Raw genomic sequence first — 87,143 nt, forward strand, 5'->3', positions numbered from 1 at the left:
ATCTTTCTTTTCTTATTATATACCTGATACCTACTTTTCACTTTACTCCTAACAAAAAGACAGCGGAGAAGCTAACATCCGCTGTCTTTCATAATTTTATCTCCGATTACAATCCCTGCCGCTCGAAAAAGTTCAGACGGTTAGGAATCGTTTGTTGAATCGTCTTGATGATTTCCGGACTCAGCCGCTCTGGATAATACTTCATAAAATAGTATGCCGTAAAAGACTCAGTGACGTCTCCAACATACGGTGTAGTTTGTGCAACTTCACTGATAAATCTTCCGTCAGCCAATTGTGCTTCACGCCAATAAGCATTTCTGGCATAGCGAGGATTCAATGTGGATATTCCTGCCGATTGGAACAATACTTCTTCCATTGCACCAAATGTCATATACTGTTCTGCACGATCGGTGTGGATCAGAATATTATTATTGCCTCCGCCTGGTGATCGATCCCCCTTATGAATCCAAACTGTATAGACTCCTGCTCGCAATACCGCAGGCAGCTGTCCGATCTGTTTGGCATACTTCATTGCCTGCAATTGTGCATTTTGTATATTTTCAAATTCCGGATTCACTTGAATTTCGATTTCATGGCCGTCGCTGAATTGTGCTTTGAACAAATAAGCTCTCGTTTCAATCCAGTCGTTTATCCGACGATCAAACATCTTTCTTTTTTCCTGACCGGTATAATTAAGTCCTGTAAAGCTGCTTGGATCTTTCTCAGTCAATAAATTATATCCAAATACATTCGTGCTGCTGAATGGCGGCGGGGAGCTCGTAATATTTAGCGGCTCATATGATACGTAAACTTGCTTGCTTAGTAAGCTGTTGATGGTTGTTGCAGATGATGAACTTAGTGGATTATCGACAATCCACACTTTCTTCAAACTTTGTCTGCCCAGTTCCTCTAAAGCAGCAATGTCTTTTATTTTATTGCTATTCAGTACAACCTCTGATAGATATGGTAAGTTTTGAAGAGGAGTTATATCGGAAATAACGTTTTCCTGCAAATTCAATATCTGAAGATTTTTCATACTAGATAAGCTACCAATATACGAGATTTGATTGCGGTGAAGGTATAGCTTTTCCATCTTCTCTAATAAGAAAATATTCGACAAGAAATCAATTCTATTATTTTCAAGACTTAGCTCCTGTAAATCAAACAGTTGAATGATTGGCCGGATATCACTGATTTCATTATGTTGCAGATAAAGGCGTTTTAAATTAGTCGCGTATTCCAAACCAGTCAAGTCTTCGATTTGCTTCCCGACAGCAACAAGATTTTCCAGCCGCAGCATATCCCCGACTGTAATGATATTATCTTTCTTGTTCAAAGCAATCTTAACAGAATCTCTAAGGCCAATATCCGGTATGTCGACCTCTTCTTTTAAAAAGGGATCATGTACTACATGGACGCCGCGATTTTTCAATTTCTTTACTATATTTGCAGCCTGGTCATTTAAAGGGTTGCCACTCACGTCAACGAAACCTAATAATGGCAGCTTGTCTAATACAGATATATCCTCGACTTCGTTATTTTTGATATCTACATCGCCAAGTTGCTGAAAGTTTTCCAAAAAGGAAATGTCGCTGATTTTTGCACTTTCCGGATAATTATTGGAGTATTCAGCAGAGAACACTTCGAGGTTCTTTGCATAGGATAGACCGGTGAAATCAGCTGGGTTTCTGAAATCAAAATGCAGGACAATCAAATCCTCCATATCATACTCGCTGATATCACCTGTTTCTTTTCCTATCGAGTTTCGAATTGCAGCTTCGAGGTATTGATCTGGAATATACACACCCATGTTTTGTTTGATAGTAAAACTCATTTTAACAGCCGTATGGAGCAGTTTTTCTTTAGATGATTTAATATTTTTCACAAACAGCGTGTAGGATTCCCCGTAGTCATAGGGAGCAGAAGACTTTACCTGCACGGCATTCGGCTTATCTGTAGGAATTGTAAATTCAAGATTTATATGTTTTCCATGTGAATCGGTTATGTAGATATTTTTGTCATTGACTGTCTCTTTCTCGACATTGTCGTTAAAATTGATTTTCCATTCATGAGAAGGATCTACATTTTTCTTAGAATCGAATTCTTTATAGGTCTCTGCTGCTGATACGTTTTGAGTGTTCAGTAAGATGAATGTTATGATCACCATGCAGCTCAGTTGTACTAATTTCTTCATCGCTTCCTCCTCTTTAACTAAATTTTAACTTTGTTATAAATATCCTATTTTAAGAGTACACGAAGTTAGTGACTATGTACATGACAAAATGGTAAATCACTCTCTCAAATACAACATTATATCCATACAAACACCGTGGTAGTTTGTATTTTGTGTATATACCTGGTACCTCTCACTATTGAGTATGTACCAGGTACTACTTGTCCCATGACTACCTATTGCCCTGCTGACAATCGCGGTAACTTGTTTACTATCTCCCCAAATTCCATGATCTCTTCCAATTCCATCAGGCAATAGGCAGCATAGGCCTCTTTCGTCTTTTCCATGGGCGGAGGCAGATAGCGGGGCAGTGCTTCCGTATCGAGGTACGAATCAGGTATTTCAGATGAGCAGTAATAAGGAAATGAACTGAATGGATACATGTTCAACTGTTTCACCATAGGAGTTTTAGTTTCGATGGGATTCCGGTGGATGTAGCGGCTGACCGCCAGCATGGCCTGCGGGGTGTCTGCTTCTTTGGAATAATAGCGTCCTTGGTAGATTTGCCCGACATGCCGGTAGCGCTTTGCATAATAATCACTGTATTTACGGTTAATAAGCCACATGATTTTCGCCAAGTCTTCATGCAGGGACAAGGAGGTGATGATACAAATAGAATCATCCAGCGGCAGCGGCTGGTCTGTCAGTTCCTGGTACGCTACAAGCAGCATCGCTCCGTCAAAACCTGTGCCGCTTTTCCGCATATTTGCAGGCGATAAATGAATGGTGATTTTCTTCATGGATAAGTCAAAGTCCAAATGATGCAGACAGCTCAATATGGGCTCTTTCGATTCTTTGATGCTCGTATCCGGTAAACCGATAATCACACATTGTTCTTTATCGACCCGGACATCCGCTTCGACACGGATCCGTCCCCCTTTTAGTCCCTGCAGCCCGACACTCATCACCGTAGATGCCCTCATTTCACCTTCTTTCTCATTGTGTAAAGTATAGCCAGGATAGAGCGCAGCGGTCAAAACGGCAAAAATCAATTTTGCATGCCTATTTATACGCAAATATCGAGCTTTGAAAATTGAAAATTAAGTTTTGCTGTCGAAATAGGCAGTAAAAATGAATTTTAAGAGTTTATAATTACGTACTTTACCCTAAACGGTTTACAAACGTTGACACAGAAGAATTTCGAAATCATATAAGTGCAACACATATGGTCTTATATGTATTCTCGTGCGGCATCTTCAATTGGGTCCCAATGTGATTCAGGATCGTATTCACGTATCTCCTTCTCCCATTCTTCTTGCTCCCATATATCCTCAACTTCAAGACCGCTGTCCTCGAGGTAGTCTTCGTCTTCGGGATCGATGAAATACTCCATAACTCTTCACCCTATCTATGAATTGAATAATACGTCTTTTAGCATTTATTTAATTGTGTGTGTACCTGGTACCTTATTGTTCGGCTGAGAATTGACTCGACCTGCAGTCTGCTCCAGCTGTTGAAATGAAACGGTGTTGTTAAGGTATTTCCTTGAATTGTGTGTACTTGGTACCTTTTCTCAAAAATAAATTTGTCATTGTTAAATGCGTTACTTAGTCAAACACTCACGGACTACTCTAATTACCCTCTCCTGCTCACCTACCGTCATGCTGGACCCGGATGGCAAACAAACTCCTCCAGTAAACAACCTCTCACTCACAACATCTCCGTGTGCATGAGCATAAAACTTACACCCTTCAAATAGCGGCTGCAAATGAAGAGGCTTCCATACAGGTCGCGCCTCAATATTCTCCGATTCCAACACATCGATTAAATCGTACGGCGTCACTTCAAGCTTTTCTGGGTTCAACGTCATTGCCGTCAACCAGCGATTTGAATATGTATCTTTTAACTCAGGCATAAATTGAATGCCATCAATGTCTCCCAACGCTTCCGAATATCGTTTAAAAACAGCTCGTCTAGCCTCGACCCGCTCATCCAACACTTTTAACTGAGCACGTCCAACACCCGCTAAAATATTACTCATCCGATAATTATAGCCTACCGTACTATGTTGATAATGTTTTGCAGTATCACGTGCTTGAGTAGCCAAAAATCTAGATTTCGACAATGCTTCTACATCATTTGAGACGAGCATGCCGCCGCCGGATGTAGTGATAATCTTATTTCCATTGAACGAGTAAACTCCAAACCCCCCAAATGAGCCACTTTTTTTACCTTTATAGAGAGAACCAAGCGACTCGGCTGCATCCTCGATCATCGGAACTTCATATCGATTACAAAGCTCAACGATTTCATCTATCTTTGCACTTTGACCATAGAGATTTACCACGATGACCGCTTTAGGTAATTGCCGTTTCGCCATCGCGTCTTCAAATGCGCATGCCAAAGAGATAGGTGACATATTCCACGTCTCTTCCTCTGAATCAATAAAAACTGGTGTTGCGCCTGTGTAAAGAATTGGATTCGCACTCGCCACAAATGTCAAACTGGAACAAAAAACTATATCGCCAGTTCCAACTCCAAGCAATTCAAGAGCCAAATGTATTGCCGCTGTACCCGAAGAAGTTGCAGCAGCACCATTTGTTCCTATGTACTCCGTCAACTCATTTTCAAACGCATCTACATTCGGACCAAGCGGCGCGATCCAATTCGTTTCAAATGCCTGATTTATGTAGGTCTGTTCCGTCCCGCTCATATGGGGAGGGGATAATAAAATTCGTTTCATCTGTTATGTACCTTCTCTCTTAACTACTATTGCGGGAACACCGACAGCAGTGGCGCCGCCATTTATTTCAGACGTAACGACAGCTCCTGCTCCTATTATTGACCAAGCCCCAATCTTTTTTTGGGGGATTATTGAAGCCCCTGCACCTACATGGGTTCCCTTTCCAATTTGAACTCCTCCCGTCAATACCGCTCCAGGCGAGACGTGCGCAAAATCTCCTACAAAACAATCATGCTCTACTACACTAGCACTGTTGATAATAACATGGTCGCCAATTACTGTTGCAGCATTGATCACCGCCCCCGGCATTACAACCACGCCATCGCCTAATTTTACACTAGGGCTAACAATTGCCGACCGATGAATAACTGTGACATAAGAATTTGATGGTAGCTGAAATGAATTGACAAGTTGTTCTCGGACCTGATTGGACCCAATTCCAATTATAACGCCTGCCTCAGGATCTTTCCCGAGCAAATCAAATAAGTAACTAATTGGGCCCATCAACAATGAGACATTTGAAATAACCGTCTCATACTTGTCATCCAATTTGGCAATGACTTTCATTCCGTCTGAGTTTACGACATCTTCTACCACTTTGGCATGTCCGCTATCCCCGATTATAATTACATTCCTCATCGTCCCTCATCCTTATCTGCCGCTGTTTCAATTTCACTGCCCCTAAACTTCTGAATCGTCGCCTCACCAGCCTGGTTGATGCCTTCCGATTTAAATACCTTAGCTACTGTCATAAACAAAATTTTCACATCCAACCAAAATGTCTGATTTTCTACATACCAAACATCCAACTCGAACTTGTCTTCCCATGAAATTGCGTTACGACCATTCACCTGTGCCCACCCTGTAATGCCTGGTCGGACATCATGCCGCCTCGCCTGCCGTTCATCGTATAGAGGCAAGTATTCCACTAATAATGGGCGTGGTCCGACAAAACTCATATCACCATTTAAAACGTTCCATAGCTGAGGAAGTTCATCCAAGCTCAATTCCCTTATCAATTTTCCAAATGATGTGAGACGTACGTGATCGGGTAATAATTCTCCTCGATTATCATGCTCATCAGTCATCGTACGAAACTTATAGACATGAAAAGTCTGTCCCTTTAAACCCGGGCGCTCTTGTTTAAATAGTATTGGTGACCCTATCTTTATTCTGATTAATAAAGCTGTAATTAAGATAACAGGAGATAAAAATAATATCGCTAAAAGGCTAACCCAAAAATCAAATAATTTTTTCATAACATTTCCTTTAACTTACTTTATTATATGTATCAATAGCTTGAGAAGACTCTTCTTTATCTACATTCCCTTACATCAATATATAGAAATTCATTAATCTCACATACTTTTAGCTCCATCCATCTTTTAATAATGAGATAGAAAGACATTATTACATGTGAATTAATGAATTACATTATAACGCAAGTGCGCACCGTTGCCTTGCTCATCTCTTATCTACCCACGAAGCGGCAATAGAGAAAGAAGCAGGATGTAGCCGCTTGTTTTTCGCGAGCTATCATAGAACAAGCGGCTGCCGTGATGGATATCACTTGCTTAATTAAAATTAATTTAAATGTTAAGGAAGGGTTCCTATAAACAATGCCTTCTTGTAAGTCACAACTTTCACTTCTGCTTACAAAGCATAAATTAATTAATTTTTGTGTACTTCTGCCTGATTCCTATATACTTCTTCCAACAATTTATTCGCAAGCACTTCCCATGAATAGTGTTCATGCGCAAAGTCCTGAATATATTGTCTATCTACATCTGATTCTTGTAACAACATATCACGTAAACCTTCTACTGAGTTTGAATAAAATACTACTTTTCCTTTTTCCAGTTCTCCCAAGCTTTCTAATCCGGTATATATCAAAACTGGTAATCCCACAGAAAGATAATCATATATCTTGTTCATACTAAATCCCCATTTATAAAGCGGCGAATCCTTCATTGATAACAATCCACAATGTGCCTTATTTAGTAAATAGGGTATTTGTTCTTTTGGAATGGACGCGTGAAATGAAACGTTTTTCATTTTTTTCCCCTCAGCATACTCTACCAATGATGATTTTAACGGACCGTTTCCAACAAATAAAAAGTGGTACTCCTTATTATTCTGCATAAGGTCTGCTAATTCTAACAACCGTATCATATGATTCGCCTCGCCCATACTTCCCGTATAAACACAAACTTTCTTTTCGTGATAAGGCGCTAATAACTTATCTATCTCTTGTGATGATTTCACAGCATTAACTCTTTCGACACTAAAGCCATTGGGAAGATATATATTTTTATTGGCTGGCAGTCCATTTTTATATGCATATTCATTTGCCCTCTCAAATAAAAAAATCACCTTATCAGAATTTCGATAGAGATACTTTTCTATTGAAAAAAGCAGCTTTGATACTATATTCTTTTTGCTAATCATTCCAAAATCAATAAATGTTTGCGGCCAAAGATCACGTTCCTCAAAATAGAATAAAGCATGTGCTTTTTTCGCTTTTCTAATCCCAACAAGGGGAGTTAATGGATGCACACTTGATCCAATAATTAAATCCGGCCGCTCGAACTTGAAATACCTGTTTATCACATGGTTTAGACGTATAGAAAAGACACCTATGTTTATAAGTCTCTTCAAAGAACTCATATAAGAAGGTGTTTTGATCCATGTGTATTCAACATCATTGATTGTCTCTTCCCTATATACATCCTTGCCATACTGAACGGTTTCTTTTTGTTCAAAATGATTAAACGAAGATGCAAATATTCTTACTGAATGACCCTTTTCTATAAGCTCTCTCGCCAAGTCAAAATGGCGAGTTCCGCCATTTGACTTTGGCGAGATAGCATAATGATTTAAAATCCAGATGTTCATTTTGCAGCCTCACTGATTCCTTAATAACTGCTCATCAGGAACCTTCCGTATTTCCTTAGCTGGTGATCCAACGACTAGGCTCTCTTTCTCTACGTCCTTGGAAACCAAACTCCCTGCCGCCACAGTCCCGTCTTCCTGAACCATCTTACCCGGCAAGATAGTTGCATTAGCACCAATTCGTCCGCCATCTTTGACGGTAACACCCTTAAACTTATCAAAACGTTCTTTACCTCGCGCCATGTAATTATCATTTGTTGTTACAACACATGGAGCAATAAATACATAATCACCAAGCTCAGAGTAAGCCGTTATGTAGCAATTCGTTTCAAGTTTGCAGCTTCTACCGACTTTACAATCATTCTCAATTGCTACTCCGCGGCCAACAATGGTTTTTTCGCCTACTGCTACACGTTCTCTAATCGTTGCTAAATCGGCAACAAAAACATCATTGCCAATTTCCGCATTGGCATACACGATTGCTGATGTTCCTATTGTTACACCTGAGCCAATCTTTGCCGCAGGTAACTTGTTCACTTCAGAAAGAATAGACGCTTTTGCTCGTGTTGGCTGCTTACCAATCACTGCATTATCTTGAATGATTACATTGTCTCCAATAATTGTATCTTCATAAATCACAACATTATTCCCTATAATTATATTATTTCCGAGGACTATATTATTACCCAGAAGGATATTTTGTCCCTTAGTTACAGACATATGCACTCACCTTTCTAAAGTTAAGAATAAAATTCCGCAATCTTCTCAATGACATAATCCTGTTGCTCTCTTTTCAACTCAGGGAACATAGGTAATGACAAGACTTCTTTAGCCGCCTTCTCCGTTTCTGGAAGATCGCCTTCTTGATAACCAAGATCCTTAAACACCGGTTGCAGATGTAAAGGAATTGGGTAATAGACCATCGTAGCAATCCCTTGCTCTTTCAAAAATGTTTGAAGTTCTTCCCGTCTCTGAACACGTAATGTATATTGATGGTACACATGATGTCTGCCAACTATTTCAACAGGAGTGAGGACAGAGCCTCCGACCAGGGTATTTAATCTTTCTGTATAATAAGCGGCATGATTGCGCCGATTATCACTCCAAGAAGATAGATGTGGAAGTTTCACACTCAAAATTGCAGCCTGCATTTCATCAAGGCGACTGTTATAACCTAACACATGATGATGATACTTCGGTTTACTTCCATGAACACGAATAACACGTGCCAGCTCGGCAATCTCTTCGTTGTTTGTTACAATCATACCACCATCACCATACGCACCAAGATTCTTCGTTGGAAAGAAACTGTATGTAGCAGCACTGCTCATCTCTCCTACTTGCTTCCCATTATATGTAGCACCCATAGCCTGTGCAGCATCTTCAATTACATGTAAGTTATGCTTTTTTGCAATATTCATAATTAAATCCATATCAGCCATCTGCCCGTAAAGATGTACAGCAATAATCGCTTTTGTTTTTTCTGTGATAGCTGCTTCAATTTTTGATGGATTAATGTTATAAGTAATCGGATCGATATCTACGAAAACAGGCGTGGCATTCGCACGAGCCACTGCGCCCGCTGTCGCAAAGAACGTAAATGACGGAACAATCACTTCATCGCCTTCCCCTACGTCAGCCGCCTGAAGTGCAATATGTATCGCATCAGATCCGTTGCCAACACCGATACCATTTGTCGTATTGCTCATTTCAGCAATATCTTGTTCCAATTGTTTTACATGGTTTCCAAGAATAAATTGGGAAGAAGACATGACTTCATCTAGTATATAAAGAATATCTTCTCTTATAGATTTGTATTGTTGTGATAGGTCCAGCATTTTAACCCTCATCATAATTCTCCTAACATATCTTCGTAGATTTTAAATAACTTTTTTTCTTCTATACTCCAATTATATTTTTCTAAATATAAGTTATAGCCTTCTATTCCCATCTTATTTCTAATTTCAGGTGACTCAGATAACACTTCAATTGCATCTTGAATATCCTTAATATCATTTGGATTAACACTCAATCCGATGCCTTGAGAAATAACCTCCTCATATAGAGGGAAATTGGAACTGATTATCGGCAAAGAGGCCATCATATATTCAAATAATTTATTTGGTCGGGTAACAACATGATTACCATATGGCAAATAAGGTAAAATGCCTATATCCATTTGTCTCATGGATGCGACCATCTGATCATATTCAATACTTTCAAATATATATATCTTATTTTCGAGTCTATCAGATTTAATTATTTGTCGTAATTCTTTTAAAAATTCTTGTGAGTATAATCCAATCATAATGAAAACCGTATTATCTGTTCGTTTTACGGCTTCAATTACTTCCAAAATACCTCTTTGCCTGTTTATCAATCCAGTGAAAACTATTTTCATGCTATCCTTATTACTATCTATACACCCTTGTATACTTTGAGGAACTATCTCTTTGCCAGGTGCTTGATAAATTAGTGGAGCAAAGTTTTCTATAACTTCTATTTTTTTAAAAGCGTTGAACTTTTTTCTTATTAAAGGTGTTGTGACAATTGTGAAATCAATTTGAGATTTCATTAACCTATTCAAATAAACGCTATAAATTTTAGAGATAACATTCCTAAGACTCACAGGAAGCCAATATTTATCCTTTATCGCTTCTTCGAAGTCTTCATGCATATCAAAAATAATCTTTGTACTACTATTTCTTTTAGTAATAATTGGTACTAATATTAACAATTCAGGGTTGTGTAAATGACATATATCTACTTTTTGCATGCTAATTACATTTAAAATAGTATAAAGATGTTTTAGTCTATCAATAATTCCTTTCGGTTTTCGTAGTATTATAATGTCGATATTGTTCTCTCTTTTTTTCTCGTCTTTTTCACCTGCACAAATATAGGTAATTTGATATTTATCTGATAAACTGCAAGCTTCTTTTTTGAAGATCCTTATATCGTCCCAACTATTTAGTGAGGAGATAATAAGCACGCTTTTGTTACTTTCCATTCCTTATATCAGCCTCTCTTAATGCTTTATCAATTTCTAAAACCCGCTCTCGCCATGTATGGCTTTTTTGAAAAGTGCTCAGAATTTTTGTCTTTTGCAGGTTTCCATTCTCTATTAATTCTACAACCTTAAGCAAGCCATTATTAATTGATACATGATTGTCTTCTACTATATATCCACATTCATTTTCGCGAATAAATAATGTCATAGCACTTAAATTAGTTGATAATATTGGAAGACCGTAACTTAAATATTCTATAGCTTTAACAGGCATTGCAAAATCATTATACTTATTTCTAGAATAAGGAATTATTGCAAAGTCCGCAGTTAAATAGTACGAAGACAAATTTTCCGAGTCCTCATGAAAAATATTAAGCCAGCCATAATTAATAAAAGGTTCAAAAAGGCTTTTATTAAGGTCAAATTCATTTTCTCTACAGATAAATATTAATTCTATGGCCTTATTTGTTTGATTATTTAAGTTATATAACTCAAAAGCTTTTAATAATTCTAAGATACCTGCTGTTCCATGCAAAGAACCAACATATATTGCCCTCCATTTTTTTGATGGGTGTAAATGCAGTTCATTTCTTGCCACATTACATTGCCCACCTGAAGGTAAAGCATGCACTTTTTCTGGTGATGACAATACGTATTCGTTCATTTTCAAACTCGGTAAAAATAACACATCAAAATACTTTTGATAAAGTTTTAAATAATATTTATTTAATTGCACCATTACAATTTTTTTCACGCCTTTTAAAGGATACATGTCATCAAACATCCAATAAATATCTCGCAAAAACCCTCCAAAGGGAACAAAATTACCTTTCAAGAATTTAAAAAAATTTATATCAATTAAAGGGGAGGAGGGGATGTGATTCTCATTGCTTAAAATTAGAGGAATATTAGGTAACTCAATGTAACAGTAAAGGATATCATTTGGATCGACTAAACTTTTAATTTTTTTAAATTGCCGAGTTCTCTCTAATTGGTTTCCCTGGATAAAAATAATATCGATATTATTATCTAAACCAAATTTTTGAAACTCTTTTATCATATTGGTCATTCTTACTCCTGAACCAACATTCAATTTAACGTTAAATGGAAATGGGTAATATATTACAATATATTTATTTTTCATTCCACTCATCCCAATCAATAATATTCTGTTTAAACATTACTTAATCTCCTATTCTGTATATATTCATGTAATATTAGAAAGCCAAAAATAAATACATGACTATTACCATTTATATTAAAACTAAACATAGAGATAATTAGAGAATACAAAAATATTATCGAATAAAAAGATAACACGTTTTTATTTAATAATAATGACTTTTTAATATATCTTGCAACAACAAAAAATATTAACATAAAAGTCATTAATCCAATCAAGCCAATCTCGACTTGAATTTCTAACAAAAGATTATGAGGATAAAAAAAACCATCTAAACTTTTGGAGTAATAACTTCCAAAACCTATTCCGAAAAAGAATGTTTTTATATCAGTAAAGGTAAGTTTAATAGAGTTTTCTATTAATTGATTTCTGCCCAGACTTTCAAATCCCACATTATTTAGTCTTGTGTAAAGAAAAGTACTTCTGAACAGTTTAAAAGTCATTAAGAATATAAAAGACAAAAATATCAAAGACAGAAAATGATTTATAATCTTCTTATATGTGAGCTGAAAATAATTGTTTAAAAACAACGTAATTATAGACGTAATAACCATAGCAACTAAGACTTGTCTAGAACCACTCATGAAAACAAAAAATAAGTCTAATAGAATAATAAACAAAATATATATTTTTTTATTACTTAATCTCCACAAATACATGCCTATTAGGAAATGCATTCCAAAAATCCTTCCAGTAGATATAGGATTATCTTCAATAAAGAATATACGGCTAGATAATGTGAATTGTTGTGTGAATATGAAATGAAAATTAGCAATTATTGCTAGTATCCCTAAAAGGAAAGAAGCTTTAGGAAAAACAGAATAACTAAACACTTTAAATAAACTCATAAAAAATATTATAGTTAGAGGTAAAATAATATTAATTATATAGCCATTCAATTTTCCAGAATTTAAAAGGTCCATATTGGAGTTATAATAACTAGTTAATATTATTAGGCTAAATAAGAAAATTAAAAAAATATATAATAAAATTAATTTTGAAACTCTTGGTTGTATATTACCAAAAATTACTTGAATGACTATTAATAAAACTATAAAAACACTTAAAGATAAACTGACTGAGGTACTAGGACTACCAATAAAATATACAACTACAGGAAGATAAAGAATTTGCAAAGACAATAATACATTTGTTATGAGCTTTAAATAAAACAATATACCACCTATGTTCTCTAACTTTTTTATCTTTTTGTTAAGTTGAAATCTAGTTTAGAAAGTTTTTCATTTCAAAAAAAGAATTAGCAATTACAGTGAAATTTTTCACTTCGAATAATTGAAACGTAGACACAGACTCCAAATCCAATTAATTTGAAGTTCTCAAGATGTTATAAAAATAAACAACATAGAATAGACACTCATGAATAGTATATCCAATTAAAACTGTTTGAACTTCAAAATAACTTGATAAAACCAATAATGTTAGTACAGTCGAAAATGCTCTAATAGTTTGTATAACTGAGAGCAACCTAATCTTTTGATTAATAAAAAAAACCATACTTAAAGGGGAGATAACAAATTTGAAATAATATCCAATCATTAATATCTGTGCATATTCACCCGCCAGGCGCCACTCAGAACCGAATACTAACGAAAATAAAGAAGGTGCAAGTAACATTAAGCCTAGCAACGGAAAAATCCCTATTAGAGCTAAATACTTTGCAACCTTTACTATTACCCCTCTGTAGCTTTTTCCTTCTCTATTCAATTCAGAAACCTGGCTTAGAAATACTTGTGAAATTGATGTAGAGATCAGCGTTAGCGGCAGTCCCAAGACTCGAACAGTTAAGCTATAAAAGCCAACAATGCTTTCTGAAAAGAACCTAACTAATATTAAGACTGGAGCTTGTAATGCCAATGTATCAAAAAAAGCAGAAGGTGCATTGTACAATGGATAATCTTTGTGCTTTTTTAAATTAGCTATTAGTTGTTCTCTTGTGGTTTCAACCTTCAAGGAACGCACACCTCTGAGTCGCTGATATAATTGAGAAGAGAAAACACTTACTACATTAGCCAGTACAAGTCCTAGCGCTCCAAAACTCATAAATCCGGCTGACAACGAAGAAACGGCATTTGCTATGCTTTGATAGATTTTCGATTTGGATAATACTTCAAATTTCTTATGACGATTTAGGTAATAAGTTGAGCTTTGAAGGAATCCCAAAACCAATATTGTGAATGGGACGAATATCAATAACCTTGGATCTATTTGTAGATTAAGTAATCGAACAATTGTTTCACCAGACATAAGTATAACAATTAATAAGAAACCAGAAACAAAAACGGTCAAATAGTTAACGATTTTATAGATAGAAACTGCATCTTCTTCTGTCTTCACACTATTAATCGCAAATTCATACCGCCCGGTTGCAAATACGATTAGCAAACTTACTATACTTAAATATACCCCATATATCCCGAAATCTTCCGGTGTATAAATTCTAGTTAGTATTGGCGAAATGGCGATAGTCACAATTTGCGCCAACAACGTTCCAGAAAAAAACATTAAGAAGTACTTAACGAACTCCCTTGATTGTATGAATTCTTTAACTTTATTCATAATCTAATCAAATCTTATAATAGTTGCACTGACTATTATTCATTCCATAAGTACTTCTCGTATCCAAAATCGCTTTGCTTCTCTCACCAATCATTCCATAATCAAACACACTATGATTCGTAGAAATCACCACAAGATCCGCTTCCTTCAACTTCTCTTCAGTCACTTCCACTGTACTCACTACATCTCCATGCAATCTAAACTCAGGAATATTGGGATCTGCTACTTCCCATTCAACGCCCGTTTTCGTTAAACGATCTAAAATCGGCAATACAGGTGATTCTCTGTAATCATCTATATCCTTTTTATATGCAACACCAAGCACTAAAATTTTCGAGCCATTCAACGCCTTTTTCTGCTCATTCAAAATCTCCGCACAACGCTGCACCACAAAATCCGGCATACTATCATTAATCTCTCCAGCCGTTTCAATCAACTTCGTATGATAGTTGTACTCACGTGCTTTCCAAGTCAAATACCAAGGATCAATCGGTATGCAATGCCCCCCTAAACCAGGTCCCGGATAAAACGGCATAAACCCATAAGGCTTAGTAGCTGCTGCGTCAATAACTTCCCATACATCAATCCCCATCTTATAACAAAGAATAGCCATTTCATTAGCTAAGGCAATATTAATATTACGGAACGTATTCTCGAGCAGCTTTTCCATTTCTGCCACTGCAGGACTAGATACTTCGTGCACATCTCCATCCAAAACAGCACGATACATAGCTGCCGCCACTTTAGTACATGTTTCCGTTATCCCACCAACGACTTTGGGTGTGTTTTTCGTGTTGAATTCTTTATTACCTGGATCTACACGCTCAGGCGAATAAGCTAAGAAAACATCTTGTCCTATAACCAGTCCACTTTCTTCTAGAATTGGCTTAATCAATTCTTCCGTTGTACCAGGATAAGTCGTGCTTTCCAATACTACCAATGTTCCAGGAGTGATATGTTTCGCAATAGCTTTGGCAGAACTCTCTACATACTCCATATTAGGCTGCTTATAAATATCCAGAGGAGTTGGTACACAAATAGCTACCGCATCAACATCTCTGATAAATGTGTAATCGTCTGTCGCTCTTAGCTGGTTTGCCTGAACCAATGCTTCAAGGTCTTCTTGAATTACGTCACCAATATAGTTCTTTCCTTCGTTAACCATTCGTACTTTTTCTTCTTGCACATCAAAACCGATTACAGAGAAACCAGCTTTTGCTTTTTCAACTGCTAATGGAAGGCCAACATAGCCCAGTCCAACCACACCGACTGTTGCGGTTTTATTTTGCAACTTGCTGATTAAGCTTTCTGAGAATGTTTTTGTGGCTGGCATTCTTTATCTTCCCTTCTCTGGATACTAACAGGTTTATTTAGTTTAGCAGATTGATAAAATGCCAAAACTACATCCAATGCATTTCGACCATCTTCTCCTGTTACTGCTGGCTGGCGATTCTCTTGGATGGCAAAAATCATATCTTGTATGATTTGTTCATGACCTGGTGTGCCCCAAGGATCGTTTTTCACTTCATTAATATAATCGTCAGTTACCGTTTCATCCATTTCTTGAATATCCAACGTTTCGAAAAACAATGCATTCGTTCCGCCTATCTTCACCGTTCCTTTTTCTCCGAAAATAGTAATAGACTCTTCATAGTTTTTTGGATAAACCGTTGTAGATGCTTGGACCGTAGCAAGTGCGCCAGACGCAAAACGGATGATTCCAGTAGAAACATCTTCAGCATCAATCTTTCGCAATCTAGTTGCTTCCATACTGAATACTTCTATCGGAGTTCCCATGAACGATAAAAGTAAATCTATATTATGTATAGCTTGGTTCATCAGTACACCGCCATCATGCTCTTTCGTTCCGCGCCATGATGCTTGGTCATAATAGTCTTGACCCCGATTCCAGTTAACAATACATAATGCATGACTGATTGTGCCCAACAGTTGTTGTTCCAAAATTTCCTGTAGTTTCATTACTACAGGACGGAAGCGATTCGGATGTACAACTGCAAGTTTTCCATCATTCTGTTTCGCTGCTTCTATTATTCGTTCTGTCTCGTTCAAAGTCATGGCAATGGGTTTTTCAACAATAATATGTTTATCGTGCTGCGCAGCCAATTCTGCAATCGCGGCGTGTGTTCCACTCGGAGTACAAATATTAATTACATCAATAGATTCGTCTTGCAATAACTCTTCTAATCTCGTATAAGGTAATGCGCCATATTCTTTCACATAGGGTTCCATAAGTTCTGGTAATCGATCACAGACAGCTACTAGCTTAGCATCTTTAATATTTTGGATTGCGAGAGCATGCTTTTTAGCAATAAAGCCGCATCCTACTATTGCGAAATTCACTTTTATAACCTTCTAACGTTTAGATTTTAAACGACGATTAGGAAATTATCTTGTGGCAACTACACCACATCCATCTCCAGCGCCTCCACAAACTTCCGGTTCGCCAGCCCAATCAACATCTCTTTCAACTCATCCTCCATCATACCGGGCAGTTTCTCCAGCACATACCGTTGCTCCGTTTCCGACATAGGCGTAGCCTTCCCGATATAAATCTTGGGAAATACATGTTCACTCTGACGTTCATTTTCATTCATCAATTCTTCAAACAGTTTTTCACCCGGGCGTATGCCGGAATACTGGATACCAATTTCATCTTCTTCGTAGCCAGACAATCTGATCAAGTTCTTCGCCAAATCGACAATCTTCACGGGCTCTCCCATATCCAGGACGAATACTTCGCCACCGCGTGCCAGTGTGCCTGCTTGGATAACAAGACGCGAAGCTTCTGGAATAGTCATGAAGTATCGGGTCATTTCTGGATCGGTCACTGTGACGGGACCACCCTTAGCAATTTGCTTTTTAAAGAGCGGAACGACACTGCCGCGTGAACCTAATACATTGCCGAAACGCACTGCCGCAAATTTTGTGTCGCTGTCTTTCGCCAAGTTCTGTACAATCATTTCAGCAAAGCGTTTCGTGGCTCCCATGACATTTGGCGGGTTGACTGCTTTATCAGTCGACACCAGTACAAAGTGTGAGACGCCGAAGAAACGTGCTGCTTCCGCAACGTTCTTGGTACCGAAAATATTATTCTTTACTGCTTCCATTGGATTGCATTCCATGAGCGGCACATGTTTATGCGCTGCCGCATGATAGATGACATCCGGCTTCATTTCGCTGACTACATCGAAGATACGTGTCCGATCCTGTACATCTGCAATAATAGGAATAATTTCTGTATCCGCTGAAACTTTTTGGCGCAATTCCATGTCTATTGTATAGATGGAATTTTCGCCATGACCGAGAAGGAGCAGTTTCTTCGGCCTGAAATCTGCCACCTGCCTGCAGATTTCTGAACCGATAGAACCGCCGGCGCCTGTAATCATGATGGTTTTATCCGTCAGTTTGTCTGCAATTGCCTGCATGTCCAATTCGACTTCCTCACGGCCAAGCAGATCTTCAATTTTAACGTCGCGCATATCCTGTACAGATACTTTACCGGTCATCAAGTCTTCAATCCGCGGAATCGTCTGGGTTTTGACACCTGTTTCGACACAGCGTTTCATCAGTTCTGCCATGGGCTGTTTGTTAAGCGATGGGATCGCGATGACAATCTTATCTATATGATGCATATCTACGAGCTGTCCGATATTCTGCGTACCTGCATACACTCGCATGCCGTAGATCTCCAGACCTTGCTTCAAGCGGTCATCATCTACAAAAAGGACCGGCTGCATGCCGTAACTCGGATTATGCAGTACTTGCCGGGCGATCATCGTACCCGCTTGTCCAGCACCGACAATCATAGTGCGTTTCATTGACAGACTTTTATCTTTTACCACGTTATCACGCACCAGGCGCCATGACAGCCGGGAGCCGCCAATCAGCATGACGTGCAGCATCCACGTAATCAGCAACGCCCGTATATACACATCTTGCGTTAATGCAAACTGCACGGCCGCTACAACCACTATCGTGAGTGTCACAGCTTTCACTATCGATTTTAATTCACCGATTGAGGCATATGACCAGGCTTTACGATACAGACCATAATACCAGGCGAAAAAGTGATGAGCTATTTGAATCGTAACCGCACTGATCAGCAGCATTTTATTCAGAAAAATATTGGTAAACGGGTGAAGAATGAAGTAGCCGATATAGATAGATAGTAAGACAATGACGGAATCAATTGCGATCAGCATTGTCATTCTTTTTTGCACCGTCAACATCCCTCACCTCTTATTACCTATAACTCTTTGCGTTTATATAGGCATTTTCATTTAAAAATAATGTCATTAATAGATTAATAGTATCATTTCAACCAATTAATTGCCACCATTTACGAGAAATTGGAATTTCAGGTTCATAGATAGTCAATAATTTATCATTTATGATCTGTTTGTTGTTCTCAAGCAGCACATTTACCGTTTCTGCCCCTATTTTCTTTGATATAAATTCAAGTCCTTTTTCGAATAAAAAAGGACGCGTTTCAAGATTATGTACATCCGAACCATATGAGTGAATTAAATTTGCCTCTATTAGCTGCAGCGATAATTTCTGCACACTTTTACCAAAATGGCCCGCAAGACTTCCAGCCGTTACTTGAGCCAGCGCACCATGCCGAACAAGGCGTTCCAAACGTTCAGGTTTCTCCGCAATTCCTTTGTTTCGTTCTGGATGAGCAATAATCGGAACGATGCCTTCTACTAGCAAGGACTGAATCATTTTCACTGTATAGGCCGGCACATGTTGAGTCGGCAATTCAAGCAATAGATAACGTGATCCTGAAAGTGTCAGGATTTCTTTGTTTAGCAGATTACTAACCAATTTTTCATGTATTCTCACTTCATGGCCTGTTGATAGGGTTAAATTTATATCAGCCGCTTTCAAAATATCTGCAATCATGCGAACTTGACTCTCAACCTCTTGAACCGGCACGTGATATTGGGGACTAAATACATGAGAAGTGGCTACCATATGGGTGATGCCTTCTTCCACTGCCTTTTCCAACATGCGCATTGTGCCTTCTATAGTTTCCGGGCCATCGTCAACACCAAACAATAGATGGCTATGTATATCAATCATGAATTCACTCCTACTTTTCTATTCAAGAAAAGTGAAAAGACTTGGGGGTCTCTTCACTCTGTTTCGCCGTAATATTGATAATAATAATGATCTTTTTGTAATACGAAGTTATTTAGTATAGTACCCAATATGTTTGCTTTAGATGATTCCAACGCTTCTTTAGCTTTCACAATACTGTCTTTCTCCGTAGTTCCTGCGTTCAGCACCAGAATGGTTCCATCACATATATTCGATAAAATCTGCGCGTCAGTCACGGAAAGGACAGGCGGTGCATCAAAAATCAGCAAATCGTATTTTTCTTTAAGTTTGCCAATCAGTGTGTCCATTGCTTTGGATCCCAATAATTCAGCTGGATTCGGGGGGATGGGGCCACTGGTGATCAGATCTAACCCATCTATATCAGTTTGTTGAATTACGTCATCTATTTCCCATTGCCGCGTCAATAAGTTTGACAAACCTGTTGCGTTCATTCGGGAAAATGTGTAATGCGTCGTCGGCTTTCTCATGTCACTATCGATTAAAAGAACTTTTTTCCCTTCTTGAGCAAAGACAACTGCTGTATTGGCCGAGCTTGTTGATTTCCCTTCGCCAGGAGCGGCGGAAGTGAACAGCAAAGATTTCAACTCTTTGTCAGGCATTGAGAAGTTAATATTCGTACGAATGGTTCTGAACTGTTCCGATACAACAGATTTAGGGTTTGTCTGTGTAACTAATTTACGTGCCACCGACTGTTTGACTTTTTGTTTTTTTTTAAACATGCGCTTTTTTGACACGAGCTTTTGACCCTCTCTTCTTACGACGGCTTCTACTGGTTGCAACGTCTTTATTTGCAATTGGACTGACTAGACCTAAAATAGGCAGCCCTAATAACTCTTCAATGTCCTGCTCTGATTTCACTGTCGTATCCAGATACTCCAGCAAGAACGCAATACCTACACCGATCATCAGGCCGATGACTGCAGCGATTGCTATATTCAGCTTGGGATTGGGTTTTACGGGAGACGGATTCTCTATATTGATTGCCGGCGACAATATGTTGACGTTATCAACTTTCATGAGTTTAACGATTTCAGTCTGAAACACTTCTGCAGTAGTGTTCGCAATGTCAACAGCTCGGAAGAACTCAGGATCCTGAACCGTTACATTCACTACTTGAGAGTTTTGTTCACTATTCACCGAGATTTGTGAATTCAATTCTGCCGGTGTGATATCCAAATCTAAGTTTTCGATAACTTTAGACAGGATGACCGGGCTTTTTATAATGACATTATATGTATTTATAAGTTGTAGATTCGTTTGGATATCCTGGGAATTAAACGCCTGTGTCTCAGCTTCCTGCTGATTGACTAAAATTTGTGTGGATGCCTGATAGATGGGCGTTAAAAAGAAATAGCTGACAACCGCAGCAATTACAACAGCCAGGACCAATGAGCTAATAATCAGACCCAGGCGCTTTTTCAGAGTGCTAAATAACTCCTGTAAACTAATAGTCTCTTCCATATGTATATAGTGCTCCTTTTCGACAAACTTGGTTATAGTATATCATAGCCTATTTATAATATGTATCTATTTTCCAAAGTTTAATTTCATAACTAGTTTTAATAGACTACTTCCTGTTCATGTTTTTTGCATATATAAAAACGGATATCCACAAGGAACTTATCCTTTTGGATATCCGCTTAATTGTTATCGTCCCATCGCTTTATTTAGAAGACTTTCACGACTTGCTTTCTTCTTCGCTGCATACTCATCCCGGACACTCTGCGAATAGGACTTGTCATAGCCATTTGCCTGCAAATCCCGTTCTAAAGCACCTACTACTCCTTCAAATACCGCATCAGTCTGTGCTTCCAGGCCGTTCGCTGCAGACATGTATTTGTTATAGAAATAACCAAAGTCGATGCCCTCCCCATTTGCTTTCTTCGCGCTATACTCACTCTTAGCACGCCCGATCAATGAATTTAATTTGCCATCCACCTGTCCTTGCAGATTATTAAGCGTCGGCTCATATCTCCCTTTGATGGAGGCAACCGTTGCCTTGCCGTCAGGCTTCACGGTTGGATTTCCAGCTGCAGATGACGGATTTCCAGAAGATGAATTCGAATGGCTATCCGACTGGGTAGTTGATGTCTGTTGATCTGATTGGTCTTCTTGATCGGTTTGGCTTCCTTGTACAGCGGCTGACTGCAGATCATTAGAAGTTGATCCGGTCGTTCCATCTGTGACTGAATCTACTGAGCCGCCTTCAGATAAAGCAGAAGAGCTGTCTGCAGGCTTAATCTCACTTTTTCCGTCTTCCCCCATAATCAGTCTTGATCCGTCCGGTAATTCAACCTCGTACGGATCATCCACAATCTTCGATACTTCTTCATCTGCTACGTCATACTCCTTGAATTTGAATATGTATAAGAGATAACCACTGCACAGAGCAATAACTAACACTAACGAACTGATAATGATTTTCCACTTTTTTTTCATATGTATCTCCTTCTTCTCTATTGTCTCCAAGTTTAACAGAAAGTCTGGAAAGATTACAGTAGATTTTATCAACTATGGAATTAAAGTCAATAAGAAAAAGGCCTTCTCCTTTTTTGGAAGAAGACCTTTAAAATAGGATTTAATTCAGATTAGAAAATACGAAAGTATACGTATCATTGAAAGCATTATTATTTATTTTTCCACTTACATGAACAGAAATTGAATTTCCTGCCAATACACTTAGTCGAGTATTTCCAGAAACTCCTGCTTTAGCAAGTGCGTTATTCCAAAGCGTTGAAAAATCTTGATTTGTATTTACATTACTCGCTGAAGCGATTGGTGTATAATTCCCGTTAGTCGTAATGGCTACATCAGCTTGATCAATTGTAGTTCCTGTTTTAAATACATTGAAAACATTCTCAGCTACGCCTGAAACGTCATTTACTCTTACGTCTTTACTTTGATCAAATACTACATTAACAATGTTGCCTGAGATGGCTACAGCCAATCCATTAACCGTCGGCAAGCTATTGACCTGATCAGCAATCGCAGAATTAAGTATGGAGTTTCCAGGCAGTGCTGTTGAACCTCCGTTGCCATTATCACCAGCGGACGGTGGAGTAGGCTTTGTTATTTCCCCTTCGATTTTACCGATATTCCCCTTGACTGCATCAAAGTTCTCTATTATATCTTTTGCTGCAGTGCCAGCCGGCAAAGTCAAAGTTTGAACTGTCATTTTCGGATCTAATTTAACTTTCGCATCTTTAGACGTGATTTCTAATGAAGAAATTGTTCCAGTGCCTTTTATTTCAACAGATGATGTTATTGTTAATTTAGGGATTGTTACATTAATAGTCAGATCGCTTACACCACTATAAATAATTGCTTCCCCTTTAATTTCGAATCCGTCTCCCAAAACTACACCTTGAATGCGCGCAGGTACCGTTTCTTTAGAAACAAGCAATCTGGATGACATTGCATTTTCAACCGGATTGTTCCCTATTGTGATATCGCCATTCAATGTAAGGCTCTTTAGCTCAATGAAGCTTCCGCCTACATTAATGTTGCTGGAAAGTATGCCGTTTCCGCCATCTAGTACAAGTGGCTGTTCAGCTGTGCCGTTAGCCTTAATTTGAACTGATTTAATTTCCGTTAGCACTCCGTCTTTGGCTACTCCTACAATCACAGCATCGGCAAGCACATTTTGATTATTTGGATTTAAAACTGTTTTTAACTCCGAAGAAATTTTAAACTCCCCAGCAGCCGTTTCTACTGTGTCAGAATTCAGTTTTGTAATAGATGTATTTACTTGAACAACTTCAGTTTCGGTTTTTGCAACTGCCTGCTCTGTCCGTACTACAAACGTCGCCATTTGGCCTCGTGTAACTAAGCCGTTCGGCGAGAAAGTTGTCGCAGTTGTACCTGTTGTGATGTTATTAGTCAGCAATGCTTGAACGTAGCCGGCATAAGCGTCACTCTTCTTAATATCTTTAAATCGATTGTCCGTTAATCCCTGCTCTTCAAGTTCAAAACCCAGCGCCAAAATTTTCGCCATCTGAGAACGCTTTAGATTGTCGTTCGGTTTAAATGTCTTATCATCATAACCTTTGATAAAACCAGCTTCTGCAAGTGCTGCAATTGCTCCGTAATATCCATTCGCTTTGCTGACATCTTTAAAGCCGGGATCCTTCACATTTGTTGTGTCCAGGCCTAATACCATAGCCAATATTTTAGAAGCTTGTCCCCGGGTTACAGAAGCATTAGGTCGATATGTACCATCGTCATAGCCTTTAACCACGCCACGTGAACTTAATTCCAAAACCGGTTCGTAATAATGGATTCCCGGCTTAACATCTTTGAAAACTTCTGCTGCATCCGCATTAGTCGGCACAACCGCTACTAATGTGCCCGTCGCAACTGTGGTAGCTAAAGCCGCTTTAAATAACTTGTAACTGTTTTTTTTCATTTCCTCAACCTCCTATTTGTTATAGACTATCGCCTAGAAACTAGTTTAGCATATTATTAGATATTTATCCTGTTATTTTCTAATTAATCGTTATCTATTCGCTATCAAAATTACTTATTATTCCTATTACTAGATTTTTTCTAATCAAATACACATACACCTATGGAACTATTAAAGTCCTTATTTAATCTTAAAACTTATAACTTATTTTCAGTCCCTAACCGTATTAGCGCTTTGTCGTATTTGGTCGATGTACTCCCCCGTATTTGAAAGATGAAGGAGAATATAAGCTAGATCCTAAATTAGACAACGAGCTATCATTGGCATCCAAATATCTAGCAGTCAAAAGCTTTAACCTTGTGCTCAATATGCCGGTGTTTTATTTTAAAAAAAGTGAGAGTCTCGAACTTCCATTTTTATATTTCTTGATAATCACTCCCTAAAAATCTCTTTACCTAGAGCTCTAAAACATGGATGGCAATAAAGTCTATTGTTGTATCATGAGAGAGTATTACTTTTCTCAAATTCTCAATTCCTATGATTACTCCCAAAACAGCATTCAGTTTAGTAATGTGACATTGATCATGCAACATTATTTCCGTGATTCAATTATTCGGGACTTGGACAACCGCAGTGCCAAATATATTATTGACGCAACCAGATAGCATTCAGCTTTCAGTTCGGTTACTTCTCTGCTGTTACGGTTAATTCTGTCTGCTTCATATTTGTTTAATACGTAGATAAAAGTTTTTTCTACCTTACAAACTAATTTCTAACGCCGAAGTCATTGAGATGATCATTGCTACTATGCCGTCAACGATTAAAAAGAAAATAAAGAGCGTTTTAAAACAACAACATACATGGTGAACACAGCTTGGTCACTTCGAATTTCATTAATCGAAATAACCCTGCCTCCATAGATGGAAGCCGGGTTATACATGATTAGTATTTTGATGTTTTTATAACTATATGTAGAAAAGTTCCTATTCGTTTTCAATACCTCTTCATAAAAGCCTTGCTGAGTATAGTGGAATATGAGCTTATTAAAAGCAATATCACGACTTGGATTTAGTCAATACAACAGATGCTCTTCAACCTTCTGATATTCATTCAGTCCTTTTTCAAATACTTGCATTCCATTTTCACCGCAATCTTCTCAAACTTCTCTATTCACAACTTGTGTTTGATGGTTTTATCATAATCGTCATATAACAGTGTCCACTTTTCGTCTGTCTCCAACAGTCTGACTTTCATTCGATAAATGTCGATGGCGACAATCTTGTAGAAGTGATTTTCAATTATATATAAGCAATCCGATAGCATGACCAGAAATTGACCTATATAATCATGTACTTCATTTACGGTCTCAAACCCTTTCTCTTTCAGGGCTGAATATACGGCTTCATAATACACTAGATCATCTTTTCTTTTCTTTAATCTACTAGAATAAGGTGGCTGATGAACTAAAACCAACAGATTTAAAAGATATGTTTTGTCGAAAGCCCGTAATATATAGAGGCAAGGCTTCTCTTCCAAATATTCCGTAGCTTCTGATAATCAGCTACAATGGAATACAAAAGCAACTAGCAAGGAGGAATCGTCATGAACATTAATAAACTACGTAACTACTGCATGGAATGGCTACGCTATCTGGGTCGCTTCCTACGGCTCTACTCCCAATCGACACAGTCCGTCAGAATGGAAAATATTGCTCTTAGGAGTCAACTGGCATTATATGTACAACGATACGAGAAAAAGAAGCTTCCTAAGCCTACGCTAACACCAGCATTTCGACAGCTATGGGTGTTTCTTTCGAAATATGTAGGGCACTGGGAAGAGCTATTGACGATAGTCCAGCCCGAGACCGTTATCCGGTGGCATCGGACAGCTTTTAAGTTCCATTGGCGACGGATTTCTAAGAAAACAGGCCGGCCAAACATATCGCCAGCAACCATTCAATTGATTAAACGCATACATAAGGAAAACCCCTTGTTGTCACCGGAGAAAATTCATGAAAGATTGCTAGTTTTAGGGATTGAAATGTCGCCTGCACCCAATACAATCGCCAAATACCTGCCTACTACCAGGAAGCCTCCTTCGCAAAAACAAGTACAGTCTTGGAAGTTGTTCCTGAGTAATCATCATCACGATCTGTGGGCGACCGATTTCTTTACCATCCCTACATTAAAGTTCCGAGTGTTGTACGGCTTAGTCGTCATCCACCATCAGAGCCGGGAAATCGTTTACTTCGCTGTCACTACAAACCCGACTGCTGAATGGACCATCCAGCAATTTCGAAACGCAACACCTTATGGGAAAGTACCCAAGTATTTATTGCATGACAACGATCCAATTTTCTGTTCCAAAGCATTTCAAGCTTTTTTACGATCAACGGGAATCGCTTCGAAGAAGACGGCTTATCGCTCCCCATGGCAAAATCCTTATGCAGAAAGAGTTATTGGTACAGTGAAGAGAGAACTGTTGGACCACATCATCCCACTGAATGAGCGGCATTTACATTTTCTTTTACGAGAATACATTAGCTATTATAACAATGATCGGACACATCAAGGCATCGACGGCAAGACGCCAATTACTTCACCAACGTATCTCCAGACTTCAGCGGAAGAGACAAAACTTGAAGCGATGCCTGTACTGAATGGTCTTTATCATACATATAAGAAAGCAGCTTAGCCCACTAACAACTCGCTCAAATTTTTTTAACCTTTAAAGAAGGGCTTCTTTGGCATGCCTTTCTTTTTTGTGTTCACTTTTTTGCATATTGTATTAATGAAATGAAGCTTAATTTTCAGATGTTCTTCATGGAAATAAGAAAAGTCATCCGAAGAAATCTTGGTGATTTTTGTCCGGATGGACTTTTTGAAGGCGACAACGTTTGATTGAACTGCATATGACTCGGACTGGAGTTGCCGTTTGGTATATGGCAACCTTCCAACACAACAAGCCCTCTTTCCACTTACGGATCGAGGGCTTGTTTGCGTTATGAAGTTCCGAGAAGGAGCATTCTCAGAATAGAAAAAGACCCTGCCGAGATTGCTCTCCGCAGGATCATTTTTTCTTCAGTTACTATACTATCATATTGTCAGAATAGCGTCTGAATTGTGTGGTGCACAGGCACCAGTAACTTTATGACACTCGAACTTTAGTTAACAGAAATAGTAGTTGTGTAATTACCTTTATCTTTGTTTGTTAAAGTTACAGTATCAGCATTAACAGTTACTGTATATGCATTTGTGATAGTTGTATCTGCGTTCAATGCTGCCGCAACTTTAGTCGCTACAGTATCTGCAGTATCTAGTGCATTTACAGCTACAGTATAAGATTTGTCAATCAGTACTTTACCGTTTGAGTAAACATTAACAGTAAGTGGTTTAACATTAGCTGTTGCAGTTACGGCTGTGAATTTTGCGTTAGTTACAGCAGTTGACCCTACAACGCCTGCAGTACTAGTACCAGCAGTTGGCGCAGCTGCTGTTCCTGCTGCTGTTCCGCCAGCTACAGTATCAACTACTAAAGTTGTTGAAGCTTCAGTTGCTGTATCTTTTGAAACTACAACTACGTCAGCACCATCTGAAGTAACCGTGAATTTATCAGTTAAAACTGTCAACTTATTAAGTTCAGCAGCAATCTTGCTTGCTACAACTTTTTCATCATCTAACAAAGTCACAGAAACAGGTACAGTAACTGCTGGTGTAATTCCTGCTTTGTCAGCTTGAAGACTTACGTTTAGAATACCCGCTGTAGTAATAGTTCCAGTTGGAATAGACAACTTAGCGCTTAGAGTTGATGCAGCAACGCCTGGTGTAGCTGCCGGTGTAGCTGAAACTGTGACTCCGTGTGCAACTGCAGGTACTTTAACAGCCGCATTGAAACCGTCAATTGTCTTTCCATCAACCACTAGATTACCTGCAGGAGTTGATGTACTCGGTGTGTAAACTAGGTTTGGAACTGAAACAGTTGCTGCAGCGCCAACGTTATGTTTTGAAGCGAAAGTTAATGTCAATTTGTCAGTAGAAGTAGAAGCGACTGTCGCATATTCATCTGATGAAATAACACCATCTTTATTGAAGTCAATTGCAAATTGAGTTGCAAGTGGTGTAGCCGGAGTTACATTATCAGAGAATGTTACTACAATAGTATCTGGTGCTGTAACATCGACGCTCTTAACAACTGGGTCTACACCCGGAATTGTAGCATTAGCATCCAATACGTTAAACGTAAACTTGCCATCTGCATCAACAGTTACAGATACTTTTGATGTACCAGTTACGATTTCGCTTTCAAACGCAGATTTCGTTACTGCGCTGCCTTTGATTTGGTATGCTTTAGCATTTGCATAATTATAAACTGTATCGTTGATTGTTAATACTTCTAGTGCTGTATTAAGGTTTGTAACAGTACCTGTAATAGCTGCAGAACCGTATTGAGAGAAGTTCACAGATACAGATGATGGATTTGTAGAAGGTAATACAACACCTGCTTTAGATCCAGTAGCAGTTACAGTTGCTGTAGTTGGAGTAGCCGCTACAACATTAACTTTTGCTTCTGTTTGACCTGCAGTGATTACTGCTGGAACTGTTTTAGTTGTACCTGCTGCAATAGGTGTTCCGTTCGCAGAAATATTTCCTGTTCCTGCTTGAACTTCAAATGATACAGTAGTTGCATCTTTAGAAGAACGTGGCTTACCGTTTTGGTCAACTAGTTGATAAATGAACGTTGCAGGCTCTGCACCGTTAGCAACAACTGTAGAAACTTTCTTGCCGTTTTTGTCAACAGCTTTCAAGTTAGCAGTGTATTCAACAGCGTCTACGAAGTATGTTACTTCTCCAGCAGTTTGTAGGTCGTCAGCATCCAATTTACCGTTTGTCTTACCGTTGTCGATGAATGCAACAGGAGCTACATAGTCGTTTTCAACAGTGCTTGCAACTGTAAATGTCGCTTTACCGTCTTTTTCTACTAGTACTTTATAGATGTTAGTATCGCCATCTTTAACAGCAGTAACTGCTTTATTATCAGAATCTAGAAGGTATAGAGATCCTTTGATGTTTTCAGTGTTGATTGCAACATTGACAACTGTTCCAGGAGCTGCAGCTTTACCATCTTTCGTGTTGAAAGTAACTGTGTAGTCACGGCCGCCTGTTTCAGTAGCGTTTTTGTATGTTGCTGCATTTTGTACGCCTTCAGCTGCAATTGTTAATCCAAGTGCATGTTGTACGTTGAATGTAACAGGTGTAGCTGATGCTTGCATAGCTCTTGCATCATACTTTGCATCAAAGTTGAATTGGCTTGTGCCATTCGTGCCAGCTAATTGCTTACCTTCGTATACGATAGGCGTTGCAGTTGCGTTAGCACCAGTTAGAACTAGATTCGCTTTACCTTTACCATCTAATTTAACAGCGATAACTGCTTCGCCGCCTGTAGATGCTTTGTATGGGTAGTCAGCAGATGTAGTTGTTGGTACGCCTGTAACTGTATCTAAGTTATACGTAGATACACCTTCAGCCTTAATTGTTTTAACTAATTTGTCAGGTGTAACGTTCAAGTTCTCTTTGAAAGTAACAAATACTACTTTGTTAGCATTCTTTGCAGAGTTGATTTCGTATGCTTTTTTAGATCCGTTAGCTAGTGTAGTAGCTTCCGTGATATCTTTGATTGTTAATTGAGCAGCATTCTCCCAATAAACCGTACCTTGTTCACGTAGGTCCGCTTTACCAGTTGGATATACAGTTACTGTATCGTTACCAGCATTGTATTGTGTATAAGAGAACGTAGCGATACCATCAGCGTTTGTTACTACTTCAAACACTTGGTCTTTATTCAATGTACCTGTTGTGTTAGCTTTTACGTTGAAAGTTACAGGAACGCCTGCTTCTTTCACGCCAATATCAGCAGAAAGGATCACTTGTTGGCCAACAACACCTTGTACTGATTTCGTGTTCAAGTTAATTTTTTCAGGAACTACTGCAGATACACCAGTGAATGAACCGATTGCTTTTTCATTCAATGTAACTGTGTATTTTTCTCCACCCTTTTGAGTAGCAGTTGTCAATACAACCGTCTTATCGTCAGTTTGTTTTACTGCAGCGTTAGATACAGTCAAACCGTCGATTGAGAAGTGTAAGGAGTTAAGGTTGTCAGCATCAACTGCATCTTTGAATGTTACTTCAACAGTCGTAGCGTTAACCGCCTTAACTGATGCAACACCTGGTGCTACTACTCCGCCTTCTACGTCAGAGAAGTCAGCGTTCAATGTCTTATGCAAGAATGTTGCAAAGTGTCCGCGAGTTGTAGTTTCTTTAGGGTTGAACTGAGGTGCAGCTGGGTTTGTGATGTCGAAGAAGTCCAATACGTCGATTGCCGGACGAGCTTCTGCTTTTGCTTTACCTAGGTCAGTAACATCTTTTTTGAAGTCTTGTGCTGCTACATAAGAAGCAAGATCAATGTCGTGTACGCGGTCGAATGCGCGGACAATAACGATTGCCATGTTCTCACGTGTGATATCGCCAGTCGGATCAAGTTTTCCGTCTGGAGTTCCTACGAATACACCGTTGTCGAAAACAACTGCAGCCATTTCTAGCAATTCTTTGTTAGAAGTAGACTTCAAGTCAGCAAAACGTGGTTTCGACTGAGCGTCAGCCGGCACTTTGTATCCTTCAGATACAAGCCATTTACCCATCAATTTAACTACATCAGAACGAGTTAATGTTTTGTTGGGTTTGAAAGTACCATCTGGATATCCAGTGATAACACCTGCATCAGATAGTGCTTTGATTGCTTCTTCGTGTGTGTTGCCTTTTGTGTCTGAAAAGTCTGCCGCGAATGCAACTGGTGCTACTGCTGATGCTACTAGTGCAGCTGAAGCAGCCCCTACTACAAACTTGCGATATTTCGTTGGTTGGTTAGCCATTGAATAATTTCCTCCTCTTAGGTATCTCTGTTTTTGCCGATTTACTACCTATGTATGAAAGTAGTAGGCATTACACAGTAAAGTATAGATAAGAACGGTCAAGATGTCAATTGAATTTTATAAAGTTTGCTAGTTTGCTAACAAACATCGACAAATCTTTTTTGCCGCAACTTCTATTCTACCGATATTTTTGGAAGATGCAAGTATTTGCCAAGAGTTTTTTAAAATAGGTTGAATTGGCTACGTTTGGAAAACGACATACAAAAAGGCTAGAACAGATGGGAACTGTTCTAGCCTTTTTGTTTGCGGTCAACCAACCGTAACGCTTCGCGTGGCATTGTGCTATATGCTAAGAGAAAATTATCCTTACACTTCCGTATTCTATCATTAAGTTTACTAGATTACAAGATGCGATTGATAGTTTATGTTTTAATATTGAAATGTTTTTTCGATTATTTAACTTTTTTAAAACGAGTTGATTTTTCTACATTTGCCAATTTGTTTATAAAATACTTAGTTGATCGGAGTGCAGGGCGGCGACTCTGGGAGGATCAGCCCGACAGGTGAGACAACTTGCGGGAGCTTGCGACCAAGTTGGCTCACCGCGGGCCCTCCAGAACGCGTCCGCCTGAAACGCAGATCAACGATTCAATGACGAATCCAAACTTCTTTATTTAACTTATTATGGTCAACTTTTAAATCATTTCTTTTTATAAACTTCCAGTAAAAACTTCGGAAGATTCATCTGCCGCTTGATCCGGCTCGGCTCCAGCAGCAGCCGGTACAGCCACTCCGCCCCGGCTTTCTGAAAAGCTACCGGCGCCCGTTTGATATTGCCCGCCAGCACATCAAACGATCCGCCAACTCCCTGATAAAGTATCGGATGCAACTGATTTCGATGCTGCTCGATCCATTGCTCCTGCTTCGGTGATCCCATCGCCACAAACAAAATATCCGGTCTCGCTTCATTAATAGCATCAAGTACAACTTGTGTATCTTTCTCATATCCGTGTTGGACCCCTGCAATCTGAATGTTCGGATGCAGTTCCTGCAATCTAGCTGCCGCCGCATCCGCCACTCCAGGTTTTGCGCCGTAGAGGAAAATCCGTTTTCCTCTGACGGCTGCTTCCTGTACAATGCGGTCCATCATATCAATTCCCGTTACCCGCGAAGCAATCTGACCTTTTTTCAGCTTCGAAGCGAGAATGACTCCGATGCCGTCAGGTATTTGAAATTCCGCTCTGTTCAGCAGTGCTTTCAGTTCGGGATCTTCTTTCGCTTTCATCAACTTCTCTGGATTGATTGCAACAACGAGTGATTTCTTGCCTTCTTCGATATTCGCGAAGACTTTCGGAATCAATTCATCATAATTCTCGGTATTAACGGCAACGCCTAGTATTTCTTCTTTCATTGATTAAGCTGTCCTTCTTTTTTGCCGTCTCCAAGTTTGAAATACCGGTATTCCGCCCGTTCCCACTTATCCGGATTCAAAGCGTTTTTCGTATCGAGCATGATCGGTCTCGGCTGCTTCGTCTGCAGGCTCGCCGGATCCAGTTGTTTGAATTCATCATGATCAGTAGTTAATAGAAGCAAGTCAGCATTTCCGATGGCTTCTTCAAGTGTTGCCGTCTGCGTCGGATGCTGCAGTTCCTTGATGTGCGGATCGAATGAAGTCACTTCTACTCCCAGTTCCTGCAGTGACTCGATCACTTTCGTTGCCGGGCTTTCGCGCATATCGTCGACATTGCCTTTGAATGCTAATCCAAGAACCGCCACTTTCCCAGTCTCCACACCATACTGTGATAGCAGCTTCTTCGCGCGCTGTGCTGTGTACATCGGCATGCCGTCATTTGTCAGGCGGGCTTTTTTGATGATGTCCGCTTTATCCGGTGCCAGTTCTACTAAGAACCATGGATCTACTGCGATACAGTGACCGCCTACGCCCGGCCCCGGTGTATGGATATTCACTCGCGGATGGAAGTTCGCGAATCTAATAGCTTCCCATATATCCACATCAATACCTTCCGCGATTTTCGCGAGTTCATTGGCAAATGCAATGTTCACATCGCGGTATGTGTTCTCCATTACTTTAACAAGTTCCGCTGTTGTAGCATCCGTTAAATGAATCGTTCCCTGCACGAATGCCTGATACAATTCCTTCGTCATTTCAGCTGACTTCGGATTGATGCCGCCGACGATGCGGTCGTTGTTGACAAGTTCTTCGAAGATCTTGCCGGGTATGACTCGTTCCGGTGAATGTGAGACAAATAGTTCTTCTCCCATGATTAAATCCGTTTTACGCAGTTCCGGCAGCATGACGTTCTCTACTGTCTTCGGCGGAACGGTAGATTCCAGAATGACGAGATTGCCTTTCTTAACGAATGGCACGATCGAAGCCGTTGCCTGACGAATGAATTCCAGGTTCGCTGTGTTGTCCGGATTGATCGGTGACGGCACTGCTATAATGAAGACATCTGCTTCAACAGGTGTGGTGGAAGCTGTGAAATGTCCTTCGTCTACTGCCTGCTCAAGCCTTTGCTGCAAACCGTTTTCTTCTATATGAAGCTGTTTATTATTGATGAGCTGGATGGCCCGCTCATTTTTATCGACGCCGTGCACTTGCAGGCCGCTGTTCGCGAACATGACTGCTGTCGGCAGACCGATATACCCGAGTCCCACTACGCATAGTTTCTTTTGCATAAGTTTTTCTACCTTCGCTTTCCGTTTATATGATGACATCCATATAGTATACCAAGTTACCTACCGGGCGACTATATTTATTTAGTTTGTGTTTTTTGTACGGTAAATGGTGTGTACGTTCCTTGTTTAACGGATCGGCCACCCGTGCTTTTAATGCCGGGGTGTACGATGAGCATATATTCCGCACCCAGCTGCATCGGCTTAGCCGGCTGGATGGATATCGTTTTAGTATTCGTGATTTTTTTCGATGTAGGTATAGAGACGCTTCCGAATTTGATAAGTTCCACCTTATCGAAACTCTTCTCGGGTCCAAAGTTCATCGGCTGCGTGAACTGTACATTGAATACTTTCTGTCTTGGAACATTGATTGGCCCTTCAACCGCCTTGTACTTCTTTTCAGCAAGTCCTGCCGTAATCAGACGTTTATGAATACCTGTCATCTCTGTCCCGGGTGTCATTTTGATTGTCGGCTGTACCCCTTTATGCTGTACCGGTGTTCCTTTTGGTCCAGTATAATGTCCGGTCGTCAGCTTCAGCGCGCCGCCGTTCTCCAGTTCAAATAACGACTGCACGCTTCCTTTGCCTTTCGTGCCTTCCCCTACTACAACCGCCGCTTCCTGATCTTTTACACTGACCGCGACAATTTCAGACGCGGAAGCTGAGAATCGGTTGACGAGGACGTATGTGTCAGCCGGGAATTTATTCTTTGCAGGAATCGCTTTTGCTGACTCAACTCCCATACGCGTTTTTAGCTTATAGGCATCTTTCACTTTCGGGAAGAAACCTAATAACTGCTCTGCACTCTCGACATATCCTCCGCCGTTATAACGCAAATCAAGAATCAGTTTCTCCGCGCCTTGACTTTTCAGGCGTGCCCAGTGCGTATTGACGTCTTCCAACAGATGCGCTGAAAAAGTCTTAATTTTCAAATAACCGATATTTCCGTACATCATATGTGACTGCACATTGGTTTTATTCATAATCGGCGCATTAACGGAAGCCACTTGAGTAGACGGTCCCGCACTCGCGTATTGGTTCAAATACTCCTTATACTCTGCAGGCGTCATGTAGATCGAGTATTCATCCAGTTGAGCAATAATTTCATTAACCGTTTTAGCTTTACTGATATTCATCGGCTTTTCACCGTAATAATACAGTTCGACAATCTCTTTCACTTCGTCAAGTGTAGCTGCATGCGAAGTGGGTGCAAGGCAGAGCCAGGCGATGATGGCCGCTGCCGCGAAAGCTGTCTGTTTCATTGCGTTTCCTCCCCTATGGTGCGTTCTTATATGTATCTTCTCACTATACCCTAACCGGCTGCGATTAAGCGGCCTGTCCACATTTATTTTTTTGAAAACAGATTGACCCAATAGACCGTGCCGTCCGTGCCGGTCGCCGTCCCCGCTCCCATATGGCTGAATGAACTGCTCAGCAGATTCTCCTTGTGACCGGGCGAAGCCATCCATGCCTCCGTAACACCTTTAGCCGTGCTATAGCCCGCCGCAATATTCTCTCCATACGCTTTCCATTTATAATTAAACTTCGCGAGCATTTCCGGCACGGTGCCGTAGGTCTTTGAAGTATGCGACAGCTCTCCATACTTCGCCATATCCTCCGCTTTCGCAGCCGCAATCCGGTTAAGTGCCGGATCTGCAGGCAGCGTCGCCACTTTCGCCGCCTTCCGCTCCGCATTGACATTGATAATAGTCTGCGCCGCCAATGAAGGCTGAGTCACAGGCGGTTCAGGTTTCGGATCTGGTTTCGGCTGTTCCGGCTTTGGAGTTTCTGGTTTAGGCTGTTCGGGCGCCACCGGTTTCTGATGATCCACATAACGCTTCTGTTTCGCATCGTACGTAATCAGCCCTTTCGCACGTTTATTATCAAACTCAATCGTCCGATAAAGAAACGCCGCCATCTGCGCACGCGTAACCGACTCATTCGGATTAAACTTAGCCCCCGGCCGTGTCGTCGTAATATTCAACTCCGCAATCGTAATAATGTATTGATAAGCCCCGTTCGACTTCGACACATCCGCAAATCGAATAAAATCATTATCATCCGTAATAATGTTATAACCGAGAACCAGCAGCTTCGCCATCTGCCCGCGCGTCAGCGGTTCATTCGGATTGAATTTCGCCGTATTCGCAAACAAACCTTTTTCAGTGAGCGCCCGAATATGATCATAAGATCCGTGAGCCGGCTTCACATCCGTAAAATTCATTTTATACGCCTGACTCGGCTTCGCCTTAATCGCCAGCGCAATCATTTTAGCAGCCTGCGCCCGAGTCACCGGCTGATTGAGACCATATGTATTGTCAGGATACCCATTAATAATCTGATTCGCCGCCATATAAGCAATCGCTTCCTCCGCATAATGCCCGGCAGGCACATCCTTAAAACCCGCCGCCGAAGCACCCGGCACATAAACAGCCGTTGCAGCCACCGTCACAGCAGCCGTGCCAATAAACAACCTCTGCCCATTTGAAAGTTTCATAGTTTCAACCTCCTTTTGTAGAGTATACTGGATAACCGCCCAGTTTTGCAGGGGGATTTGGTAGGAAATATGTTTTATGAGCACGCAACCCGTCTTAATGAGCACCCGCAAGGGTCGCATGATCATCCGTGAATGGTCTATGAGCGCCTGGCACAGAGCTATGATCACGCGCCAAGGGCCAATGAGCGCTTGAGCCACTCCTATGATCAAGTAAGACAAAAACAAAAGCGCATGAAAAAAACCATGCGCTTAAAATGGTGGAAAAGCCAGCTTTTCATTAAAAAATCGTTTATGATCACCGCTTCATTGTCCATGATCACCCATCCCGCCTCTATGATCATACAAACATCTCCCATGATCACTCGTCCAATAAGTATGAGCGCTGGCCAATTCTATATGATCACTTGCAAGGTTCCTATGAGCATAGCCAATTTCATTTAAAACGGTAATTTAGCCGGGATACTTAGCAATCGCGAAGAAAGTTGATAGGTCGATGTCCTATTCTTACCATGCAGCTCGGTAAATTCATTGGTCAGTAACCGCTTTGCCGTATGGCGCGAACTTATCCTGCTGAATTGTCGGAATTGCTGATTCGTCACTTGCCCGCCTTCTATGCATAGCCATTCTTGAAGGGTATTCAGATGGCAAAGGGGATCTTTGTAACCACATGTCTGGCACTGCCAAGTTCTCATTCGCCATTGCATACTGAATCGGTCGCACACCTGACAAGTTACGCCGGTCATGAGTTCTTCAGATGCCAGGTCATATTTCTGCTTCATTGGAAGGGGATCAAATACACGGTGGGATTTCGCTAATTCGCTGGCCAGATGCTGCACCTGTCTTTCATTCAAAATGGCAGTATCCATTTCCAGCGCGCGTAGTTTATTGGGGACTTCATAGGAGAAAACAATTCGGTGGGCTTCCATATTCTCGATATTCAGCTCATTATGATAAGCAAACACGACATAATCTATTATCGGAATATCCACTTTCCGCTGCGCCAGCCAGTTTCGCAGAAAGTACTTTTTGCGTTCAAGCTCTTCAATCGGACTTCTCAGCACAGTCCGCTCACCCGCCGCAGACTCCCGAATAAACTGCGTAGGATTTTGCTTTATGTGAAGCTTTCCTGCAATATTCTTGATCTCAAACAAGACAATCACACTCGGCGTAATCAGCAGCGAATCAATCTGAAAATAAAATTGATCATACTTCAAATACAAATCATGCAATATAGCATGCGGATAGCACGGCACAAACTCACGCAAGTGGTAATCAAACTCTTTTTCGCCGCCAAATCCTGCCTTTCCGTTGTAAAAATCCATCCGCACTTTCTCATATTTCGGATGAGCAGACGGCAGGCGCTTTAATAACGCATGCTGGCCGATCATCACTCTTGGCATTTCACGTGTTTTATAAATCAAATATACTCCTCCCTCCATTAGCTATAAACCCTATTATAGCAAGAATTCAGAGGAATGGGACTTTATGGATAAAACTCATTTTTGATGCGGGTTTGGAGGGTGAAATTGAATTTTCATTTCGAAATAAGTGGGAAAACTTGATTTTGGTATCCGAGATTCTACTATTTTGAAAGGTTTTCAATAAAATGAATACTAAGTACTAATTGTTTTCAAATGTCATGAGCGGTTGCGCACTGTTTATGATCACGCCAGCCAGCGAAATGAGCGCACGGACAACCGCTATGATCACCCAGCAACACTTTATGATCACTCAACAAGGTTCCATGATCACTCGACACGATTCAATGATCAAACGCACTTCCACCAAGCTGAATTTGCCGCTATGGCACGCGCTATGATCACACAGGAGCACCCAATGATCACTCACATACGCAACGCCAACCCCCCCTCCCCAAAAACGAAAAAAACTGCCACAAGGGCAGTTTTTCCATCTTAATGCTTCACCATATAACGCACATAACTTTGCCAGTGCACACCTTTCCACTTATCCCACTCCGGCAGATACAGCGGCTGCGGATGGAAAACTGACTGATTATCCAACCTGTCATCCAAGTTGACATTATACAACGCAACTGCGCCCGGCTGTGTGCCGCTCACTAAAATCGAGCGGTCAAGCGACGTAAACGGTGTTTCCACAACAGTCTGCACTGCACGGCCTTTGCTGTCGAGCGTCCACACTTTCGCTGTGTCATTATGTTTATTCACCAGCCAGCTAGTCTTAATGCTCGTCGCCTGATTGGCTTCATTCGTCTGGATGAACGTGTTGACATTCGTGCCGAACGGCAGTTCCAGCTGCTCATCGTACGGCGCAATACGCACTTCATAATACGCCAGTGGATTGTCCTTCTGCGTATTGCCGAGCGCCTTATAAGCTTTCAGCCATTTATCATCCTGTGCAGGCACTTTGGAAACCGAAACTACTGTCCCGCTGAGCGTAGAGATTTCAGTCGGATAATCAGGGGTAATGCGCTCCTTGATATCCGCCAGTTTTTTCTCTTCTTTTGTAGGCACAGACTGTCCCTCTGGCATCTCGATTATGCCGCCTTCAGGTGGAAGTTCATTTTCCGTATCGTTCGGATCTATAACCTCATTATCCGGCTCAATCGTGCTGTCCGGCTCTTCAATCGTCGTGTTCGGATCTTCGAACTCATCTGTCGAATTATCTATTGAACCATCCGGATTGCCAAGCGTGCCGTCCGGATTGTCATCACTGTTGACATCCGTATCGGGATCTCCGATGTCCGTATCAAAGTCCTGCAAATCCGCATCATTCCCGCCTGTCTTCGAACGATCGACATCATGATTCAAATCATCGCCAAACTGATCTTCCACCACTGCAGGCGGTGTGCCGTCAGCCGATACAGCCGCCACTTCATCTTCCGTACCGCTGACCGGTGTTTCTTCCGGCACTTCTTTCGACACAAACGGTGTACGAATCGCTTCGTGCTGGATCGTCACAAAACTGCCCGGCTCGATATCCTGCCATTCATTATGCAGAACATACGTCACGATCGTCTGGTCCGTACTATAAATATCGACCGAAGCACTGTCGCGGTTAATCTTCACCACGTAGCCGTTCACCGGACTCGTCATCGCCGCTTCTGTCGGCAGCTCGTCAATCTTCGAGTCCAATGTTTCGATTTGACGCTGCACTTGGGCCAAATCACGTTCCGCATCGGCAATCGCCTGCGCGAACGTGCCTTCCCCTACCACGTCAACGCCTACATCAATATTCACTTGCACTTTCTTATCATCATTCGAATCATACGAATCACTGTTGCCCCGCGATCCGTTGCTGCTTTTCTGCTCATACTCCAGGTCGCTGATCGTCTGACGAATCGTCGACACCTGATTTTGCAAAGCTGCCCGCTCCGCATTTAATTGACTGCGCTGCTGATCGATATGATCGGTCTTCAATGAAGCAAGTTCCGTTCCAAAATCGACCGTCTCTCCTTCATTCACCAGCCACGAGTCAATCGTCTGGTCTTCCTTCAAATACACCGTATGCAAATCTTTCGGCGCAATGAAGCCTTCTTTATCCAGCTCTTTCGTGTAATCGTCCGCCGCCAGCCGCTCATAGCCGTTGACATAAAATGATTTCGGAATCACACTTTTCTCGGAAAACACGAGATAACTGTTGAGTGCAATAAAAGCTGTCATGAGGACCGCCACGATGATATTCCGTGATTTCATCATTTACAGTCCCCCAATCATCAATAAATTCAGCATTTTTTCTACCGGAACGAAACCGACTGCCGCTGTAATGAGCGCAAATACAATCTGCAATGCGATCAACAGCCAGATCACATCTTTGCGGACTCCTTCGCCTTCTGCATCATAGAAGCGAATGAACCGGTATTGCACCGCCACAACCAGCGCGGAGAATATCGTCAATTGATTGACGAAGAAGATAATGTACCAGTTTTCCAAAAATGTCATCGCCAGCGGTCCGAATGAAAGGATCGAAACGCTCGCTGCCTTGCCTGCCAGTGCGAACACCAGGAAGTTAATCAGCTTCTCAAATAACAGCAAGCCGACAACAACCAATTGCAGTTTCAGCAATGGTTTGAACGCAATGTTCGTGATCATGCTTAAAATCCAAGCGACGCCCCAGAAATGAAACGCCATGTAGATAACGGACCACAAAATCGATCCGACTAATGAAGCGTAACGTGCAATCGTGTAGTCATCGACTGTGCCGTTCGCCAGAATATACGTCATCGTTTCCGTATTCATGCCCCACATGTCGCGAAGGATAAACAGAATGATGCCTAAAATGAATACACCAAACACCCGGCGCTTGAACCCAGCCACCGCCCCCTGCCCTAATTCGCCGGCAAGCCGGTCTGGATATACTAATGAACGCCAATAACCGTAAGTAGAATACATATGTACTTCTCCTTTGCCTCTAACGTGTTCGTTCGGATTTTCTCAAATTCTATCTCTCTTACTTTATCAAAAAATGGCGAATTTGCAACGATTGTCTCGTATTGAAGTAGAATTTGATAGGATTGGAGTGGTTTTGAAGTGAAACGAGTTAGAAATTAGTTAACATGACTTTATTTGCAACGACAATTTAGCTTTAATTTATGGGATACTGATCTCACGTCTGCTCAGCGCGCCAAAAAACCGTTTCAACGCACCATTCCGGCAGCTTAGCGAACCAAACTCTCCCCGTGTCGCACCAAAACCGGAGACAGCCGCGCCAAACAAAAACCTAGGTTTACAATCTCCATGTTACTTTTCCAAAATAGCATTTTTAAACCTCGCCCTGTCAAAAGCCAAAATTAGGTTACACAGCAATATCAATGAACCTACCATCCAAAGCAGCTCCCCTCCTTAGTCCCCAGACTCATTTATTCAAAATTCCCTAGTAAAATATAATCATTTAATAATCTGAATGTTTAAAAATCCGTAATATCGGTTATAATTGATCATATCGCGGGTATGTCAAGTAATAAGGGCGTTGACCCGTGACATTACATAAAGGAGTGATGAGCGATGAACTTGGAAAAGACGATTGAGTTTACGTGGCAGGACTTTGCAATGGGCCTTGGTGGATCTGGACTTTTCGTACTGGCGCTCCATTTCCTGACACTATGAGGACATGGTCGATACAGTTTCAGTCAACATAAAAACACCTCGGTTTTGACGCATGTATGATGCGGTTCAACTGAGGTGTTTTTTAATTGGTGATAGTCATCAAATCAGTCGCAGTCCTTCCGTCAACTCCTTAAACAAGAGCCGGTTTTTCGTTTCCAGCGCATAATCCACCATGCGTTCCCAATTCTCTTTCTCCAATTGCTGCACCAATCCCTCTGCTTCACGCGCACTTTCCTCTTTTAGATGGCCTTCCACTTCCATCGCTCCTTCGAGTATAGTCGACAAATGCATATGCAAATCGGAAACTAGCAATAATTGATAAAGTGGGATCCTGATGAACCGACTCCCCCGCTGAAAGACAAATACCTCTCCTAAGTTCTCAATTTGCAGACTTTTCGTATTGATGATAATCTCCTTGCCCTCAGACGGTACAAACTGGAACACTTCGTCATTCTTTTTAATGGAAAAATACTGATAGGCGAATACAAGACGTAAGTTGAACTCTTCCTGACTGGTGAAAAAGGGCTTGATTCGCTGGATGAGCAACATGATGTCTCCCTCCTTATTAATTTAATGAATATTCCGATTATTAATAATATATCACAATTAGAAGGCTTTTGTGAATGATATGTGTCTAGTTCCATCAAATATGTCAAGAGTTTTTCGGTTCTAACTTGTCCGGTATTCATTGAGGTTTGAACGGGTTGTGTGTTTGTAGTTTTAACCCGCTTCGGCGCTGGGGGATTGCCTTACGTGATGAGCCTACTGGCGAAGGGCATGCCAGCAGTCTCATCACAACGGCCGACCCCGCAGTTGCGCCTTCGCTTTTGTTGGAAATGTATATCATGTAGCTTTTTTGGCAGAGTACGAGTTTAGTTGGCGCAGTTTGGTTGCTCGATTACACGATTGTATTAACTACAAAAATCTTAGCCTTTGCAGAATGATAAGTAGTGAATGAACATCATAAGTATTATAAGAGTCTCAAATAGTAAGCTCATACTGCTTGCCCACACAAAAATTATTGAAACACAAGCCAGTGTACCGGAGTGGAAGGCGGCGACTCCTGCGGGGTCTAGCGCGAATGATGAGACCCTGGACGGAGCGCAGCGGAGGAAGCGGCTCATCCGCGCCCCGCGGAAAGCGTCCGCCTGGAACGCAGGGAAACGGTCTCCTCCTACTTACCACCTTTCATATTGCACACACTTCAAAAATGAATCCTCCACCTTCTTCTCAAGCAGTGGTAAAGCACTCCGGAAACCGCTATAATAGAGGGAATGCTTTTTTATAAGGAGTTGATTCGATGCAAATGACGATTGAACGCATCGCAAATTTGCACGAACGTGAAATTGAAGAATTCATGAACCATATTAAACATACATTCCAGCCGACTGTGCCGCAGCAGGCAGAGACCGTTCGCAAGGCGGCTTCTTTAGTCCGCATGAACGCAATCGGCGCCTACCGCTACACACAGAGCGAGCAGTCGCTGATGGCCAATATTTCCGGCACGGAGTCGGAATTCGCCCGGCTTTCATTTCAGACGATGGAGCCGTACTGCACCTGCCTGAACGACAGCTGGTGCGCGCATCAGATCGCAGTCGTCTTTCATTTGTATTCGCAGTTTCATTCGCTGTCGGACTGGCTGCATAACTGGCGGCAGTCCGGCTCGGTGCAGACGCAGCTCTCCATTCAGCAGCGGACGCCGGATGCCTGGATTTCTGCTTTGACACAACTGGTGAAGCCGCTCGGGGAACTCGATCACAAAGACGGACCGACGGGCTTTTTGCATTACGCATCGAAAATCGAACAGCAGAAGACGCGGCTTTCTCCTTTTGAATGGGAATGGAAGCCGCTCTTTACGCTGTACTACGAATTAACGCTGCTGCAGGCGGCCTGGCCGTTCCTGAACAGCGAGCTGTCATCGAACGATTCCTATCAGTACGGCAAGTGGCAGCTGACGATCTGGCTCAATGAACAGCTGTCCGAATTGAAGGCCGGCATCATCCAGCTGAGTTCGAAATCCCGGCTGTTTGAAACCGATGCCTTTCATATCAGGCTGAAAGATCTGATTCATTCGTTTGCAGTGGAAGAAGACGGCTTATTCTCGAAACGTTTTGAGGCGTTCAGGCTCGTTTATACAGAGCTCTACACCGATGAAGCCGAATTATCTGAGGCAATCCGCCGCCTGGAAAATGAAACTTCGACGGATGCTTCGCTGTTCCGTGCTTTTCTTTATTTGACGTCGGGGCGTTTTGACGAGCTGGATCGCGAATTGGAAGTGCTGGATCCAACGGCTGTTCCGCAGTGGCTGGCGTTTGCGCTATATGCGAAAGAGGACGAGGATTTTGACATTGTCCGGTCGATTATGCTGCAATTGCTTCCCCACCTCGCGGACTATTATCAGCAGCTGGCTGTCAGCAACCGCCCGGCTTTTGCGGAAGACATCGATCAGCTGCTGGCTTTATCGGATGTACCCGAAGAACAGCGGGACCAGCTGTTTCAGTCATACGGACCGGAAGCGAACCGTGCGTACGGGCAGTTTTTATTCGAAAGAAGCCGGTATGACGAGTGGGCTGCACTGATGCATCTGACGCGGAATTCAGTCGATATGATTGACGGCAATGCGCTGAAAACGGCACTTGCCGAAGATTCGAGGGCGGTATTCCCGCTGATGCATGCGGAAGCGTTGAAATTAGTAAAAGAAAAGAATCGCGACAGTTACCGCCGTGCCGTGCGTTTATGGAAGCAAATGAAAACGGCTGCCAAACGTGACGGCCGCAATGAATTTTGGAACCGTTATATCAACACAGTCCGCCAGCAATTCCCCCGCCTGCGTGCACTGATGGAAGAAATGGAGAAAGGAAACTTGCTGCTATGACCCAATCGAACATCTTGCAACTTGCCTTGGAATTAACGCTGAAAGAAGGACAGGACGGTGCGTTCCTGGTCAGCGCGAATGTCGCCGGAGAACCTCGGGATATCTCGTCGGACATGCTCGTATCGTATTTGTTTTATTCGGATGAACCGACGCTGTACGGCATGCTCGTTCCGCAGCGAGACGGCTGGATTGACGTGACGATTGATGAATTGCTGCGCTTGTTCTCTTCTTCTGGGCATCCGTATGTTCATTATGCAGGTGCAACAGAAGAAGATGACGATGTGCTGACGGCGATTCGGGAAGCGGCACAGCTCTGGCAGGACCCTAAGCTGTTTTCGCATATCCAGGCAACCGACGGAGGTTTGGCGTTTGATATGCAGGAAACCGGTCTGTCGGATCAAGCGGGACGCTATGTTTCGCAAGCTGTTCGTGGTCAGCTGGCGACGCTCGGTGTGTCCATGAAAGATTTCCCTGCGCTGCTCCCCCACTTCCAGCAATACGGCTGGCCGCATAGTGAATCCACTAAGCTGCCGTTCCGTGTGGCGCTGCGTTTGACAGAGCCCGATATTGACGAGACGGACTGGCTGCTGGAGACCATCCTGATCAGCGAACGCGGTGCGCAGTGGTCGCCTGCGATTCGCAAAGTACATGCTCCGATTGAGGAAGCTTTGCCTGCTGCACGTAAGAAGTTTGCGCAGGATATTCAGGATCGTCAGGCGGAGATGGCCGGGATTTTCCGTTCCATTGAGCTTGCTGCGGAGGATCAATTTGTCCATGAGCTGCTGAATGATGCGCAAGTGCGGGTGTTTATTCAGGAAGACCTGCCTCTATGCCAGGCATTTGATTATCCGGTAATTCTGCCGGCATGGCTGAAGTCGGTTACGGAGACGAAGCTGAAGATCCGGACATCTGCCGGCATGCAGTCATACCGTTCGTCTGCCAGTCTCGATCAAGTGCTGTCGTTTAATTGGCAGTTTTCATTGGCCGGCGAGAATATCGACCGTGAGCAGTTTCAGCGCATGGTGGATGAAAACCGTGAATATATCCGCGCGGGCGATGAGTGGTTTCATTTGGATCCGGCGTGGCTCAAGCGAATCCGTGAGTTGATGGAGCAGGTGGATGACGGCGAGTGGACGGTGAAGGATCTGCTGTTCCATGAGGTGCCGGAAGAGATTGCGCCGGCGCTGGACGAGGAAGAAGAGGATGATCCGCTCGTGGCGTTCTCGATGCAGCAGTCACTGCGTAAAGTGATGACGATGCTGCAGGAGAAAAAAGGGCTGCCGGAAGTGCCGGTGCCGGAATCGCTGCAGGCAGAGCTTCGCCCGTATCAGCAGGAAGGTTTCGAATGGCTTCATTTCATGCGGGCTAACGACTTCGGCGCCGTGCTGGCGGACGATATGGGACTCGGAAAAACGGTTCAGCTCATTGCCTACTTATTGTATGTGCATGATTTGCCAGAAACCAATTCTCCCTCGCTGATCATCTGCCCGACGAGTGTCATGGGCAACTGGCAGAAGGAGCTGGAGCGGTTTGCACCTTCTTTGCGGGTGCATTTGCATTATGGAACGAACCGGGCGCGCGAGGAACAGTTCGGCGAGATGATGGTCCGGCAGGAAGCAGATGTGATTTTGACGACATACGGCACCGCCACGCAGGACGGCGAGATGCTGTCGGAATATACATTTGCAAGTGTGGCGATCGATGAAGCGCAAAATATCAAGAATCTGCAGACGAAGCAATCGCGGGCGATTCGCAAACTGCACGGCGTTCACCATATTGCGCTGACCGGGACGCCGATCGAAAACCGACTGTCTGAGCTGTGGGCGATTTTTGATTTCATTCATAAAGGCTATCTCGGCAGTTTCCGCAAGTTCAGTGAAGAATTTATCGTACCGATTGAGCGGGATGATCTGGAAGCGGAGAAGCGGAAATTGCGCGCGCGCATCCAGCCGTTCATGATGCGGCGGACGAAAAATGATCCGGCCTTGCGCTTGAATCTGCCGGAGAAACTTGAGCAGAATGAATATGTTCCGCTGACGACGGAGCAGGCGGCGCTTTACGAAAGCTTTGTCGATGAGACGAAGTTTAAGCTGGAGACACTGACCGGATTTGAGCGTAAAGGGTTGATTTTGAAAATGCTGAGCCGCTTGAAACAGCTTTGTAATCACCCGGCATTGTTCTTGAAAGAAACGCAGGTGCCCGCTTCTGAGCTGACGAAACGTTCGAATAAACTCGCGCGGATCGTCTCGATGGCTGCGGAGATTGCGGCGAACGGCGAGCAATGCCTGATCTTCACGCAGTACATCGGCATGGGCCAGATGCTGCGGCAGTGTCTGTCGGAGCTGCATGGCATTGACGTGCCATTCTTGACGGGCAGCATGCCGAAGGGACAGCGCGATGCGTTGGTCGAAGCGTTCCAGAACGGCGAGTTCCCTATTTTCATCCTGTCGCTGAAAGCCGGCGGCACCGGATTGAACTTGACGCAGGCGAATCACGTACTGCATGCGGACCGCTGGTGGAACCCCGCTGTCGAGAACCAGGCGACAGACCGAGCGTATCGGATCGGCCAGACGAAGTTCGTGCACGTGCATAAGTTTGTGACGGTCGGGACAATTGAAGAGAAGATTGACCAGATGCTCGGCGAGAAAGCGGCGCTGTCAGCCGATTTGATTCATTCGAGCCAGTGGCTGACGGAGCTGAATGATCGCGAGCTGGAGGATTTGCTGAGTTTTAATTGAGGTTGGTTTGGTGGGGTGGCGTGGCATTTGAGTTTGGCGCGGTTGAACGCGGGTTTGGTGCGGCAGGACGCGTTTTTCGTGCGGTGAGTGGCGACTTTGGTTCGGTTGGAGACGGGTTTGGTGCGGTGCGACGCCGGTTTGGTGCGGTGCGACGCCGGTTTGGTGCGGCGGATGCCGGGTTTGGTGCGGCAAGCCGCGACTTTGGCTCGCTTGGACATCACTTTGGTGCGGCAGGACGCGGTTTCGTGCGGTGAGCGGCGACTTTGTTTCAGTTCGAGATGGGTTTGGTTCTGTGCGACGCCGGTTTGGTTCGGCGGATGCCGGGTTTGGTTCGGCAAGCCGCGACTTTGGTTCGGTGGGAGACGGGTTTGGCGCGGTGCGACGCCGGTTTGGTTCGGCGGATTCCGGGTTTGGTGCGGTTCGCCGCGACTTTGGCTCGCTTGGACATGACTTTGGCGCGGCTCCCGGCCAGAGAAGCTTCGCTGATTTCAGCCGCTCATACACACCGGCTGCATGATCATTCGCCCAAACCGCCTGATCATAGCACACACCGGCATGATCATTGACCCCGCCCCCATGCTCATAGCCCAACATTTCCCGCAATACAACCAAAGAAAAGACCAGCATCTCGAGTAAAATGCTGGTCTTTTCTTGTTACTTTCTGACGGATGGGACGAAGAATGGATTCGAGGTGTTTGTTTCGAGGTAGTTCAGGCGCTCGTTGAGGTTGGCGATGATGCGGATCAGCTGGCCGATTTGGGTTTCGAGGCGCTGGATGTCTTGCTGAGAGACGGGAGGGTGGTGTTTCGGGAGGGTTTTCTGATTGAGTGTCATAGAGTTCACTTCCTTTCCGCAAAAATTCTTTATGTATCCCGCCGGCTCGCTGCTGGAAGTGGTCTCCAGACGCGCGTGCGGCGGATGAGTCGGCGTAAACGTATTCAGTTCCTATGCTGAATAGCTGGTTCTCTTGAGGGGTCCCCACCCCCGCACAGAGTGTTTTCTTTCGGCGAATATGCTTGTTTGTAGTGTCTTTCCAGTATTCTCTTTTTTCGTTTCTCTTCGATTATAGGTACTCATTCTCGGAGTTGATCATGAGTGAAAGTGACTGCGATGAGCGGCCGATTTGCCTGTTTCTCTCCTCCCTTCTTTTCGAGTGATGCAAGTATTAGAAAATAGGCAGTGCTTGTCCTTTTTCAGCGACTTCAAATTGGGACGCTTCGTCAGTTGAGTGCGCTTTCATTTCTGTTTCATTCGGCTTCGCTGACTTGGATGAAAGAAAACGGACATCTGAGCAAACAACTTCTGTGACATACACTTTTGTGCGGTCTTCGCGTTCATAGCTGCGCGTCTGGATACTGCCGCTGACGCCTACGAGCGATCCTTTGCCGCAGTGGCGAACGAGATTTTCCGCAGTTCTTCCCCAGACAGAGCACAAGACGAAATCTGTCGCAATCTCACCGTCTGCGTTTTTAAAGGTGCGGTTGATGGCCAGAAAGAATGTCGTGTTGACTCTTCCCGAAGAGAGTTCCTTCAGTACAGGATCTTTTGTGATGCGCCCAACTAACGCCACTTGGTTCACTGGTTTCTCCTCCTTTCATTAGGTTGAGTTAATCTTATGACAAAATGAACCGTCCTGGCAAAGCGGCAAAATTCATTTTTGGGATCAATAATGGGCTGATTTTTTAATTTTCATTCGGCGGCTTATTGTGGAATCCGCATAGCTATGATCTTTACCTGAATAGATCCCCGCGCATTAATGAATTTTCGGCTGTTTCGCGTTTTTGTGCTATACTGAGGAAAATTGTACCGGGGTGATTTCGAATGAAGACGTTTAAAATGATTTCAGTGGAAGTCATGCAGGATGACGGAGTGCTTCCATTTCCTCTATATGACGGCATTATTATCAATCAGGAAAACAGCCACCGACTGTGGGTGCTCGAGTTGTTTATCGATGAAAAGTATAAAGATATTATGGAAAAATGGAAGACGGAGAAAACGATATTGACTGTGCGGGTAGTCATTTCCTATCCGGGAAATGAACCGGCGTCATTCATTGTGGCGGTTGAGGACTGGAGTCAGATCGGAGAACGTATTTCCGTGCTGATGAAAGGCCGCCTGGAACGCGCCCGGTCGAAGTATGCGGAGCATTTGCTGGAGGAGCTGCTCGAAGACGGCTTGGAGGGCGATGCCTTGCTGGAACAATTTGAAACAGCGATGTGGGATCGGCCGAAGCTGCGCCGGGATAATATGCCTGCGGAATAAAGAATGCGGAGCTGTCACTTTTGTGGCGGCTTTTTTTATTTAGGCTGAGGCTATGAGCACGAATGGGACGAGTATGAGCGCCAACCATGCGGGTATGATCACGTGTACTGTCTGTATGATCTCCGGCCGCTGAGTATGATCACGCAGCGCATATGTATGAGCGGTTGTGCAATGTTTATGAGCATACGCAGAAATTCACAGCAACCAAGACCAGAAATATTGGTTACGAGCGCGGAAACGGCAGTTACGAGCGCCACAGAAACGGTTTCGAGCGCGCAGACGGAGTTTTGGAGCGTTTGCCCCGGCGTTACGAGCGCCTGAAAGTACTTTTCGCGCGCTTGGATGCGTTTTTCGCGCGTTGGAACAGGCTTTTGGTGCGCCTGGATGCGTCTTTCGCGCGTTGGGACAGGCTTTTGGTGCGTCTGGACGCGTCTTTCGCGCGCAAAAATAGGTTTTTCGCGCGCTGGGACAGGTTTTTGGTGCGCCTGGATGCGTTTTTCGCGCGCCGGGACAGGTTTTTGGTGCGCCTGGACGCGTCTTTCGCGCGTTGGGACAGACTTTTGGTGCGTCTGGACGCGTTTTTCGCGCGCTGGGACAGGCTTTTGGTTCGCCTGGACGTGTCTTTCGCGCGTTGAGACAAGTTTTTGGTGCGCCTAGATGCGTTTTTCGCGCGTTGAGACAGTTTTTGGAGCGCCTGGACGCATTTTTCGCGCGTCAGATTAGGTTTGTCGCGTCAAGACAGTTTCCCCCATACTAAAAACGGCTCCTGCCAGTAGAGCAGGAGCCGTTTTCGACAGCTGGAGCATTATCGGTTGTCTTTACGATCTTCGTCACGAATGATGCCGTCCGGCGCTGTGTCGCTGCTGTTCGTTTTGTCTTGAATGGTGCTGTCATCGCGTGCGCCGCGATTACCGTTTTCCCCATCCATCAGACCGCCGTCCAGATCTAAGTTTTCATCGAGCGTGTTCTGGTTGTTGTCGTCGATGATTCCTTTGCGGTCCTCGTTCATGACGCCTCCGTTGTTCCCGTTATTCTCATCGAGACCATCGAGATTCGGGCCCATGCGCTTGTTGTCGTTTGACGTGTTGTCTCGCTCCATATTCTCCATCGGTGTTTCATTGTTGTCTGGAAGAGCGCCGTTATCCGTGTTACAAGCCGTCAGGACGAGTGCAGATGCAAAGACTGCTGGCAGTGCTTTTCTGATCATAAAAAAATTCCTCCTTTTTGCGTGCTGTCAATCATACGCTCCGGTACGATCTTTGTTAGCTTGTGCGAAAAGGGAGGAACTATTCATGTTACTTCTTTTGTTGCTGTGCCTTGGCTTCCAATACATTTTGGACGTATAAAGCTTCTGCTTTACAGCCATATTCATAATGTGTATCCAGCTTTTCCTGCAGGATTTCGATCTGTGCGATCTGCTCCTCGGAAGGCGGGTCATTAAGGATGCGGACCAATACTTCTTCCACACGTTTTGCCAAGTCCTGATGAAATTTGGGATCTGCTTTGATTTCTTCAGGGATCTTCTCATACCAAAGCGCTTTGGTCGTGATGTATTCACGCCAGCTCGCGTAAAATTGTTCGATATCGTACTTTTCTTCCGCCCAGCCGATATCGCTCATATATTGCTCGAACGACTGCGAAATGGAACGGGTAATACTGCTTTTTATATTTGGAGAAAGCTTTTTAAACATGCTCTTTTGTAACCTCCCACTGTATGCCGGTGATGGCAATCCAATGTTCATTGTATCAAATTTTCACTTCTATGCAAACCGTGAGTTTTTCGCTGATTCACTGCTCTTGCACAGGACCTAGGGCAAATGTGATTTCCGTTTCACATGCGACTTCACCGTCAACAGTGGCAATCGCTTTTCCTTTGCCGATTGTTCCGCGCAGACGAACAATTTCGACTTCAAGGCGTAGTGTATCGCCGGGTATTACTTGACGCTTGAACCGGCAATTATCGATGCCTGCAAAAAAAGCCAGACGTCCTTTGTTTGACTCCATTTTCAATAAAGCGACAGCACCGACCTGCGCGAGAGCTTCTACAATGAGAACGCCCGGCATGACCGGATAGCCTGGAAAATGACCGTTGAAGTACTCTTCATTGATGGTCACATTCTTCCGTCCTACAGCACGTTTGCCTTCTTCCAGTTCTTCGATGCGATCGACCAATAAAAATGGGTAGCGATGCGGGATAATTTCTTGAATCTGCTCTGCTGACAGCATAGGAAAACTCTCCTTTGTTCGAGTATGTCTCGTCCGTTACATTTTCATTCACAACAGTAGATAATGAAAAAACTATTTGCCATTCATTATATCAAAAATATGCTGCCATGTGTCTTTTTGGAAGACATCGCCTGCTGAACCGTCGCCTATGACGCTGAAGCCGATGATGGCGCCGAGCAGTGCGGCCAGGACCATAAGGGCAAGCAGGATCAGCAGGCGCAGCCAGATGGGGAACATGCGGATGCGCACCCATTTCAGTTCACCGGCCGGCACTTCCTGTTTTTCCGGATTTTCTTTCGGGCTTTTATTCGGCCATTTGGCTTTGATGCGCGCCCAGAAGTTTGCGTCTGATTCAACCTTTTTATGACGATCGTTTCGCGAAGGCTGATTCACTTTCGTTTCAGCGGCCTGCGGGATCTGCTTTTCAGTTGTACGATTTTCATCTGTCATAGTCAGTACTCCTATTGCACGCTTAGCGGATGCCATTTATTAGACCCAGCATTTGATCAGCCATCGTTACAGAACGTGCATTAAATTGATACGCACGCTGCGCAGAAATCATATCTGTCATTTCTTTTTCATAATTGACGTTGGATGCTTCAAGCGCCTTGTTCTGCAGGCCGATTTGACTGCGTCCGGCGCCTGTTAATTCTGTCAGTAAATCATTCGCCTGGATACCGAGTCCTGCAAGATCTGCAGGCATTCCGAAGTTCGTTGCAGAAAGCTGCACCATAGAATCAGGCTTTTCCAGTACCGTCACACCGAGCTCGAACGTCTGACTCCCGCCCGGCTGCGTCACTTCAAGCAAACCATTTGGATGGACGTGGTAATTCGTTGCTTGTCCTGAAAACATGATCGGGCGCCCGGCGCTGTCCGCCACAGGCAATCCCTCTTCATTGACGAGCATATTCTGGCCGTTATCCATCGGCGATACATAGAAATTCCCTTTACGAGAATAAATGATTTCTTCTCCGCCTTCACCCGGCTGAATCAAATTAAAATATTGTTTCGGTTCCGTCAGGGCAAAGTCCAGCTGGCGGTCCGTCACTTGCAGCGAACCGACTTTCCAGTTCATTTGAACACCGCCCAGCCGTGAGCCGGTTCCCATGCGTATACCTGCTTCAGAACGGCGGTCGGCACGGTCAGCTTTATCGTTATTCATCTGCTGGTAAAGCAGTTCTTGAAATTTAGCGTCAGTCGATTTATAGCCGTGTGTAGCGGAGTTTGACAAGTTATTTCCAATCATATCAAGCTTATGCTGCAGCTGGTTCATCGTGTTGACTGCTGTGGTCATTGTGCGAATCATAAAAAGCGGCTCCTCTCTTGCTTGGACAATCCATAATCAGCGAGCATCAGTTGACACGTCCGACTTCATTTACTGCTTTTTCCATGCTGCGGTCATAGGCCTGTAAAATCTTTTGATTGGCTTCAAATGCACGATATGCCGTCAGCATGTCAGTCATGGCGCGCGCTGCGTCCACATTGGAATCTTCCAGGAAGCCTTGCTGCATAGAGTAATTACCGCCCATCGGCAGCGCCTGTCCGTCCGGTGCCCGGAACAAACCGTTATCGAGTTTCGACAGCAGATCCGGCTCTGCGGAGTATGCTACACCGAGTGCAGCTGCCTGTCTGTCTCCCTCGAAAATGATGCCTTCTTCCGTAATACGGATATCATCGCCGGTAAGTTCAATGCGGTTGCCGGTTGCGTCCAGCACATACAGTCCGGACGGGTTTGTTAAGTAGCCTTCTGCACTGACAGTGAAATTTCCGTTCCGTGTGTAGTATTGTTCGCCATTCTCGCCTTCCAGCGTGAAAAATACCGTTCCGGCTACACCTGTCTCTTCATTGACATCCATCGGTCCGTCGATCAGTGCAACATCTGTCTTCAATTCTGTTTCCCGCAGCTGACCTTGGGCGAATAAAGGCAGAGTTTCTTGCATATAAACGCCGGTGGACAGTCCGCCTACCGGTGCAAGTCCTTTAAAATTCAATCCTTTTTCCGTCGGCACGCGCGCTGCATCGAGACGAGACATGAACATCTCAGGAAAAGCCCTGATTGTCGACTGCTCCGCTTTAAAACCAGGTGTATTGACGTTGGCCATATTGTTCGCAAGCATCTCCGTTCGGCGCTGCTGTGCGATCATGCCCGATCCTACCGTGTAAAAACCACGAAACATTCCATTTCACTCCTTTTATTCCGTTCTCGACTTCATTCGCTAGATGCGAAAGAATGATACTTCTTATTATACACTAATTTCCGGTAAAATGTCGTTATCTGCGTGAACGTGCGGCAGATTTCCCCACCGTCTCCAGCAGGACGCCTGTCCCGATAGCCACACAGTTCAGCGGGTTTTCTGAAATGAACACCGGCACTTTTAATTCTTCGGACAGCAGCATATCGATTCCATGAATCATCGCGCCGCCGCCAGTCAGGAACACACCGAGGTCGATGATGTCCGCAGACAGTTCAGGCGGTGTCTTTTCGAGTACGTTTTTTGCAGCCTGGACGATTAAGTTCACCGATTCTTGCAGCGCTTTGTTGATTTCTTCAGAAGTGATGGTCACGGTCTTCGGAAGCCCGGAAACCATATCACGTCCTCGGATATCAATTTTACTCGGCTTGGCTTTTTCAATGAACACCGTGCCGACTTCCTTTTTAATCTGCTCGGCAGTGCGGTCACCGATCAATAATTTATGCTGTTTTTTAATATGCTGGATGATGTCGTGATCGAACTGATCGCCTGCAGTGTTGATGGATTCCGACGATACGATGTCGCCCATCGATAAAACGGCTACATCCGTCGTGCCGCCGCCGATATCAATGACCATATTACCGGTCGGCTGGAAAATATCCATACCCGCGCCGATCGCTGCGACTTTCGGTTCTTCTTCCAGAAATACTTGCTTGCCGCCGGACTTTTCAGCTGCCTGGCGAATCGCTTTCTGCTCGACGCTTGTGATATTTGTCGGACAGCAAATTAAAATTCTAGGCTTGGATAAGAAACCTTTGACATTTAATTTATTAATAAAGTGACTGAGCATAGCTTCCGTCACATCAAAATCTGCAATGACGCCATCTTTCATTGGACGCACGACGACGATGTTCCCCGGCGTCCGCCCGACCATCTGGTACGCCTCATCCCCGACAGCCAGTACTTTTTTTGAGTTTTTTTCAATTGCCACAACCGCGGGCTCGTTGATGACAATGCCCTTCCCCTTCACATGAATCAATAAGTTGGCTGTTCCCAGGTCAATCCCTATATCTTTCGAAAACATCGCTGTCGCTTCCCCTTCCACCCTGTTTATATGTAGTATTCTAACTATGAATTGTATCATATTTCCTATTCGAATGTCATAGTTCGTTAGGATATTTATATTTATTGTCGGAAAATGCTGGAATTTGGGTTGGTGTATGAGCGTTTGCGGGGGGTGTATGATCACGGCGGTGCGCGGTATGATCACGCGGCAGCATGGCATGATCACGGGTCGTGGCGGAATGAGCGGCTGGCGCGTGGGTATGAGTGGTTGAGCCGATTCCATGATCATGGCGGTATGGACTTCATTCGAAATAACGTCTGCAGCTCAGCCACGCGCGCCAATACGCCGTCGAACCGCGCCAAAAAGGTCCAGTCGCGAACCAAAAACGCCTGCCGCCGCACCATTCGCGCTGTTTCAAATGAAATCAGCCCGGCTATGAGCGCGGAAGCAGTTCCAATGATCACGGCGGTACGCGGTATGATCACGCGACAGCCTGGTATGATCACAGATCGGGGCGGTATGAGCGGCTGGCGTGCGGCTATGAGCGGTTGAGCCGATTCCATGATCATCGCAGCAGGGACTTCATTCGAAATAATGTCAGCAGCTCAGCCACGCGCGCCAATACACCGTCGAACCGCGCCAAAAGGGTCCGGCCGCGAACCAAATACGCAGGCCACCGCACCATTCGCGTACTGCCGCGCGCGAAACGGCTCCGCCAACGCACCAAAACTGCCCCGGCGCGCACCATTCCCGCTGTTCCAAATGAAATCAGCCCGGCTATGAGCGCGGAAGCAGTTCCAATGATCACGGCGGTACGCGGTATGATCACGCGACAGCCTGGTATGATCACAGATCGGGGCGGAATGAGCGGCTGTCGTGTGGCTATGAGCGCTTGAGCTGATTCCATGATCATAGCGGCACGTATTTCATTCGAAATAACACCAGCGCGCCAGCCAAATGAATTACACACAAAAAAGAGACTTCACAAGAAATCACCCATCTGATTTCTCGCTCTGCCTCTCTCAAATTTTGCTTATTTAAAAGCTGTTGTCGCAACGATTGCTTTCTTCCAGCCTGCGTACAGCTCTTCTCTTTTTTCTTCCTTCATGTCCGGTTCAAATGCCCGGTCCAGACGCCAGTGTGATTCGATCTCGTCGCAGTTCTCCCAGAATCCTACGGCAAGCCCTGCCAAATAGGCGGCTCCGAGCGCTGTGGTTTCATTGATCGTTGAACGTTCTACCGGCACATTCAGCAGATCAGACTGGAATTGCATGAGGAAATTGTTGGATACAGCCCCGCCGTCCACGCGCAAGGTTTTCAATGAAATTCCGGAATCGGCTTCCATTGCGTCGAGTACGTCTTTTGTTTGATAGGCGAGTGATTCAAGCGTCGCCCGCACGAAATGATCTTTCGTTGTCCCGCGGCTTAAGCCAAAGACCGCGCCTTTGACGTCACTGTCCCAGTATGGAGTTCCGAGTCCGACAAATGCCGGGACCACATACACTCCGTCCGTTGAATCTACCCGTTTTGCATAGAGCTCACTTTCAGAAGCATTGCGGAACATCCGCATCCCGTCACGCAGCCATTGAATCGCGGATCCTGCCACGAAAATACTGCCTTCCAGCGCATATTCCACTTTACCGTCTATCCCCCAGGCGATTGTCGTCAACAGCCCGTGTTCCGAAGTTACGGCTTTTTCGCCTGTGTTCATTAACATGAAGCAGCCTGTGCCGTACGTATTTTTCACCATGCCGCTTTCAAAGCAGGCCTGGCCGAATAAAGCTGCCTGCTGGTCTCCTGCGATTCCCGCGATGGGCGCTTCGTGTCCGAAGAAATGCGCAGCATCAGTATGTGTATATACTTCGGATGATTGGCAGACTTTCGGCAGCATGGACGCCGGTACATCTAAAATCTCAAGCAGCTCCTCATCCCATTTCAAGTCGTGAATATTGTACATGAGTGTTCTCGACGCATTGGAATAATCCGTCACATGCGCTTTGCCGCCAGACAGCTTCCAGATGATCCACGTGTCGATTGTGCCGAACAGCAAGTCGCCGTTTTCTGCCCGTTCACGCGCGCCCTCCACGTTATCAAGAATCCATTTTACTTTCGTTCCGGAGAAATACGCATCGATCAGCAGGCCGGTTTTATTGCGGAATAATTCATTGTAACCGTTTTCTTTCAATTCCTCGCAAATATCTGCTGTTTGGCGTGATTGCCAGACAATCGCGTGATACACCGGGTTTCCGGTATGTTTATCCCAGACAACCGTCGTTTCGCGCTGATTCGTTATTCCGATTGCTTCAATTTGATTGGCATGAATATTCTTTTCAGAAATCACAGCAGCGATGACAGAGAGAATGGAACTCCAGATTTCATCCGCATTATGTTCCACCCAGCCGGATTTCGGAAAATACTGTGTAAATTCCTGTTGCGCTGTATGGTAGATTTCACCTTTCGAATCAAACAAAATAGCCCGTGAACTAGTGGTTCCCTGATCAAGCGCCAAAATATATTTTTCTGTCATTCTCAATTCCTCCAATACCTAGTTGTTTTTCATTATACACGTTCTTGCTCCGTTTCTGCTTCTGTCGCACTCGTTAACTGATAGACTGGCACAGGTTCATTGCGCACGGTAAATTGTGCAGCCAGCAGAACCGCTAAAACAATCGCGCCGACAATCCAGAAAGCCAGACTGTTTTCCCTTATGAAAAACTGACGGTAGAATAAGGCACCAAATGCACCGCCGAGTACCGGACCGACGATCGGAATCCAGGCATAGCCCCAATCGGAAGTTCCTTTGCCTGAAATGGGAAGGAAGAAATGCGCAATCCGCGGACCGAGGTCACGTGCCGGATTGATCGCGTAGCCAGTCGTTCCGCCGAGCGAAACGCCGATTGCGATGATGAGTGCACCGACAATGAGAGGATTCAGTCCCTCTGTGAATTCATTCGCACCGATTGACAGCAGGCCGAGCAGCAAGACGAATGTACCGATGATTTCACTTGTCAGATTGGACAGCGGATGACGGATAGCCGGACTCGTTGCAAATACCGCCAGCTTTGCCTCTTTGTCCTCTGTTTCCTTCCAGTGCGGTAAATATTGCAGATAGACGATGACGGCTCCCGCAATCGCTCCAAGCATTTGCGCAACGATGTACATTGGCACATCTGCCCAGGCAAAATCCCCAATTGTTGCCAGACCGACTGTGACGGCAGGATTCAAGTGCGCCCCGCTGACACCTCCAACTGCGTATACCCCCATGGCGACTGCAAGCCCCCAGCCCACTGTAATCACGATCCAGCCTGCGCCTTCCGCTTTTGACTTCTTCATTACCACACCGCCGACTACTCCCCCGCCAAAGATAATCAAAATCATCGTGCCAATCAATTCCCCAACAAATGGTGTCATCTTCTTTCTCCTCCCTATTGTTTTTTGTGATTGAGAACAAGAAAAAGCCCACAATTAAATCCCTGCGCAAGGCAAGAAAGTAATTGTGGGCTCCTGTACTCAACCACGTTTATGAACTTATCACTAAGTATATCTTCGATGGAATTGTCTGTCAATAGGAATTTCCGAAATCCGCATTATTAGTGAACATTTCCCATAGCGCATGATCCGAAGTAGTCACCGCCACCGCGCCTGCACTGAGCGCATCGTCGATATGTTTCTTCGTGCGGATCAAGCCGCCGTTAATAATCGGAATGCCTGTTTGTTCCTGCACTTCTTCGATAAGTTCCGGAATAACCCCCGGCAGCATTTCAATGAAATCAGGCGCTGTCTGCTTGATCAGTGAATAGCTTTTTTCGAGCGCAATCGTATCAAGCAAGAACATGCGCTGGATCGCAATGATTCCCTTCGCCTTGGCTTTTGCGATCATATTCGAGCGTGTAGAGATGATGCCGGCAGGCCGAATATCATTGCAAAGGAAGTCTGCAGCAAAGTTATCCGTCTTCAAGCCCTGGATCAAATCAGCGTGGATGATCAGTTTCTTGCATCGCTTGTCCGCCTCGTGCTTCAACGTCTTTACATTGCTGATATGCACTTCCAGCAGGACAATGTATTCAAACGGGCTTGCCAGCAGCCTTTCAAACTGTTTTGCCGTTCGCGCTGCCGGCAGGATTTTCTGGTTGTGAAAAGGCATGTTTTTGCGCTCTCCTCTCACTGCTTTTTTCTATACTGTCAAACCACAGTCGTAGCTTTCCTGATTTCCTCATTCAATTCCTCTTCGTACTGTGTGCGCTGGTCCCCGGACCACTTCAAAATAGCGGCCATTTCATTGAGCACATCCGTCTTCCCTGCCCGCACATTGGCGATATGGAAATACAGATCGCCCGTCCGGCGCACGAAAAAATCCGTCGGTTTCACGGCCATTTCCTGTTCGATCGCATAGCGCAGTTTCACGTACAGTATGCGGGGCATGTCTGTCGCCGGCTCATACGGAATCGCAAATACTTTATCCACATTCGAGCCGTAGAGCGCCGCCAGATGACGGCTTTCGCGTTCTGTGAAACCTGCCGCCTGTCCGCGTTCGACCGCCTGGCGAATGAAACGCTGGTAGTTGGATGATCCGCCGATGTCACCGCCGGAAATCGGGAAATGCTTCGTGATGCTGCGCGGGAATTTACGTCCCGTTTCATTGGACAGCTGACGCACGACTTTGTTGACGACAGTCTCTGCCATTTTACGATATCCGGTCAGTTTTCCGCCAGCAATCGTAATAAGCCCTTTTTCCGATTCCCAAATTTCGTCTTTACGGGAGATTTCCGAAGGGCCCTTGCCATCCTCATGAACGAGCGGGCGCACACCTGCCCAGCTGGACTCGACGTCCATTGCCGTGATGTCTACTTTTGGGAACATATAACGGATTGCATCGAGAATATACGCACGGTCTGCTTCGGTAATTTGCATTTCATTCGGATCGCCTTCATAAAATGTATCGGTCGTGCCGACATAGGTCTTCCCTTCACGCGGTATGGCAAAAATCATCCGCTTGTCCGGCGTGTCGAAGTAGATCGCCTGTTTCAGCGGGAACACGGAATGGTCGAATACGAGATGGATGCCTTTTGACAGAATCAAATGCTTGCCCGATGTGGTGCCGTCCAGATCCTTCACTTCATCCACCCACGGGCCCGCCGCATTGATGACTTTTTTCGCCTGGATCGTCAGTTTTTTATTCGAAGTCATGTCCTGTACGTGCACGCCGTCGATTTTCTGCACGTCATCATAGGTGAAGCCCGCCGCCTTCGCATAATTCAAGATGACCGCGCCTTTTTCCGCCGCCGCTTTCATCACCTCAATCGTCAGTCGCGCATCATCCGTCCGGTACTCTACGTACATCCCGCTGCCCTGCAGGCCATCTTTTTTCACTAACGGCGCCTGCTTGATTGTCTGTCCGACGTTCAGCATCGTTCTGCGCTCGGATTTTTTTACGCCTGCCAGGAAATCATAGACCTGCAGGCCGATCGCTGTCGAGAAACTGCCGAACGTCCCGCCTTTATGAAACGGCAGCAGCATGCGTTCAGGTGTCGTGACATGCGGGCCGTTTTCATAGACGATGGCCCGTTCTTTGCCGAGCTCCGCCACTTCCTTAATTTCAAACTGCTTCAGATAGCGCAATCCCCCGTGCACAAGCTTTGTCGAGCGGCTGGACGTGCCGGAAGCGAAATCCTGCATCTCAATCAGCGCCGTCTTCAAACCGCGCGTAACGGCATCCAGTGCAATCCCTGCCCCTGTAATACCGCCCCCGATTACCACTACGTCAAATAACTCTGAATCCAACCGATCCATTATTTCTTCGCGCTTCATTGCTGAAAATGTAGTCATGCTGCTCTCTCCTTTTAATATATTCTTTTAATCAATCACGCCTCGGAGTGATTGCGTCTGGATTTTGAATCGTGCTTGCACGATTCAAAATCCATGACATCCGCCGGAGGCTTTTTTATCTGTATACAGATAAAAAAGAGACCTCAAAAGAACGATTGCACTCGACAATCACTCTTTGAGGTCTCTCAATAACTCAAACCAGAAATATTAACTTGTCTGTATTGTATCAAGCCGGCGAATAGATTACAAGTAATGGGACTCTTCACTTGGCATCCGCCTTCTGCGCGGGGATTTCATTTTTCCATTTTTGACGGGTCGCCTCTCCTCCGCGCAGGTGGCGGATTGATTTATGGTAAGCAAGGATTTCTGCGACTTGCTCCGACAGTCCCGGATCGACGTTCGGCAGCCGCTCGGTCAAATCTTTATGCACCGTGCTTTTTGAGTAGCCGGTGGCACTGGCCAGCGCGCGCACGGTCAGTTTCGTTTCGATCAGCAGCTTTCCGAGACGTACGCAACGCCTTCTAATTTGCTCGTGCACGCCCTCTTCCTTTCTCTCTTCACTCTTCACTCCTTTAGGTACTGTATTGTATGCGTTCTCTTCCGAACATATGAAAAAGCCATTCCGGGGGGGCTGGAATGGCTCAGGAAATTCAGTATTAAAATGCTAGGTAGCTGTGCGGATTGACTGCTTTGCCTTCTTGATGGACCTCGAATTGCAAATGAACGCCCGCTTCCGGATTCCATTCATTCTGCGTTGTCACTGCGAGTACTTGTCCTTGCTGGACTTCATCGCCCTCTTTGACGAGAACGCCTGTCAATGAACCGTAGACTGTCGTCATGCCGTCTGCGTGCTTGATCTTGACTTCCGTGCCTTTGAACGAATCCACAATGACTTCTTCAACCGTTCCGCTCATGGCTGCAACTGCTTCGAACGGCTGTCCGTCCATTGAAATGGCCAGGCCATTGCTTGTGACATACGTCTGTTTAAAAACGAGCAATGCTTTTTCGCGTGTAGCTTCATCTGCTGAAGGATCATAAAACTCTTGTAAAATAGCGACTTGGTCCAGCTGGTCTTCATGGAATGGATACTTCAGTGTTTCTTTGTCCGCGTTCGTTTCCACCGTGACATCTTTATTCGGCTGATCGATCTTCGCCACATCGGATGTTGCCACTTCATCTTTGCCTGTCATAGCGGAGTATCCCCATACCATGCCGACAAATAAAAGCGCGACTCCCGTATAAATGGCAGGCCAGAACCAGCCGTTTTTTGCTTTTTTGCTATCCTGAGAAGGGATCTTTGGTTTTTCTTCTCTCATTGTCATCACCTCACTTGCATTCTTTGCAAGTTACGGGGATTTTAAACATTCGTCTCCTGATAAATTTATTTTTTGTATGCGTGTCCCTGTATAATAGTGGGAAATTATCTGTTCCGCGGTCCAGCCCTTCTGCGCAAATGCTTCCGCACCGTACTGGCTCATCCCGACGCCATGCCCGTAGCCAAGCGTTGTAATATGAACAATTTGATTATTCACGTCATAGGCAATATTGAAATCCGTCGACGCCAAATTAAGTTTCTCCCGGATCTGCCGCCCGCTCGCTTCATACTGGCCGGACATAATTTTCTGAACCCGGCCTGTTGGATTCCTCACGAGCTGCAGCTCCCGGAATTCATTGGCATCCCAGTTCAATTGAAGCTTGCGGTTCCATTCCGTCAGCGTCATCTGCAATTTACGCTCGACTTCAGGCGCCACGTCCTCCTCCCCCGGACTCTCTACGCTTTGCAAGTACTCTACAGGATTGCCGCTGAAGTTCTGCGCAGCTTCCGTCTGGCCGTTAGATGTAGAGAAGAACATCGCGGAGATGATTTCCTCGCCGTGAACAACAATGTCCCCCCTCGTCGATTCGGCAGCTGCCCGGATCTTTTTCTCATTCTGCTTAAACGACTTCCCCCAGCGTTCCTTGCGCTCAGCTTCTGTCCGGTACACTTGCGCCGACACATCCTTCGCAATCGGCTTCTTTCCTTTATCCGTATTGCGCGCCGCATAGGTACGCGCGGCAATCACCTGGGCCTTCAGCGCTTCCTCATGGAAATCAGCCGGCATCTCACCAGCGACAACTCCCACCACATACTCTTCCAATGAAAGCGGCTCGTCCACCCCGGTGACCGTAATCATAATCTCGCACGTCTTCTCCTTTCGCTGTTCTGCCAGCTTCAGCTCTGGCGCTTGTTTTAGCAGGATCGGAATAAAAAATAAAGTTAGAATGATGAATAAAAGGAGTAGTTTTTTGTACATACTGGACTATATGCAGCGAAGTGGAAGTTTATGAAGAAGGATTTTAGTGGAAGGGATTGCGTTATGGAAGGGGAACTCAGGCTGCATTGCGGGGGACTCGCGGGCGCTTTCGGGGAACTCCAGCGACTTTACGGAGAACTCGCACACTTCCGGAGAACTCAAGACAATTTGCGGGAGACTCGCACACACTTTCGGGGAACTCAAGACACTTTGCGGGAGACTCGCACACGCTTTCGGAGAGCTCAAGCGACTTTGCGGAGGACTCGCACACTTCCGGAGAACTCAAGACAATTTGCGGGGAACTCGCACACGCTTTCGGGAAGCTCAAGCGACTTTGCGGAGGACTCGCACACTTCCGGAGAACTCAAGACAATTTGCGGGGAACTCGTACACGCTTTCGGGAAACTCCAGCGACTTTGCGGAGGACTCGCACACTTCGGGAGAACTCAAGACACTTTGCGGGGGACTCGCACACACTTTCGGGGAACTCCAGCGACTTTACGGAGGACTCGCACACTTTCGGAGAACTCAACACTTTGCGGGGGACTCGCACACACTTTCGGGGAACTCAGGCGACTTTACGGAGAACTCGCACACTTCCGGAGAACTCAAGACAATTTGCGGGGAACTCGCACACGCTTTCGGGGAGCTCAAGCGACTTTACGGAGGGCTCGCACACTTCCGGAAAACTCAATACACTTTGCGGGGAACTCGTACACGCTTTCGGGAAACTCAAGACGAATTGCAGGCAATACATACCACCCGTCAGCTGCTGCAAACAAAAAAACCACGAACAATGAATGTCCATGGTTTTGATCGATTATACGAGTTGTGTTGCTTCGGTAACTTCCTGTTCAGATGAGACGCGTGTAATATCGGCACCCAGTGCTTTGAGCTTTTTGTCGAAGTCAACATAGCCGCGGTCTAGATGAATGAGTTCAGTAACACGAGTGACCCCTTCTGCAACGAGGCCGGCTAAGATTAATGATGCAGCGGCACGTAAATCAGTTGCTGCGACTTCAGCTCCCTGAATCTTGGATGGTCCTGATACGATTACAGAGCGTCCTTCAATCTTTACGTCAGCATTCATACGGCGGAATTCCTCCACATGCATGAAGCGGTTTTCAAATACGGTTTCCGTCAATACACCTGTACCTGTTGCCGTCAGCATCAATGCCATCATTTGTGACTGCATATCAGTAGGGAATCCTGGATGCGGCATCGTCTTCAAATCGACTGCCTTTAATGGATGTTTCGCTGTAACTCGAACTCCTTCATCCAATTCCGTTACCACTACGCCCATTTCCGTCATCTTGGAAATCAAAGCAGTGGAGTGTTCAGGCACTGCGTTTTCAATGACGATATCTCCACCAGTGATCGCGGCTGCCACCATGAATGTTCCTGCTTCAATACGGTCCGGAATAATGTGGTGGACAGAAGCATAAAGTGTAGAGACACCTTCGATACGGATATTGTCTGTACCGGCGCCGACTACTTTACCGCCCATTTCATTAATGAAGTTCGCCAAGTCCACGATCTCCGGTTCTTTTGCAGCGTTCTCGATCACAGTGGTACCTTCAGCCAATGCAGCAGCCGTCATGATATTTTCCGTCGCGCCGACGCTTGGGAAATCCAAGTAAATCTTTGCGCCCTTCAAACGTCCGTCAACTTTTGCTTCTACATGACCATGTCCAAAAGTGATTTCAGCCCCCATCGCTTCGAAACCTTTTAAGTGCTGGTCAATCGGTCTTGAACCAATCGCACAGCCGCCAGGCAATGCAACTCGGGCAAATCCGTTACGCGCCAATAAAGGCCCCATTACTAAGATGGATGCTCTCATTTTACGTACAAACTCAAATTGCGCTTCATCCGCCAGTTTTCCTTGAGAGTCGATGATCACTTCATTGTTCTCCGGGTTATGCGTAATTTTCGCGTTCAAGCTTTTAAGTACCTCATTGATTGTCCGAACATCAGACAAGTTTGGCACATCACGAATCACGTTTACCCCTTCAGATGCCAATAAAGCAGCTGCTAAGATCGGCAGTACCGCATTCTTCGCACCTTCTACACGCACGTTCCCTTGTAAAGTCCGTCCGCCGTTAATAATAATTTTTTCCACCACTAGCCCCTCCGAGTCAAGTTTATCCTTCGCCCACATCTTATTATCATCAATAAACATTTCTGTTGTTATATTCATCACATATCCATTCAGTAAATTCACACATAAAACACATTCTATTGTACCCCGTAAAACTTTACTAGACAAGTAACTTCAGGCGCAGTTTTTGAGTATTTCATACGTAACCTAGTATATGTGGCTTTTTGACACAATGTGTATATTACAAGCGATGTAATATTGGACATATTTATCGTAATACCCTAGTTTAAAAGACTGTACACACTTTTCGACAAATTAATTTACGCCTGGCGTGCAGTTTGTATATTGTGTGGCATGTTAAGAGTTAGAAGCAATTGGTTTGCAGTGGGGATTTGCACAGATCAACGGTATCCCATCCACAACCCATTTACATAACCAAAACACTTAAGGTTTTAACTTCTTTCAGCCGGAGTTTGAACTCCGGCTGCAATCCCAGAGCACTTCAGCTGAAGGAAGTCAAAACCAGGTCGCCCATCTTCCTGACCAATAGGATATGTCTAAAAAGAAATTTGATACGGTCGAACCAATTGCAATACTTAGCAAAATAAACAAAAGCTGTGTTTGGAAGACGCGGTTTTTACGGATGATTGCCTGAGTTAAGATCGCCTGCAATGCATAAAAACTAATCCCAATGAAAAAAATATGCGATACGATCGCGAGCAATGGATTACTGCCGAGTGAACTCATTTTCCAGGCTCCTTTCAAGAAATTTGTGCGTTTTGGTGCGCTTCAGTCCTCTTTTGGTGCGTTTGATACAGACTTTGGTTCGGCTGAATCTCACTTTGGTGCGCGCGGCGTCTGTTTTGGTTCGTTCGAGGACGTTTTTCGCGCGTTCCCGTGCACTTTTGGCGCGCTTGTGCAGTTTCAGACCGATTCGCCGGCTGCCTGCGATGCCGAGATACTAAAAACGGGCGAACAGAAACAAAGTCTGTCCGCCCTCATACTGCTATTTATACACGCTGCTCATACACTTGCATACGGTTAATGGCACGTTTCAAATCAAGCTCAGCTAAACGCAGGTCCAGACTGTCGGTTTTTGTTTTCAGGTCGGATTCTGCTTTCTCTGCTGCTTTCTTTGCGCGTGCAATGTCAATGGACTCAGCCATTTCAGCACTTTGCGCCAATACAGTAACCACTTCAGGACGAACCTCGATGAAACCTCCGTGGACTGCGACAGTTTCTGTCTTGCCGTCTGTTTTCAGGCGAAGTGCTCCAATTTGAAGCGGTGCTACCATTGCGATGTGGCCGGGAAGTACCCCGATCTCACCAGCTTCAGTAACTGCAATCACCATGTTCGCATCCATTTCACAAACAGGGCCGTCGGGAGTGACGATATTCACTTTGATTTTACTCATTTTTTTCCCTCCTGGTCCCTATTCTTAGACTTCGACACCCATGCCTTTTGCTTTTTCGATAACTTCTTCAATGCGTCCGACTAAACGGAATGCATCTTCAGGAAGGTGGTCGTACTTACCTTCCAGAATTTCAGCGAAGCCTTTAATCGTTTCAGCAACTGGAACATAAGAACCTTTTTGTCCTGTAAACTGTTCAGCTACGTGGAAGTTCTGTGATAAGAAGAACTGAATACGGCGAGCACGGTCAACAATCTGCTTGTCATCTTCATCCAACTCATCCATACCCAGAATCGCGATGATATCCTGCAATTCACGGTATCGCTGAAGCGTAGTCTGTACTTCACGTGCTACACGGTAGTGTTCAGGTCCGACAATTTCAGCACTTAATGCGCGTGAAGAAGAAGCAAGCGGATCTACTGCTGGGTAGATACCCATCTCAGAAAGCTTACGCTCCAAGTTCGTTGTCGCATCCAAGTGAGCAAACGTTGTTGCCGGTGCTGGATCCGTATAGTCATCCGCTGGTACATAGATCGCTTGGATCGATGTAACGGAACCTTTATTTGTAGAAGTGATTCGTTCTTGTAACTGACCCATTTCTGTAGCCAATGTCGGCTGGTAACCAACCGCAGACGGCATACGTCCAAGAAGTGCAGAAACTTCAGAACCTGCTTGTGTAAAGCGGAAAATATTATCGATGAACAATAGAACGTCTTGTCCCTGCTCATCACGGAAGTGCTCAGCCATTGTCAATCCGGAAAGTGCAACACGCATACGTGCGCCAGGCGGCTCGTTCATTTGACCGAAGACCATTGCCGTTTTCTTGATAACGCCAGAGTCCGTCATTTCAAAGAACAAGTCATTTCCTTCACGCGTACGCTCACCAACACCAGCGAATACCGAAATACCGCCGTGCTCTTGAGCAATGTTGTTGATCAATTCCTGAATCAGAACTGTTTTACCTACACCGGCACCACCGAAGAGGCCGATTTTACCACCCTTGATGTATGGTGCAAGCAAGTCAACTACTTTGATTCCAGTTTCCAGAATTTCAACTTCTGTGGAAAGGAATTCAAACGTTGGTGCTGAACGGTGAATCGGGTCACGTTGTGAATCAGCCGGAACTGGTTCAGCTAGGTCGATCTCCTCGCCTAGTACGTTAAATACACGTCCGAGTGTAATGTCACCGACTGGAACAGAAATAGGTGCACCTGTATCTACTACGGGCGTACCGCGTTTCAGACCATCTGTCGAGGACATCGCAATCGTACGAACCGCATCGTCTCCAAGGTGAAGTGCCACCTCAAGAGTCAACACTTCAACTACGCCATTCGCGCGGTCGATATTAACCTTCAATGCGTTATAGATCGCAGGAAGCTGTCCGCCTTCGAACTTAACGTCTACAACCGGACCCATAACCTGAAGAATATGTCCATTACTCATGCTTTTCCCTCCTGTCTTACTTACCTTCAAATGATTTATTCGAGTGCTGCTACGCCGGCTACGATTTCAGTAATTTCTTGAGTGATCGCTGCTTGACGTGCACGGTTAAATTGTAATGTTAACGAATCGATTAGTTCAGACGCATTGTCTGTCGCCGTCTTCATCGCTGTCATACTGGAAGCATGTTCGCTCGCCTTTCCATCCAACACTGCTCCATATATGAGACTCTCCGTATATTGAGGGAGAAGTGTTTCGAGAATCGCTTCCGCAGAAGGCTCGAACTCATATGATGAAGATGCTGATACGGATGAAATATCTGTGAGCGGAAGCAATTTACGTTCAGTTGCTTCGTTAGAGATGGCGGAGATGAAGTGGTTGTAATACAAGTACACTTCATCGTAAACGCCTTCTGTGAACATGCCAACAGCCCGATTCGCGATATCTTTTACTTCTTCAAAACGAGGGTGATCTGAAAGTCCGATTAAGCTTTCTTCAATCCGGTATTCCAGACGACTGAAGTATTCAAAGCCTTTACGGCCGATTGGGATAATGACCACTTCATCTTTCGACTTATGGCGCTGTTCAATTGCACGGCTGACTGCACGGAAAATATGCGCGTTATATCCGCCTACGAGTCCACGGTCGGAAGTGACTACGATGTACGCAGTTTTCTTGACGGGACGTGCAGTAAGCAATGGATGTCCTGAATCTTTCGTTACGGCTGCTATGGCACTGACCACTTCTTCAACTTTATCCATGTAAGGCACGAATTTCTTCGCGTTAATCTCAGCACGGTTCAGTTTAGAGGCAGAGACCATTTGCATCGCTTTCGTGATCTGGCTCGTCTTTTTCGTTGAAGCAATACGGCTTTCTATCTCGCGTAAGGACGCCACTGGCTATTCACCACCTTTATTTTAAGATCAATTCAAGAATACTGCGTTGATTTACGCTTCTGAAGTTACGAAGTTTTTCTTGAAGTCGTTGAACGCTGCGCTCATTACGTCATCCGCTGGAAGATCTTTTGTTGTACGGATATGATCATAAACTTCCGTGTGGTTTGATTCTAACCAGCTAGTGATTTCAGCTTCAAAACGCAATACGTCTTTTACTGGAATACTGTCGAGATATCCACGTGTCAGTGCATAAAGGCTGACAACCTGGTATTCGACTTTCAACGGTTTATTCAAGTCCTGCTTCAAAAGTTCAACTGTACGCTGACCGCGGTCAAGTTTCGCTCTTGTAGACGGATCAAGAGATGAACCGAATTGTGAGAATGCCTCTAGTTCACGGAATGCTGCAAGGTCCAAACGAAGTGTACCTGCAACCTTCTTCATCGCTTTAATTTGCGCCGATCCACCAACTCGGGAAACGGATAGACCTGCGTTGATAGCAGGACGTACGCCTGAGAAGAATAGGTCGGACTGAAGGAAGATCTGTCCGTCTGTGATAGAGATTACGTTCGTCGGAATATAAGCGGAGATATCTCCAGCCTGTGTTTCAACGAATGGAAGTGCAGTAATAGAACCTGCTCCTAATGAGTCATTCAATTTTGCAGCACGTTCAAGTAAACGGCTGTGCAAGTAGAAGACATCCCCTGGATATGCTTCACGGCCCGGAGGACGACGAAGTAGAAGGGAAAGTTCACGGTAAGCTGCAGCTTGTTTTGATAGATCATCATAAACAATTAGTACGTGCTTGCCGTCGAACATGAATTCTTCTGCCATTGAAATACCTGTGTATGGTGCAAGGTAAAGCATTGGAGACGGGCTTGAAGCAGATGCTGTAACAACAATTGTGTAATCAAGAGCACCATTGCGGCGAAGAGTTTCAACAACTCCACGAACAGTGGATTCTTTTTGTCCAATTGCTACATAGATACAGATCATGTTCTGGTCTGCCTGGTTTAGGATCGCATCAATCGCAACAGTAGTTTTACCTGTTTGACGGTCACCGATGATTAATTCACGCTGTCCACGGCCGATTGGAACTAGAGCGTCAATCGCTTTGATTCCTGTTTGCAGTGGTTCGTGAACTGATTTACGCGCCATAACCCCTTGTGCAGGGCTTTCGATAGGGCGTGTTTTTGTTGTGTTGATCGGACCTAATCCGTCAACTGGCTGTCCAAGTGAATTGACGACACGGCCGATCAATTCTTCTCCGACTGGTACTTCCATAATACGACCTGTACGACGAACTTCATCGCCTTCTTTAATGTCTGTGTATGGTCCTAGGATAACGATACCTACGTTGTTCGCTTCCAAGTTTTGTGCCAGACCCATTACACCGGTAGAGAACTCAAGAAGTTCCCCCGCCATGACATTGTCGAGGCCATGAGCAAGTGCGATACCGTCACCTACACGGATTACAGTACCTACTTCACTTACTTCCATTTCAGACTGATAATTTTCGATCTGCTGTTTAATCAGACCGCTAATTTCCTCAGCTTTGATGCCCATGTATGTCACCCCTCTTAATTCAAATTAATTGATTAATTGACGCTCAAGACGCGCTAATTTAGCACTAATGCTGCTGTCGATAATCTGGTTGCCGATTTGAAGGCGGATGCCTCCGATTAGGCTTGGGTCAATTAAGTTTTCGATATGCAGTGCCTGCTTCCCTACTTTGTGCGCAAAGGCAGTAGAGATGGCATTGCTTTCTTCAACTGTTAACGGACGAGTAGAGTATACTTTCGCTTCGGCAACTCCGGAAGCTGCATTCGCAATTTCCTGGTAGTCTTCGATCACGTTCACTGCTTCTCCAATACGTCCTGCATCGACCAGCACATATAGTGTGTTCAATACAAGCGGATTCGCACCGTTGAAAAATTGCCCAATTAATTCTTTTTTCTTTTGGATAGAGAATTTAGGAGTGCTTAGCATCTCACTTAATCCTTTTTCCTCTTTAAATACTTTATGAAGCTCTTTCAAGTCTGTTTGCACAGCCAGAGCCTGTTGCTTTTCTTGCGCAGCTTCAAACAATGCAACGGCATAGCGTCTTGCGACTACCGATTGGCTCATTGTCCTTCCCCTGCCTTCACAATCGTTTCTTCGATCAATGCGCGGTTATCTTCCTCAGAAATTTCTTTTCCAAGAACTTTAGACGCAGCCAAGATAGATAGAGATACGAATTCTTCGCGAACCGCTGCCACAGCTTTCTCTTTTTCTGTTGCGATTTCGAGAGTTGCTGCTTCTTTCATCCGGTTTACTTCAGCGCGTGCAGCCGTAATCAGCTCTTCACGTTGAGTGTCACCCGATTTCTTTGCGTTTTCGACGATAGCTTGTGCGTTGTCGCGTGCTTCTTTTAGCAAAGCGCGCTGCTCTTCAAGAAGCTTTGCAGATTCTTGACGGCTTTTTTCGGCTTGTTCGATCTCCGTGGCGATTAATTGCGCCCGTTGATCCATTACACCCATTAACGGACCCCATGCAAACTTCTTTAGAAGTACCATGAGAATCGTGAAAAATACGACAGTGACGATGATGTCACCTAAGTTGAGTCGCTGGTTCAAACTAGCTAAAAATCCTGCGTCAGCGTTTGCTGATAAGAGGACGAAGGTATCCAACACGATTGTTTCACTCCCTTCAAGAGCTCATGACTCTTTCGTTTCTGTCTTCCGCGTGTTTGGCAGAAGTATTCTATGTTCAGGTTATTCATATGTTGTTCCACATAAAGCAATGGCGAAGACCCATACTACGTGCTTCGCCATATGTTGCAAAATTATTTGTTCATTACGATAAACGCAATAACAGTTGCGATGATTGGAAGTGCCTCAACCAATGCAACACCGATGAACATAGTTGTTTGTAGAACGCCGCGTGCCTCTGGCTGACGAGCGATCCCTTCAACTGTCTTAGAAACGATCAAACCGTTACCGATACCTGCGCCAAGTGCACCTAGACCAACTGCTAGTGCTGCTGCTAATAAACCCATAGTGTATTTCCTCCTAATATTTGTGTAGTTTTGGTTTCCCTAAAATAGGGTATTTCTATGTTTAGTGGTCTGTGCTGACTTTGTGAGCCATATAGACCATCGTTAACATAACAAAGATAAATGCTTGGATCGCCCCGATGAACACGGAGAAACCTAGCCAAGCGAGTGCTGGGATCACAGCTCCGACTAAGCCGAAGACGCTGGATGCACCAAGTGTTGCAAGCAAACCGATTAAGATTTCACCTGCGAAAATGTTTCCGTAAAGACGAAGACCGAGTGTCAGCGTATTTGCGAATTCCTCAATAACTTTCAGAGGTGCCAAGAAAGGTATCGGCTGGAAGTATTGTTTGAAATAACCTCCAAGTCCAAGTTGTTTAATACCATAGAAATGCGTTAACGCCACAACTGTAGAAGCGAGGGTTAACGTGATAACTGGATCGGCTGTCGGTGATTTCCACCAAAGTTCGTGATCCCAACTGATTGAGAATGGAAGTCCGAGCATATTTGCCACGAAGACAAACATAATCAAGGTAATTCCGAGCACGTGGAAGCGGCCTCCCGTTTTCCAGTCCATGTTATTTTTAATGATGCCTTTGACGAAGTCCATAATCCATTCCATGAAGTTCTGCATGCCCGTTGGTTTCATTTGAAGCCGGCGAGTGGATGCAACTGCAATCAGGAAGACGATCAGACACGTCACAAACAACATCAATATATTCGAAGGGTTGAACCCGATTCCGAATAAAACAAAATGTGGATTTTCATGATTCACGTTTTTGTTCACCTCCCCTTGCTAGTAAAGTGTTAATGCTCTCTATAGAACAGCAGTCGATCAGTGAACAGCAATACATAAGGCACCATTAACCCGATTACTGTGCTGATCAGATTGAACTCTTCCGGCAGAGACAGTGCAATGGCTGCCGCCGCTACACCCGATGCAAAACGTAAGCCCATGCCTAATGACTTCGCACGCTTTTCCTCCGTAATGGCCCGGTCAAACCGTTCCATCCGTCGAACTAAAATCCAAAAGTTGTACATGCCGAAAAGTGAACCTAAGATGAGTCCCGCGAAGATTGTCCGGTAGTCCAAAAAGAACCAGCCGAGTCCAAACAATGCAAGCAAAAAAAAGAAGCTCTTCTTCTGCCTTGTGAAAATTTCCTGCATACTTTGCATTGTCGGTGATTCTCCTATTTCGTATTTGGATTCCAGCAGCGTTGTTGAAGAGTTGAGCAGATTTTTCGACGAGTGTCGAAAAAAATGAGACTTTGTCGCTTACATCATTTTGACCGACATAGATTCCTTGCATTGGAATCTCGAAATTGTAAGTGAAGCGCCTTTTATTGTTCACCAGGTAGCGTTGCTTTGTGTAAAGCAGACAAAGAGGCTAACAGGCGTTCATATCAGTAAGAATTGAAAGCGTGAAAACATCATTTCTGTACTCAAGATATGTATGTGTCTCTTATCAATCTTACCCTTTGCTAGCATACAATAGGGGGTTTTTTATGTCAATTGATTCAAGGGAATTTATTCACAATGTGTTCTCATTGTCAAACATTCGACATATTTGTTTTGTCCTTTTGGGGTTGTATTTTTTTGACGTTTACCCCGGTGTGTTTTTGGCGATTTTTCAGATAATCGACAGATACGAATCGCAATTGGTATGTTGATATAATATGCAGTTCGGGATTTAGAACAAAGACGTGCTCCCAACGCTTCGCTTTTGCTCGCAAAAGCCGTTCTTCGTTACGGCTCTTGCTCCAACCGGGGACGCTTTCCGGAGGGCCCGCGGTGAGCCAAGCGAACAGCGAAGGGTTCGCTTTGCCGTATTTCTGCGCTCTTTGCAGAAATTAAGGCAATACAGGGTTCCTTATGCCACCTTCTCTCGCTGCGCTCCCTCAAGTTGTCTCACCTGTCGGGCTGATCCTCCCGGAGTCGCCACCCGACGCTCCAATCCCTAATTTGTATAATGAAATACTAAGTGTTGACCATTTAATTTAACAAGCTGATTGATTATTATTCTTTGAAATAAGTTCAGTGTTCATAATGAGTCTAAATCACTCGCTATAAATTAGTTAAGGTGACATGCAATTTTATATACTATGTGACCCTGCATACTTCTTAGATTTTAGAATAGTATAAGGAACTTACCCGCTATTTATACAAACAAGGTAGGATTGAAGCGGAAGACAGGGTGACTCCGGGAGGATCAGCCCGATAGGATGAGACAACTAAAGGGAGCGAAGCGACTAGTTGGCTCACCGAGGGCCCTCCGGAAAGCACCCTGTCTGTAGCGAAAATCCCAACCACCACACAAAGTCATCCTTTTATCTAACTAAATCAAAACAGCAGACTGCTTTACACTGCAGTCTGCTGTTTGCTTCTTATATAGAAGATAAGTATTTCAATAATGACTCGACGATGCGTTCGGAAGCGTGTCCGTCGCCGTATGGATTATGGGCTTTGGACATTCTTTCGTATTCATCATCATCGGACAGCAGCGTGTCGGTCAGGTTGAAGATCGTGTCCTCATCTGTTCCCGCTAGCCGCAGTGTTCCAGCTTCGATACCTTCCGGGCGCTCGGTCGTGTCTCGCAGGACAATAACGGGTTTCCCTAAAGATGGTGCTTCTTCTTGGACGCCGCCAGAGTCTGTAAGGATAATATGCGAACGCGCTGCGAAGTTGTGGAAATCCAGAACTTCCAGCGGCTCGATTAAATGAACGCGGTCATTGTTGCCGAGCAATTCATCCGCCACTTCACGCACGGCCGGATTCATATGCACAGGGTAAATCACCTGGATGTCATCATACTTATCGAGCAGTCGGTTGATCGCGCGGAACATATTGCGCATCGGCTCACCAAGGTTTTCGCGGCGGTGTGCTGTCAGCAAAATCAGGCGGTCGTTTCCCAATTGATCGAACATCGGATGGTAATAGTCCGGATCCACGGTTGTTTGCAGCGCATCGATCGCCGTATTTCCTGTAATGAAAATACTTTCTTCATTTTTTCCTTCATTCAGCAGATTCTGTGCTGATTTTTCAGTCGGCGAAAAATGCAGATCCGCGATAACGCCTGTCAGCTGGCGGTTCATCTCTTCGGGATACGGTGAATATTTATTCCACGTACGCAATCCCGCTTCGACATGACCGACAGCGATTTGATTGTAAAATGCGGCAAGACTGCCAATGAAAGTTGTCGCCGTGTCGCCGTGTACGAGCACGATGTCAGGCCTCGCTTCTTTCATGATTTTATCGAGACCTTCTAAACCGCGTGTTGCCACATCGATCAGCGTCTGTCGTTCCTTCATGATATTCAAATCAAAATCAGGTTTGATCTTGAACGTTTCGAGCACCTGATCGAGCATTTCGCGGTGCTGCGCTGTAACGGTCACGATCGATTCGATTTGCTCTGGATGCTTTTCGAGTTCAAGCACAAGCGGCGCCATTTTAATGGCTTCCGGTCTTGTCCCGAAAATCGTCATCACTTTCCACTTTTTAGTCAATGAATGGTCCCTCCATTATTTCGTGCCGAATAAACGGTCACCTGCGTCACCGAGGCCAGGCACGATATACCCGTGTTCGTTCAACTTTTCATCTAACGCTGCAATATACACATCAACATCAGGATGCGCTTCCGTCAATACTTCGACGCCTTCAGGTGCAGCAACCAGACACATGAATTTGATGTTGACTGCTCCGCGCTTTTTCATTGAATTGATGGCTTCGACTGCAGTTCCGCCTGTTGCAAGCATCGGATCTACTACGATGAATTCGCGTTCGGCTACGTCAGAAGGCAATTTCACATAGTATTCAACCGGTTTCAGCGTTTCCGGATCGCGGAATAATCCCACATGCCCCACTTTTGCCGCGGGAATTAATTTAATAATGCCGTCCACCATGCCGATTCCTGCGCGCAGGATTGGGACGATACCCAGTTTTTTACCTTCTAGTATGCGGGATTTCGCTTCGCAGACCGGTGTTTGAATCGTAATTTCTTTTGTCGGCAGGTCTCTTGTGATTTCAAAAGCCATCAGTGTGGCCAGTTCATTCACAAGTTCGCGGAATTCTTTCGTTCCCGTGTCAGACTTTCTTATATACGTCAGTTTGTGCTGAATTAATGGATGATCAAATACGTGTACTTTTGCCATTAGTATCGCTCCTTTTCGGAATATCTTGTACATTATAACAGAAATCGCGCGGCAGGCGGAGGGAAGTCCTTTGTTTTTAGATTCAGATTATTGCCGCCCGGCGAATGAACACCGCGTATGATCATACATCATTCAGCCGCGCTCATGCAGAACCTGCAGGTGATCATATATCCCTGTCGGTGATCATACCTTTCCGCCGACTGATCATACACAGCGGCCAAGTGATCATAAACTGCAGCGCCGTGCTCATAGACAGTCTTCCTCTCTAGAAAAAGCGCCCGGCACATTGGCCGGACGCTTGCTGAATTATGAATAAAGAGGATGCTGATCTGTCAAAGCTGTTACTGCTTTACACGCTTCTTCTTTTGCATTTTTATCTTCATGGTTTTTCAAAAGTTCCGCGATAATGCGGCCGACTTCCTTCATATCGTCTTCTTTGAAACCGCGTGTTGTAACAGCCGGTGTACCGATACGGATACCGGAAGTGACAAATGGTCCTTCCTGATCGAAAGGTACGGTATTTTTGTTTACGGTAATACCGATTTCATCCAGAACATGTTCTGCCGTTTTACCAGTCAGGCCGAGTGACTGAAGTTTTACTAGGACGATATGGTTATCTGTACCGCCAGAAACCACATCAATTCCTTCTTCATTCAGTTTGGCAGCCAGTGCTTTTGCATTTTTCTTCACTTGCTGTGCATACGTTTTGAACTCAGGCTCCAAAGCTTCTTTGAATGCCACCGCTTTTGCTGCGATTACATGCATCAATGGACCGCCCTGGACACCCGGGAATACTGTTTTATCAATTTTACGGCCGAATTCTTCAGCAGTTTCTTCATTCAATAAAATGATTCCGCCGCGTGGTCCGCGCAATGTTTTATGTGTAGTTGATGTCACGAAATGTGCGTGCGGCACTGGATTCGGGTGCTCGCCTGTCGCAACTAAGCCTGCGATGTGCGCCATATCCACCATCAAATATGCACCGACTTCATCCGCGATTTCACGGAATTTCGCGAAGTCGATTTCGCGCGGATATGCACTTGCACCGGCTACGATCATTTTCGGTTTATGTTCGAGCGCTTTTTGACGGACATCTTCATAATCAATGACCTCTTCGTCTTTTGTGACACCGTACTCGACAAAATTATACAAAATTCCGGAGAAGTTGACCGGAGATCCGTGCGTCAAGTGACCGCCGTGGGATAGATTCATACCGAGAACTGTATCGCCCGGCTCGAGTGCTGTGAAGTAGACTGCCATATTCGCTTGTGCACCGGAGTGAGGCTGAACGTTGGCATACGCTGCACCAAATAATTCTTTTACTCGGTCGCGTGCAATATTTTCCACAACGTCAACATGTTCGCAGCCACCGTAGTAACGGCGACCCGGATAGCCTTCAGCATATTTATTCGTCAAATACGATCCTTGAGCTTCCATTACTGCTTCCGTTACAAAGTTTTCTGATGCGATTAATTCGATGTTGGAATTCTGGCGGTTCTTTTCTGCCATGATTGCTTCAAAAATTGCTGCGTCATCACGCTGTACATTGCTTAAGTCCATTGGTTACTATCCCCTTTTTTCTGATAATTTCTATCTTTGTTTATTGTACACGTTTCATTCGTACTGCGCACGGCTTCCGCCAATCAATTTTGGACGAGTGGTCGCTAATGTGATATTTGCTTCGCCGACTTGCTTTATAGAAGTGCGGATTGGCACGACTACCGGCTTTAATTGCATGCCGATCAAGGTCTGTCCAATATCGATTCCGGCATTCGCCTGAACGGCCTCCACTACTACCGGATCGCTAAATTGCTGATATACATAGGCGGACATCGAGCCTCCCGCTTTCACAACCGGCACGACCGATACAGGCTCTAAATTAAATTGCCTGGCTGTCTTGCGTTCCAGCGTTACTGCGCGGTTGATGTGCTCGCAGCCTTGAAATGCTAAATGAATCTGATGTTTATCAGCGAATGTCTGCAGCGGTTCAAACAGTGCTTCGCCGATTTCCAGCGCGCCGTTCGTCCCGATGCGCGAACCCGCCACTTCAGACGTGGAGCAGCCGACGATAAAAATCGTATCGGCTGCAAGCGGCGCCTGTTCCGCAAACTCCGTCAGTGCCTGTTCCAGCTGCAGTTTCCATAATTGAATGGCATCCACATCGTTCACCTGCTTTCTTTATTGCTTTTCGAGATCCATCATTTTATCTATACGGCGCTCATGACGGCCGCCTTCGAATTCCGTTCCAAGCCATGTACTGACGATTTCACGTGCAAGACCGGGGCCGATGACGCGTTCACCCATCGCAAGAACATTGGAGTCATTGTGCTCTCGTGTTGCTTTTGCGCTGAATGTGTCGTGAACGAGCGCGCAGCGGATGCCTTTGACTTTATTGGCGGCGATCGACATACCGATGCCTGTGCCGCAGATTAGAATTCCGCGGTCTGCTTCGCCTGCTGCGACGGCGTTTGCTACCGGGACGGCGTAGTCGGGATAGTCGACGGAAGCGTCGGAGTCCGGGCCGTAGTCGGTGTACTCAATGTTCATTTCAGTCAGCAGGTTGATGATTTCGTGACGGAGGTTGTTGCCTCCATGGTCCGAAGAAATTGCAATTTTCACTGCGCACCCTCATTTCTAATTTTTACTTATCGCTTATTCTACCATTGTTAGATAAAAAAATCATCGGTTTTACTGCAATGTTTTGGTTTTTTTGATTTTTATATTGTATGGAATGCCAATAAAGGCGAACGTTGTGGTGATAGAATATAGTTATCGTACGTGTTACGCTACTTATTTCGGCGTGAAAGAGGGGTAAGTGGCGGGAGACCGTTCCCCTGCGCTTCAGGCGGACGCTTTCGGGAGGGCCCTCGGTGAGCCAACTGGTCGCTTTGCTCCCTTTAGTTGTCTCATCCTATCGGGCTGATCCTCCCGGAGTGTTTTTAGTCGCGGGCTCACACGAAGTGAGTCATGCAACCGTTGCCGCAGGACGCGGCGTACTTAGGTTGCCTTCCACTCCGGTACACTGGCTGGTTTTTCAATACTTTGTGTGTGCGTAGGCAGTATGAGCATAATATTAGAATGATTATGATAGGTTAGGTATTTCATGCAATAATTAATATCCTGCAAAGGCTAAAATTCTTGTAACCAATGCGTTTACAAAGTCGAGTTACGAAATCTATACGAATTAAATCTATACACTGCAAAAAAGCAACATAACTTACATCCTAACACCAGCGAAAGCGCAACTGCGGAGCGGCTATGAGCGCGAAGTCTGGTTAAATGATCACGGCGGGATGCTGGATGATCACGCAGCCGAGCCGAATGATCACGCGGCCGGTATCTATGAGCGGCTGAAGCTGAGCTATGAGCGCTTGAGCTGGTACTATGATCATCCGCGAAGCTTCTTTGGCAGCTAGCCGCGTTCTTTGCCAGTAGGCTTATCACGTAAGGCAATCCCCCAGCGCCGAAGCGAATTTAAACTGCACACACACACTTATTTCAAACTTCCTGCAAACTACCAAGCCAGCACGACATAAAAAAACCTCCCGCTTGTCCATCAATATTCTGACGTTTAGCGGGAGGTTTATAACTATTCTGGAGTTCGGTCAAACTTCCGGATCACTTTATAAAGCTCTTCGGACTGCACCTTGAGTTCGAGTGCTTTGGCATCTGTTTGTTCAATAGAGGCTACTTGCTCTTCTGTGGCCGCCCGGACTTCTTCTGCGCCTGCTGACGTTTCTTCTGCAATGGAGGCTACTTCCATCGACTGTCTTGCAGTGCGTTCGATTGTCTGCATCTGGCGGCTGACGATCTCGGTGATTTCGTCTACCGATGCGGCCATAGTGTGAATCGTCTCGGTCATGGACTGGACGTTTTCATTGGTTTTCGTTGCTCGTTCGGCTTCTGAGGCTGCCGTGTCGACTTGCCGTTTCATATCAGAGACGACTTTTTTGACGTCTGACTGGATGCTTTGGACAAGTGCCGAGATCATTTGGACGGCGTTGGCACTCTCATCAGCGAGGTTGCGTACTTCTTCCGCAACAACGGCGAAACCTTTGCCGTGTTCACCTGCGCGCGCGGCTTCAATAGAAGCATTCAGTGCCAATAGGTTCGTCTGTCCGGCGATGCTGCCTACCACTTCAACGATTTCACCGATTTTATGGGCGTTTTCATCCAGCACTTGAATCGTTTCCAATGATTGCTCACTTTGTTCGGTCATTTGATGAATGCCGGACAGCACGGATTGAAATACATCCGTTGTCGTATGCAGCTCTTTCAGCATCGCTTTCGAATGCTCGGATGACTGGCCTGCGCGGCTGTTTACTTCCTGCGCAAGCTGCCGAACATTTTCAATGGCATGGACTGTATCCTGAATAGCAGCCGCAGTCGTCTCTGCACCGTTTGAAATTTCACCGATTGTACGGGCAATCGCATCAGACTGACCGGATGCCGCGCTTGTTTCTTTCGTCAATGCGTCAACTGACTGGACTGTTGCCTGGAAATTCGATTCGATCTGCTCGATGATACTGCGCAAATTCAACACTACTTGCTGGAACGCTTTAGATACCGAATGAATTTCATCGGATGAATTTGGTAATTGAATATCCACGCCAATTTTCCCGTCCGCCACTTTCATCGCAGCAGTTTCCAAACGCTGCAGAGGCCTGGTCAAAATGATACTGAACAGTGCCGCTAAAATCCCCGACCACATAATCCCCATTGCGTACGTCAGCAACTGAAATACGAATGGCCGAGTATTCGGGAAGAATGTCGGCTGCACCCAATTAATAAATACTGCACTCGTTGAATATGTGATGACTGCAAGAATTACGACAAATAAGACCAGCTTTTTGCGCAGCCCCACTTTTTTCGTTCTAGTTTCGTTCATTGTTTTCCCTCCGAAAGCTGCCGGGCGATGGTTTGAATGAGTTCTGTCAGTTCCATGTACGTCTCGCGGTATGTCGCCAAGTCGCCGCCGTATGGATCATGGACATCAAGTCCTCCGCTTGCACCTGCATACTCTTTTAATGTGAAAATCTTATCTTTCATGTCAGGAAAACTGCGGTGCAGCGTATCCCGGTGGCCCGCTGTCATTGTTAAAACCAGTTGGGCCCATTGCATATCGGCTGGTGTAAGTTCATTGGAGAATCCATCGAATGAAATACCGGCTTCTGTCAGTAGCCGAGCGGAATTCGCTGAAATCGGCTGTCCATCCATCGCATATATTCCTGCAGATCTTACTTCCACACCAGGCAAGTTTTCATTTTTCAGCAGCGCTTCCGCTAACGGACTTCTGCATGTGTTGCCTGTACAAATAAAATAAATTTTCATTTTCTTCACCTACTATACAGAATAACGGATATATGAGAAAAAAGAAACAGTAATTGTTAAAACATGAAGGACATTACACCTATTATTATGAAAATCACGCCGGTTATACGTCGAATAAATGTGCCATTGATGAAAGGTATCCGACCTGTGGATAACAATGCAATGATAGAAAAGAAAAATGAGAAAAAGCCTGAAACAAAAATGAACAACCATTTATTGAGCTGCATCATGCCGAATGTTACACTGACGGTGAACGCATCCAGACTAACCATCAGTGCCAGGAAGATCGGTGACATCTTGTGAATCATTGACGGCTGTTCTCCGTCATCCAATAAGATATGCAAGCCGATTAATCCGAGCATAACACCGGAAAGTACCTGACTCCAGCCCGCAAAAAGGTGGACGGTCCATTCTCCCATATAGAAACCAACGAGCGGCAATAGCATATTTAATAATGTTGTCCACAGCGCGATCATCAATCTTCCGCGCCGCAGCTGCAAAACGGTATAGACAATGAGGATATCAACTGTCGTAACAATTGCTGCTATAATTTCAATCAAAAGTAAGCCCCCTCGCAGTTCACATGCATCTATCCTATGCGTCTGCTGAAGAGGGCTATTCGTTTATTCCGAAAAACGTTTGCCGTCTGAAGCTTTTTCAAGCCGGTTCATGACGGCGGCACCGATACCCGAGAGATCTGTTTCGACTGCGAGGATCACATCAGCTTCCGTGGCATCACTCTGCCGAATCGCTTTATAAAGATTCGCCGCCATCGCTTCATGGCTGCTTATTGCTCCTGTCGAAAAGTACCAGTCTGCATTCGCTGTATGCAATTCATCGGGACCAATCACAGCAACCCGTTTTCCCTGCCGATGAATACTATTCAGCGCAGTTTCCAATCTGGCGGCGTCCGGTTCGATGACGAACAAAGGAGCTTCCGGTGCGTAATGCGTATATTTCATGCCGGGCGCTCGCGGAGTTGTTGTCTGATCTTCCGGCTTAGCTGCCAAATGAACGGTGCCGATCAGTTCTTCTATCTGCTCTTTGGAGATACCGCCGGGACGCAGAATAACGGGCGGAGTAACCGTGACATCCAGTACCGTAGATTCCACGCCGATTCCTGTTGCGCCGCCGTCTAAAATGAGCGGAATCTTTCCGAATAAATCATGATAGACGTGCTCCGCTTCTGTCGGACTCGGCTTTCCGCTGCGGTTCGCACTGGGTGCTGCAACAGGCAGCTGAAGTTTCTGCAGCAGTGCCAAGGCTACAGGGTGATTAGGCATGCGGATCGCCAAAGTATGCATGCCAGCCGTGACTGTTTTCGCGATAACGCCCGGTTTCATTTCCATGACGAGCGTCAAAGGCCCCGGCCAGAAAGCTTCCATTAGCCTCTCTGCCACTTCCGGCACTTCTGCCGCATACTTTACTGTATCCGATTTGTTTCCGATATGTACGATGAGCGGATTATCCGCAGGTCTTCCTTTTGCTTCAAAAATCTGCTGCACTGCCTGCTCATCTGTGGCAATTGCTCCGAGTCCGTATACTGTTTCAGTCGGAAATGCGACAAGGCCGCCCGATTTCAAGATATCCACAGCTTGTTCATATGTCTTTTCATTATCCACGAGGTTATCCACTGATTTCATTTGCGTTTCCATCTGTCCAACCCCTTCTTATACACATTTTACTGATTTTATCCACAAAAATTGTGAATAGTTTTACGAGAAGATCGACTTTATCCACTCCCAAATGAAGAATGTAACAGGTTCTTCGTCTGTTTCAACCGCTGCAGTTTCTTCGGGATAGCAAACATTCGGAAACAATCCACACCACCAATTATCCCCTTTGCCTTTGCCGATTTTCAAAATATAGCTGTCATACACGTCTTGTTTTTGAATCGCAAAACCGATGCGTTTCGGCGGAATGAGTGCCGCCTGGTGTTCGAATGTCACGGAAAGCCCGTTTGCCTGATGAGCTGCCAGCTGTGTAATCTCCGCGCTTGCTGCTTCGATTCGGCGCTGCATCTGCTCCGGCGTTCCCGATTCATTGACTGCAGAAGCGAGCAGCGGGGCAATTTCTTGTTGAATCTGCTGCTTCATCTGCTGGTCTTCAACCGTATTGGAATTTGCCAATATGCGAAACTGCGGCATTTCACTAGTTTCCGCCGGCTGATAGAATAGGATCAGAACTCCTTGAATTGCGAGCAGCACCAGTATAAATTCTATAATAGCAAGAACCTTAGAAGTTTTCGTTTGTGGTTTTTCAATTGTGTAATCTTGTAACATGTCATCCCCTCCTGCACTCTATCATGAGCCGCAGAAAGAGATTTTATTCATGTAATCTCACAAAATATCATTCGGTCTTTTTTATTGATATCCTGAACGATCTCCACTTTCGCCTGCGGGAAGGCTTCCTGCAGGAATTGCTGCACTTTCTCTCCTTGTAAATAACCAATTTCAAAGCCAATGAAAGCCGGTTTATTCAGCATAGGAGAAAGACGTGCTGCAAGTCTCCGATAAAAATACAGTCCTTCTTCTTCGGCGAATAAAGCGGACGCCGGCTCAAAACCATATACCGTTGCAGACATTTCTTTCTTTTCCTGTTCGGCTATATAGGGAGGATTGGAAAGGATGATATCCCACTTTTGCGGTGTGAGCGGTTCTTCCATATCTCCCTGCAAAAATGTAATGACGGCATCATTGCGCTCCGCATTGCGAGCGGCAACTTTTAGCGCTTCTTTGCTGAAATCAGTAGCCGTCACATTTGCGGAGGGGCGTTCTTTTTTGAAAGCTACTGCAATCGCACCGCTTCCTGTGCCGATATCTGCCATTTCAATCGGACGGGTTCCGAATAATTGATTCGCACGCTCGAGCGCATGATAAACCAATTCCTCTGTTTCCGGGCGCGGTATCAGGACCTGTTCATTCACTTCAAATGAATAACCGTAAAAAGACTCTTCACCGAGAATATATTGGATCGGTTTGCCTGTCAGTAGTTCTGTTATATAGCCTGAAAATTGCGAGCGGAGTTCATGCGGCAGCTCTTCACGCAGGCTCGCCAGATAGTCGGACCGGCTTTTTCCCGTGACTGCCCGCATCGCTAATTCCGCCGCATTTGCATCAAGCCCGCGGGCATCCAGCACATCCTGGGCGCGTTTAACAGATTCCCAAATCGATTCAGTCATTTTGATCCAGACTTTCCAGACGGTGTGCCTGCTCTTCAATGATGAGCGCGTCGATCACTTCGTCCAGTTTTCCTTCAATTACTTGGTCAAGCTTCTGTATTGTCAGGCCTATGCGATGGTCAGTAATGCGGTTTTGCGGAAAATTATAAGTTCGAATCCGTTCCGAACGATCTCCCGAACCGACTGCGGATTTCCGCTTTTGATCATATTCTGCCTGGACTTCCTGCATGAACTTATCGTACACACGTGCACGCAGTACTTTCATCGCTTTTTCTTTATTTTTGATTTGAGATTTTTCATCTTGTATCGATACCGTGATGCCAGTCGGCAAATGTGTCAGACGAACTGCAGACATTGTCGTGTTGACGGATTGGCCGCCCGGTCCGGATGAGGCAAATGTATCCGTACGAATGTCTTTATCATGAATTTCAATTTCGACTTCCTCGGCTTCCGGCAGACAAGCGACCGTGGCAGTCGACGTATGAATCCGGCCGCCGGATTCTGTCTCCGGTACGCGCTGCACGCGGTGCGCCCCGTTTTCGTATTTCAATTTGGAGTACGCTCCATTGCCGTCAATCATGAAGATGATTTCCTTGAAACCGCCAAGTTCAGTCGGTGACGAATCGATCACTTCCACTTTCCAGTGATTCATTTCGGCGAAACGTGTATACATGCGATAGAGGCTGCCTGCGAATAAAGCGGCCTCGTCGCCGCCTGCCGCACCGCGAATTTCCATGATGACACTTTTATTGTCATTCGGATCTTTCGGAACGAGCAGTATTTTCAGCTGTTCTTCAAGCGGCTCGATACGTTCTTCCAATTCATCGATCTCCATCTTCACAAGTTCTTTCATGTCGTCATCCAGCGGTTCATCGAGCATTTCTTTCGCGTTTTTGTATTGAGCCTGCACTTCTTTGTATTCCCGGTATACTTCAACGGTTTCCTGCAAATCGGATTGTTCCTTCGAATACGTACGCAATTTATCCAGGTCATTGACGATTTCCGGATCACTCAATAATTCATTGAGCCGATCGTAACGGTCTTCCACTGCCTGCAGTCTGTCGAACATAATGATTTCACCTCTTCTGGAGTATTGGGTTATTTCTGTATAGCAGAACCGCCTATCCGTTCGAGCTTCTGGATAGACGGTGAATGTTTTTTATTTAGCTTGTTCTGCACGGATGCCCGCTGGTACTTCATGATGCTGGCGGCAGCGCGGCTCATAAGCTTCAGAAGCGCCGACCAGCACAATCGGATCATCAGAGCTTGCCGGACGTCCGTCAATCAACCGCTGGGTGCGGCTCGAAGGAGATCCGCAGACCGTGCAGACTGCCTGCAGTTTCGTGACCAATTCGGCAACTGCCATCAAGCGCGGCATCGGTCCGAACGGTTCTCCTCTGAAGTCTTGATCGAGACCTGCGATGATGACACGAAATCCGCGATTGGCCAGGCCTATCGCCACTTCTACGATTTCTTCATCAAAAAACTGTGCTTCATCAATGGCGACCACATCGAAATCATCTGTCACGAGGTTCGGTATTTCTCTCGCTTTGGAAATCGGATTGGCGATCATCGACGTGCCATCATGGCTGACAACCGCTTCTTCGCTGTAGCGATCGTCGATTTCCGGTTTGAATACTGCGATTTTCTGTTTGGCAAATTCGGCACGGCGAATCCGGCGAATGAGCTCCTCCGATTTTCCTGAAAACATACTGCCGCAGATGACTTCCATCCAGCCGCCTTGCATTGAAACGTACATGGTCAATCTCCTTTCAGCTTGTTGCTTATGTATGGTTGGAATCTTGCTGCGATTATAAAAATACCCGTCTGGCACGACTGCACCTGACGGGTATCTGGCATTTGATTACTCTTGTTCTTGTTCTGACTTGATGCCGTATTTTTTGTTGAAACGGTCGACACGGCCGTCCGCTGCAGCAAACTTTTGGCGTCCAGTGTAGAATGGGTGACATTCTGAGCATACTTCCACTCGAATATCCTCTTTTACAGAACCTGTTTCGAATGTATTGCCACATGAGCAAGTTACTTTTGCAAGTTTGTAATCCGGATGAATTCCTGCTTTCATCGGTCTCTCTCCTCTCGCCCTGAACCATCTGGAACAGAGTATAAATTTATAAGGCGTTCTATCGGCAGATGCCAATAAAACGGATCGATGCCGTACACAGCCCGTATTTGTCAGCTGTATATGCAGTTGTACGGAAATACCGTACTTGAATAGTATATCAAAATCGGACAGGCTGTGCAACAGTTTGGTTTGGGTTTTTATTGGGTTAGATCTTAATGAAGTTTAGAGCTAATTTGTATGCAGTAGGGGATTTGCGCTCTGGGTGGACGCTTTCCCGAGGGCTCGCGGTGAGCCGACTTGGTCGCGAGCTCCCCAAAGTCGTCTCACCTGTCGGGCTGATCCTCCGGGAGTCGCCACCCGACGCTCCAATCCCTACTATGTATCACAAAATACTAAGTGTTGCTCGTTGAATCTTACAAGCTGATGTACTCTGAATCTAAAATAAAATTTCAAAATTGTTTCAACTGCTTTGAACTTAGCAATGATCAATGAGACATGAAATTTTATATACTATGTGATCATCAAAACTTCTCAGATTTTAGAAAACTTCAGTGCTCTTGCTCTGTGTTTGTATTAGCAAAGTAAGGATTGAAACGGAAGACGGGCGACTCCTGCGGGAATAGCAATTACTTTTGCGAGTAAAAGCGTAGCGTTATGAGCATGAGCCTTGAGACCCCGCAGGAGCAAAGCGACGAGGAGGCTCAAGCCAT

General features: G+C 44.8%; 77 protein-coding genes. 6 read left to right on the plus strand and 71 right to left on the minus strand.

Going from position 1 to position 87,143, the window contains the following annotated elements; translation table 11 throughout:
* Positions 1-106: 106 nt before the first annotated feature.
* From NCCP2331_RS11695 to NCCP2331_RS11795, 21 genes are all read right to left on the minus strand, one after another.
* Positions 107-2,194, minus strand: a complete 2,088-nt coding sequence (locus NCCP2331_RS11695; protein WP_251670878.1) for a leucine-rich repeat domain-containing protein — start codon at positions 2,192-2,194, stop codon at positions 107-109.
* Between the two features lie 215 nt (positions 2,195-2,409).
* On the minus strand, positions 2,410-3,156 hold the full coding sequence (locus NCCP2331_RS11700; protein ID WP_251670880.1) for a magnesium chelatase domain-containing protein: 747 nt from the start codon (positions 3,154-3,156) through the stop codon (positions 2,410-2,412).
* A gap of 248 nt (positions 3,157-3,404) precedes the next feature.
* Positions 3,405-3,566, minus strand: a complete 162-nt coding sequence (locus tag NCCP2331_RS11705; protein WP_251670882.1) for a hypothetical protein — start codon at positions 3,564-3,566, stop codon at positions 3,405-3,407.
* Between the two features lie 210 nt (positions 3,567-3,776).
* Positions 3,777-4,916 (minus strand): DegT/DnrJ/EryC1/StrS family aminotransferase, encoded by a 1,140-nt coding sequence (locus NCCP2331_RS11710; RefSeq protein WP_251670884.1) that lies wholly within the window; start codon positions 4,914-4,916, stop codon positions 3,777-3,779.
* Positions 4,917-4,919: 3 nt separating this feature from the next.
* Positions 4,920-5,555 (minus strand): acetyltransferase, encoded by a 636-nt coding sequence (locus tag NCCP2331_RS11715; protein WP_251670885.1) that lies wholly within the window; start codon positions 5,553-5,555, stop codon positions 4,920-4,922.
* Positions 5,552-6,175 (minus strand): sugar transferase, encoded by a 624-nt coding sequence (locus NCCP2331_RS11720; protein ID WP_251670888.1) that lies wholly within the window; start codon positions 6,173-6,175, stop codon positions 5,552-5,554. The genes NCCP2331_RS11715 and NCCP2331_RS11720 overlap by 4 nt, the downstream gene beginning before the upstream one ends.
* 412 nt (positions 6,176-6,587) lie before the next feature.
* Positions 6,588-7,811 (minus strand): glycosyltransferase family 4 protein, encoded by a 1,224-nt coding sequence (locus tag NCCP2331_RS11725; protein WP_251670890.1) that lies wholly within the window; start codon positions 7,809-7,811, stop codon positions 6,588-6,590.
* A 9-nt stretch (positions 7,812-7,820) separates the two neighbouring features.
* Positions 7,821-8,528 carry an acyltransferase gene (locus tag NCCP2331_RS11730; RefSeq protein WP_251670892.1) on the minus strand — a complete coding sequence of 236 codons (708 nt, stop codon included), beginning with the start codon at positions 8,526-8,528 and terminating at the stop codon, positions 7,821-7,823.
* A gap of 20 nt (positions 8,529-8,548) precedes the next feature.
* Positions 8,549-9,658 (minus strand): DegT/DnrJ/EryC1/StrS family aminotransferase, encoded by a 1,110-nt coding sequence (locus tag NCCP2331_RS11735; protein WP_251670894.1) that lies wholly within the window; start codon positions 9,656-9,658, stop codon positions 8,549-8,551.
* Positions 9,658-10,818, minus strand: coding sequence for a glycosyltransferase family 4 protein (locus NCCP2331_RS11740; RefSeq protein ID WP_251670896.1), 1,161 nt, complete (start codon positions 10,816-10,818; stop codon positions 9,658-9,660). The genes NCCP2331_RS11735 and NCCP2331_RS11740 overlap by 1 nt, the downstream gene beginning before the upstream one ends.
* Positions 10,808-11,962 carry a glycosyltransferase gene (locus NCCP2331_RS11745; RefSeq protein ID WP_251670898.1) on the minus strand — a complete coding sequence of 385 codons (1,155 nt, stop codon included), beginning with the start codon at positions 11,960-11,962 and terminating at the stop codon, positions 10,808-10,810. The genes NCCP2331_RS11740 and NCCP2331_RS11745 overlap by 11 nt, the downstream gene beginning before the upstream one ends.
* 29 nt (positions 11,963-11,991) lie before the next feature.
* Positions 11,992-13,176 (minus strand): O-antigen ligase family protein, encoded by a 1,185-nt coding sequence (locus tag NCCP2331_RS11750; RefSeq protein WP_251670907.1) that lies wholly within the window; start codon positions 13,174-13,176, stop codon positions 11,992-11,994.
* Positions 13,177-13,324: 148 nt separating this feature from the next.
* Entirely contained in the window at positions 13,325-14,578 is a 1,254-nt protein-coding gene (locus NCCP2331_RS11755) for a lipopolysaccharide biosynthesis protein (RefSeq protein WP_251670908.1), read from the minus strand.
* Positions 14,579-14,585: 7 nt separating this feature from the next.
* Complete coding sequence (locus tag NCCP2331_RS11760) at positions 14,586-15,911, minus strand: nucleotide sugar dehydrogenase (protein ID WP_251670911.1); 1,326 nt, start codon at positions 15,909-15,911, stop codon at positions 14,586-14,588.
* Positions 15,878-16,939, minus strand: a complete 1,062-nt coding sequence (locus tag NCCP2331_RS11765) for a Gfo/Idh/MocA family protein (protein ID WP_251670913.1) — start codon at positions 16,937-16,939, stop codon at positions 15,878-15,880. The genes NCCP2331_RS11760 and NCCP2331_RS11765 overlap by 34 nt, the downstream gene beginning before the upstream one ends.
* A 59-nt stretch (positions 16,940-16,998) precedes the next feature.
* A complete protein-coding gene (locus NCCP2331_RS11770) occupies positions 16,999-18,825 on the minus strand; it encodes a polysaccharide biosynthesis protein (protein ID WP_251671011.1) in 1,827 nt (608 codons plus the stop codon).
* Between the two features lie 91 nt (positions 18,826-18,916).
* Positions 18,917-19,684 (minus strand): tyrosine-protein phosphatase, encoded by a 768-nt coding sequence (locus NCCP2331_RS11775; protein WP_251670915.1) that lies wholly within the window; start codon positions 19,682-19,684, stop codon positions 18,917-18,919.
* A 53-nt stretch (positions 19,685-19,737) separates the two neighbouring features.
* Positions 19,738-20,442 carry a CpsD/CapB family tyrosine-protein kinase gene (locus NCCP2331_RS11780; protein WP_251671013.1) on the minus strand — a complete coding sequence of 235 codons (705 nt, stop codon included), beginning with the start codon at positions 20,440-20,442 and terminating at the stop codon, positions 19,738-19,740.
* A complete protein-coding gene (locus tag NCCP2331_RS11785; protein WP_251670917.1) occupies positions 20,435-21,184 on the minus strand; it encodes a YveK family protein in 750 nt (249 codons plus the stop codon). Before NCCP2331_RS11785 ends, NCCP2331_RS11780 begins: the two co-directional genes overlap by 8 nt.
* A 186-nt stretch (positions 21,185-21,370) precedes the next feature.
* Positions 21,371-22,162: a hypothetical protein gene (locus NCCP2331_RS11790; RefSeq protein WP_251670919.1), complete on the minus strand. Its 792-nt coding sequence runs from the start codon at positions 22,160-22,162 to the stop codon at positions 21,371-21,373.
* A gap of 139 nt (positions 22,163-22,301) precedes the next feature.
* Complete coding sequence (locus tag NCCP2331_RS11795; RefSeq protein ID WP_251670921.1) at positions 22,302-24,128, minus strand: S-layer homology domain-containing protein; 1,827 nt, start codon at positions 24,126-24,128, stop codon at positions 22,302-22,304.
* A 1,992-nt stretch (positions 24,129-26,120) separates the two neighbouring features.
* On the opposite strand from NCCP2331_RS11795, the gene NCCP2331_RS11800 reads away from it, so the two are divergent.
* Positions 26,121-26,822 carry an integrase core domain-containing protein gene (locus tag NCCP2331_RS11800; RefSeq protein ID WP_251670923.1) on the plus strand — a complete coding sequence of 234 codons (702 nt, stop codon included), beginning with the start codon at positions 26,121-26,123 and terminating at the stop codon, positions 26,820-26,822.
* Between the two features lie 469 nt (positions 26,823-27,291).
* On the opposite strand, the gene NCCP2331_RS11805 is transcribed toward NCCP2331_RS11800, so the two are convergent.
* From NCCP2331_RS11805 to NCCP2331_RS11845, 9 genes are all read right to left on the minus strand, one after another.
* Positions 27,292-31,056: an S-layer homology domain-containing protein gene (locus tag NCCP2331_RS11805; protein ID WP_251670925.1), complete on the minus strand. Its 3,765-nt coding sequence runs from the start codon at positions 31,054-31,056 to the stop codon at positions 27,292-27,294.
* 700 nt (positions 31,057-31,756) lie between these two features.
* Positions 31,757-32,467 carry a WecB/TagA/CpsF family glycosyltransferase gene (locus NCCP2331_RS11810; RefSeq protein ID WP_251670927.1) on the minus strand — a complete coding sequence of 237 codons (711 nt, stop codon included), beginning with the start codon at positions 32,465-32,467 and terminating at the stop codon, positions 31,757-31,759.
* On the minus strand, positions 32,464-33,756 hold the full coding sequence (locus NCCP2331_RS11815) for a nucleotide sugar dehydrogenase (protein ID WP_251670935.1): 1,293 nt from the start codon (positions 33,754-33,756) through the stop codon (positions 32,464-32,466). The genes NCCP2331_RS11810 and NCCP2331_RS11815 overlap by 4 nt, the downstream gene beginning before the upstream one ends.
* A 77-nt stretch (positions 33,757-33,833) precedes the next feature.
* A complete protein-coding gene (locus NCCP2331_RS11820) occupies positions 33,834-35,015 on the minus strand; it encodes a S41 family peptidase (protein WP_251670937.1) in 1,182 nt (393 codons plus the stop codon).
* An 83-nt stretch (positions 35,016-35,098) separates the two neighbouring features.
* Positions 35,099-36,250 (minus strand): CAP and S-layer homology domain-containing protein, encoded by a 1,152-nt coding sequence (locus NCCP2331_RS11825; RefSeq protein ID WP_251670940.1) that lies wholly within the window; start codon positions 36,248-36,250, stop codon positions 35,099-35,101.
* A 437-nt stretch (positions 36,251-36,687) separates the two neighbouring features.
* Entirely contained in the window at positions 36,688-37,671 is a 984-nt protein-coding gene (locus NCCP2331_RS11830) for a nuclease-related domain-containing protein (RefSeq protein WP_251670948.1), read from the minus strand.
* A 492-nt stretch (positions 37,672-38,163) separates the two neighbouring features.
* Positions 38,164-39,927, minus strand: a complete 1,764-nt coding sequence (locus NCCP2331_RS11835) for a hypothetical protein (RefSeq protein WP_153720877.1) — start codon at positions 39,925-39,927, stop codon at positions 38,164-38,166.
* Positions 39,928-40,620, minus strand: a complete 693-nt coding sequence (locus tag NCCP2331_RS11840; RefSeq protein WP_153720876.1) for a hypothetical protein — start codon at positions 40,618-40,620, stop codon at positions 39,928-39,930.
* A gap of 813 nt (positions 40,621-41,433) precedes the next feature.
* Positions 41,434-41,883, minus strand: a complete 450-nt coding sequence (locus tag NCCP2331_RS11845) for a transcriptional regulator (protein WP_153720874.1) — start codon at positions 41,881-41,883, stop codon at positions 41,434-41,436.
* Positions 41,884-42,634: 751 nt separating this feature from the next.
* Here NCCP2331_RS11845 and NCCP2331_RS11850 point away from each other — a divergent pair.
* The 3 genes from NCCP2331_RS11850 to NCCP2331_RS18410 all read left to right on the plus strand — a co-directional run bounded on the left by NCCP2331_RS11850 (position 42,635) and on the right by NCCP2331_RS18410 (position 47,201).
* Positions 42,635-44,209, plus strand: a complete 1,575-nt coding sequence (locus tag NCCP2331_RS11850; protein WP_251670950.1) for a hypothetical protein — start codon at positions 42,635-42,637, stop codon at positions 44,207-44,209.
* On the plus strand, positions 44,206-46,947 hold the full coding sequence (locus NCCP2331_RS11855) for a DEAD/DEAH box helicase (RefSeq protein WP_251670952.1): 2,742 nt from the start codon (positions 44,206-44,208) through the stop codon (positions 46,945-46,947). The genes NCCP2331_RS11850 and NCCP2331_RS11855 overlap by 4 nt, the downstream gene beginning before the upstream one ends.
* Positions 46,948-47,072: 125 nt before the next feature.
* On the plus strand, positions 47,073-47,201 hold the full coding sequence (locus NCCP2331_RS18410; RefSeq protein WP_264879255.1) for a hypothetical protein: 129 nt from the start codon (positions 47,073-47,075) through the stop codon (positions 47,199-47,201).
* 400 nt (positions 47,202-47,601) lie between these two features.
* On the opposite strand, the gene NCCP2331_RS11860 is transcribed toward NCCP2331_RS18410, so the two are convergent.
* A complete protein-coding gene (locus NCCP2331_RS11860; RefSeq protein WP_251670954.1) occupies positions 47,602-47,781 on the minus strand; it encodes a hypothetical protein in 180 nt (59 codons plus the stop codon).
* 331 nt (positions 47,782-48,112) lie between these two features.
* Positions 48,113-48,526: a single-stranded DNA-binding protein gene (locus NCCP2331_RS11865; RefSeq protein WP_251670956.1), complete on the minus strand. Its 414-nt coding sequence runs from the start codon at positions 48,524-48,526 to the stop codon at positions 48,113-48,115.
* A 242-nt stretch (positions 48,527-48,768) separates the two neighbouring features.
* Here NCCP2331_RS11865 and NCCP2331_RS11870 point away from each other — a divergent pair, with 242 nt between their 5' ends.
* Positions 48,769-49,209 (plus strand): YwpF family protein, encoded by a 441-nt coding sequence (locus NCCP2331_RS11870; protein WP_153720868.1) that lies wholly within the window; start codon positions 48,769-48,771, stop codon positions 49,207-49,209.
* Positions 49,210-49,361: 152 nt separating this feature from the next.
* Positions 49,362-49,844: a hypothetical protein gene (locus tag NCCP2331_RS11875; RefSeq protein WP_251670958.1), complete on the plus strand. Its 483-nt coding sequence runs from the start codon at positions 49,362-49,364 to the stop codon at positions 49,842-49,844.
* Positions 49,845-50,014: 170 nt separating this feature from the next.
* Here the strand turns inward: NCCP2331_RS11875 and NCCP2331_RS11880 are convergent, their stop codons facing one another.
* From NCCP2331_RS11880 to rpmE, 39 genes are all read right to left on the minus strand, one after another.
* Positions 50,015-50,416, minus strand: a complete 402-nt coding sequence (locus NCCP2331_RS11880) for a hypothetical protein (RefSeq protein WP_251670960.1) — start codon at positions 50,414-50,416, stop codon at positions 50,015-50,017.
* Between the two features lie 88 nt (positions 50,417-50,504).
* The gene (locus tag NCCP2331_RS11885; protein ID WP_228550988.1) at positions 50,505-50,900 is read right to left on the minus strand and encodes a hypothetical protein; all 396 of its coding nucleotides are present in this window, start codon (positions 50,898-50,900) and stop codon (positions 50,505-50,507) included.
* A 97-nt stretch (positions 50,901-50,997) separates the two neighbouring features.
* Positions 50,998-51,435, minus strand: coding sequence for a 3-hydroxyacyl-ACP dehydratase FabZ (gene fabZ, locus NCCP2331_RS11890; RefSeq protein WP_251670963.1), 438 nt, complete (start codon positions 51,433-51,435; stop codon positions 50,998-51,000).
* 72 nt (positions 51,436-51,507) lie between these two features.
* On the minus strand, positions 51,508-51,885 hold the full coding sequence (locus NCCP2331_RS11895; protein ID WP_251670965.1) for a DNA-directed RNA polymerase subunit beta: 378 nt from the start codon (positions 51,883-51,885) through the stop codon (positions 51,508-51,510).
* A 22-nt stretch (positions 51,886-51,907) separates the two neighbouring features.
* Positions 51,908-52,741, minus strand: coding sequence for a flagellar hook-basal body protein (locus NCCP2331_RS11900; protein ID WP_251670967.1), 834 nt, complete (start codon positions 52,739-52,741; stop codon positions 51,908-51,910).
* 46 nt (positions 52,742-52,787) lie between these two features.
* On the minus strand, positions 52,788-53,612 hold the full coding sequence (locus NCCP2331_RS11905) for a flagellar hook-basal body protein (RefSeq protein WP_153720862.1): 825 nt from the start codon (positions 53,610-53,612) through the stop codon (positions 52,788-52,790).
* Positions 53,613-53,706: 94 nt separating this feature from the next.
* Complete coding sequence (mreB, locus tag NCCP2331_RS11910; RefSeq protein ID WP_153720969.1) at positions 53,707-54,711, minus strand: rod shape-determining protein MreB; 1,005 nt, start codon at positions 54,709-54,711, stop codon at positions 53,707-53,709.
* Between the two features lie 1,015 nt (positions 54,712-55,726).
* Positions 55,727-57,220 carry a glycerol kinase GlpK gene (gene glpK / locus NCCP2331_RS11915; protein WP_251670973.1) on the minus strand — a complete coding sequence of 498 codons (1,494 nt, stop codon included), beginning with the start codon at positions 57,218-57,220 and terminating at the stop codon, positions 55,727-55,729.
* Between the two features lie 32 nt (positions 57,221-57,252).
* The gene (locus NCCP2331_RS11920; RefSeq protein WP_251670976.1) at positions 57,253-58,104 is read right to left on the minus strand and encodes an MIP/aquaporin family protein; all 852 of its coding nucleotides are present in this window, start codon (positions 58,102-58,104) and stop codon (positions 57,253-57,255) included.
* 151 nt (positions 58,105-58,255) lie between these two features.
* On the minus strand, positions 58,256-58,837 hold the full coding sequence (locus NCCP2331_RS11925; RefSeq protein ID WP_251670978.1) for a glycerol-3-phosphate responsive antiterminator: 582 nt from the start codon (positions 58,835-58,837) through the stop codon (positions 58,256-58,258).
* Between the two features lie 38 nt (positions 58,838-58,875).
* Positions 58,876-60,519, minus strand: coding sequence for a glycerol-3-phosphate dehydrogenase/oxidase (locus NCCP2331_RS11930; protein ID WP_251670980.1), 1,644 nt, complete (start codon positions 60,517-60,519; stop codon positions 58,876-58,878).
* A gap of 262 nt (positions 60,520-60,781) precedes the next feature.
* Positions 60,782-61,057 carry a sporulation transcriptional regulator SpoIIID gene (locus NCCP2331_RS11935; protein WP_153720858.1) on the minus strand — a complete coding sequence of 92 codons (276 nt, stop codon included), beginning with the start codon at positions 61,055-61,057 and terminating at the stop codon, positions 60,782-60,784.
* A gap of 118 nt (positions 61,058-61,175) precedes the next feature.
* Positions 61,176-61,835, minus strand: coding sequence for a M23 family metallopeptidase (locus tag NCCP2331_RS11940; protein WP_309296373.1), 660 nt, complete (start codon positions 61,833-61,835; stop codon positions 61,176-61,178).
* Positions 61,836-61,865: 30 nt separating this feature from the next.
* Positions 61,866-62,813 carry a stage II sporulation protein D gene (gene spoIID / locus NCCP2331_RS11945; RefSeq protein ID WP_251670982.1) on the minus strand — a complete coding sequence of 316 codons (948 nt, stop codon included), beginning with the start codon at positions 62,811-62,813 and terminating at the stop codon, positions 61,866-61,868.
* 820 nt (positions 62,814-63,633) lie between these two features.
* Complete coding sequence (gene murA, locus NCCP2331_RS11950) at positions 63,634-64,932, minus strand: UDP-N-acetylglucosamine 1-carboxyvinyltransferase (RefSeq protein WP_153720856.1); 1,299 nt, start codon at positions 64,930-64,932, stop codon at positions 63,634-63,636.
* A gap of 495 nt (positions 64,933-65,427) precedes the next feature.
* The gene (locus NCCP2331_RS11955) at positions 65,428-65,658 is read right to left on the minus strand and encodes a DUF1146 family protein (RefSeq protein WP_153720855.1); all 231 of its coding nucleotides are present in this window, start codon (positions 65,656-65,658) and stop codon (positions 65,428-65,430) included.
* Positions 65,659-65,921: 263 nt separating this feature from the next.
* A complete protein-coding gene (locus NCCP2331_RS11960) occupies positions 65,922-66,326 on the minus strand; it encodes a F0F1 ATP synthase subunit epsilon (protein WP_251670984.1) in 405 nt (134 codons plus the stop codon).
* A 24-nt stretch (positions 66,327-66,350) separates the two neighbouring features.
* Positions 66,351-67,766, minus strand: coding sequence for a F0F1 ATP synthase subunit beta (gene atpD, locus NCCP2331_RS11965; RefSeq protein WP_251670986.1), 1,416 nt, complete (start codon positions 67,764-67,766; stop codon positions 66,351-66,353).
* A gap of 35 nt (positions 67,767-67,801) precedes the next feature.
* Complete coding sequence (atpG, locus tag NCCP2331_RS11970) at positions 67,802-68,659, minus strand: ATP synthase F1 subunit gamma (RefSeq protein WP_153720852.1); 858 nt, start codon at positions 68,657-68,659, stop codon at positions 67,802-67,804.
* Between the two features lie 51 nt (positions 68,660-68,710).
* Positions 68,711-70,222: a F0F1 ATP synthase subunit alpha gene (gene atpA, locus NCCP2331_RS11975; protein ID WP_251670988.1), complete on the minus strand. Its 1,512-nt coding sequence runs from the start codon at positions 70,220-70,222 to the stop codon at positions 68,711-68,713.
* Between the two features lie 24 nt (positions 70,223-70,246).
* Positions 70,247-70,783 (minus strand): F0F1 ATP synthase subunit delta, encoded by a 537-nt coding sequence (locus tag NCCP2331_RS11980; protein ID WP_251670990.1) that lies wholly within the window; start codon positions 70,781-70,783, stop codon positions 70,247-70,249.
* Positions 70,780-71,271 carry a F0F1 ATP synthase subunit B gene (gene atpF / locus NCCP2331_RS11985; RefSeq protein ID WP_264879256.1) on the minus strand — a complete coding sequence of 164 codons (492 nt, stop codon included), beginning with the start codon at positions 71,269-71,271 and terminating at the stop codon, positions 70,780-70,782. Before atpF ends, NCCP2331_RS11980 begins: the two co-directional genes overlap by 4 nt.
* 209 nt (positions 71,272-71,480) lie before the next feature.
* On the minus strand, positions 71,481-71,693 hold the full coding sequence (gene atpE / locus NCCP2331_RS11990) for a F0F1 ATP synthase subunit C (protein WP_009766206.1): 213 nt from the start codon (positions 71,691-71,693) through the stop codon (positions 71,481-71,483).
* Between the two features lie 61 nt (positions 71,694-71,754).
* Positions 71,755-72,465, minus strand: a complete 711-nt coding sequence (gene atpB / locus NCCP2331_RS11995) for a F0F1 ATP synthase subunit A (RefSeq protein WP_153720848.1) — start codon at positions 72,463-72,465, stop codon at positions 71,755-71,757.
* Positions 72,466-72,497: 32 nt separating this feature from the next.
* On the minus strand, positions 72,498-72,866 hold the full coding sequence (locus NCCP2331_RS12000; RefSeq protein WP_153720967.1) for an ATP synthase subunit I: 369 nt from the start codon (positions 72,864-72,866) through the stop codon (positions 72,498-72,500).
* A 1,208-nt stretch (positions 72,867-74,074) separates the two neighbouring features.
* Positions 74,075-75,193, minus strand: a complete 1,119-nt coding sequence (gene wecB / locus NCCP2331_RS12005) for a non-hydrolyzing UDP-N-acetylglucosamine 2-epimerase (RefSeq protein WP_251670992.1) — start codon at positions 75,191-75,193, stop codon at positions 74,075-74,077.
* A gap of 15 nt (positions 75,194-75,208) precedes the next feature.
* Entirely contained in the window at positions 75,209-75,838 is a 630-nt protein-coding gene (gene upp / locus NCCP2331_RS12010) for a uracil phosphoribosyltransferase (protein ID WP_153720846.1), read from the minus strand.
* 306 nt (positions 75,839-76,144) lie between these two features.
* Entirely contained in the window at positions 76,145-77,398 is a 1,254-nt protein-coding gene (gene glyA, locus NCCP2331_RS12015) for a serine hydroxymethyltransferase (protein WP_251670995.1), read from the minus strand.
* A 54-nt stretch (positions 77,399-77,452) separates the two neighbouring features.
* Positions 77,453-77,998, minus strand: coding sequence for a TIGR01440 family protein (locus tag NCCP2331_RS12020; protein ID WP_194841038.1), 546 nt, complete (start codon positions 77,996-77,998; stop codon positions 77,453-77,455).
* An 18-nt stretch (positions 77,999-78,016) separates the two neighbouring features.
* Positions 78,017-78,457, minus strand: a complete 441-nt coding sequence (rpiB, locus tag NCCP2331_RS12025; protein WP_153720842.1) for a ribose 5-phosphate isomerase B — start codon at positions 78,455-78,457, stop codon at positions 78,017-78,019.
* A 970-nt stretch (positions 78,458-79,427) separates the two neighbouring features.
* On the minus strand, positions 79,428-80,726 hold the full coding sequence (locus tag NCCP2331_RS12030; protein WP_251670997.1) for a methyl-accepting chemotaxis protein: 1,299 nt from the start codon (positions 80,724-80,726) through the stop codon (positions 79,428-79,430).
* Complete coding sequence (locus NCCP2331_RS12035) at positions 80,723-81,169, minus strand: low molecular weight protein arginine phosphatase (RefSeq protein WP_251670999.1); 447 nt, start codon at positions 81,167-81,169, stop codon at positions 80,723-80,725. Before NCCP2331_RS12035 ends, NCCP2331_RS12030 begins: the two co-directional genes overlap by 4 nt.
* A gap of 56 nt (positions 81,170-81,225) precedes the next feature.
* Complete coding sequence (locus NCCP2331_RS12040) at positions 81,226-81,729, minus strand: manganese efflux pump (protein WP_251671001.1); 504 nt, start codon at positions 81,727-81,729, stop codon at positions 81,226-81,228.
* A gap of 63 nt (positions 81,730-81,792) precedes the next feature.
* A complete protein-coding gene (locus NCCP2331_RS12045) occupies positions 81,793-82,824 on the minus strand; it encodes an L-threonylcarbamoyladenylate synthase (protein WP_251671003.1) in 1,032 nt (343 codons plus the stop codon).
* Between the two features lie 60 nt (positions 82,825-82,884).
* Positions 82,885-83,451, minus strand: coding sequence for a stage II sporulation protein R (locus tag NCCP2331_RS12050; protein ID WP_251671005.1), 567 nt, complete (start codon positions 83,449-83,451; stop codon positions 82,885-82,887).
* Between the two features lie 47 nt (positions 83,452-83,498).
* A complete protein-coding gene (gene prmC / locus NCCP2331_RS12055; RefSeq protein ID WP_251671007.1) occupies positions 83,499-84,350 on the minus strand; it encodes a peptide chain release factor N(5)-glutamine methyltransferase in 852 nt (283 codons plus the stop codon).
* Complete coding sequence (gene prfA / locus NCCP2331_RS12060; RefSeq protein ID WP_251671009.1) at positions 84,343-85,419, minus strand: peptide chain release factor 1; 1,077 nt, start codon at positions 85,417-85,419, stop codon at positions 84,343-84,345. Before prfA ends, prmC begins: the two co-directional genes overlap by 8 nt.
* Positions 85,420-85,509: 90 nt before the next feature.
* The gene (locus NCCP2331_RS12065) at positions 85,510-86,109 is read right to left on the minus strand and encodes a thymidine kinase (protein ID WP_153720834.1); all 600 of its coding nucleotides are present in this window, start codon (positions 86,107-86,109) and stop codon (positions 85,510-85,512) included.
* Between the two features lie 105 nt (positions 86,110-86,214).
* The gene (gene rpmE, locus NCCP2331_RS12070; protein ID WP_153720832.1) at positions 86,215-86,433 is read right to left on the minus strand and encodes a 50S ribosomal protein L31; all 219 of its coding nucleotides are present in this window, start codon (positions 86,431-86,433) and stop codon (positions 86,215-86,217) included.
* Positions 86,434-87,143 lie beyond the last annotated feature (710 nt).

The organism is Sporosarcina sp. NCCP-2331 (assembly GCF_023707945.1).
Lineage (GTDB): Bacteria > Bacillota > Bacilli > Bacillales_A > Planococcaceae > Sporosarcina > Sporosarcina cascadiensis.

What these genes read in the sequence shown, in the direction of transcription:
- NCCP2331_RS11695 (WP_251670878.1), bottom strand. Translation starts at nt 2,194, where the DNA reads ATGAAGAAATTAGTACAACTGAGCTGCATGGTGATCATAACATTCATC.
- NCCP2331_RS11700 (WP_251670880.1), bottom strand. Translation starts at nt 3,156, where the DNA reads ATGAGGGCATCTACGGTGATGAGTGTCGGGCTGCAGGGACTAAAAGGG.
- NCCP2331_RS11705 (WP_251670882.1), bottom strand. Translation starts at nt 3,566, where the DNA reads ATGGAGTATTTCATCGATCCCGAAGACGAAGACTACCTCGAGGACAGC.
- NCCP2331_RS11710 (WP_251670884.1), bottom strand. Translation starts at nt 4,916, where the DNA reads ATGAAACGAATTTTATTATCCCCTCCCCATATGAGCGGGACGGAACAG.
- NCCP2331_RS11715 (WP_251670885.1), bottom strand. Translation starts at nt 5,555, where the DNA reads ATGAGGAATGTAATTATAATCGGGGATAGCGGACATGCCAAAGTGGTA.
- NCCP2331_RS11720 (WP_251670888.1), bottom strand. Translation starts at nt 6,175, where the DNA reads ATGAAAAAATTATTTGATTTTTGGGTTAGCCTTTTAGCGATATTATTT.
- NCCP2331_RS11725 (WP_251670890.1), bottom strand. Translation starts at nt 7,811, where the DNA reads ATGAACATCTGGATTTTAAATCATTATGCTATCTCGCCAAAGTCAAAT.
- NCCP2331_RS11730 (WP_251670892.1), bottom strand. Translation starts at nt 8,528, where the DNA reads ATGTCTGTAACTAAGGGACAAAATATCCTTCTGGGTAATAATATAGTC.
- NCCP2331_RS11735 (WP_251670894.1), bottom strand. Translation starts at nt 9,658, where the DNA reads ATGAGGGTTAAAATGCTGGACCTATCACAACAATACAAATCTATAAGA.
- NCCP2331_RS11740 (WP_251670896.1), bottom strand. Translation starts at nt 10,818, where the DNA reads ATGGAAAGTAACAAAAGCGTGCTTATTATCTCCTCACTAAATAGTTGG.
- NCCP2331_RS11745 (WP_251670898.1), bottom strand. Translation starts at nt 11,962, where the DNA reads ATGAAAAATAAATATATTGTAATATATTACCCATTTCCATTTAACGTT.
- NCCP2331_RS11755 (WP_251670908.1), bottom strand. Translation starts at nt 14,578, where the DNA reads ATGAATAAAGTTAAAGAATTCATACAATCAAGGGAGTTCGTTAAGTAC.
- NCCP2331_RS11760 (WP_251670911.1), bottom strand. Translation starts at nt 15,911, where the DNA reads ATGCCAGCCACAAAAACATTCTCAGAAAGCTTAATCAGCAAGTTGCAA.
- NCCP2331_RS11775 (WP_251670915.1), bottom strand. Translation starts at nt 19,684, where the DNA reads ATGATTGATATACATAGCCATCTATTGTTTGGTGTTGACGATGGCCCG.
- NCCP2331_RS11780 (WP_251671013.1), bottom strand. Translation starts at nt 20,442, where the DNA reads ATGTTTAAAAAAAAACAAAAAGTCAAACAGTCGGTGGCACGTAAATTA.
- NCCP2331_RS11785 (WP_251670917.1), bottom strand. Translation starts at nt 21,184, where the DNA reads ATGGAAGAGACTATTAGTTTACAGGAGTTATTTAGCACTCTGAAAAAG.
- NCCP2331_RS11790 (WP_251670919.1), bottom strand. Translation starts at nt 22,162, where the DNA reads ATGAAAAAAAAGTGGAAAATCATTATCAGTTCGTTAGTGTTAGTTATT.
- NCCP2331_RS11795 (WP_251670921.1), bottom strand. Translation starts at nt 24,128, where the DNA reads ATGAAAAAAAACAGTTACAAGTTATTTAAAGCGGCTTTAGCTACCACA.
- NCCP2331_RS11805 (WP_251670925.1), bottom strand. Translation starts at nt 31,056, where the DNA reads ATGGCTAACCAACCAACGAAATATCGCAAGTTTGTAGTAGGGGCTGCT.
- NCCP2331_RS11810 (WP_251670927.1), bottom strand. Translation starts at nt 32,467, where the DNA reads ATGAAAGAAGAAATACTAGGCGTTGCCGTTAATACCGAGAATTATGAT.
- NCCP2331_RS11815 (WP_251670935.1), bottom strand. Translation starts at nt 33,756, where the DNA reads ATGCAAAAGAAACTATGCGTAGTGGGACTCGGGTATATCGGTCTGCCG.
- NCCP2331_RS11820 (WP_251670937.1), bottom strand. Translation starts at nt 35,015, where the DNA reads ATGAAACAGACAGCTTTCGCGGCAGCGGCCATCATCGCCTGGCTCTGC.
- NCCP2331_RS11825 (WP_251670940.1), bottom strand. Translation starts at nt 36,250, where the DNA reads ATGAAACTTTCAAATGGGCAGAGGTTGTTTATTGGCACGGCTGCTGTG.
- NCCP2331_RS11835 (WP_153720877.1), bottom strand. Translation starts at nt 39,927, where the DNA reads ATGATGAAATCACGGAATATCATCGTGGCGGTCCTCATGACAGCTTTT.
- NCCP2331_RS11840 (WP_153720876.1), bottom strand. Translation starts at nt 40,620, where the DNA reads ATGTATTCTACTTACGGTTATTGGCGTTCATTAGTATATCCAGACCGG.
- NCCP2331_RS11845 (WP_153720874.1), bottom strand. Translation starts at nt 41,883, where the DNA reads ATGTTGCTCATCCAGCGAATCAAGCCCTTTTTCACCAGTCAGGAAGAG.
- NCCP2331_RS11850 (WP_251670950.1), top strand. Translation starts at nt 42,635, where the DNA reads ATGCAAATGACGATTGAACGCATCGCAAATTTGCACGAACGTGAAATT.
- NCCP2331_RS11855 (WP_251670952.1), top strand. Translation starts at nt 44,206, where the DNA reads ATGACCCAATCGAACATCTTGCAACTTGCCTTGGAATTAACGCTGAAA.
- NCCP2331_RS11860 (WP_251670954.1), bottom strand. Translation starts at nt 47,781, where the DNA reads ATGACACTCAATCAGAAAACCCTCCCGAAACACCACCCTCCCGTCTCT.
- NCCP2331_RS11870 (WP_153720868.1), top strand. Translation starts at nt 48,769, where the DNA reads ATGAAGACGTTTAAAATGATTTCAGTGGAAGTCATGCAGGATGACGGA.
- NCCP2331_RS11875 (WP_251670958.1), top strand. Translation starts at nt 49,362, where the DNA reads ATGTATGAGCGGTTGTGCAATGTTTATGAGCATACGCAGAAATTCACA.
- NCCP2331_RS11880 (WP_251670960.1), bottom strand. Translation starts at nt 50,416, where the DNA reads ATGATCAGAAAAGCACTGCCAGCAGTCTTTGCATCTGCACTCGTCCTG.
- NCCP2331_RS11885 (WP_228550988.1), bottom strand. Translation starts at nt 50,900, where the DNA reads ATGTTTAAAAAGCTTTCTCCAAATATAAAAAGCAGTATTACCCGTTCC.
- fabZ (WP_251670963.1), bottom strand. Translation starts at nt 51,435, where the DNA reads ATGCTGTCAGCAGAGCAGATTCAAGAAATTATCCCGCATCGCTACCCA.
- NCCP2331_RS11895 (WP_251670965.1), bottom strand. Translation starts at nt 51,885, where the DNA reads ATGACAGATGAAAATCGTACAACTGAAAAGCAGATCCCGCAGGCCGCT.
- NCCP2331_RS11900 (WP_251670967.1), bottom strand. Translation starts at nt 52,741, where the DNA reads ATGATTCGCACAATGACCACAGCAGTCAACACGATGAACCAGCTGCAG.
- NCCP2331_RS11905 (WP_153720862.1), bottom strand. Translation starts at nt 53,612, where the DNA reads ATGTTTCGTGGTTTTTACACGGTAGGATCGGGCATGATCGCACAGCAG.
- mreB (WP_153720969.1), bottom strand. Translation starts at nt 54,711, where the DNA reads ATGTTTTCGAAAGATATAGGGATTGACCTGGGAACAGCCAACTTATTG.
- glpK (WP_251670973.1), bottom strand. Translation starts at nt 57,220, where the DNA reads ATGACAGAAAAATATATTTTGGCGCTTGATCAGGGAACCACTAGTTCA.
- NCCP2331_RS11920 (WP_251670976.1), bottom strand. Translation starts at nt 58,104, where the DNA reads ATGACACCATTTGTTGGGGAATTGATTGGCACGATGATTTTGATTATC.
- NCCP2331_RS11925 (WP_251670978.1), bottom strand. Translation starts at nt 58,837, where the DNA reads ATGCCTTTTCACAACCAGAAAATCCTGCCGGCAGCGCGAACGGCAAAA.
- NCCP2331_RS11930 (WP_251670980.1), bottom strand. Translation starts at nt 60,519, where the DNA reads ATGACTACATTTTCAGCAATGAAGCGCGAAGAAATAATGGATCGGTTG.
- NCCP2331_RS11940 (WP_309296373.1), bottom strand. Translation starts at nt 61,835, where the DNA reads ATGAGAGAAGAAAAACCAAAGATCCCTTCTCAGGATAGCAAAAAAGCA.
- spoIID (WP_251670982.1), bottom strand. Translation starts at nt 62,813, where the DNA reads ATGTACAAAAAACTACTCCTTTTATTCATCATTCTAACTTTATTTTTT.
- NCCP2331_RS11955 (WP_153720855.1), bottom strand. Translation starts at nt 65,658, where the DNA reads ATGAGTTCACTCGGCAGTAATCCATTGCTCGCGATCGTATCGCATATT.
- NCCP2331_RS11960 (WP_251670984.1), bottom strand. Translation starts at nt 66,326, where the DNA reads ATGAGTAAAATCAAAGTGAATATCGTCACTCCCGACGGCCCTGTTTGT.
- atpD (WP_251670986.1), bottom strand. Translation starts at nt 67,766, where the DNA reads ATGAGTAATGGACATATTCTTCAGGTTATGGGTCCGGTTGTAGACGTT.
- atpA (WP_251670988.1), bottom strand. Translation starts at nt 70,222, where the DNA reads ATGGGCATCAAAGCTGAGGAAATTAGCGGTCTGATTAAACAGCAGATC.
- NCCP2331_RS11980 (WP_251670990.1), bottom strand. Translation starts at nt 70,783, where the DNA reads ATGAGCCAATCGGTAGTCGCAAGACGCTATGCCGTTGCATTGTTTGAA.
- atpE (WP_009766206.1), bottom strand. Translation starts at nt 71,693, where the DNA reads ATGGGTTTATTAGCAGCAGCACTAGCAGTTGGTCTAGGTGCACTTGGC.
- NCCP2331_RS12000 (WP_153720967.1), bottom strand. Translation starts at nt 72,866, where the DNA reads ATGCAAAGTATGCAGGAAATTTTCACAAGGCAGAAGAAGAGCTTCTTT.
- upp (WP_153720846.1), bottom strand. Translation starts at nt 75,838, where the DNA reads ATGGCAAAAGTACACGTATTTGATCATCCATTAATTCAGCACAAACTG.
- glyA (WP_251670995.1), bottom strand. Translation starts at nt 77,398, where the DNA reads ATGGACTTAAGCAATGTACAGCGTGATGACGCAGCAATTTTTGAAGCA.
- NCCP2331_RS12030 (WP_251670997.1), bottom strand. Translation starts at nt 80,726, where the DNA reads ATGAACGAAACTAGAACGAAAAAAGTGGGGCTGCGCAAAAAGCTGGTC.
- NCCP2331_RS12035 (WP_251670999.1), bottom strand. Translation starts at nt 81,169, where the DNA reads ATGAAAATTTATTTTATTTGTACAGGCAACACATGCAGAAGTCCGTTA.
- NCCP2331_RS12045 (WP_251671003.1), bottom strand. Translation starts at nt 82,824, where the DNA reads ATGGAAACGCAAATGAAATCAGTGGATAACCTCGTGGATAATGAAAAG.
- NCCP2331_RS12050 (WP_251671005.1), bottom strand. Translation starts at nt 83,451, where the DNA reads ATGTTACAAGATTACACAATTGAAAAACCACAAACGAAAACTTCTAAG.
- prmC (WP_251671007.1), bottom strand. Translation starts at nt 84,350, where the DNA reads ATGACTGAATCGATTTGGGAATCTGTTAAACGCGCCCAGGATGTGCTG.
- prfA (WP_251671009.1), bottom strand. Translation starts at nt 85,419, where the DNA reads ATGTTCGACAGACTGCAGGCAGTGGAAGACCGTTACGATCGGCTCAAT.
- NCCP2331_RS12065 (WP_153720834.1), bottom strand. Translation starts at nt 86,109, where the DNA reads ATGTACGTTTCAATGCAAGGCGGCTGGATGGAAGTCATCTGCGGCAGT.
- rpmE (WP_153720832.1), bottom strand. Translation starts at nt 86,433, where the DNA reads ATGAAAGCAGGAATTCATCCGGATTACAAACTTGCAAAAGTAACTTGC.